Genomic DNA, 115343 nt, shown 5'->3' with positions numbered 1-115343 from the left:
TGTAACCGTCAACCGGCAGGCCCTCGTGGGTGTCGTTGAAGTAGCGGTTGTCATAGTTGTAGCGGACAGGCAGGCGGGAAATGATCTCGGCCGGTAGATCCTTGGGATCGGTCTGCCACTGCTTGCCCGTGTAGTGCTTGATGAACGCCTCGTAGAGGGGGCGGCCAATAAGTTGGATGCCTTTATCGTTCAGGTTCGCCGGGTCGGTTCCCGCAAGCTCGCCGGCCTGCTCCTGGATCAGCGCACGCGCCTCACCCGGGCCCATGGACGAACGGAAGAACTGGTTGATGGTGCCCAAGTTAATGGGCATCTGGTAAACCTCGCCCTTGTGGGAGGTGTACACCTTGTGCTGGTAATCCGTGAACTTCGTGAAACGGTTCACGTACTCCCACACGCGCTCATTGGAGGTGTGGAACAGGTGCGCGCCGTAGCGGTGCACCTCAATGCCCGTCTGCGCCTCGTTCTCGCTGTAGGCGTTACCGCCGATGTGGTGGCGGCGGTCGATAACGGCCACCTTCAACCCCAACTCGGTGGCGGCACGTTCTGCAATGGTCAGGCCAAAGAAACCTGAACCGACGACGACTAGGTCAGCGTTCACAAACTCTCCCGTAATACTTGGTGACGATGTATTGGGCACAGCAGTGCCACGATCTATCTCCCTAGGTTACCTGACCGTTATCAATGGCCCCTGCATACGTGGTTATCGTCACAGCCGCGTGCTTTCCTTCCCCCACACGCTGTGCCGCAGCTGCCCTTCCCCACAAAGTACGACGCCGGACCCCACCGCCGCGCGTTCCTCTCCTATGCTCGGGGTGAGAGGGCGGTTGGTAGGTAGCTTGGGCAGGTTCGCTAGGGAGAGTGCAATGCGGCTGGAGATCACGATGGTGGCGGGTTCCGGCGTGTTTGCACCAGTGGAACTCAGCGTCACATGGCCACCGGGCGCCCTGTGTTCTGGTTTGTCCTTGCAGCAGGCGCTGGAGAGGCAATGGCCGGGCTTTGTCTTCACTGTTGCCGGGCAGTCGCTGGGCATCCTACAACCGGCCAGTGCCATGTTGTGCAACGGGGCGGTGGTGGTTGCTTGGCCGGCGGACGGAGTCCCTGCTGGCGATGTGCCAGCTACGGCTGACCCATCAGGGGCTGTCCTGTCCGGCGCTGTCCCAGCAAGCACTGTACCGTCCGGATCCGTACCGTCTGGAACTGTACCGTCCGGATCCGTGGCGCTGTTGGTTGTTTGTTCGGGTCCTGCCGCCGGGACGATCTTTGCCCTGCGTCGTGGGAGTTACAGTCTGGGCCGCGGGCGGTGCCGGTTGCAGCTACCCGACCCTGCACTGTCCCGACATCACGGCACACTAGTGATTGGCGCTGCGCGCATCACGTTAACGGCGACCCACGGCTCCTCCGGCTTTCTCCTGCACCGCACATCCGACGGACCAACGGCGAGCGCCCACGCAGTCAAAGGGACCATCTCCATGGAAACTGGGCAGCGGATCAGTTGTGGAAACTCCCAATGGGAGTTGCGGCTGCCCAGACCGATCCTCGGTGACGGCCTGGTGTGGCACTCAGTATCGACGGGCTTGGGGTCGACCAGCACAGGGCCGAGGGGTTCAGGGTCGAAGGGTTCCTCCCCAGCGAATTCTGCGCCGGCTCCTGCTCCTCCGTTGGACTCAAACCCTGGCGGGGCCCCGGCTCCTCCGTTTGGCCCCGGCTCTGCCTCTCCCCCTGCTTCTTCCCTTGACTCTGACCGGCACCCTGATGCCGGATCAACCGCGAGTGTGTCGGCACCTCACATGGTCCCGATGTCACTGCTGAACATGTCGGCTGCCGCTCCGCTAGCCGTCCCTGCGTCATCGCGCTCTTCCCGCGCTTCCGTCGCCATCTTGCTGACTGGGCTGCTCCCCTTACTACTGGGCACGGTGTTGGCCGTATTTACCGGTTCCATGATGTTTCTGGCTTTTGCTGCCATGGGAGCCGTGACTGTGCTCGTTCCACTACTGGGTGGCTCCAAACGGCGCAAGTCCTTCCGGGATGACGTGGCACGTGCCGTGGTCTGGGACGCCGAACGGGCGGAGCGTGCTTTTCCCGACGCCGCCACGATCGTGCTGAACGCATCGACTTCGCAGACCTTACTACCCACGACAGCCCGGGCCACTGTCTCTGCCTCTGCTCCCGCCTCCACCGCCTTTTCTGGCTCTGGTTCTGGCGCCCCAGGGCTTGCTCTCCGTGTGGGGCTTGGCTCCCGCTCCGCGCACATCGCCGCCGATCCGCCCGATCCGGGGTTCACGGCACCCCGCGTTCATTCCCTACCGTTCGTGGTTCCGCTGAGTGCCGAACCCCTCATCATTAGCGGTCCTGCCGGAGTCGCGCTCCCCTTGCTGAACTTCGTCTTGATGCAACTCGATGCTGCAAATGTCCCCGTGGTTGTGCTGGGTACCCCGGACAGTTTGCCGTGGGCAGCGAGGTTCCTGCCCCATACCGAACTGGCCATGTCAGCCGATGCCGCTCAGCGCGCCTTTGCTGCCGTGTCCCGCCCTGTAGGAGCGGGCATCCCTGGCGAGGAGCAGCCTGGCGAGGGGCCGGCGCCACCCTGTGTGCTGCTGATCGTTGGAGATGTTGATTTCTCCGGGATGCAGTGCAGACCCCACGTCCACACCATCCTTGTCAGGATGAACGCGACCGGGCCATCTGGGCCATCGCTCGACCCCTCGATGCAGCACACAGTGCAGCTGCAAATCCGGGGACCCAGCATTGTGGGTTCGTTCTCGGGGCAGGAATTTACGCCCGACGGCGTCACACCAACAGTATTTGCCGCCCATGCACGCCGTCGTGCGCGATCAGAGGCCACACAACTACGGGAGTCTCGCGGCTCCTTGGCTATTAACTTCCTGCCATCTCCCGATCAGTGCACCGCCGCGGCGCAGGCTGCCGCATGGGCGGCCTGCGCCGGAGGGCCGCTGCTTCCCGTGCTTATCGGGCAGTCGTCACGTGGCCCCACCATGTTTAGCTTCCAGCACGATGGGCCGCATCTACTGGTGGGTGGCACCACGGGCTCCGGGAAGTCAGAGTTCCTTCGAGCGCTGGTGGGCAGTCTCGCCGCAAGCCACTCCCCCGCCGATCTGCAATTTGTGCTCATTGATTTCAAGGGCGGAGCAGGACTGGGCGCGTTGGAGAAGCTGCCCCACACCAGTTCATTGGTCACGGATCTGGGCGGCCACGGCATGGATCGGACCTTGGCGTCACTGCGGGCCGAGCTCCACCGGCGCGAGGCGGCGTTATCCGCCGCCGAGGTAGCCGACAGCAGCGCCTACCGAACCCACTCTGACCTGTTGGGTGCGGGTTCTGGTCACCATGCCATGGCGCACTTGGTGATTGTGGTTGATGAATTCCGGGTCCTGGTGGATCAATTCCCTGATGCTCTGGCGGAACTCATGCGGATTGCCGCGGTGGGCCGGTCCTTGGGTATCCATCTGGTCATGGCCACTCAACGGCCCCAAGGAGCGGTGAACGCGGACATCCGCGCCAACGTGACCAGCTCTATCTGCCTGCGGGTGCAATCCGGTGTTGATTCCGTCGATGTCATTGGCAGTTCCGTAGCGGCCCACATTGCCGTAAACACCCCGGGCCGGGCCTACATCAGCCGCGCTGGCGGAGCGCCGGAGGAATTTCAAAGCGCTGTGCTCGGCATACCGGCCACTGGGGCGAGTTTGCTGCCCACAGTGGAACGCACGGAAGAACTGGAATCAGGCAGCCGCGCGCCGAACCTTGCCTCGCTGGTGGCTGCCGGCGGGGTTGATGCCGTGGCAGCGGTCATGACGCAGGCGTGGATTAACGCCTGTACCTTGGACTCCACACTCGTCGCCGCCCCTGCCGTCGTAGCCCCGGAGCTGCCCGCCGAAGTGGACTTTGCGGAATGTGGAGATTGGCGAGCTGCTGGGGAGCCCGATGAGTCCGACGGTGCTGTGACGTTGGGCATCATGGATCTGCCGGAACAGCAATGCCTGCGGCCCTTACGCTGGAATCCGGTGCACCATTCCCACCTGGCGTGTTTTGGTACCGGGTCCGAACCCTCCCGTGCCGTGGCCTTGGTGGCCGGGCGCCTGTTGGCCGCCGCCGCGGGTTTGCCGGAAGCACAGCAGGCACAGGCTCCCCTGCTGTACCTGCTCGACGCCGATGCCTCACTGCGGGATTTTGCGGCCTGCCCGTGGGTGGGCAGCTATTTGACGCCCGATCATCTGCGGAGCGCCGAACATCTGATGCATCGGCTCAGTGAAACAGCCAGAAATTGCATGCACCCGTTGATCCTGTGCATCACCGACTGGGGCCGCTGGATTACCGCGTTCAGATCCAGTCCTTGGCACGAGGCAGAGGAGCGCATCTCAGAGCTGGTGCGCTTCGGCGGAAAGAACGTCACCCTGGTTGTGGGTGGTGCCCGGGAACTGCTCACCGCTGGATTCATGGCAGCGATTCCCAACCGGATGTATCTGAGTCATGGGAGTCCAGCCGAGTCCACCATGTTGTGGCCCCGCATGCCGGCGTTTGCCCCACTGCCCGGAAGGGCTGGACTCGACGGGGCCATCAATTCCGGTGACGCCCCGGAATTGATGAACCACATGCATGTTGCTCAATTGGGGAGACTTCTGCCACCGGAACCAGGTAAGCATTTACAGCTGCCGGAGCCCCAATTACCGGAAAGGCAGGATTTTGCGGCGCGGATCTTGCGCGTGGCTCCCCTGCCACATTCTTTGCCGTCTTCGCACCTCGAGAAACTCAATGCACTAGCCGCACCGCCTTCTGGCACTAGCAGCACCGGCGTTTCACTGGTGTTGGGTGTGGGCGGCGACGGCGAGGATCCTGTCTATGTGTGGCTGGAGCCCGGCGCAGTGTTGGCAGTTGTTGGGGGCCCACAAACCGGCAAGAGTAGCTTCTTGCGGATGCTCGCACACGTCAACGATGCCAGCTGGCTTGTTGCGCTCGCAGCCGATTTCGGTTCAGCTGGTACCGGTTCGGCGGGCACCGGTTCGGAGAATGCCAGCTTCCCGGGTACTGACCCACCTGCCCCAATCTCTACCCGGGCGCAGCAGGTGCTGCTCCTGGATAATCCGCTCTCCATGACAGCTGATCAACTATGCATTGCCGGGGAGCAGCTGTCTGCCGGTGCTGTGCTGATTGTTGCCCTGCCCTATCCGGGTCCGGCAGTCTCACGGTTGCCACTTGAGTGGGGTCTGCGCACCGCTCAGCAAGGAGTCATCCTTCGGCCTCAGAAGGTCAGCGACGCAGAGTTGTTCGGTGTCCGTCTGGACACTGTCGGGTCCGAACCGCCGGGGCGTGCGGTCTTGATCGATGGCGTCCGCCGGGAGTGGTTTCAATTCCCGCAGCCGGGAGCCTAAACCGGCCGGCAGAGCAGGAGCCGGAGCTACCTCGAAAAGGTGAGCCCAGAACCGGTGAGCCCATAGCCGGTGATGCCAGAACCGGCACGCTAGAGCAGTTTTCCATCCGATTCGCCAGATTCATCGGAGGCCTTGCGCAGCGAAAAGTCCACCACCTTGGGCGTGAACAGGAAGTAAGCAGTAGCCAGCGGCGGCAGCAGGAGCAGCAGACCCAAAGGAATTTGGCCTTCTAGTAGGGCAGGAACACCAATGGCCATCATGAGCAATTGCCAGACGAACGCTGCCGATCGGGTCCATCTCATACCTTTGAAGGCGTTGACTGCCACGCCGGCCAAGCCTGCAGCCAACCCGAAAATAAGCACTGTCAGGAAAATACCGCTGGTGACCGAGTGGCTGGGCTGTGTCAGTAGCGATAGCACCGACCAAACGCCCATGACCCCCAACGCCAACGCCTCTAGTCCCACCACCACGGCAATGACATAGACACCCACTGGTCGGGTTATATCACCCTTGACAGGGGCCGCTTCCACCGCATTGTGGCCATTAGGAATGGGCAGCTCGGCTGGGGTTTGGGGATCTTTACGCACAAAAGAACCTTATCGGAGATTGCTGCAGACGAACTGTGAAGCAAAGAGTCGTTGTGACGCATCGCTCATGCTTATAAGCTATTATTTCGGCCCTAACCTCTTGTTTACACAGAGTTAACATGACACGCTTAAGTCAATGACCTAAAAGGGCCCAGACGGGCCCTTTCTTATGTGGCCTAAAGTGAAATTTTTCACAAGATGCCTCCGTTCTAAAAGGAGTAAGTGATCAGCATGGACTGGCGTAGTCGCGCAGCCTGCCTCGACAAGGACCCGGAACTGTTCTTCCCTGTGGGGAACACCGGACCAGCCTTGCTGCAGATCGAGGAAGCAAAGAGCGTTTGCCGTCGCTGCCCCGTGATTGACACCTGCTTGAAGTGGGCTATCGAATCCGGCCAGGACGCAGGAGTCTGGGGTGGCTTGAGCGAGGACGAGCGTCGCGCCATGAAGCGTCGCGCAGCTCGCGCCCGCCGAGCCAGCTAGCAAAAGCTCCAACTGACCCCTAGCAATCATTGATTGCTAGGGGTCAGTTTTTTAAGCAACAGATCATGCGACGCTGAGCGTGTTTTTATCGCACCAGCTGCTGTTTGGATTCAGTGGCGTGAGATGAGTGCCATCTGTAGCTCCACCACTGTGCCGCCACCCTCTCGCGGAGACCAGTCAATGGTGCCGCCTAATTCGCTGGTGACCAGCGTGCGCACAATTTGCAACCCGAGCCCCTCGGCAATGGTCCCCTGGGGCAACCCCACGCCATCGTCAGCTATTTTCACTGTCAGCGCATCGTCGCCGGAACTATTCTTGTACCGGTCCGCAATCAGCCACACAGTTCCTTCACGGTCCTGCAAGCCATGTTCGACGGCGTTCGCCACCAGCTCGTTGATCACCAGTGCCAGCGGGGTGGCGAAATCGCTGGGTAGCTCACCAAAGGCACCTTCGCGTTCGGTCCGCACGCGCTGAGACGGCGAGGCCACCTCTGCGGAAAGCCTGAACTGTCGGTCAATCAGCTCGTCAAAGTCAACGTTCTGAGCCAACCCCTGGGACAAGGTTTCATGCACCAAAGCAATGGTGGCCACACGACGCATGGCCTGCTCCAAGCCCTGTTTGCCTTCTTCGCTGTGCATCCGGCGCGACTGCATCCGCAGCAAGGCAGCCACGGTCTGCAGGTTGTTCTTCACCCGGTGGTGGATCTCGCGGATGGTGGCATCCTTGGTCACCAGCTCTTGTTCCCTGCGCCGCAGCTCGGAGACGTCGCGGCAGAGCACTAGAGCACCAAAGCGTTCGGTGCCGTCGCGCAGCGGGATGGCTCGTAGGGAGAGGCTGACGCCCCGGGATTCAATTTCGGTGCGCCACGGCATCCGCCCCGTGACCACCAGCGGCAGCGATTCATCCACCATGCGCCGATCCTTGAGCAGACCCGTGGTGACTTCGGCCAGTGAACGGCCTTCCAGGGATTCGCCGTCGCCCAACCGGCGGAATGCCGAGACGCCGTTGGGGCTGGCATATTGCACAATGCCGTCCACGTCCAGGCGTAACAGACCGTCGCCAACGCGCGGAGCTCCGCGGCGGGAGCCGGTGGGCGAGGCAAAATCGGGCCACAGCCCCAAGGTGCCCATTTTGAGCAGATCGTAAGCGCACTGGCGGTACGTCAGTTCCAGCCGGGAGGGCATCCGCGAGCTGGACAAGTCCATGTGTGTAGTGATCACTGCCAGGGTGCGGCCGTTGCGGACCATGGGAATGGCCTCAACTCGCATGGCCATCTCCGGGCTCCAAATTTTGGTTTCGTGCGAGCGCTCAATGTTTTGGCTCTTCCACGCAGCCTGCACCAGCGGTTCAAGCTCCGGCTGGATTTGCTCGCCCACAAAGTCCGCGTGGAACATGGTGTGGGAGGTGGAGGGCCGTACGTGGGCTAGCGCCACATGGCCGGTGCCCGTGTGACTGGGGAACCACAGGACCAAGTCTGCGAAGGATAGATCGGCAATCATCTGCCAGTCCCCCACTAGAAGGTGCAGCCATTCGGCGTCGCCCGGGCCCAACCCGGGGTTCTCCCTGATCATGTCGGCAAAAATTGCCATGTGGGCTCCTTATACGTGGGGGCGGTGCCCGCTGCGAACAGCGGGCACCGCATTAGCTACTGCAACTGTGAGGTGAGAACCGCACAGATAAGAGTCCAGCGATTAACGCCGCACAATTGAACGCAAGAGCCTTAATGCTACCGACAATGACGCCATATCATCCTCTTCAAGCTCGTTGACCTCGGCAAACATCCTGATGGCCCGTTGCAACTGCTCCGCATTCTGCGCTTCCCAGGCTTCAATCCGAGCCAGGGTGGTGTCGCCATGACTGGTGCTGCTCATGACGTTGCGCGTCATGTCTGCCGTGGTGGCGTAGAGGTCATCCCGCAAGGCGGCGCGGGCCAAAGCCTGCCACCGGTCATTACGCGGCAACGCAGTGATGCGTTCCAGCAAGGCGTCCACACCGTAGCGGTCGTAGATGGCGTAGTAAACGCTGGCCACAGTGTCCTGTGGTTCGCTCAGCGCCTCACTGACCTTGGCCACGTCCAACAATGGGAAGGTCTCAAAGAGTTCCGCCCAGCGCCGGCCCAACGCCACCGGCATATCAAAGGAGGTGGCACGGTTGTACCAATTCTCCACACGGTCCACATCCACACCCTGGAAGAAGTCTCCGATGTGGGGGGCCAGACTGCTGACTACCGGCTTGAAGCGGTCCACCACATCCGCAATGCTCTGTTGGCCAATACCTTCATTGACCAGCCAGCGCACGGCACGGTCCAGCAGGCGGCGCATGTCCTGATGGACGGTGCTCCACTGATCAGTGGGGAAGCTGGGCGGCAGTTCTCGCAGCATGGAGCTCATGGCGGCAAAGTCAAAGATCTCATGCAAGGCAACAAAGGCCTTGGCCACTACCACTTCGCTGGCTGAAGACTCTTCCATGGCACGGAAGGCAAAGGTGATGCCGCCCAGATTCACCATGTCGTTGGCCACAACGGTGGCAATGATCTCCCGGCGCAGTGGATGCGTGTCCAGCTCCTCGTCAAAGCGGGCAGCCACCTCCGTGGGGAAGTACCGGCGCAGCGTTGACTTGAACCACGGATCATCAGCAAGGTCGCTATTGGTCAGTGCCTTGGCCAGCTCCATCTTGGCGTAGGCCAACAGGACAGCGAGTTCCGGAGAAGTCAGGCCCTGTCCGGAAGCCAGCCGTTCCTGCAACACGGCGTTGCTGGGCAGTGCCTCGAGCTCACGGTCAAGATCTCCGTGCTCTTCGAGCCAGTCCATGAAACGCTCGTAACTGGGGCTCCAGTCGACAACATGCGCTCGATCGTTGAGCAACAGGATGTTTTGCTCAATGTTGTCTTCGAGAACCAGTTGCCCAATTTCATCGGTCATCGACATGAGGAAACCGGTGCGTTCCGCCGGGTCCAGCTTTCCGGCAGCCACCATCCGGTCAACGAAGATCTTGATATTCACTTCATGGTCGGAGCAATCCACACCAGCAGAGTTGTCAATGGCATCGGTGTTCAAGATGACCCCGTGCAGGGCCGCCTCCACACGTCCGTGCTGGGTCATGCCCAGGTTGCCACCCTCGCCGATGATCTTTACTCGCAGATCCGCACCGTCAACACGGATAGAATCGTTGGCCTTGTCACCCACCGAGGCGTTGCTTTCGGTGCTGGCCTTGATGTACGTACCAATACCGCCGTTGTAGAGCAGATCGGTGGGTGCCAGCAGCACTGCCCGTAGGAGTTCCGGCGGGCTGAGCTTCACGGTTCCCGTTGGCAAGCCAAGAGCGGCGGCAACTTCCGCGGAAATCGGGATGGACTTCAGTGATCGCGAGTACACGCCACCGCCGGCGCTGATGAGCTCCTTGTTGTAGTCCTGCCAAGAGGATCTCGGCAGATCATACAAGCGCTGGCGCTCGTCGAAGGCGGTCCCGGCATCAGGATTGGGGTCTAGGAAAATATCCCGGTGGTCAAAGGCCGCCACCAGCTTCACATGGCGGGTGCGCAGCATTCCATTGCCGAACACGTCACCGGACATGTCCCCCACGCCCACTGCCGTGAATTCCTGGGTCTGAGTGTCGACGCCAAATTCACTGAAGTGGCGCTTGACGGACTCCCACGCGCCACGGGCTGTGATGCCCATAACCTTGTGGTCGTAGCCCACGGACCCGCCCGAGGCGAAGGCGTCACCGAGCCAGAACCCGTACTCTGCGGAGATGGCGTTGGCCGTGTCAGAGAAGGAAGCGGTGCCCTTATCTGCTGCCACCACCAAGTAGGTGTCATCGCCGTCGTGGCGGACCACGTTCTCCGGTGGTGCCACCACTTCACCCTCCGCCGTGGCGACGAGGTTGTCTGTGACATCGAGCAGGCCGCGGATGAACATCTTGTAGCTCTCCCTGCCCTCTTCCATCCAAGCGCCGCGGTCCACGGCGGGGTTGGGGAGTTGCTTGGCGAAGAAGCCACCCTTAGCGCCCGTGGGCACAATAACGGCGTTCTTGACCGTTTGCGCCTTGACCAAACCGAGTACTTCGGTGCGGAAATCTTCACGGCGATCCGACCAGCGCAACCCGCCACGGGCCACCTTGCCAAAGCGCAGGTGCGTGCCCTCCACGCGAGGCGAGTACACCCAAATTTCAAACATGGGTTTCGGGGCAGGCAAACCCTCAATGGCTGAGGGATCCAGTTTGAGGCTCAGGTACGCGCGTTCGCGGTAGAAGTTGGTGCGCAGCGTGGCGTCGACCAGGTTGGAGAAGGTACGCAGAATCCTGTCGGCATCCAGTGTCGGCACGCTTTCCAGAGCTGCGTTGAGCTTAGTGCGAATCTCTTCTTGCAGGGCGGGGCGCGCCTGCTCCGCAACAGCCGGGTCAAAGCGGGCCTCAAACAGCTCCACCAGCCCGCGGGTCACAGCAACGTTTTGCAAGAGCGTGTTGGCAACGAATCCGAAGGAGTTGGTGTTACCCATTTGGCGCATGTACTTGGCATAGGCGCGCAGAATGATGATCTGGCGAGAGCGCATACCCTCGGTCAGCACCAGACGGTCAAAGTTATCTGATTCGCTCATCCCCGTGATGGCTGCACCAAACGCCTCGGTGAGCAGATCCGCCGTCGCTAGTGGGTCAACGCCCTCCGGGTACTTCAGGCCTAGGTCATAGAGGAAGAAGTCACGTTTGTCGGCCGTGGCAATTTCGAACGGACGTTCATCAAGCACCTCCAGCCCCAGACTGTGGAAGAACGGCAGGATCTTGCTCAGGCTTTGCGGGTGCGCCATATACAGCTTGACGCGCGCGTCCTCTTCCAGCTCGTCCCCGGCGGCAGGCAAATAAACATGCATGCCAGGCGCGCACTGTTCCGGGCTCTTCCCGGCCGCTATGACAGCCTTGTAGTCGGCATCAAAACGCTCAAAACGGGCGATGTCGGCCAGCGCGTCCTCCACCTCGAAGTCAACTCGGTAGCTGCCCGGGAACGCGTTTGACCACTTAGCGACCAGTCGATCTGAGGCCTCACGCGACTGAGTTTCGCGAAGCACCTGAGAAATACCTTCGGGCCAGGACCGCGCCGCGCGCACCAACCGCTGCTCCAACTCAGCAGTCTGCAGATCGGCCGGGACCAGGTAGGCCTTGGGCAGGCGGATACGGAAGAACAACCTGGCCAGCGCCGATTCACTCATGCGCGCCTCAAAATCGATGGAGACGCCGCTGAAGGTGCTCATGAGCTCTTCTTCGATCCGGTGACGCACCGCGGTGGTGTACCGATCTCGCGGAATATATACCAACGCGGACATGAAACGGCCGTAGATATCCGGGCGCAGGAACAACCGCGTACGACGGCGTTCGGCCAACCGTAGGATTCCTTCGGAGATCTCGATGAGGTCTGAAACTTCCATCTGGAACAGCTCGTCGCGCGGGTAGGTTTCCAATACCGCAAAGAGGTCCTTGCCGGAGTGCGAGTTGGGCGGGAAGCCGAAATGGCGCAGCACGGCTTCGACCTTTTCCCGGACTACGGGAATATTGCGCACGGAACCGGTGTAGACGGCCGAGGAGAACAAGCCGATGAAGCGCTGTTCGCCATTGACGTTGCCCTGGGAATCGAAAGACTTGACGCCAATGTAGTCAAGGTAAGCGCCTCTGTGCACAGTGGAACGTGAGTTGGCCTTGGTGATGACCAAGACGCGCTTTTCACGGGCCTTGCGTTGACCGGTGGTGGTCAGGTGCTGCACCGTGGGGTGGCTGGAGCCGTCTCGGAGCAAGCCCAGACCGCTGCCTTCACGGTTAACCAGAACGTCCTCGCCGTCGCGCTTTTCGAGATCGTATTCGCGGTAGCCCAGAAAAGTGAAGTTGTCCGCTTCCATCCAGTGCAGCAGGTCTTCGGCTTCGCGCAGGTCAATGAGGTCTTCCCCGGCTAGCACGGTGGCCAAGATTTCGGCCCGGCTCAGGGCCTTCTCTCGCATGGCGGGCCAGTCCTCAACGGAGGCCCGAACATTGGCGAGCACCTTAGCGAGGCCTGCGTACAACGCTAACTTGGCCTCGTCGTTGATCTTGGGGATTTCAATGGCGATCCACGACTCAAGGGAGGAAGTGTTCACTCCGTCGCCGAGCAAGTGGGCGATGTTGGGCATGGCCGAGGTGTCCCCGCTAGCAATGCCGGCGTGCGAGGGGACCTTGGTGACCGCGCTCAGGGCGTGGGAACTCTTCTCCCTGGAGACCACAAATACGGGGTGGGTGACCAAGTGGATAGCAAGCTTCTGGCGGACCAGTTCCGCGCTGACGGAGTCAACCAAAAAGGGCATGTCATCGGAGACGATGTAAACAACACTGGCATCGCGTTCGTCGCGAATGTCCACCGTGGCCTGTCCGGGGGTCCGGATGGCCGCCACCTGCTGGTGGGCTAGGGCACGGGCACGGAGTACGGCCGGGTCGTAGAGGGAGGAATCCTCCGTGGACAGTTGCACAAAGTAGTCATCAAAGAATGACTGACCGCCGAACTGTGGGTGCTCCTGCACAGGATCGGGGTTGGATGTGTGCGATGACATGAATTAGCGCCTCCGTCAAAGAGAATAAGACCGCTTCTTTGCAGTCCTGACATGAGCCTAGCCCCGATCCTAGGGCTTTGCTGTGGCGCTTGATACAGCAATTTCAGCATTTTGTTGGACAGCTGCACAATGGATCCCGCGGATGCCCTTGCGCAGCGGCGCTTCCGGTGCGATCTCCAGCAGCAGCCGCCCTTCCAACAGTGCCTTGTCACTCAGATCCGGGTCCCACGGCAAGAAATGACTGATGGGTTGTGCCGGACCAAAACGTTCCCAAGCCTGTGCCAGAGCTTTCTCCGGGGCTCGTCCGGCGGCCTTGTGGCGAACCTTGTTCACCACTACTTCCACGTGGGCTCCCGGACAAGCCTGCTCAAGTTCCTGCATGCCCCGAATCAGCCGCGGAATACCGACCGGGTCCCCGCTGCCCACCGCATAAATGATGTCCGCTTCCGCCAGGACAGTCAACGTTGCGCCGTTGCGCCGTGGGGCTACGGTGTCGTAGCTGAGCTCCTCGTCGTTTTCGAGCGAGAAGCCACAATCGACCACCACCAGCTGGGCTGATTCCCGTGCCAGTTTCAGCACTCGGAGCACGGCGGCTGCCCGCAACTCCGGCCAGCGATCAGGCCGAGTCAGGCCCGTCAAAAGCGAAAATGTTCCACCTGAAAACACCACCTTCGTGGCGATGGCCGAAAATTGTGCCGCCGAGAGTGCTCCCTGATCTGCCACCCTGCAGGCCTGAGCGAAGGACGCCGATTCCTCAAGCAGACCCAGCGCTGCGGCAATGCTGGCGCCGTAGCTGTCGGCGTCAATCACCATGACGCTCATGCCAGCCGCGGCGTGTTCCGCCGCCAGATTAATGGCCACGGTAGTGCGCCCGGGTGATCCGATAGGACCCCAAAGCGCCACCAACGTACTCCTTTCGGGGCGGACGGTGGTGGGTGGCTGTGCGGCAGGTCTGGACACAGGTCTGGAAGCAGGCTCAGTCGCTGTGCTGGGTACTCTGCGTGCAGGCGTCTGTGAGGTGCTCTTACCGGAACCCTCGCCAGTGCTTTGGCCATGCGCTTTCTGGGTAGTTCTGCCGTGGGTCTGGCTACCAGCTGGGCCATGGGACCGTCCGCCTGACTCGGTGGAGTTCTTGGCACCGGGTAGGCGGGGGTTCGTGTCATCGGGCTGGCCGTGGTTCTTGTCATCGTGCTGGAAGCGTTGGCGCATCCTCCCCCACAGGCTGGCCGAGCGATCATGGACTGAGCCAGCCGGATCGGCAAAACCGCCACCCACAGGCTCTTCCGCAGCCGAAATAGCATGATCTGGCATGGTCGGATCAGCACCGCCCGGAACTACCCTGCTGGGAACCACTTTGCCTAGAGCTCCGGGGTCTGTGGTCAGCGCGTCCGCACCGAGCATCTCGGGCCTTTCATCATCTGAGGGCGAACGCGAAGCTTGCCGGCCCTTTTCTGACTGCGCTTTTGGCGGCATATTCTTGGCGGCCAACCGTTTGGCCCCACGCGCTGCCCTGCGAGAGAGATGAGCGGGCCCATCACCAGCTCCCATGGAGCGCACGTCTGCTGCGGTCGAACCAACAGTGCTGCCGGTATCGGCGGGAACCGGGGACGCGTCGTCGTCCTTGTCTTTGTCCTTGTCCTTGTCCTGGAATGGATTCAATACCGGCACGGCGCCGCCGGTGGGCAGAGTGGGGACGGCGTAGCCAGCCGCGTCCAATTGCCGGCGAGACTGCACTGCGGCGATGACTACCTGCCCCAGCCGCTCCGGTGTGACCTGTTCCGTCACAGGCGAGGCGCCCAAACTACGTAGGCGCTGAGCTTCTTCGGGCGTGGCGGCGACGGCAATTACCGTGACGCCCACGGCGGCCAGCCGGTCCACCAATGTCGCGCTCAATATCCCGGCACCTTCGGCTACAACAGCTGCTTGTGCGAGCCCATTTTGGCAGGCCGCCAACAGTTCGGCGAGTTCGGGGCAGCGGCGCACAATTCTGACGCTGCCGTGGATCTTGCCCAGTTCCGCAATCACGCCTCCGGACGTATCACCCACGGCAATGACTGTGACAGCGTTCAGTTTTTCATTCTTGGAGGCTTCATTCTTGGATGCTTCATTCACGGTGCGGCTCCGGGGTTCCACACGACGGATACTTTCGCCTTATTGGCCACGGCACCCAGAAACTTGGGCATTTGCACGTCCGTCACGAGCACCATGAGTGCCATGTTTTTCGTGGAGCCCAGAGAGCCGGGGGCGGTATTCACCGCAGCAACCTCGGCTCCGGGCAGCATCAGAACCGGTTCAGCAAAGCCGTTGCGGTCGTCCGGCAACGCGACCCAGACATCGACGTAGGCGCCCACCACTACTTCCTTGGGAAGCGGTTCGCTGATGGTGACCGGAGCAGGTTTGCGGTCCAGGGCGTCCACCTTGCCAATGCTGGTGCGGGAGACCAACTCACCTTTGGGCACCATGCGAATGGCGACGGCGTTCGCGCCCAGTTCATCAGCTGGATTCAGGTATTCGCGCTCCACCTCGCCGAGCTGGACCTGAACGATCGTGAAGGAATCTTCGGTTATGCTCTGGCCCACCACGAGCGTTTCCTTGGCCGCATACATGGGCACTGTTGTAGCTGCGTTGCCCACCAGCGCCACCACGCCCGCCACTGACGCCAAGACCAGCAGGATGCCTATGAGCAGGCGTGGGTCCTTCCACGACGGTTTACTCAACCGTGGTGCTTGGCCCGGCGTCTGGATCGCCATAGCTCCGCCCCCTTCAGGAACCTGCTGGCAGCCATGCGAACCGCGCTGCCGTCTACCCTTTGTACCGCCGATCGACCCCGGTTGAAAGGCCTTCTAGCGAAAATGGCGAAATCTGTGGACAACTCCAAGCGATGCCATGTTGTGGATAAAGCTATCCAAGCTCGTCAAAAGGGAACAACAGGGGGATAATGAGTACATGCCCAGATTCCTCACTTTGGCCGATGTGGCCGAACAGCTGCAGATTTCGGCCGCCGCCTGCTACGCGTTGGTGCACAGCGGAGAACTACCCGCCTTCCAAATAGGAGGGCGCGGGCAATGGCGTGTGGATGAAGCCAAGTTCGAGGCGTTCATTGATGATCGGCACGCCGCGGCCCGGACCATGTTGGCGGCCGAAAACACCACCTCAACCCAGTAGCGGACACGCGCTCCAGCCGATAGCGGACACAGGCCCTTGGTGTTTAGCTGCTCCGAGTCAGAACTCATTCTCGGGCGAGGAGGCAATGCTCACGAGCCGTCCCATCGGGACCACCACTGAGCCTTGCCGGTTACCGAGGTCCCGGCCCACGCCGTCGGCCAATTGCATGAGTTGGACATAATCCGCACCCACCTGGTCCAGGACTCCCCGGACATGCGTGGCGCTCGAACCAGCTTGGTTGGCGACATCGACCTCGAGAACAATGGACGAACGGTTCCGAGCCAGCACCCGCAGGGCCGCGGCCAGTGAGTAGATGACCTTTGTCGATGACTGCCGCCGGGCCAATCCCAGCCCGTGCACCCGGACCACTTTGGCCAGCGGCACGATGACCGAGCGATTCCCTTCGCGCAGCAGTGCCCATTCTCCTTCGACTCTGAGCACCTCGCCGTGATAGGCCGTCCCGGTGCACATCACCACCGATAACTGGTGCCCGGTGGCACCACGCAAGGTCTGCGCAAAAGTTAATTGGGCGGCTTCAATACGGGCCAGTTCGTTGATATGCGCCTCAAAATCCTGCTGTGTCGAGGCATGCCACTGGGCTTCCAGATCGCCAAAAAGTAGTTCCCACCGCATGCGGTCACGCTAAGCCGAGCCCGCTGGTCAGTCAACCCCGTCTATCCACAAACTCATCAAGGACTATGGACACCGCGACGCTTAAGGGTCAAAATGAAGTAAATCAATCCTAATGATGTCAAACGGCATCAAATAAGGCTAAAGAAGCCCAAAGGAGAATGATCGTGAAATCGCAAGCACGGGCCGACCTCGCGATGACGGCGGCCATCGTTTTCCTCGGAGCAGCACTAGTCTTCAGTGGCTTCTCACTGCTGCGGCTGCAGTGGGGCGGTCACGCAGTAGCCCCCTCCCTAGGCTTGCCCGAACTAGTGGGCGTTGCCGGTGCAGGCATCGGCGTTGCTTTGCTCTGCTGGTGGTGCTTCGCACTATGTTGCGCCTTCGTGTCAGCCATGGCGCACAGGCTCGGCGCCCACCGCTTTTCTGCTGTTACGGCAGGGTGCTCCCCCGCTTTCATGCGTCGAGTGGTGGCTGCGGTCCTCGGCATTCATCTCCTGACGGCGCCGCTGGCCAGTGCCGCTGAAGCACCCGGAGTGGATCCGCTCTGGCAGGCACAGACTGTATCGACCGCCCCAGCCACCCCTGGCGCCACCACCACACCGGTCAAGGATCCGTTACCACCAGTTTCAACCCAGCCAGTGAACCCCTTGTGGATCCCGAATACCCCTGACGTTGAACCAGATTTGTTGATCCGCCAGCCGCCCAGGAACGATGCAGGCACTGCCGGGCAAGGTGGTTCCGCTTCGTCTGCCACCGAGACTGGCGATGTGGTGGTCAAAAGGGGCGATACCTTGTGGGGAATTGTTGCCGAGTCATTGGGGCCATACTCCTCAGACGTCGATGTGGCTCTGGCGTGGCCTCAGTGGTACAACGCCAACCGCTCCACGATTGGAACAGATCCGAACCTGATTCTCCCCGGCCAAGTCCTCCATGCGCCGGGCAGTTACTGACACCACGAACACTAACAATCGGGCTGAACTGGCACTGTGGCGCTCAACCACAGTCCCGGCCAGCACCAGCCCAGTGCAAAGGAGCACACCGTGAGTACAGCAGCTATCTCTGAAACCGCCGCACCAGCTACCTTGCTGGTCGTAAGGAATGTCCCCGCCCCGGGCGGGCAGTCGGGACCATCCCCGGATAACGTGGTGAATCTCTTCGATCTTGGTCCACAGCCTCGAAAGCCCAGGCGCATCACTCGGGGCACGAGCATGGCCGCTCGTAGTCTCATGGCTGGCAGCACAGCGACAGCGGGTGCCAGAGGGACACCGGGCACCCGAGCCTCTCGCCCACAAGCACGCAACACAACTTGCGCTTCTGGCACTCTCGGTACCGTCCATAGCTTGGATCCGGAACAGGCCGAACGTGCTGTGGTGAGCAATATGTCTTGCAAGGTCGCCCAGAGTGCTCTGGAGATTCTCAACGGCGTCCGTTCAGTTCAACAACTTGCCCGCTGGCTCGATGCCCGGTGTCTGAGTGCCCTGACCACCAGGGCCCGGCTGCATGCACGGGCCTGCCGGGCACAAGCTCGCCGGCGCAGCCCAGAAGGGCAAATCGAGAACGTCCATCTCCTGTATCGGCAACCTCGGGTGCACTCAGTTCACTGCTTCGCAGTCACCCCGGGAGTCTTTGAGACGGCAGTAATTGTTGCCGATAAGACCAGGTTCAGAGCCATCGCCATGCGTCTCGAATTATCCAAGGGCATGTGGAAGGTCACCGCCTTGCGGATCGGATGAGCAAAAAAGTGCCGCCGTCTTGCGGAACCACCGGAGAACATGTTCTGCGGCCATTCCGCCAGACGGCGGCACTTTCACTGACTGAGGATCAGCGCTTCTTCTTCTTAGTCTTGGTCTTGTTGGCCGGGCGCTTGGCCGACGGCGGCAGACCGCCGGTGCTGCGACGCTCAACATGCGTTTCCGCGTCACCTTGTGCATCTGGGGCAGTGAACTGAAGCTGCGCCGGACGAGCCGGAGCTTCCAGCCCAGGAGCCGTGATACGCGGGGCAACATGCTCATGTTCGTGAACGTGCTCGCCTGCTTCAACGCCACCGTCAACGCGCTTCATCAGGTTGACCGGAGCATCCGCAACAATACCAACGGCTGCTGCCGGAGCGTTTTCAACCTGAACTTCCAAGTTGAACAGGAAGCCGATGCTTTCCTCGCGGATGGAGGCCATCATGGACTGGAACATCTCGTAGCCTTCGCGCTGGTACTCCACGAGGGGGTCACGCTGAGCCATGGCCCGCAGGCCGATGCCTTCCTTGAGGTAATCCATCTCGTAGAGGTGTTCTTGCCACTTGCGGCCCACTACGGAAAGGACAACACGGCGTTCGAGCTCACGCATGGTTTCTGAACCAAGGGCAGCTTCACGCTCCTGGTAGGCAACACGAGCATCCGAGAGCAGCTCGGTCTTGAGCTGTTCAGCAGTAATTCGGCCTTCACCGCCCACTTCTTGAGCAATTTCATCCACGCTCACGGTGACGGGGTAGATGGTGCGCAGGTTGCTCCAGAGCGTGCTGAAATCGTACTCGCCTGCGTGTCCGCTGCTCAGAGAAGCATCAATGATCTCGTTGACAGTGTCTTCGAGGAAGTGCTGGACCTTCTCATGCAGGTCTCCACCTTCCAAGATTCGACGGCGGTCACCGTAGATGGCTTCACGCTGACGGTTGAGAACGTCGTCGTACTTCAAGACGTTCTTGCGCTGCTCGGCATTGCGGCCTTCGACCTGACCCTGTGCCGAAGCAATAGCCTTCGAAACCAGCTTGGATTCCAGCGCCACGTCGTCGGGCATGGAGGAACGTGACATGAGGCGTTCGGCTGCACCGGAGTTGAACAGGCGCATCAAATCATCCGTCAGTGACAGGTAGAAGCGGGATTCTCCCGGGTCACCCTGACGGCCTGAACGGCCTCGCAGCTGGTTGTCGATGCGTCGGGATTCGTGGCGCTCGGTACCCAAAACATAAAGGCCACCGGCTTCCAGAACGGCCTCATGCTCATCCTTGACGGCAAGCTTGGCTTCTTCAAACGCCTCGTCCCAGGCTGCCTCGTATTCTTCGGCATTTTCTTCAGGATCCAGCCCGCGTGCCTTCAATTCAGCCACGGCGTTGAATTCAGCGTTTCCGCCGAGCATGATGTCAGTCCCGCGGCCAGCCATGTTGGTGGCCACGGTGACGGCGCCGCGGCGGCCAGCTTGGGCCACGATCGCTGCTTCACGCGCGTGGTTCTTGGCGTTCAACACCTCGTGTTTGACGCCAGCCTCTGCCAGCTTCTTGGAGAGGTATTCGCTCTTCTCAACGCTGGTGGTACCGACCAAAACCGGCTGACCGGTTTCGTGACGCTCGGCAATGTCAGCCACGACGGCGTCGAACTTTACAACCTCGTTCTTGTAGACCAAGTCAGACTGGTCAACACGCAGCATCGGCTTGTTGGTGGGGATCGGTACAACACCCAGCGAGTAGGTGCCCATGAATTCGGACGCCTCGGTCTCGGCTGTACCGGTCATGCCGGAGAGTTTGCCATACAGGCGGAAGTAGTTCTGCAATGTCACTGTGGCCAGCGTCTGGTTCTCTGCCTTGATCTCCACACCTTCCTTGGCCTCAATGGCCTGGTGCATGCCTTCGTTGTAGCGACGGCCGGCCAAGATACGGCCGGTGTGCTCATCGACAATCAGGACTTCGCCATCCATGATGACGTAGTCCTTGTCTCGCTTAAAGAGTTCCTTGGCCTTGATGGCATTGTTCAAGAAGCCGATCAAAGGCGTGTTTGCGGACTCGTACAAGTTGGTGATGCCCAGGTAGTCCTCTACCTTTTCAATGCCACCCTCGAGAACACCTACGGTGCGCTTTTTCTCGTCGACCTCGTAGTCATCTTCAATCTTGAGACGCTGAACTACCTTGGCGAACTCCCCGTACCAGCGGTTGGCATCGCCTGATGCAGGACCGGAAATGATCAATGGGGTTCGGGCTTCATCGATCAGGATCGAGTCAACTTCATCGACGATGGCGAAGTTATGGCCGCGCTGGACCAATTCGTCCTGGCTCCACGCCATGTTGTCGCGCAGGTAGTCAAAGCCAAACTCGTTGTTGGTGCCGTACGTGATGTCGGCAGCATACTGAGCCCGCCGGACCGAAGGGTCCTGATTGGCGACAATACAACCGCTGCTCTGGCCCAAGAAGCGGAAGACACGTCCCATGAGGTCCGATTGGTACTGCGCCAGGTAGTCGTTCACCGTGACCACGTGGACGCCCTTGCCGGTAAGCGAGTTCAGGTATGCCGGGGCCGTGGCCACCAGGGTTTTACCTTCACCAGTCTTCATTTCGGCAATGTTGCCAAGGTGAAGCGCGGCACCACCCATGAGCTGGACGCGGAAGTGGCGCAGGCCCAGTGTGCGCGAAGACGCTTCACGCACGGCGGCGAAAGCTTCCGGCAGCAGATCATCGAGCGATTCCCCGTCTTCGTGACGGAGCTTGAGTTTATCTGTTTCCTCGCGCAGCTCAGCGTCGGTGAAGGTCTGGAAAGAATCCTCCAGCGAGTCAATGGCGTCCGCGAGGACATTGAGTCGTTTAAGCGTCTTGCGATCGCCTGTGCGAAGAACTCGCTCAAGAAGTGATGGCACGAAATTGCTCCCAATCTATTGCTGCCTAAAAGTGGCGTGTTCAGTCTACGTGAGAAGACGCACAGCGCACCGCCAATTATGGCAGTGCTGCCTGCAGGCTCCCTGAGAGGTCACCATGATCATGAACGGCTACGCTCCCCAGCCCCAGCCACAGGGCCATCGCTTCAAGCTCAGTGGCCAAATGAATAGCGGTTTCTTTGGGCGCGCCGGCTTCGGCAAAGGCACCACGGACGACGAGGACGCCGGATTGCCTGTCGGCTTTCAAATCCACCCGCGCCACGATGTTCTCGCCCAGCAGAAACGGCAACACGTAATATCCATATTTTCGTTGCTGTTGGGGAGTGTAGATCTCTATCCGGTAGTGGAAATCGAAGAGTTTTTCGAGCCTGCGCCGTTCAAAGACCAGTGAATCGAAAGGGCTCAGCAGCGCACTGGCGACAGCCTTACGCGGTATTGTTGCCGCGGCGTGCAGGTACGTCACCGCATCCCACCCGTTGACGGCGACCTGTTCCAATTCTCCGGAGTCCACGAGGTAGCGGACGGCCTGTGTCACGGCGTTGACGGGCAACCGGAAGTAGTCCGCAAAGCATCTGGTGGTCCCAATGCCGTGCGCCCTGGCCGCCGCTGAAACCAGACGAATCATGGCTTCTTCCTTGTCGGCGGCCGCCATCTTCTCCCCCGGCACAAACAATCCCTGATCCGCGGGAGGCAAAATCTTCTCAATCAGCGCGTAGCGGCGCTCAAACGTTTCGTTCCGTGAAGCAGCACCGACGATTCCCCGCTCAAAGAGACCTTCGAGGGTTCGTTTGACAGCGTTCCAGTTCCATCCCCAGTGGCTGCGGTCTGCGACTTCCTCGTGCCCAACGCGTTCCTTGATCTCACGAGCAGTCAGGGCCAAGTCTCCTGTCAAGACGGCGAGGATGCGCCCTTCCAGTTCATCGCGGAGAGCCGTCTCCATGCCAGCTGAGCCCACCCAGCTCCTGTGTTGCCATAGCCGCAGGTCATGAAATTGTGATGGCTGAATGAAGCTTGCCTCGTGGGCCCAATACTCCATGAGTTTGCGTGGCGGTCTCCCCGCCAGTCCATCAACAAGTGCGTGATCGTAGGGTCCCAACCGAGAAAAGAACGGTAGGTAGTGGCTGCGTGAAAGCACGTTGACGGAGTCGATCTGCACGAGCTGTATTTGAGCAAAAGTCCGGCCCACCCTCCGCGCTGTGACGGGTTGGGTGGGCCGAACTGTTGAAAGTCCTTGAGCCTTCAATGCAATGCGCCGGGCCTGGGACAGGCTCAGGCTGGCATTCATCTGCACTGCTTCCTAGGACGTTCGTGGGCCTGTTTGCGGGCTGGTAATGCCAGAGTCGCTTAGACGCGGGCTGGCTCATCCGCTGAGCGGTAGGCGGAAATTTCCTCGGCTGCATCTGCGTTTTCATCCAGTGAGATGACTCCGTAGGTCCAGCCCTTGCGACGGTAGACAACCGAGGGGATGCCGGTTGCTGCATCGATGAAAAGGTAGAAATCGTGTCCCACCATTTCCATGTTGTCCACAGCGTCATCGAGTGACAATGCTGTGGGTGGGAAGACCTTGCGCCGGATCAGCACAGGTGAATCGCCGGCAGGGATGTCGTTTTCGATGTCGTAGGGTGACTTCTCTTCGACAACCTCAGGTGTGGTCTGGGCGTAAATCGGCTCAGAGCTGCTGACGGTTGGCAATGAACCAGTGGCTTCGTTGACTGCGACGGGGGCGTGCCGTCCGTGGTGGACCTTCTTCTTGTCCTTGGCACGGCGGAGACGCTCAAGCAGCTTTCCGTAAGCCAGATCAAAAGCAGCGAACTTGTCCGATGCGGCAGCTTCCGCGCGGATGACAGGACCTCGACCGACAACCGTCAACTCAACCGTGAGAGGGGTGTCTGCTGTGCGGGCCTTGCTCTCCTTGGAAACCTTCACATCGACACGCTGAACCTTAGTTGCCAGCTGTTCGATCTTCGTGAGCTTTTCGCCTGCATATTCGCGGAATCGGTCCGAAACACTCAAGTTGCGACCGGTGATCATGAACTCCATGGTGCCCTCCAAATATCTTCGGTGACACGGCGGCCGGCTAGCGATTATTGCTGGTTCCTGACCGCCGACGGGCGGTTTCCCCTCTGAAGAGGTACCCGTTTACTCACGTTAGTTCACTGCATGGGTTTATTCATCTTTTGCTCACAAAATGTTTTCGGCGCGTCATTCTTCTGTTGTTGATTCTGTGTTGGGAGACGGTGCCCTAGCAGCTGCCAAAACCACCGCTGCACGGACACAAAAACCGGCATTCTCCAGTGTTTTTGCCGCTTCGCGGAGAGTTGAACCTGTGGTCAGGACATCGTCAATCAAGATCACTGATTGGCCAGATGGGTTCGCTTTCAGCCGAAAATTTTTCAGTGTTTTACCTGCAATGGCCATCGTGTTACGAACGTTTCGCCGCCGTGCCGCACGGCCCAATCCTTTCTGGTTCGTGGTGTGCCACGGCAGCTTCGCCTTGATGCGCAATAGCGGGACCAGCTCCATGCCTGAGGGCAGGCGAGCTTCACGAGTCACGGCACGCAGAATCAGGGCAACCGGGTCATAGCCGCGACGCCGCCAACCGCTTCCAGTGCTGGGAATGGGAACCAGAAGCAGTAGCTCTGAGGTGGGTGGTTGCTCCGTGCAGCTACTGCTGTTCAACAGCAACAAAGCGCGGGCGAGGCATCGGGCTAACGGCGGGCCCAATTCCGTTCGCCCATGATTCTTGAACCCCAGAATGGCTTGGGAAAGAGCGTCCCGGTACTCCCCTGCGGCGATGACCGGCAACAGCGAATTTCCAGCAACGCCCACCAAGGCATCCGCGCTGTGTTCAGCACGGAATGGTGCCGCCGTTTGTTGGCGCAATGCGGCCGAGCACTCTGGGCACAAAGTGTGATCTTCGGCGCCACACACCACACAGTCGGCAGGCATCACCAGGTACAGGAAGTCACGCCATGCGGCTGCGCACCACAACGATGCCCGCAACCAGAGCGCACGAGGGTGTCCCCGGTGCCGGCCTGCCTGTCCAGCTCCAAGCTCCTGCGCGTCGGTGGCCTCCGTGTAATCAGCACCCTCCGTGTTGTCGGTGCCATCGGTGCCCTCTATTGCATCCATGGTCCCCAGCATGGACCCGTTTCGAGGCTCTGCGGGGGTTCACACTGCCGATTGTGGGCGGTGCAGCATCCAGTGAAGCTGTGGAGGAACAGCTCCACGAGATCTACTGCCAGCAGATCTCTCTAACCGGCGAACGATCCCTGTTGGATTTCCTTGGCGTCCACTTCCCAATAATTGCCCACGTTGGTATAGAACTCGGTAGCCGTTTGAGCGTGCACGTTCCGCACGCCCGAGCCTGCACTGATCCACTGAACTCCCTTGAGCTCGTCCATTTCGACAGGACTGGCAGCTAGGTCCAGGACCTCAATAATCACAGGCTTGCTTGCTGACGGGGCCATAATGGCGACGCTGGAGTCTCCCGCCCACACGCCGAGGGTGGGCGATCCGGTGTGTGGCAAGCGGATAGGTGCGGTGAGTTCCTTCGGCACGTCTCCCGACTTGAATATGCCTGTGATACTTACCTTACTCACGCCGTTCGCCGCAGAGATCACCAGGGCTCGGGTGCCGTCCCGGGAGACCCTAAAAGTGCTGACCTCCTGCCCCACCAGCCACGGAATAGTCATCATCACCGGCGTCCCCAGCTTGCCTCCGCCGTTCGGGTTGATGGCCAGCACCAAACCCGAACCGTCCCCAGCTGCAGACCACAGCCAGCCATTGGGGGCAAAGGACGGCGGTGTGAGCGCCACGCCTGACAAGGCAAGCGCGGGTTGTTGATTGGCGCTCACTGTATAAATTTGGTTGCCCGGCCCGGAGAGGAACGCGAAATTCTTCCCCGAATATGAAATGGCAGGTGCCGAAGGATCCAGATCCGCGACGGGGTCGACCCCGGCAATCGGTGCAATCTTGGTGCCGTCGAAGCTGACCAGATTCTTCTGGGCCAAAGCAATCTGAGTGGGCGGAACGGGATTATCAATGATCATGTGGCTCACGGCGTCGCCGTTCCCACCCATGTCCACGGATCTGTCATCGGCCAGAAACTGCACCTCAGTGATGGTGTTGAGGCTCTTCTGGAACGTGGTCAGGAGCTGTGCGTTCATTTGCTGGCGCTGCTCCGTGCTGGTTGCCAACAGTTGCTGAGCCGTCAACCCTACTTGGGCTTGTCCATTGTTGACGGGTACGGAGTCCCGTTCCAGGGCAATTCCAGCAGGGAAGGCGCTGACCACAGCACCTTGCAAATACGGCGCAGGGCCATTGAGCATCGCCTTGACAATGGAGGTGGCCGTCCGTGAGGTCCTCCCGGCCAGCCACCTAACATCGGGCACACCGTAGGTGAAGGACGGGTCGTAGAAGTAGAGCGACACCGGGGCGTACAGCGTCTGGAAATTCGCTTCGGTGAGGATTACGCCGTCGGGAGCTTCGGAGATCCGCCACTGTCCATCAACTTGCACCATTTTCATGCGCAGCAGTTCCGAGGAATTTCCCTTAGCCGGGGTCAGCACGCCTGCTGCATCAACGGTGGAGACCAGATCGAGCTTCAGTTCAAACGTCTGAGCGTCGGTGGAGGGCGTCACGGCGAATGTGTCTTTGTAGACCAGGGTGCGTTTGTCAGGCGCCCACGATTGGGCCAGTGCCGGCGTCAGATACTGCCGTGCTACCTGGAAATCGTCCGAAATACCGGTCCCGGAATCGATGAATCCGCGAATGATGCTCTCTGGGGAGGCGCCGTCCACAGGCGAAAATTGCTGCAAACTGATGTTGACAGAGCTGTTCCGCGGGCCAATTGGATCGCTTTTCCCCACATTGCCGTGCAGGGGGATCGTGGCGCAGCCGGTCACTGCCAGAAGTACGACGACGACCATCGCCCACAGCGACACCGTCGAGTGCCGCTGTTCGCGAGTCGCCGGACGGCCTTGGATCACCTGCGCCTTGGGGCTCATCAGTGGTTCACCTTCTCAGAGCTGTTCATGCCCGGATCATCAGACTCGGGGCCATGCTGTTCTTGGGTCTTTCCCGATTCAGGCACATTTTTAACGCCGGGCACAGACTTTATGCTGCCCAGCGCACCCACAACGCCCAATGAACCGGTGTGAGTGAGCAGCAGAGGTCCCGTACTGAGCGAGCTGGAACTGCTGGCTGCACCGCCGTCGGGAGGCAAGGGAACCGGTGAATGAGTCAGTACGGTGCCGCGCTTACGTGGCAGGGTCAGGCGGAAGCAGGAACCTTCGCCGGGAACCCCCCAGGCATCGAGCCAACCGTCGTGCAGCCGGGCATCTTCCATGGCAATGGACAAGCCCAGGCCACTGCCACCGGTGGTGCGGGCACGGGCGGAATCGGCACGCCAAAACCTATCAAAGACATGACCCACGGCGTCGGGAGACATGCCGATGCCGTAGTCACGCACCGCCACGGCGACGGCGTCTTCATCCGCCGAAACGTAAATCTTCACGGGATTTCCTTCACTATGCTCAAGGGCATTGAGCACCAGGTTGCGAAGAATCCGATCGATCCGACGCGAGTCCATCTCCACAACGCATTTGTGGTTGCGTAGGCGGGTCACCACCGAAAGCTCAGACTTGTTCGCCTCGGCAACGGGCATGGCCCCGTCGATGACCGAATGGATGACGGAGAAGATATCCAGCAATTCTGCGTCGAGATCTGCCACACCTGCGTCAAAGCGGGAGATTTCCAATAGGTCGGCCAGGAGCAGCTCAAAGCGCTCAACCTGGTGAAACAGCAGTTCCGAAGACCGTTTATTGATGGGGTCGAAGTCTTCGCGAGCATCATAGAGTACCTCGGCGGCCATGCGCACGGTGGTCAGCGGTGTCCGCAGCTCGTGAGAGACATCCGAGACAAACCGCTGCTGCATCTCCGAGAGCGTACCAAGCGCAGTGATCTGGTCTTGCAGGGAGGTGGCCATCTTGTTAAAGGATGTGGCCAGCCGTGCCATCTCATCCTCGCCGGTCACTGCCATGCGTTCTTCAAGTTCGCCGGCCGCCAGTTTTTCCGATACGGCGGCAGCTTCACTGACAGGCTTGACCACGGTCCGGGTGACATACCAGGCAATGGCGCCAATGAGTACCAGGAGGATGGCACCGGCCACCCACAACACTGACTGAATGTAGTTCAACGTGACCTGAGCAGAGTTCAGGTCATAGATCATGTAAAGCTCGTAGTTGGTACGCAGCAGCTCCACTTGACTGCCCACCACCACGGCCGGGCTGAATCCGGCCTCGCCGGTTGGCAGTGAAATCGACTGCCAGAATTGACTGTCAGGATCAGCTTGGACGGCCTGACGCAGTTCGTCCGGAATGATTGCCGTGGTGACACCGCCGGAGTCCGAAGAGCTGACAGCCAGCCGGCTGTTCTGCCCCGGGATTTTGACCATCAGGTATTTACGGCTGTCGTCGGCGCCACCAAGTTCCAGCAACCGCAGGGTATCCCCGACGTACGTGGCTACACGTGGCTGATCGCTCAGGCTGGCACCGGAGAAGCTGTCCTGAACCTGGGTGGTGCCGCGGGCAGATTCCTGCTGCGCTTGGGCAAGCCGCTCCTTGAACAAGCCGTTGGAAATCTGACCGGCCAGATACCCGCCAACACCCACCACGGCCACTGAGGCAATCAGCAAAGTGGTGACAACCGTGCGGAACTGCAACGACGTCCGCCATCGGCGCGAGAACGCGTGCCGGAGACCGGAAAAAACCCTGAGAATTCCCTTACCCACAGCGGCAAGCATGGGGACAATTTTGGTGACAATAACGGCGGCAATTTTGGCGCTCAGGGTCCCTTCGACAGTGGGACCGACAGTGGCACCGAGAGTTGCACCGGAGTCGACGTCAGGGACAGCGGTGGTCGCGGTGCCAGTGGAGGGTGGGGTGTCCGTGGCGGAGCCGGGCACAGCGTTAGGAACCACGGACTCGGCCCGTGCGTGTCCGGCGTCGAACTTGTCTGGGGACTGATTCATGCTCGCCTCACCCGCGGACCACGGTAATCAGCGCTTACTGCCCGGCCTTGTAGCCGACGCCGCGCACTGTGAGAACCACTTCCGGGGCCTCGGGATCGCGTTCAATCTTGGAGCGCAGGCGCTGGACATGGACATTGACCAAGCGTGTGTCAGCGGCGTGGCGGTAGCCCCATACCTGTTCCAGCAGTAACTCTCGGGAGAATACCTGCCAAGGCTTGCGGGCCAGCGCCACGAGGAGATCGAATTCCAGCGGGGTTAGCGAAATACGCTCACCCGCGCGGCGAACGGCATGGCCAGCGACGTCAATACTGATCTCGCCAATGACAAGAGTTTCCGGGGCCTTGACGTCACCGGGACGCAAGCGTGCGCGCACTCGTGCCACCAACTCGGCGGGTTTGAACGGCTTGGCCACGTAATCGTCAGCACCAGATTCCAGCCCGCGCACCACATCGGAAGTGTCGGACTTAGCCGTCAGCATCACAATGGGTACATCCGATTCCGCACGGATCAGGCGGCAGATTTCAATGCCGTCAATTCCGGGCAGCATCAAGTCCAGCAGGACCAGATCTGGCTTGCTGGACTGGAATGTCTCCAAGGCTTTGGCACCGTCCGCACAGAACACCGGGTCAAACCCGTCATTGCGCAGGACGATACCAATCATCTCGGCCAGTGCTTCGTCATCGTCAACAACTAAAATACGTGCCTTCATACCTCTATATTTGCTTATAAGCCGCACAATGTCCCTATCGACGCTCCACAGCTCGTGTCAATTGTTTCCGCAATGCCCGGTTCGTACACAGGGAAAACGTGCATCTTCCCGATAGGGTTTGATGATGGACGCAGCAACAGCATGGGTCCGCTGCGGATTTTGACGCCAGTTAGTCGCTTTTGTCGCCTTTGTCGCTTTTTGTCGATGTCGTTGTCGCTGCGGGGAACTCCAGCAGTTGTTGCTGTGCCAGGTTTTTACATGGGGGATCTTTCAGGGGAGCATGATGACGCAGGAACCACAGGAACCACAAGAACCGCTGGCACCGCAGGCACCGCAAGGTGACCAGCCGGGCCAGAATCAGGGTTTCACCGGGCAGGTCGCCGGGCAGGCTCCGCAGCAGCCGCCGTTGCCTCCTGGGCAGCCGGGCCAGGCTCCGCAACAACCCGCTCAGACGTGGCCGGGCGCTCAGCCTGAGCAACCTGCTCAGCCCGCGCAACCTGCTCAACCCGCGCAACCTCAGTGGGGTCAGCAGGCCCAACAACCCGCGCAACCTCAGTGGGGCCAGCAGGCACAACAACCCGCCCAACCTCAGTGGGGAGAGCGGCCACAGCAGCCACAGCAGCCGCAATGGGGCCAGTACGCGCAGCAACCTCCCGCGCAACCCCAGCAGCCCACTCAGCCCCAGTGGGGCCAGCAGGCACAACAACCTGCTCAGCCGCAGTGGGGCCAGTATGCTCAGCAGCCGAACCCTCAATATCCGGGGCAGCCGCAGTACCCGGGCCAGCCTCAGTATCCCGGCCAACCCCAATTCCCTGGCCAACAGCCGGGCTACAACAACTACATGGCCCCGCCCAAGCCCGGCATTATTCCGCTGCGCCCGCTTCGTCTGGGTGAAATTCTCGATGGTTCTTTCCAAGCAGCCCGACGCAATGGCAAGGCCATGTTCGGTTCTGCCTTGATTTTCCAGCTGATCAGCGTGGCAGCCACCTTGCTGGTCACGTTCATGGCTCTGGGTCAGTTCATGTTCGGGATCATGGACGGCACGCTCGTCATCGACGAGAACGATCCATCAAGCATCGACGGCCTACTCGGCAGCCTCGTTGGATTCAGCATTGCCATCGTCGTGACGGTCTTTGTCACCACCTTGCTGCAAATGGTGTTGCAGGGTGCACTGGTAATTCCGGTGATCCGATCGGTGCTCAACCGCAAGACCACATTTACTCAAATGTGGCAGCTGGCCAAACCACGCATCGGGACCCTGCTTCTGCTGGCGGTCCTCTATGCCGCCGCCACCCTGGTTGCCGTGTTGATTTACGTTGTTCTGGTAGTGGTGCTGTTCATATCCTTTGGGGCTACAGAATCGGACAGCGGAGCCCTCGCCGCGGTTGGCCTGTCCATCCTGATCAGCTTGCCGTTCCTCGCCGCAGGACTGTGGATCGGCACCAAAGTGCTCGTGGCCCCGGCGGCTATCGTGGTGGAAAATATCGGTGCCCTTGCGGCCGTGAAACGCTCGTGGCAGCTGACCAAGCAAAACTGGTGGCGGACCTTTGGAACGGCGCTGCTGGCGGCCATCATCGCTTCGGTCATTGGTGGGATCATCACCACACCCGTCAGCTTCATTGTTGGCCTAATCATGGGCACCATGAGTATCGAGGCCACCCAGGAGCAAGCTCTGGCCCAAACCATCATTGTTCAGGTCATTTCATCGGGCATCGGTGCCCTCGTCGGCGCTGTTACCCTCGCATTCCAGACGGCCGTCATGGCCCTGATTTATGTGGATCTGCGCATGCGCCGCGACGGTTTCGATATCACCCTCCTCAAGGAGTCTGAAAGTGGGAAGGACGACGGCGGGATCCCCGGCGCTCCCTCTCCCGCAGCCATGGTCCCGGGCGCCTATTCATCGGGCGCCTCTCAATACCCCGGCACAAACGTTTAGTAGGTTCTTGCCTTGGTCGCCACTGCGCTTGTGCCCTTCCTGAATTTCTTTGACGTCCCCGTCACCCCCGGGGCCGATGAGGCGCGCCGTTGGGCCGCTGAAGAACTGGCCAAGCAGAGCTATCAGGATGCCAAGCCCGGCTGGCTGCGGCAGATTCTGGATCTGTTGGGACGGGCTCTGCAGGAACTTCTAAACAACGTGGGCACGGCCAAAGGCAATATTGGGCTCAGCGTTGTCATTGGCTTGGTGGTGGTTGCCGTGCTGGCAATCATCTTCATCGTCAGACCCCGGCTCAATCGCAAGAAAGCCATGGACAAGGCGGTCTTTGACGCTGAGATGACCCTTTCCGCGGACCAGCACCGCAAGCTGGCCAAAACCGCCGCCCACGCTGGGGATTTGCACACTGCCATCAACGAACAGTTCCGGGCGCTGGCCCGGGCCGGTGAAGAGCGTGATGTCACGGCCAGGACACCTGGGCGAACTGCCGTAGAAATTGCGGCCGAACTAGAGCTGTCTTTCCCCAGCTTGAGCGCGGAAATCCACCGCGCTGCCGATCTCTTCAATGCCGTGCGGTATGGAAAAGTGCCTCCCACCCAGTCCATGTATGACGAACTGCTTGCCACCGATACTGCGGTGGCACGTGCAACACCGATCTATGCCGATGACTTCACGGCGGTGTCCCTATGAGCCTCTCCCCCGTGCCCACCTCCACCGCACCTCGCAGCGATGCCCCGGAGAACAATGCATCTGATAACACTGCACCTGACGGAACCGTCAATCATGTCTTTGTCGCCGAAGACACCACCGCAGCCCGGCGCCTCAACAAATGGTGGCGCAAATACCGCTTTTGGATCATCGGCGGGGCAGTGTTTGTCTTGCTGTCCGTCGTGGCGTTCGTGATGTCCAATTCGGGCAACCGCAGCCTCGACGCTTTGGCAATCAACAACCCGGCTCCGGCCGGCGCTCAGGCTGCTGCCTCGGTTCTTGAAAATCAGGGGGTGGCTGTCACAGCCACCAAATCACTGCTTGAGACCACCGATGCTCTGGCGCAGAATGCCTACGCCAGCAGCACTGTCCTGTTCTATGACCCGAGAAAAATCCTCACTCCCACTCAGGTTTCTGAGCTGGCTGCCGCCGTTGAAGAAAACGGCGCCAAGTTGGTGGCGATCACCCCCGGCCCGCTCACACTGAAGAACCTCAGCCCCGAAATCAGCTCTGCCGGTACCACCGCGGGCAGCCAACTGGTGGATGCCCAGTGTGAGAATGTGGATGCCACGGCCGCTGGCTCCATCGGTGGCACAGGCCCAGACCCGGCTCTGAATACGGGACCGGCCAAGGGTCCGCTGCTGCTCTATAAGGGCGCACAAACGTGCTTCACCCCCAACGCAAAAGCGGGCACAGCATCGGGGGGATTCCTGGCGAGCAACAGCGCTGGCGACATCACCGCGCTGGGGTTTTCCGGCGTCGTCAATAACCACAACCTTGACCAGGCCGGCAATGCAGCGCTGACGTTCCGGCTGCTTGGCAGCAAGCCAAATCTACTGTGGTACACATCCTCCCTAAATGATGTTCCGCCCGCGCAAACCTCACCCAGTTTTGCCGATCTGACTCCGGCATGGATGTTCCCGGCATCGGCGTGGCTGATGCTGGTGGCTCTGGTAGGCGTGCTGTGGCGCGGGCGCAGGAACGGGCCGCTGGTGGCCGAGCCGCTTCCGGTCATTGTGAAGGCGTCCGAAACCATGGCTGGCCGCGCCCGTCTCTATCAAGATGCACGCGCCGTGGATACTGCCACGCGCACGCTCCAACATGCGTCGCTGACGCGGCTGGCGCGCGCTCTTCGTTTGGGCCATTCGGCGGATCCCTCCGTCGTGGTCGAAGCTGTTGCCGCCGCAACCTCTCGCCCCAGCACGCACGTTCATGCCATCTTGCTGGGCGAACCCCCACACACTGAAAAAGACATGTTGAGAATCGCCGCCGAACTTGCGGCTCTAGAGGAAGAAGTGGCCCGTCGATGACCATGCCCCACCCGGAGACGAACCCGGAATCCTACCCGCAACACGGCTACCCCGGATCCCCCTCGCCCCAGCAGCCGCCGCAATACCAGCAGCAGTATCAAGTGCAGCAACCCGCCTACCAGCCACCGGCGCCGCCGGTGAACCAGCCTGTGCAACAGGCTGTGCAGCAGCGCCCGGCGCCCAGCCCCTCAGCCCAGGCGTTGCTGGCTGTTCGGACAGAGGTTGCCAAGGCAGTGGTGGGTCAGGAAGACACCGTGACGGGGCTCCTCATTGCTCTGCTGGCCGGCGGCCATGTGCTGCTCGAAGGCGTACCCGGTGTTGCCAAGACTCTGCTGGTGAGGGCGCTGTCCACTGCACTGAGCCTGGACACCAAGCGCGTGCAGTTCACCCCAGACCTCATGCCCGGAGATGTCACGGGCTCACTGATTTATGACGCCAGCACCTCCGCTTTCACGTTCCGCGAGGGCCCCGTTTTCACGAACATCTTGCTGGCCGATGAAATTAACCGGACCCCGCCCAAGACCCAGGCATCCTTGTTGGAGGCCATGGAAGAGCACCAGGTTTCTGTTGATGGCGTCTCGCGCAAACTGCCGGCACCCTTCATGGTGGCCGCCACGCAAAACCCAGTGGAGTACGAAGGCACCTACCCACTACCCGAGGCCCAACTGGACCGTTTCCTGCTCAAGCTCACCATGGAGTTGCCCGGTCGGGACGATGAAATTGAAGTGATTCGCCGGCACAGTCTGGGCTTCGACCCGCAGAATCTGCATGCCGCAGGCGTGCGTCCCGTGGCCGGGGCGGCCGAGCTGGCTCAGGCTCGCGAGGAAGTTGCCCAGGTCAATGTGGCCGGTGAAATCTTGGCCTACGTTGTTGACTTGGTGCGTGCCACTCGCACGGCACCGTCGTTCCAGCTGGGTGTTTCACCCCGAGGCGCAACCGCCATCCTAAAATCTGCCCGGGCCTATGCCTGGTTGTCGGGCCGCACATTCGTGACACCGGATGACATCAAGGCCCTGGCCCTGCCCACGTTGCGCCACCGTGTTGCTTTGCGCCCAGAGGCCGAGATGGACGGTGTTGCCGTGGATGGCATCCTGCTCTCCATTTTGGCCACCGTTCCGGTTCCGCGTTGATCCGGGCATAGCACCATGGCTATTTCGGGCAGGTTTTTCTTTTTGGCACTGGCGGCACTGATTCCTGTGGTTGTTTTTCCTGGGCCTATGTCCTGGGTTTTGGCAGTGTCTGTGCTGCTCGTGGTTCTGGTGGTTGATCTGGTGTTGGCGGCATCGCCACGAAAGGTTTCCCTGCGCCGAAGCCTGCCCTCGGGAGTCCGTCTGGGCGAGCCGGCAACGGCCGTCCTGCGACTCGCCAACAACTCCTCTACAGTGTTGCGGGCACAGGTCAAGGATGGCTGGCAACCTTCGGCTGGGGCCGTCAATGCGCTTGCCCGTGTCCAGATCCGTGCCGGTGAGCGGGCTGCACTCACTGTTGAGCTGCTCCCCTCTCGACGCGGGGATCTGGCAACCCACCACGTCACCATCCGCTCCTTTGGTCCGCTGGGCATGGCGGCTCGGCAACACACCATCGCGGCACCCGGGGTGCTGCGTGTTCTGCCTCCGTTCCACTCCAAACGCCATCTGCCGTCCAAGCTGCGCAAGCTACGTGAGCTTGATGGCAAGGCAGCCGTTCAGATCCGTGGTGCCGGCACCGAATTTGATTCATTGCGCGACTACGTCCGCGGCGATGACGTCCGCTCCATTGACTGGCGTGCCACGGCGCGCCGCCGCGACGTGGTGGTGCGCACCTGGCGCCCCGAGCGCGACCGCAGGGTAGTGATTGTGTTGGATACATCCAGGACCTCGGCCACCCGGATTGACGATGAAACCGCCCTCGACACCGGCATTGAAGCATCCCTCCTACTGGCCGTCCTGGCTGAACGGGGTGGGGACCGGGTCAGCCTGGTGGCCTACGACAGACGTGTCCGTGCCAAGGTTTCCTCCACCGGCAAAGGCAATATGCTCAATGCCATGGTGCAGGCATTGGCTCCACTAGAACCAGAGCTGATTGAGCTCAATGCCCAGGGCATCGCAGGGCAGGTCCGGGACGTCACTGCCCACCGAGCCTTGGTTGTGTTGGTGACATCGCTGGACGCCGGTGCCGCGGAAGAAGGTCTCATTCCGCTGGTTACCACGCTCTCCCAAAAGCATGTGGTGGTTGTGGCGACCGTGCGCGATCCTGCCTTGGAGCGTGCTCGGCTGGAACGCTCCAGCAGCACCCTTGTTTACCGGGCAGCCGCTGCCGAGCATGCGCTGAACCGTCGTGAGGCCATCACCAGCTACCTCAAACAAGCAGGCGTTGAAGTGGTGGACGCAACGCCCGCGGAGCTCCCACCCAAGCTCGCAGATCTGTACATCAAGCTGAAAGCCGCCGGCCGCCTCTAGTTCACTGGTGCGCTGCGTCCCGAGCCACTGAGCCACTGAGCCACTGAGCCATGTGAGAATCAATGCAGTTTGGGTCCTAGGAGTTTCAAGTCCTTGAGCCGGGAAGCGAGAACTTTACCCAATATCTGATGCCCTTCCAGGGTGAGGTGCACGCCGTCGGCCATTTTGTTGCTGAGCTCATAGCGGGTGAGCCAATCACCGGCACTGATGAAATAGGCACCGTTGCGGTGCGCAAAACCCGCCACAAGCATGTCCACTTCATTGCGTCGCCCGCCTGCCTTGCCACCGCGGGCCAGCGTGCCGATGAACAGGAACTGCGAGTTGGGGTAGCTTTCCTTCAGCCCCCGCAGCAGCCTGCCAGCGTTCGCCAGAATTTCGGCGTCCGTGGCTCCAGCTGCAGCATCGTTGCCGCCGCCTTGGACCACCACGAGCGCAGGATTCCCATGAGGAAGGACCATTTGGCCTTTCTCCAGCGCGTCCGGATAGTTACCGAATCGGGCGGAACTTCTGGTGAAGCCGGTCCCTGAGGCACCCACAAATTTCACGGCGTAGCCGCCATAGGAAAGTCCACGCTCCACCCAGGTATCGGCGGCGCGCACGCCCGCAGCTCCGGCCGACTGCGAGTCTCCGATCAGCACGGCGGTGCTGGCAATATTGGCATCCACAGATTCATACCGACCGGAGGCAGGATTCAACACCAGTGAGTGAGTCAGAGAATCGCCGACGGCAGCGCTCACCGGGCCAATGACGGGCGTGGGGCTCGGTCCGTTGACCGGAGTGGCCTCTGTGGTGGCCGATGCACTCGGCATGGTGGCAGGAATGGACACAACTGCGCTGGGAGGCAGAGCTAGCAGCACAACCGCTGCCGCAATCAGTGCACCCAGGCTCCGGCTAATCTTCCTCCGGCCCATTTCCCCTCCAGTCATCGCCAGCCCACCTTGTTAGTACCTGAAAGGCCATCATATTCAGCAACTGGCAGCTGCGGGGCATCAGCGGGGTGCGGCCTCGCGAAAGCGTCCGGACCACCAGTGCGGCGCTCCCGGAAACCTGTCATTGCTGGTGCGGTGATGGTGCAATGCCGGTGCTGTGCCGAGCTAGGCGTTGCGGATGTCGCCCAGCGCTTGCGCAACATCAAGCGTCTTTCCCAGCACTGCCCGCGCCTGCTGCGGCGTCAGTGCAGTCATGTTGGATTCTTCGGTGATGCGTAGTTGGTTGAGTCCAGATTCGGCCAGACCCAGTTTCCGCCAGGGCCGCATGATCCGTTCCACCAGGGCAGCATACGGCAGCTGTGCCCGGTCTGCAGCGGCCGGCACCGTCCCTGCCCACACGCCCAAGCCGGCTTCCACCGCGCCCGCCAGGATTTCCCAATGGCCGCCGTCGAGCTTGTTCAGAGGCAGTGCCACGGCATCGATGCCACACTCCACAGCAATTTCCAGAGCGTGGCGCCACTGCGCCGCTTCGGCGGCGGGTGCGTCGTCACCTGCCTCCCCCAAGGCTTTTTCGGCTGGCGCCAGGTTGATGGCCACCTGGCTGAAACCAGCCACGCGGGCATCGGCCACCAGATCGCTCCACACCTGTCGCAGCTCCGAGCGCGGGATGGCTCGCAAAGACCTATAGCCCGACGCCGTGGGAATGGTCCCAGCCAATACCGCAGCAATGTGCGGCTCATCAATTTGCAGCGTCAACGCGGCACCGGGAACGCCAGCTTGCACCTTCTGAGCGTGGATGGCCAGGCCTGCTGCCAAGGACTGGGCAATATCGCGTCGAGCTCCGTAGTCCCGCAACGATCGCTCGCCATAGTGCAGGTGGATGGCCGCGGCCAGCGAGAAGGGGCCCACCATTTGGATCTTCAGTGCTTCCGGAGAGAGTTCCCCGTCGCCAACAACATCCGCCAGCACATTGATATCCGTGGACAGCGCCGATTCCGCTCGCCGGAAGTCCAGACCAATCCTGTCCACAAAGCGCCAGCCGTAGGGCTGCACGTCCACAGGCAACTCGGTCAGTAAGGAGGCGGTGCGGCCAATCGGGTCCGAGCCCACCCCGCGAGCGGGCAGTTGCGGCATGAAGGGCAGGTGCGGACTAGGGAAAATCCCTACTGAAACCTTGGTGGCTTCCACGGGGTCTGTGCCCGGCCATGGGCCCAAGGCAGTGGCCGTGACACTCTCGGAAAAAGCACCACCTTGCCCTTGGGCAATACTGGAGGTGTTCTCAGGTGCGGGGGTCACTTGGGCTGCGTGCCGCCGTCGTCCATCACGGGCGCAGCTTGCGGATCTGCCACAAAGCCCAGCCCATCCAAGCTGACCACCGGAACACCACCGGTGGCGGCTGCTGCGGAATGGCTCTGCGAAATGGCTTGGTGATGATGGATGACCTCGCTAATGATGAAGTTGAGGAACTTCTCGGCAAAGGCGGGGTCCAAGTGGGCGGACTCGGCGAGGGCACGCAGACGCTGGATTTGGGCCTTCTCGCGGCCCGGATCGCCGGCGGGCAGCTGGTGTGTGGCCTTGAGAATGCCCACGCGCTGGGTGGCCTTGAATCGTTCGGCCAGCAGGTACACCAAGGTGGCATCGAAGTTGTCAATACTGGAGCGGATGGACAGCAATTCCGCCATGACGGCCGGGGCTACGGCTCCAGTGAGGGAACTGGCGGCCGGGTCAAAGTCTTCAACGGACAGGTGCGCAGCGTGGCTCGATTCGGTCATGAAAACAGTTTAGGCGGTGCCCGGCGGGGACAAAAACACTGTCCACGCCGAGCACCGCCCACAGGCTCGCTTTCAGGTCCGACTGAGGTCCGACTGAGGTCCGGCTGAGGGCCGGCTCAAGTGCCAGCTCAAGGTCTCCCTCAAGTCCCGCCGAGCGGAGCTACTTTACTTTGCCGTCAACAACGCCTGATGGGCGGCACGGCGTTTAGCCTGCTCCGCCGGGTTGGGCACGGGCAATGAGGCAATGAGGCGCTTGGTGTAATCGGCCTGCGGGTTGCCCATGACCTGGTTGCCAATCCCCTGCTCCACCATTTTGCCTTTGTAGAGCACCCCGACCCATTGCGCCAGAATGTCCACCACGGCAAGGTCGTGGCTGATGAAGAGCGCCGCGAAGCCCAATTCGTTCTGGATTTCACGGAACAGTTCCAACACCTTTGCCTGGACTGAAACATCCAGTGCCGAGGTGGGCTCGTCCGCGATCAGCAGCTTGGGCGACAGTGCCAGACCACGAGCCAGTGATGCACGCTGCCGCTGTCCACCGGAAAGCTCATGCGGGAAGCGCTTGGCATACGCGGCCGGCAGCTGGACCGATTCCAGCAACTCGCCAACACGCTTGGTGACGGCCGGCCCGGAGAGGTCGGTGTGGATGAGCAAGGGCTCAGCCACACACTCACCAATGCTCAGGTACGGGTTGAAGGAAGCCGCCGGGTCTTGGAAGACAAAGCCGATGTCCTTGCGCAGGGGCCGGAACGTGCGCTCCTTGTAATTGAGCATCTCGTAGCCGAGCACGTTCAACGAACCACCCGTGGTGCGATTCAACCCTGCAATGGCGCGGCCAATGGTGGTCTTGCCCGAGCCGGACTCCCCCACCAAACCGAAGACCTCGCCGGCGCTAATGGTGAAGGAGACCTTGTCTACGGCCTTGAATGCGGGGCTACCCAAGCGGCCCGGGTATTCAATTTCCAGATCCGTGGCCCGGACCAGTACTTCCTTGTCTTGGAAGGCTCGTTCCGTGAATCCAGCGGATGCGGAGTTGCGGCCCAAATGTGGGACAGCAGCGAGCAGCGCCTTCGTGTAGTCCTGTTGTGGCGCGTCAAAGAGCACCGCCGAGCTGGCTTCCTCCACCACATCGCCCTGGTACATGACCACCACCCGGTCGGCAAGATCTGCCACCACACCCATGTTGTGGGTAATCAGAACAATGGAGGTTCCGTAGCGATCGCGCAGATCTCGGAGCAGTTCCAGAATCTCCGCCTGCACCGTCACATCAAGTGCCGTAGTGGGCTCATCAGCCACAATCAAGCCGGGGTTCAGGGCCAACGCTGCTGCGATAACCACACGCTGCTTCTGCCCTCCAGAGAATTGGTGCGGGTAATAATCAACCCGCTTCTCCGGCTCCGGAATGCCCACCTTGGCTAACGCCTCGATGGCAAGTTTGCGGGCTTCCTTCTTGCCCACACGCTTCCCCTCAGGACGATGGGCACGCAGGCCCTCGGCAATCTGCCAGCCCACTGTGTACACGGGGTTAAGTGCCGTGGATGGCTCTTGGAACACCATGGCTACATCGCGACCCCGGATCTGACGCATTTCTTGGGCGCTGACGCTCAAAACGTCGTTACCGGAAATAATCACGGCCCCACTACTGTCGGCAGTCTCCGGCAGTAGCCCCAAGATGGTCTTTGCCGTGACGGTCTTGCCGGAACCTGATTCACCCACAATGGCAACAATTTCACCCGGAGCCACCGTGAACGAGACGTCTTTTACAGCCAGAACATCGCCCTGATCCGTGGCAAAGGTTACCTTCAGATCCGCAATTTCAAGGACTGATCGAGGCGATTTTTCACCCTTGGGCACGCTGGCGTTAGCTGCGTTTTCTGTGGAGCGGCTCATGCTTCCACCAACTCCTCTTGCTTCTTCGCGGCGTTCTTCTTTGTCTTTTTGCGTCCACGCAGGCGCGGGTCATTGAGATCGTTCATGGACTCACCGAGGAGAGTCAGGCCCAGCACCGTCAGCACAATGGCAGCACCTGGGAACACACCCGTCCACCAAATACCGGCGGTAGCATCCGACTGCGCGTGGTTGAGATCGTAGCCCCATTCCGCTGCGGATGACGGCTCAATACCGAAGCCCAAGAAGCCAAGCCCAGCCAAAGTCAAGATCGCCTCGGAGGCATTGAGTGTGAAGATCAACGGCAAGGTCCGGGTGGCGTTCTTGAAAATGTGCCGGGCCATGATGCGAACGGTGGAGGCGCCCACCACAATGGCGGATTCCACAAACGGTTCGGCCTTGAGCCGAATCGTTTCGGCACGGATCACGCGGAAGTACTGCGGGATGAACACGACGGTGATGGAGATAGCCGCCGCAAAAATACCCGCCCACATATCCGAACTTCCCTGCGTGAGCGCAATGGACATGACCATGGCCAGCAGCAGTGTGGGGAACGCGTAAATAGCGTCTGCCACCACCACCAGAATCCGGTCAAGCCAACCCCCGAGGTAACCGGAGAGCAAGCCCAAGATGACACCAATGAAAATGGATAGAGCCACCGCAATCACAATTACGAAGACCGCTGTCTGGGCCCCCCAAATGGTGCGGGAGAGGACATCGTAACCTCCCGCCGTCGTACCCCAAAGGTGAACGGACGACGGCGCTGCCTGGGTTTCGTCGAATCGCTGGGTGGGGCCGTAGGGCGAAATTACGGGCGCCAACGCTGCGGTCAGTAAAAAGATCAGCGTGAGGACGATGCCCGCGACGAGCATGCCACGTTGGAGCCCCATACTCTTTTTGAGCTGTGCAATGACGGGCAGGCGGCTGAAAAGCGACTTTTTAGTCTCCATGGCTAGTACCTCACCCTCGGGTCGATCAACGCGGCAATGACATCCACGATGAAGTTGGTGACCGCCACGATGACTGCCAGGAGAACTACGATCCCTTGCACAGCCACGAAGTCACGCGCTGTGAGGTATTGGGCCAGCTGGAAGCCGAGTCCCTTCCACTCGAAAGTGGTCTCGGTCAGGACTGCCCCGCCAAGGAGGAGCGCAATCTGCAGACCCATCACGGTGATAATGGGGATCAGCGCAGGCTTGTACGCGTGCTTGGTGATGAGACGGAATTCGCTGACGCCACGAGAACGTCCAGCCTCAACGTAGTCCCGGCTCAGCGTGCCGATCATGTTGGTGCGCACCAAGCGCAAGAAGATGCCTGCGGTCAGCAGACCGAGGGCAACGGCTGGCAGGACGGCATGCTGGGCGACGTCCCAGAATACGCTCATGTTGCCACTGCGCAGGGCATCGAGCCAGTAAATGCCGGACGGCGATTCCAGCTGGGCCATGAAGATTTCCGTGCTGGTGGTGCCTCGGCCCGCTACGGGGAACCAGCCGAGCCAGATGGAGAAGATGAGCTTCAGGATCAGGCCTGCGAAGAACACCGGTGTGGCGTAGAAAGCGATAGCCGCCACGCGGGCGATGGCGTCCTGCCATTTGTCGCGCTTGTAAGCAGCCAGCATGCCCAACGGGATACCGATCAGCAGGGCCACGACGAGTGAGTTGACGGCCAATTCCAGTGTTGCCGAGCCATACGTGGCCAACATGTCAGAGATCAACAGGTTATCCGAGATGGTGCGGCCAAAGTTTCCAGTGGCGATCTGGCCCAAGTACTCGAAGTACTGGATGAAGAGGGGCCGGTCATAGCCGGCCTCGTGAATGCGTACCGCTAGTTGGTCCGCCGGCAGCCGACCACCGAGGGCTGCCGTGATGGGGTCACCAGTGAGGCGCATCAGGAAGAACACCATGGTGACGAGGATGAAAATGGTGGGAAAGATCAGAACAAAGCGGATAGCAAGGTACTTGCCCAAGCTACCGCCTGTTTTCCTCTTACTCTTGGGGGCCTGCAGTGCGGGTTCTTCCGCCGGCAGGTCAATCAATGCGGTCATGTGCGCCTGTTTCTTTTGATGCTGTGCTCGTGGATGCACTTATCGTGAACGTGTAAAAGGTTGGGTCCGTGCAAAAGGGCGGGGCATCCTTTTCAGATGGCCCCGCCCATTTACTGTGGAGAATATCCAGTGGCTACCGAAGTTGCCTTACTTGGACAGAACGCCCAAACGGAACTTGAAGGAAGCATCCAACGTGTCCTTGGTGCCGTTGACGTTGGCACCGGAAACCGCAACCTGGGCACCCTGCAACAGCGGCAGAGTAGACAGGTCCTTGGACTCAGCCGTCTGAATGTCTTCGATCAGCTTGGTGCGCTTGGCCGGATCGTTGGTGGTCACCTGTTCGGTGATCATCTTCTGAACTTCCGGGTTGCTGTAGTGGTTGCCTAGGAAGTTTTTCTCACTGAAGAACGGGGTCAGGTAGTTGTCAGCATCGGAGTAGTCCGGGAACCAGCCAAGCTGGTACATCGGGTAAATTCCACCCTTTTCGCTGCGCTGCTTGGAGTAGGAAACCCACTCGGTCGACTGGAGGTTGACCGTGAACAGCTTGGTTGCTTCCAGCTGCGACTTGATAGCCGCATACTCATCACCTGAGGAGGAACCGTAGTGGTCCGGGTTGTACTGCAAGTCCAACTTCACAGGTGTTTGAACGCCAGCATCAGCGAGTGCCTTGGCTGCCTTGACAACATCCGGGCCACCCTTGCCGTCGCCGTATTCGGACTTCAGTGGTTCGATGGCTCCGGTGAATCCGGCGGGGACCGGCGAGTACAGAGGCAGGTAAGTGCCCTTGTATACCTGGTCTGCAATCTTTGCCCGGTCAATGGAGTCAGCCATAGCCTGGCGCACGGCCAGTGCCTTCTTAGCATCAGCATCGGGTGTCTTGGCGCCGAACGGCATGATGTCGAAGTTGAACACGATGTAGCGAATCTCGCCACCGGGTCCTACATCAACCTTGACGTTTTTATCGCTCTTGAGGCTCTCAATGTCGGTGGCCGTGAGGGAGCGCCACGCAACGTCGATGCTGCCCTTCTGAACTTCCAGCTTCAAGTTGTTGGAATCGGCGAAGTATTTGATCGTCACCGATTCGGACTTAGCAGGACCCAGCAGGCCCTTGTAATCCGGGTTCTTCTTGAAGGAGATCAGCTGGTTCTTCTTGAAGGAATCAATGGTGAACTGTCCGGCGTATGACTTGCCAGCAATGATGGTCTCATCGGGGGTGATGGCGTCGGCACTGAAGACGCTGTCATCCACAATGGGCGCCGCCGGGCTGGTCAGTACCTGCGGGAAGGTCTGGTCGTTGCCGACCTTGAGCTTGAACACCACGGTGGTGGCGTCAGGGGCTTCAACACTGTCTAGATTACCTAGCAGGGATGCCGGTCCGTTGACGTCATTAATCTTGACCTGCCGGTCGAAGGAGAACTTCACGTCCTTGGAATCCAAGTCGGTGCCGTTAGCCCACTTGAGGCCAGCCTTGAGCTTTACGGTGTATTCGGTGGGTGAGGTGAATTCCGCCGATTCTGCAATATCCGGCTTGGGGTCTGCGCTGCCAGCTTCCGAGTTCAGCACAAACGGGTAAATCTGGTTCATGACCATGAACGAGCCGTTGTCGTAGGACCCTGCCGGATCCAGGAACGTGGTCTTGTCGGTGGTACCGACAACAACCGGTCCACCTGCGGCGCCGCTGTTGTTTTCTCCACCTGCGGGGCCTGTACAGGCCGTCATGGCGAGGACGGAGACGCCTGCAACGGCAATCACCGAGCTAAGGCCGAACTTATTCTTTGCCATCAGCAAACTTTCTCTTGTGCCTTACATGGAGAGCCGCCACACACCCTTGTGTGACGGCTCCCACGTATTTGATACTTAATGAATACCAGACTTGCACGCGCCATCCTGCATGGATTGGGAAGTTGCAACCAGAAGGTTACCAAAGAGTAGAAATGCCAAGGACGGGACCGCGCCGCTGCGCATGAGCTCCGAGCTGAGGCGGCATTACGGCTGACTGAGGGATTCCACGCGTGGCCCGGCCCGGAAATAGGGGGTGCGACCAAACCAGCCGGCAAGCTGGGTGTAGGGGTCCGAGGCTATGGGGACACGAACCTCCAAACCGATGCCCCGATCCGCTCCACGATGCTCCATCTTGAGCATTCGCTGGGACCAGGCCAAAGACTGTTCGGCCAGCACAGGATCCAAGATCACATGGACCCCGGTTGCCTTGACCAAGTCCCAAGCATGGACAGTGAACTCAGTGATCTGCAGTCCGATCCGGCTCCGCAGCGGCGCTTCGCCACCGCCCGGCAGGGCCACTTGGGTGCTGAGATCAGCCGATGCCCAGGCTCGCATAAGTAGCGCGGCACCATCGCTGAAACGGGTCGACCAGTCCGCGCCCACTGTGGCATCGGCGGCCATCGGATCAACATTGTTGCCTCGGGCCATAACGGTGAATTTATGCAGATCTTGCACCACCAGGTGGTGTAAGAGCTCCTGCACATTCCATTCGGTGCACGGCGTGGGCCATTCCGCCTGATTGGCCGAGATGGCGCTAATGACTTCAGCGCACTGATTCAGAGCGCTTTCCAAGTGTTGCAGCGGGTTGGGAATTGTATGCGGGGGCATTGTGTAAACCTTCCGTGGGCCAAATCACCTTAAAAGGAAGCTTACGCCAGCACCGCAAGGGCCACGCCGGTAAATTAGGCCTAAGTCCCTCAACCGCCTCCAACGCCGCATCACTTTTAGGCCATAAAACACAAACGCCGCATCACCTTCGGGCGGGGACGGTAAGTACGAACCCGGAAGGTGATGCAGCGTTTGGAAAAAACGGCCGGAAAGTGATGCGGCGTTTGATTTAGGGGAGGTCAGGGCGGGCCAGGGACCGTGCCGTGTCTATGGTGGCCTGACCCAGCACGCGCGAGCCCTGGTACAACACAATGGTCTGTCCGGGGGCTACGCCTCGCAGCGGCTCCACCAAGGTGACGTGGAGCTGCTGGCGAGTGCCGGCGTCGTCCGTCTCTTCGGTGACAAAAGCGCGGGCCGGAACTGGATCGCCGTGGGCACGGACCTGGGCGTAGCAATCGAACTCAACGCCGGTGGCGACCTCGGCGATGGGCAGCCCGGCCCAGGAAACCTTGATGCCCTCGATCGAATCGATGGCCAGCAGCGCGTGCGGGCCCACAATGACCTTGTTTTCCTTGGGTCGGATCTCCAACACGAAGCGGGGCTTGCCGTCGGCGGCCGGGGTGCCCAGCTTCAGGCCGCGGCGCTGGCCAACCGTGAACTGATTGGAGCCTGTATGGCCGCCAACCTTCGCGCCGGTTTCGTCAACGATCTCGCCGTCGGTCATCTCGATCTTCTCGGCCAACCAGCCGGCAGTGTCACCGTCGGGGATGAAGCAAATGTCGTGACTGTCAGGCTTCTTGGCCACGGACAGACCGCGAGCCTCGGCCTCGGCACGAACCTCCGCCTTGGACGGGGTATCGGCGAGGGGGAACATGGAGTGCTTGAGCTGCTCATGGGTCAGCACGCCGAGGACATAGCTCTGGTCCTTGGCCCAATCCGCGGCACGGTGCAGCTCAGGGTTGCCGTCGGCGTCGGTGATGACCTTGGCGTAGTGGCCTGTGCAGACGGCGTCGAAGCCCAGGGCAATGGCCTTCTCCAACAACGCGGCGAACTTGATCCGCTCGTTGCAGCGCATGCAGGGGTTGGGCGTGCGGCCGGCGGCGTACTCGTCGATGAAGTCCTGGACCACATCTTCCTTGAAGCGCTCCGAGAAATCCCAGACGTAGTACGGAATGCCGAGCAGATCGCAGGCCCGCCAGGCATCGTTGGAATCCTCCACGGTGCAGCAGCCGCGGCTGCCGGTGCGCAGGGTTCCGGGCATGCGGGAGAGCGCCAGGTGAACGCCGACGACGTCGTGCCCGGCATCTACTGCCCGTGCTGCGGCGACGGCGGAGTCAACTCCACCACTCATGGCGGCCAATACTCGCATTACGTACCTTTCAATTCATTACTTGTGGTGCAGGAACTCTTGTAGTGCAGGTGCTGCGGTTTCGGCAGGCTAGCCCGCAGCCCGGGTGCTTGCCGTTTCAATACTTGATTTATGCCCAGCCATGCCCGCTTGTTTTGCGCGTGCATGAGCATCGGGCAACGCGGCCACAAAGGCATCAACGTCCGCTTGGCCCGATGTATGCCCCAAACTAAAGCGTTGTGCGCCACGTGCCGTGTCCTCATCCAGTCCCATGGCCAACAAAACGTGCGAGGGACGGGGCACTCCAGCCGTGCAGGCCGAGCCTGTGGAGGACTCAATTCCGGCCATGTCCAGCAGGAACAGTAAGGAATCGCCCTCGCAGCCGGGGAACGTAAAGTGCACATTGCCGGGCAGCCGGCCGTCAGGGTCTTCGGCCGGGTCAACACCGCGCAGCACCGCGTCAGGAACGGCGTCGCGGACAGCGGCCATGATCTGATCGCGCAGTCCGGAAATGCGCGCGTTCTCGACGGTCAAGTTCGCCGTGACATCCGCAGCGGCTGCCGCGAAGGCTGCGATGCCTGCCGTGTCCAAGGTGCCGGAGCGGACACTGCGTTCCTGTCCCCCACCATGCTGGACAGGCATAAGCTTCACGGCACGGCCCAACAACAGCGCACCCACACCCACGGGGCCGCCAATCTTGTGGCCGCTGATGGACATGGCAGCAAGTCCGGATTCTTTAAAGTTGATGGGCACCGAGCCAAAAGCCTGAACGGCGTCGGAATGCACGGGGATGCCGTATTTGTCGGCAAGCGCCACGATCTCGGTGATGGGCTCAATGGTGCCCACCTCATTGTTGGCCCACATGCAAGTGAGCAACGCGACGGAGTCGGCTCCACCGTCGTCCAGTTCCTTTTTCAGAGCCGAAAGACTGACGACACCGTCCCCATCCACGGGCAGCCAAACAGCCTGTGCACCCTCATGCTTTTCGAGCCATTCGACGGTGTCCTGGATGGCGGCGTGCTCAACGCTGGAGACCAGGATCCGTGTGCGGGCAGGCTCTGCGGCGTTGCGGGACCAGAACAGGCCCTTCACGGCGAGGTTGTCCGCCTCGGTGCCGCCGGAGGTGAAAATGACCTCGGTGGGGTGGGCGCCAACAGCCTTGGCGATGGTTTCGCGGGACGCTTCCACCGTGGCTCGGGCGCGACGGCCCGATCCGTGCAGGGAGGACGGATTGCCGCTACGGGAGATAACGGAAGTGAGTGCGGCGAGGGCCGGGGCCGAAATAGGCGTGGTCGCCGCGTGATCTAGATACACGGGCACGCACCCAATTCTACGGCACGGACCGGGCTGGCGACGCGCGCGATGGGTCGGATCAGCGCACCGGGCCGTTGAGCTTGTCACCTTCTGAGCTGAGGTTGGTGGCCGGGGTCACTTCAAGTGCCTCCAAATCCGATGAATGCACGACGGCGGCAATCAGTTCTGCTGTTCCGCCCACCAGCGTGGAGTCGAAGTCGATCTCGGTGGCCAGGCACCAGCTGCGATCCGCGGGCCAGACCAGATTGGGGCTTTGGGTGTTTAGGCCCAGGCCGTCGTCGAACCAGGGCGGGCGAGCGAGTTCGGCGATACTGCCGCGAAAGACCCAATATTTGCGCAGTCCGCCAGCCACCGTGAGCGGTTCGCCGGAGACTGCTGGAATACTGCCGCTGCCGGGATCGAAGCCGCCCCAGCCATCCCACACGGCCTGGAAGATATCTTGATCTTCGCCAATACTGGAGCTGCCGGAGTGGGCACCAAGCACGGCTGCGAGCGCCGTCAACTGGCCTGCATCCAGTGCCCCCAGATCAGGACGCCAATACTCAACTCCGTCGGCACCATCGATTATTGCGTCTTGGTAGAGCTCGGCTTTCGCCAGCAGGTGGAACTGAGCTTCCGGATGGACCTGTGTTCGCTTTGCCTGGGCGATATCGGCCCACCGCCGTTCCGACTCGTCACCCTGGTTCATCCGATGAAAGATGCGCGCGTACGCCTCATAGCTGTCGGGAATCGTGGCGGCAACCGTGCCAATCCACTGCTCCCAGCGCTCCTTGGTGAGGTATTGCTCCAGAGCGTCGGCAATCCACTGACCTTCGGCACCGCTGGTTGCGTCCATTGACGAAGCCTATTGCATGGCCGCGCCTCACAGACGGGCCGAGGCTGGGTGCTTCTCCTGCGCGCTTCTCCATCGGGCAAAATGCCAGAGTTTGCAGCGTGCGCCGCCGTTTATGGCAAATGCCGCTGTTAGAGCGGTGGCATTTGCCATAAACGGCGGCATTTTCGCCAGGCGCGTGGAATCGGAGCCCGCGCGTCGATGCGGGGCACAGGGCCGACGCGGGGCTTTCGGCGTCGATGCGGGGCACAGGGCCGACGCGGCGACCGGAATTACGGCTTCGGCACCAGCCGTGCGCAGCAGTGCGAGATCTCCTGATCCGGCGCCAGCACGTGGCGGTCATCCCCACAGCCCTCGAGCGCGCCGCCAAGCAGCGAGCCATTGAGCGCGCACACCACGCCTTGATGATCCTGTGACAGGCGGTGGAAAGGGCAGTTGGCCATGATGGTTCCGCCGTCACCGTCAGGCTCGGGGCTATACCCGGTCTCTGCCAGCAGCGTGTGCATATCTCCGGCGACCTGGCCCATGCGCAGGCCTTCTTCGCGCGCCACTTGGGCCAGCGATTCCTCTATGCCCGCTCCCGTGTCGATCGAGTGCTGCACACCGGCGGCGAGCAGACTCGCGGCGAGATCGTAGTGGCGCGGCGGGACAGAGGCGCTCACCTCGCGGCGGGCAGTGGCGTACAGCTTCGTGGGGCGGCCGGAGCCCGGGCCGGTCCGTGCGCCGATCTTGCGGAATTCGACCAGCAGCAGGTGTTCGTCCACCAGCCGGTCCAGGTGGGCGCGGATGGTGCTCTTGGGTAACCCGAGCTCCGCGGCACAATCGTCGCGGCTCAGCGCGTTGCCGGAATCACGGACCAGCTCAAAAAGCCGCTTGCGCACGGGATCGCCCAGAGAGGCCAAGGCGCTGAGTCGCTGCCCCTCATCCAGAGGAGGCTCGACAGCCAAGGGAGGCTCGACGGCGGCCCGCGCCACTGCCGTAACCGCACCTGGTGCCGTGCTTGCGTCAGAGGTTGCGCCCATGGTTGCACCAACGGACTCTGCGCCGGAGGGTGCAGCGTGGGACTGGATGGCTGTGGAGTGCTCCACCGGTTGATTCATGGCCTCGGGCCTGTTGCTCTCTTGCTTGTGCCGCCCATAACGGGCAGTTTGCGGAATGTGTCGGTTGGCTTGACGCTTTGAGCCTGCGCTTCTAAAGTCAATAATACAAGATTTAGAAAGGGTTGGATATGTCCATCACCAGTGCTTCCCTCCCCGAGCTCCTCGATATCGAAGAGCCCGACCCTCTGTCCCTGCGAGAATCAGCACTGCGGGACTCGGCCCTGCCAGAAATTGCTGCACCGGAGATTGACCTCCCCCGAGCTCAGGCCGCCATTGCCGAATTTCTGCGAGCGCTGGGCCGCGACGAGACCGATCCGCATCTAATGGACACGCCCCGCCGAGTAGCCGCCGCCTATGCCGAAATGCTGACCCCGCGCGAAACCAAGTGGACCACGTTCCCCAACGACGACGGCTACCAGGGCCTGGTGCTCGTCAAGGACATCCCGTTTCATTCTCTGTGCCAGCACCACTTACTGCCTTTCCGCGGTGTGGCCCATGTGGGATATCTGCCGGGCGAGCGCCTGTTCGGTCTGTCCAAACTGGCCCGCGGTGTGGAGCTCTTCTCCCGCGATCTGCAAGTCCAAGAACGCCTCACCCAGCAAATCGCCGACTGGCTCAAGAGCACCCTGGCCCCACGCGGCGTCGGCGTAGTCTTGGAGGCCGAACACATGTGCATGTCGCTGCGTGGCGTCCAGACGGCAGGAACTCTGACCCGCACCTCGGTCTTCACCGGCCTCTTGAACGACGACGGACCCTTAAGGAGCCAGTTCCCGCACTGACATGTGACGTACCCAGGAAACTGACACCTGGTTTCCGCCAACACCGCCAATACCCACCAACAAAGCAGAAACATTAGGATTTTCCACCGGAAAAGAGTTTCGATCATGAGCCAGACCCCCAGCCCCTCCGTTCCAGCAGCAGCACCTGCAGACGTCACACAAGCGTCCGGCATGGTCATCGTTGGGGGCGGCCTCACGGCTGCCACCGCCGCACAAACACTGCGCGCAGAAGGCTGGGATGGCGCCATCACCATCGTGGCGCAAGAGGCGGAAGTTCCTTACCAGCGCCCGCCGTTGTCCAAGGGGTTTCTGGCTGGCAAGGAGGGCGAGGATGCGCTGCTCCCCGTGCCCGCCGACTGGTATGCCGAAAACAACGTCACTCTCATGACCGGGACGCAAGCAACGGCCCTGAACCCGCAGTCCCACACCGTGACCTTGGCCAACGGAACCACGCTCCCGTATACCAAGGTGCTATTAGCAACAGGTGCCGATCCGCGCCGGATCCCTTTTCCCGGCGTCGACCTTAAGGGCGTTTATACGTTCCGGACCAAGGCAGACAGTGTTGCCTTGACGGAGCTGCTCACCGGCGGCGGCAAGAATGTGGTGCTGATCGGATCGGGCTGGATTGGCATGGAAATTGCCGCCACGGCCAGCGAACTGGGCAATAACGTGGCCCTGATGGGGCTCGAGGAGGTGCCGCTGTCCGTAGCTATCGGCACGCAGCTTGGCACGGTATTCACCGACCGCCACAAGGAAGCCGGAGTGCGTTTTGAGCTGCCGGCCAGCGCCGCCGAGATTCAGGGCACCGACGGCCAGGTACGCTCCGTGCTGACCACCACAGGCGTCACACTGCCGGCCGACGTGGTGATTGTGGCCGTGGGCGTCGTGCCTAATATAGCCCTCGCGCAAGACGCCGGACTCACCATCAACAACGGTATTGAGGTGGACTCGGCGCTGCGCACCTCCGCGGCGGACGTGTTTGCCGCCGGTGATGTGGCCAACGCCCTACACCCGGTGACCGGCACTCACGCCCGCTCCGAGCACTGGGCCAACGCCATCGCCAGTGGCAAGGTGGCGGCGAAATCCATGCTGGGCAAGGACGCCGCCCTCGATGACATCCCCTACTTCTACACCGACCAATTTGACCTCGGCATGGAGTATTCCGGATTCGGCGCACTGACCAAAGACGCCGAATTGGTGATTCGCGGCGAGCTCGCCTCCCGGGAATTCATTGCCTTCTGGGTGTTGGACGGCCGCGTTGTAGCGGGCATGAACGTGAACATTTGGGACGTCCAGGATGCCATCAAGGACCTCATTTCCTCCCAACGAATTATCGACACGGCCGCACTGGCTGACCCCCAAACCCCGCTCGAGAGGATTTGATGGAGACTATGAGCACCTCCTCCGTTTCAGCTGCACCCCTGGGCACCGCCACCCCGTTTTACACTCCGCCGTTGCTGCATCCGGTCCATCAATTTGGCCCCCGCACCCTGGACTTCAGCCGGCAAGTGGCTTTGATGGCCATCGTCAACCGCACCCCTGATTCCTTTTACGACGGCGGAGCCACCTTCGCGCTGGATGCGGCCGTCGCCGCCTCGCTCACTGCTGTGGACGACGGCGCCGATTGGGTTGACATCGGCGGTGTCCCCTTTGCTCCGGGGCCGGCACTCAGCGCCAACGAAGAAGCCGAGCGAGTGGTCCCGGTGGTTGCCGCTGTGGCCGCAGCCAGCACGGTGATCATTTCCGTGGACACGTTCCTCCCCGAGGTGGCCGCCCGCAGCATTGCCGCCGGCGCCCATGTCATCAACGACACCACGGGCCTGGCTAATCCCGAGATCGCCTCGGTAGTGGCGGAGTCCGGAGCACACTTGGTCATCACCCACTCCTTGGCTTCCCCGCGCACCGTCTACCCGCGGCCGCAGTATGAGGACGTTGTCACCGAGGTGGCTGCCTTCTTGTCCGAGAAAATTGAGCTGGCGTTATCGTTGGGTGTCCCGGCGGAGAAGATCATCATTGATCCGGGGCACGATCTGAACAAGAACACGCTCCACACGCTGGCCATCACGCGCCGTTTCAACGAGATTGCCGCCTTGGGTTTCCCTACCCTGGCTGCTGTGTCCAACAAGGACTTCATTGGGGAATCGCTGAATCAGAAAAAGGAAGACCGGCTGGAGGGCTCCATAGCCACCGGCGTGATCTGCATTCTGGGCGGGGCACGGGTACTGCGCATGCACAATGTGGCCGCCTCAAGGTCAGCCATCCGCATGACCGAGACTGTCATGGGGTGGCGGGAGCCGGCCTATCTATTGCACAATATGGGCGACATCAATGAACCGGCACACCCAGCGCCGCGGGCCACATCGATACCGCGGAAATAGCTCCCGATTTTGCTCAAGCGTTTGCTCAGGAAATGACTCGGTAGCTACTGTCCGAAATGAGAGGAACAGTTCATGATGGAGCGAATTTTCCCCGACGCTGCGTTGCTTTCCGGCGCTGCCCTGGACCACGAAATTCTGGCTGCACCCCCGGAGAACCGGCGCAGCACCAAGCCTTGGGTCAGCTTCAACTTCATCGCCAGCATCGACGGGGCGGCATCCGTGGACGGCCAGTCCGGGCAGCTCGGCAATGCCTGGGATCAGCGCGTCTTCACTTTGTTGCGGCAAACCGCCGACGTCATCCTGGTGGGCGCACAAACCATCCGTTCCGAAGGCTATGGCGGTGAGCTGCTCAGCAAGAGCGCTCAGGCATGGCGTTCGGCGAACTGGCTCTCGGAACACCCGCCATTGGCCATCGTGTCAGGTTCGTTGAATTTGGAAGCCGAGCTCGAGGTGTTCACACAGGCTCCCGTGCGCCCGCTCATCCTCACGCTGGCCTCTGCACCGCAAGAACGCAGGGAAGCACTCGCCGAAGTGGCTGACGTGGTCAATGTCGGGGAAGACTCTTTGGACGTGGAGCGAGTCATTTCGGAACTTGCTGCCCGGGGATACAAAAATATTTGTTCCGAAGGCGGGCCCACCCTGCTAGGTAGTTTCGCCGCAGCCAACAGGGTCGATGAACTGAACCTGACGGTGTCGCCATTGTTGGTGGGCGGGGCGGCCGGGCGGATTGCCAAGGGTGGGCCAGAAGCCCCGGAGGCTACCTCAGATGTTGCCCGCTCCATGGAGCTGACCCGGATCCTGAAAGCAGACTCTATGCTGTTCCTGCGCTACGTCCGCCCCGTTGAATAAAATTTCAGGGCCAAGCCCAACAGGCCTAGTTCGACGGCGGTGCCACCGACAATTTCGTCAACATCTTGGGCGTTGTGGACGCCAGCAGGGCATCCGTGGGACACGCCAAGGTCACGACGAGGCCGGTATCGGCGGTGCCCAGCATCCGCGCCCACACGGTACTTGCCATGACGCCCTTGCCCGCTTTGATATTGAATGCCAGGAAGGAAATGGCCGGGCCCTTCTTACCAGCTTCGCCTACCCACGGCAGCTTGGCTTCAATCAGCGCGGACTCCGTCACGGACGGAATCAAGTACTTCATTAAGTTACTCGTGGAGCTCTTGTCATCGCCTTGGGAAATGAGCGGAGCCTGGTTGCTGGTGGTCCACCGTGCAAGTTGGCATCCGGCAGCATTACTGTACTGGGTAGCTCCAGCCACATTGTTCTTGAGAATTTTCCACTCGGGTGGTCCCGGCGTGCTTGAGGAACCCTCCGTGGGCTGACCCAGCGCATCGCTAAACCCCACCTCCACGCCAGGCTGGAGCGTGTTGCCAGCGGCAAAAGTCATGGGGGCGGCGGCCACAGCAGCAGCATCGTGTCCGGCAACAATTTTTGGCGGCGCGTAGGTGGCTGGGGCTGCCGTTGCGGTGTCCGTGGCAGCAGGAGGGGCATCGGGTATGGAAATGGTGCAGCCGCTCAGTGCGGCGCCCAGCACGGCGGCCATGGCGGCGGTTTTCCACATTCCAACTCTAAAGTTCACAGCATCCACTGTACCGACCACCGCCTTGTAGCGAGCACCGCTTTGCGGGGCAGTGCCTTGTAGCAGGCACTGCCTTGCGCCGCCCCAACGAAGTGGCTGCCTGCCAGGATTACTCACACCCAGACTTGCAAGGCGCCCGGGTCCACCGTCACGGTTGCCGGCAGCGCACCCATCCGCTCCCCGTCGGCGTAGGCCACCAAGGTCGGCGCCTCGAAGGCCACCTCGCGCACCTTCTCAATTGAAACGGCGGGATGGCCGGTGTGCCGTCCAGAGAACACCAGCGGAAAAATGCGCAAAAAGGTTCGCCGCGGCAGGGGTGAGACAACAAATAAATCCAGCCATCCGTCGTCGTACTTGGCATCCGGGGTGATCTTCATGCCGCCGCCAAAGCAAATTCCATTGGAAACCGCAATCAGCACGGCCGGCTGCTGGCGCTCCACACCATCCACCCGCAAGGCATACTTCAGCGGTTTGAGCAGGGTCAGCTCCCGCAGGATGGCCAGGTTGTAGCGCATGGGCCCGCGCGGCCAGCGCCAGCCGTTGGCCCGCTCATTGACCAGAGCGTCGAAACCGGCCGAGAATGCGCCCATAAACCACACCGATTTCTGCCCCGCTCGATCAATGCGGCCCAGGTCCACGGTGCGCGGCGGTTGCTGGCACCGCTGGATGAAATGCGCCACGGCTGCGCTCGCATCGTGGGGGTCCAGCCCCAGACCCCGGGCGGCGTCATTGCCGGTTCCGGCCGGAATAATGCCCAGCGGGATGCCGGTGTGCACCAGCGCATTGGCGGCTAAATGGACCATGCCATCGCCACCGACCACCACGAGGGCATCGGCGCCTGCTGCAATCTCGGACTCGACAGCTTCCTTCAGCGCCGCATAGTCCCGGCGGCGCAAGACCGTCACGTGATGACCGGCGTCTCGGAGCTGCGCCACCACCATGTCCCCCGTGCCGCCAGGGGTCTTCTTGCGGTTGCCGCCAAAGGCCGCGCGCGGATTCACGGCCACGGCAATGTTCAAAAGTGTGGTCCCTGCGGGTTCTTGGATGATGTTCATGGCAAGAGCAAGTATGTCAGTGGGCAGGCTCCGGCCCCGAATTTATGCACCGATTTTACGTACAGATTTCACGTACAGATTTGCGTCCAGCGTTGACGGTTAGAATGAATTCTCGGCACGGCTCAGCGAGTGAAAGGTCCCCAGTGGGCGAGAAGTTTCTGACGCATTACCAAGTCCTCGGACTGTCTCGCACCGCCACCGAACGCGAGGTCAAAATCGCCTACCGGAAGGCCGCCCGCATTACGCACCCGGACAGGGGCGGGGATCCTGCGCTGTTTCGGCAAATCACGGAGGCGTACGAGATCTTGGCGGACCCTGCCAAACGGCAGTCCTACGACAGGTCCTACGGTGCCGGGCGCAAGCCCTCTGGCGCTGGGTCTGGCTCGTCTTCGGGGCCTGACGCCACTTCCAGCTCATCCGCCGGCTCGTCGGCCTCGGGGTCCGGTGGTTTCAGTGGATTTAGCACGCGCCGCACGCAGGAACAGCGCAACACTGCCGGAGATCCGGCCATCTATGTCCCCGCCTATGAGGATCTGGCACCAGGAGAAACTCCCTTGCTGCCACGGCCCACAGCAGCCCAGCCCGTCCATGGCGCGCCACGGAAGCGTGGCGTCTTCGGCGCTGCCTCACGGTTGGCCCGTGAAGCACGTACAGCTCAGCTCATCATGCAACAGGTACTGCCTGGAATCCCTGCCGCCAGACTCGTCAATGGACTGACATCGCCGCGCAGCAACGGCTACCTGGACCATGTTTTAGTATCCGGATACCGGATCGCCATTGTCGGTTCCATGCTGGTTCCTGACGGCGCGTTCCGCTGGGACGGCAGCACGCTGGTCCACGGCAGTCGAGTGGCCGCGCCGCCGCAACTCATCACTGCCACCCGCCAATTCCAGGAGCTGTTCCCGGAATGCAATGTCACCGCGTGGGTCTGTGTCCACAGCAACACCGGCAATTTATTTGAACCAGTGATTGACTACGCCCGCGGCACCGAGCCCGACGGATCCAACACGGTCAATGTGGCCAATGCAGCCCGGTTTGTGCGCGAGGTCAAACAGTTCTTGGCTTCTGGGCCCTCCCCCAACGTGGTGGACCTGAGTGTTCTGGACCGGCTGCTCGGCGGCATGTACTAACGCTTTCCCTCCGCGCACTTCCCCTCCGCGGTCGATGTCATGTTAGCTTCTGGGACCCTGCCGGACTCGAGTCCAGAACCCTGCCGCAGACGCCGCCGCGGCCATTTCCACGTCAGGGTCCGCGGTGGGTCTCGGCAGCCCGCCCCCGGCGGTAGGATAAAAGACGTGTTTCGCATCCTATTCCTGACGCCCGAGATCCCCGGCAACACGGGCAATGCCATCCGATTGGCCGCCATTACCGGCGCCGAACTGCATCTAGTGGAACCCTTGGGCTTCGACTTTTCAGATGCCAAACTTCGCCGAGCAGGGCTCGACTATCACGATCTTGCCGTCGTCACGGTCCACAAATCGCTCGATGCCGCGTGGACCTCGTTGGCTCCGGAGCGGGTCTTCGCCTTCACATCAGACGGCGAGGCCAGCTACACGGACATCGCCTACCAACCGGGCGACGTGCTGCTCTTTGGCCGCGAATCCGATGGCTTGCCGGTGGAGGTCAAGGCCGATCCGCACATCACTGCCCGGGTCCGCCTGCCCATGCTGCCAGCGCTGCGGTCCCTGAATCTGGCCAACGCTGCCTCTATCGCTGTCTTCGAGGCCTGGCGCCAAAACGGCTTTGCCGGGGCGCAAATCCAGGCCTAGTCCGCACCCGCCGCCGGGCACCCTGGCGGCCACCTGTCATCATCTACTGGAGGTATGCATGTCCGCTCGCGATCCTGGCTTGGCGTTCACCGACGGAGCCTTGCAATTTGAGGCCTGGGCAGACAAGCTCTGGGACCCCATGGGCCGCGACGTGGTTGAGGCCGCTGTGCTGCAGCCCGGCGAAAAGGTTCTGGATGCTTGCTGTGGAACCGGTGCGGCAACTCTTCCCGCCGCTTTGGCCGTTGGCCCGTCCGGAACGGTCGACGGCGTCGACCTCTCCACCGGGTTGCTGCGCATCGCGGCGGCCAACTTGGGCGAGCGCGGCATCCTCAATGCCACGCTCACCGAAGCAGACGTGACCGAGTGGCGCGGCCACCGCACCTTTGACGCGGTGCTGTGCTCCTACAGCATGTTCTTCTTCTCCAACATGGAAGCAGGCGTCGAACATCTGGCCTCCATGCTGCGCCCCGGTGGGCGCATTGTCCTGAGCACCTGGATCGAGGGAGCGCTGGAACCCTTCGCAGGCCTCATCCTCGAGGCGGCCATCAAGGAACGTCCCCGTCTGACCGGTGTAGTCCCGTTGCCAAACCAGAACATGGCACGCGTAAATTCCGTAGAAAAGTTGGCCTCATGGCTCAGCGAGCGGGGTTTGGAAGACATCAGCATTGCGACACACCCGCTGACTCTCACGGTGGATGACGCCATGGCCTGGAACCTGGTCATGGGCAGTGGCTGGCGCACCCTGCTCCCCCGCGACCCCGAAGCAATTGCCCGCGTCCGGCGCGAATTCATGAAGTCAGTGGGTCCGATGATTGAAATGAACTCTGACGCCATGATCGCCACAGCCTCGGTCCCGCGGGTCTAATCCACCCAGCTACGCGCCACTTTCGTAAAGCGCTGCACTTTGACGTTTTCGCCACAGTTTGAACCATAGCGAAAACGTCAAAGTGGCGCGAAAGCCAGCGGTGCCGGTAGTTGCCGTTGTTCCTGCACAGCTGCGGCAGGAGCCCCGGGTTTCCACAAATGCAGTGCGGGCTCTTTCCTGCTCCGGCCGCCAGTGTCAGGCTTGGCGTCATGAATATGCCCCAGCTCATCAGCTCAGCGGATTACGATCGTCTGGGCAAGGACCGCCGCACCTTGGCTACTCGTGTCCACCGTGGTGAACTTGTCCGGGTTCGGCGCGGCTTCTACCTGTCAGCCGCGGAATGGGAAAAACTCACCGCCAGGGAAAAGTACGGGTTAAGGGCGCTGGCCTTTGAGCAGTTGTCAACCAAGGAACCAGTGCTCTGCGGCGCCACTGCAGCTCTCTTATGGGGTCTGTGGATTGTAGGTACTCCCCAAAAACTGTATGCCGTGACAGAGGTAACCGCCGGAGGACGCAGCGCCAATGGAGTAGTCCGCCGCCTCGGCTCGCTGTCGGAGGGGGTGGTGCGATGTGGACCCTTCCTGGTGACCGATAAACTCACCACGACGTTGGAACTGATCAACAAGCTCTCCTTCGCCTACGCCGTCGCCATCTGCGATTCGAGTCTTCGGCCTTTTGACTGGAACAACCAGGTCAACGTCTTTGCACCACGTGACTCATCGCCCTTTGATCAGGTTCCGGTGTGGGGACCCGACGTTCCACAAGGCCCTCCACTGTCACTTGAACAGTTGCGTGCTGGTGCGTCCTCGCTGCCCACTCACGCAGCACGGCAACGAGCCCTTGCCGTCATCAATTTCGCGTCGGCTCTGTCTGGTTCTGCCGGGGAGTCGATTAGCCGCGTGAGAATGTTTCAACTGGGTTTTCCCACGCCCGTCCTGCAGAAAACGTTTGTTCTGTCCACCGGCAGAAACGCGTTAGTCGATTTCTGGTTCGACAAACAAAAGGTGGCCGGCGAATTCGACGGACTGGGCAAATACCTGCGGTCTGGCTGGGGCGGCGGCCTGTCAACCGCTGACCGGATCATTGCCGAGAAAAAACGTGAAGATCAGATCAGGGCCCAAGGCGTGTCCTTTGCACGGTGGGGCTGGGCGGAAATGCGGAATACGGCCCAGTTGGCCAGGCTCTTGCGCCAGGCCGGACTCCCGCAGGCACACAAAAGCGCTGCCGTTTGACGTTTTCGCTAGGGTTCAAACCATGGCGAAAACGTCAAACGGCAGCGCTTTTATGGAAACGCTAGGCGCGGCGCTTCTTGATTTCCTCAACGGCCTGAGGCAACACCTTGAACAGGTCGCCCACAATGCCGAAGTCTGCAATTTCGAAGATGGGCGATTCGGCGTCCTTATTCACGGCCACAATCAGCTTGGAGGTCTGCATGCCAGCCTTCTGCTGAATGGCACCGGAAATACCCACCGAGATGTACAGCTGCGGGGACACCTTCTTGCCCGTCTGACCCACCTGCGAAGCGTGGGAAATCCAGCCCGCATCGGTGGCCGCACGTGAGGCACCAACTGCGGCACCCAAGACGTCCGCGAGCTCTTCGATCGGCGTGAAGTCGCCATCAACGCCGCGGCCGCCAGCCACAATAATGCGTGCGTCCTCCAATTCGGGGCGCCCGGAGGCTGCCCGTGGCGTGCGCGAAACGACTCGGGCACCCAAACTTGCCGGAGCGAAGGCCACCTCCACTGCTTCAACCACGGGGGTGGTGGGCTCGGCCGCCGGGGCTGCCTCGATGCTGTGAGCCTTGACGCTGATTACGGCGACGGCTGAGGTAGCCTGCGCCTGAACGGTCCAGGACCCGGCAAGGATCGATTTGTGCGCAACCAAAGTGCCGCCGTCGGGGGTCACGGAGACGGCATCGGTAATTACACCAGCATTCAGGCTGACGCCAGCACGGGCGGCAATTTCTTTGCCTGCGGCACTGTTTTCAATCAGCACGGCGCTGGCAGACACGGCGGCTGCAGACTGTGCGAGGAGGTCAGCCTTGGTGGCAACGAGGAACGCGCCCAGCTCGGCCTGCTCCGAGTACAGCACGCGGGTAACGCCTTGAGTACCCAACTCGGCCAGCACCGAAGCACTGACCGGACCGGCAACAACGGCCACGGGCTCGCCAGCGCTGCGGGCCAAGGTCAGCAGCTGCGAGACAGTGGTGGAAAGTTTGCCCGGAGCATCCAGCTGATCAATGTAAACAACAATTGCACTCATGTAATGGGTTCCTTAGATCAGTTTCGCAGCGGCCAGGAAGTCGACAAGCTGAATGCCCGCATCGCCTGAATCGGTGATGAGGGTGCCAGCGGTGCGTGCGGGGCGCTCGGCTGCCGCGGTCACCTTAGTCAGGGATCCGGCATGTCCGACGGCGTCCGCACTGATCCCCAGATCAGCCAGGGACACGGTGGTGATCTTCTTTTTCTTCGCGGCCAGGATGCCCTTGAAGTTGGGGTAGCGGGGATCGTTAGCCTGATCAGTCACCGAGATCAGCGCCGGCAAGGTGGCCTGGATTTCCTCGGAGAAATCGTCTCCGTCCCGGCGGGCCGTGACCGTGTTACCGGCAACGTCCAGCGCTGAGGCGAAAGTGATCTGGGGCAAACCGAGCCGGGCCGAAAGCTGCGCCGGAACTATGGAGGTTTCCCCATCGGTGGAGGCCATACCCGTAATGACCAGGTCAATCGGCCCGAGCGACTTGATGGCTGCGGCCAAGACCAGTGAGGTTGCAGATGCATCGGAGCCTGCGAGTGCCTCATCGCTGACGTGCAGCCCTTGGGTTGCGCCGATCTGGAGCGACTTTTTCACAGCCACGGACGCGGAGGCCGGGCCCACGGTCAGTGCTGTGACGGTGTTCCCGCCCTTGACACCGCCCCGGGCATCGGTCAGCGCCAGGGCTGCTTCCAAGGCGTATTCATCGAGTTCGGAGAGGATGCTTTCGCTGCGATCCAGCGTGTGTGCATCTCCGGAAAGCTGTCGGTCAAATTGCGCGTCTGGCACATATTTCACCAGTACGACAATGTTCAGTGCTGAATTTTCCACTGCTGTCCTTTGTGTCATGGACGGATGGTTGGTGCAGCGCCGATCCCCGGTCCGGGGCAGGTGCGGCTGCTTCGCCCTTTGTCTATCCTCAATAGCTTAGTTCGTAGCGGCTCCGGCTGGAATTTCCCGCGTCGAAACTTTACTCCCAGCGAACAATGGGAGCATTCAGTGCCCGCCTGGTGCAGGAGCGTTTACCTAGAATGCCCATTCGCTGAGGGAGGGATCCGGAAAACACCCCAATCGATGAGGGAGGGTCTGGGGTCATCCCCCGGGTGGATGGTGCGCCGAAAGGTTCCGCCTACAGCCCGATGCCTGCAATCACCGCCGACGGGCACAGTAGAAACATGACTTCAACAATTTTGAGCGCACGCTCCCTTTCCAAACGCTACGGCTCATCCCTGGCCCTGAACAACGTGGATGTGGACATTGCCGCTGGCGAGTCCGTGGCCATCATGGGCGCCTCCGGCTCGGGCAAGACCACGCTGCTGCACACCCTCGCCGGCATCACCGCGCCCGACGCCGGAACCGTCAACTACGCGGGCACCGAGGTCACTGCGCTCAACGAAACCCAACGCTCCAAGCTGCGCCGCGAGGCCTTTGGCTTCGTCTTCCAATCCGGGCTGTTGATCCCGGAACTAACGGCCATTGAAAACGTGGCTCTGGCCCTCATGCTCAACGGCGTCTCTAGGCGCGAGGCTGAGCCCCAGGCCGCTGGCTGGCTGACCCATCTGGGCCTGGCCGGGATGGAGGACCGCCGCATCGGTGAGCTCTCCGGCGGTCAGGCGCAGCGGGTCGCCATCGCCCGCGCGCAAGTTACCGGTGCCGGCATCGTGTTCGCTGACGAACCCACCGGCGCCCTGGACTCGCACACCTCCGCCGAGGTCATGGGCGCGCTCCTGGCTGCCACAGCCGGGCGCGGCCGCACACTGGTTCTGGTCACGCACGATCCTTCTGTAGCCGCCCGTTGCTCCCGCACTTTGTACATGCACGACGGCGTACTCTCCCTTTCGCCGTCGGCTCCCCCATCGCCCACTCAGCTCATACCCGGCGCGGGCGGGCAGTATGCCGTACCGTCTCCCGGCATGACGGCGCACCCGTCGGCAGGCCAGTTCGCCACGAGCCAGCCCGCCACAGGCCAGAACTGGGCGGAACGACCGTGAACAAGTTCAAATCCATGTTTTCCATCCTCTGGATGCTGTCCCGTCCCGCCCCCGGCAGCAAGGCGGTGGTGGCGCTGCCCGTGGTGGCGTTTGCGCTGGTCACGGCGCTGTCGCTCATAGTGCTGGCCGGTGCCATGAGCTTTTTCACCACACCTGTCATCGATGCAAACCCCGACCTGGCCGGAACCTACCAGATGCTGGCCGGAGTGGCCTTGGCCCTGATGGTCCTGCCCCTGCTGACCCTGGGCGGGTCGGCGGCACGCCTGTCGGCACGCCGCCGTGATGAGCGGCTGTCCACGCTGCGGCTGCTCGGTGGCACCCCGGCGCTGGTGGGCGCCATGACAGTTGTGGAATCCACCGTCGTGGCCGCCGTGGGCATTTGTGCCGGCGTGGCGCTGTACGCGGTGGCACTGCCGGCTGTTGCCCTGATCCCGTTCCAAGGAAAGGCCTTGGGATTGGCGGCGCTGTGGCTCAATCCCCTGCTGGTACTAGCCACGGCAGCGGCCCTCATGATCCTTGCGGCCATCAGTGCCGCAATCGGTTTGCGCCAAGTTGTGCTCTCCCCGCTGGGGGTGCGCACCAGAGCCAAAGCACCCACGGTGCACTGGGCGAGATTCGCGCTCGGGGCCGGTGCCGCCGTCGTACTTTATGTACTGATGGCCAATCTGACGGCCAGCGGTTCCGTGGCCGTCATGATCCTCATCCTGTGCGGCAGTTTTGCCGGCGGGATGGCCCTGCTGAACCTGGTGGGGCCGTTTGTGCTGAAGCGACTTGCCGGGCGAGGGCTGCGCAGGGCGCAAACGCCGGACCGGCTGCTGGCCGCCCGGACCATTCTGGAATCACCTAAGGCTGCCTGGCGGCAGGTCAGCTCGCTGTCCATGACCAGCTTTATTGCGGTCATTGCCGGGACCGGACTGGCGCTCCTGGATGCCACCGCCCCTGCCGACGGCAACGTCGCGGACATCAACCTCGCCACCGATATGCGCACTGGGGTACTGATTACGGTGGTGGCCTCGTTCCTGTTGGTGGCTTCCAGTGCCGGTGTGAATCAGGCGGCCGCCATCTTGGACCGGGGCGGGCTGTACGTGAGCCTGGACCGGCTCGGCATGCCCCGTTCCGTCATGGAGGCCGCCCGCCAGCGCGCCGTGATGTCGCCAGTGCGCATTGTGACGATTGGCTCGGCCGCCGTGGCTGCCATTCTGCTGTTTCCGCTAACGGGGGCCGCCATGATTTTTGCGCCGCTGTCGTTGCTGGTCATTGTCGGCGTGCTGGCCGGTGGCATCTCCTTGGTGTGGCTGGGGCTGGCGGCATCTAAACCTGTTCTGGACTCCGTGCTGGCACACTAGGGGCCGGAGCCACACCAGAGCTGCGCACCGTTAAGCGCGAACGGAGCGCCACTCCATGAGTGGCGCTCCGTTCGCTGGTAACCGGCCGCAGCTTCAAACTGCTTGGCCGCGGCCGGCCGCAAAACGTCTACTTCATGGTGTCCAAGGTGACATCCACGCTCTGGGTCTTGCCGCCGCGGGTGAAGTCCACCTTCACGGTGGCTCCACCGGACTGTTCGCGAACAGCAGCTGTCAGTTCTGCCGGATCAGAGATGGTGCGATCCCCCAGCTTCGTGATGACGTCGCCCTTCTTCAGACCAGCCTTGGCTGCTGCGCTCCCGGAGGTTACATCAGCCACGGTGGCGCCGATGGAGAAGGAGCTACTTGATCCGGTTGATGAGGTGCTTCCCACCGAGACGCCCAGCTGGCCGTGGGTGGCCGTGCCGGTCTTGATGATGTCCTGGGCGACGCGCTGGGCGTGATCCATGGGGATGGAGAAGCCCACGCCAATGTTGCCGCTCTGGCTGCTGGAGCTGGAAGAACTGCCGGTCGAGGCAATGGCCACGTTGACGCCAATGATCTCGCCTGTAGCGTTGACCAGCGCACCGCCGGAGTTACCGGGGTTGATGGCCGCATCGGTCTGGATGACGTTGAGGTTCACCGTTCCGGTAGCGGCTGTGGTGTTCGTCCCGCCGCCTGGAGGGGAGAACTGGAACCCGTTGCCGCCGTCGTTCTGGTCCGGTGCACTGTCGCTGGGGGTTTCCGGGACGGCCGAGGAGGCCACCTGGATGGTGCGGTTCAGCGTGGAAACAATCCCTTCGGTGACGGTGGCGTTCAGGCCCAGCGGGGAGCCGATGGCAATGACTGTGTCACCCACGTTGATCTTGTTGGATTCGCCCAGGGTGGCTGGAACCAGGTTGGGCGCATCAATCTTGATCACGGCGAGGTCAGAGAGCGGGTCCGTGCCCACAATGGTGGCGTCGTAAACCTTGTTGTCGCTGGTCTGTACCTGGATCGCGGCGTGCGCGGCGGCGCCGTCCAAGGTGACCACGTGCGTGTTGGTCAGGATGTGGCCCTCGGTGTCCAAAATGATGCCCGAGCCCGTGCCGCCGGAGCTACCACTCGTGGCCGAAATGGTCACCACCGACGGCATAGCCTTCGCCGCAGCCGCCGTCACCTGATTGACCGAGTTGGTGTTGTTGACTACCAGCGGCGCGCTCTGCGAGGTACCGCCCACCGACGAGCTGTCACTTTGCTGATTGAGCAGGAAAAGAGATCCGCCGCCCACTAGTCCGCCGACGAGTGCTGCAGCCAGGACACCGGTGGTGAACATGCCCATGCCCACCTTTTTGCCGTCCTTGGACTTGCGCTGCGGTGCCACGGCCGGTGCCAGTGTCTGGGGGTACGCGTTCGACGCCGGGTAGCCCGGTCCCGCGTATCCCTCACCATGGCCCGGGGTGCTGGTGCCGGTGTCATGACCGGTGTTCCCGAAGCTGCTGGTACCAAAGTTATTGGCACCGCCGTTGTGGGCACCGTCGTTGTGGGCACCGAATCCTGTGGGGATGGGCTCGGTCGGGTTCTGTCCGCCGAGGTTCTGAGAGCCGGCGCTATCCGATCCTGCGCTGTGGGCTCCTGCACTGCCTGATCCTGCATTACCTGATCCTGCATTACCTGCTCCTGCGCTGTGGGCCGGTGGTGCCGGAATCCGCTCGGTGGGATTGGAATTGGCGGGAGGCTGCGACGCGCCGTACTGGGAGCTTGCTTGCGGGGCGCCATAAGGGTTGGTGACGGGAGCCGCCGGGGTGCCATATCCACCAGGACGTGCGGCCGGAGGTGCAGGTGCCCCGGCAGGAGGGGTGTTCATGGAAGATGTCTGCGACGCATAATGCTGTGCGGCCGGCGGCACCGGAGCACCGTATCCGTGCTGCGCGAAACCCTCTGGGGCCCGGGCTGGCTGAGTAGGCTGAGCTGGCTGCGCAGTTCCGGACTGCTCCGACCGAGCGTCTTCAGCCTGCTTGGCCTGCTCGGACTGCTCGTTGCTGTTGGCGGTGTGTTCACCGTTGTTCTCAGACATCAGCGTTCCCTTCATTGAAATCCTGTGTGATGAATCCTTGCTTGGTTTTCATCATGTCGCCCGCAGCTGGTGCCCTGACGAACGTTCGCTGGAAGGTTGCTGTGAAGCCTCATCCGCTTCCATTATCTCCCCCTGCTGGCAGCGACGTCATTATCCGCACAGCGAAATACCTGCCCAGAAAACCCCGCGCAATCAAAACCGCACCATAGTATCGTGGGTGTATTAGGCACGATTCACAAAGCCCGATTCACGAGAATGGTCCAGCAGTGGTCCCACACCTAAGGTGAGCGATGTTTGCACGGTTGAAGGTATTTCCCCCAGTTCTGGCAGCCCTAGCACTGATGGTCCTCCTGTTGTTTCCAGCCGGCGCTGCTCAGGCCGAACCACCAGTGACCATTCCCGGCGGCACCTACATTGTTGACAACGCCAATGTGCTGGGCAATCAAAAGGCAGAGGTTCAAAACGCGATCACGAAATTGAGCAAGGACCACGGCGTCACGCTCTTCGTGGTCTATGTCGACTCCTTTGACGGGCAGGCCCAAGAGACGTGGGCCAACACTGTCGCCACCGAGAAGAACATGGGTCAGTTCGACGCTCTGTTGGCCGTTGCCGTTCAGACAAAACAGTATGCATTCGTTGGCGGCTCCAATACTTTCCTGTCTGCAGCCCAAGGCTCCACCATCCAATCGAGCGCCATCAAACCCCAGCTCTCCGCTGGAAACTGGGCCCAGGCGGCCATTGACACCGCCGCCGCCCTGGGTGACGCCGCTGGTGGAGGCAAGGGCAACGTACCTAACCCCACGGGCGGGTTCGTGACGCTGGGAGTGGGCGGCGTCGTCGTGGTTGGTGGTGCGGGAACAGCACTGTACCTTCGCAACAAGCGCAAAAAGGGTGCAGCCGAGGCCACCGCCAAGGGCTACGGCCCCGACGGAAAGCCCCTGGATCCCAACGCCGGCATGACCATCCCGGAGCTGCGGGCCAAGGCCGGTTCGTTGCTGATTGCCGCCGATGATGCCATCAAGACCAGCGAACACGAGATTGGTTTCGCTCAGGCGTCGTACGGCGATGAAGCTGTCAAGCAGTTCCAAGCCGCACTGAGCAGCGCCAAAACTCACCTGTCCGAATCGTTCAAGCTCCAGCAACAGCTCGATGACGAAATTCCCGACACCATTGAAGAGCAGCGTTCCTGGCTCGGTGAAATCATCAAACGCAGCGAGGACGCCAATGCGGCGCTGGATGCCGAAAAGGCAGCCTTCGACGAGCTGCGTGAATTGGAGAGGACCGCCCCGCAGGTACTCGCCAGCATCCGTTCTCAAGCAGCCGAGGCCAAGACCTCGGTGGCTACTGCCGAGCAAAAGTTGGCCGGGATGACCGCCCAGTACTCAGACGCGGCTCTAGCACCAGTGCGCGACAACATTGCAGAGGCCAAGGAACGCCTCGACTTCGTGGACACCGCGGCGGCTGAAGCTGACAGCAAATTGGGCGCCTCAGACACTGCCGGTGCTGCTGTTGCCGTCAAGGCCGCCGAGGAAAGTTTGCTGCAGTCCACCGTCCTCCTGGACGCTATTGCCTCCACCGAAGCAACCTTTCACGACGCTGCGCAGACCCTACAGACGGCTCTTCCGTCCGCTCTGACCGATCTGCAACAGGCCAAGTCCATGGTGGCTTCATCCCAGTTTGCCCGCTACGCACCCACTGTTGCGGCCGCGGAATCAACGCTGAACGACGTGCGCATGAACGCTGCCTCCGGCAAGCCAGATCCAGTGGCTCTGCTCGCTGCGGTGCAGGACGCCCACAGCCAGCTCGATGAACTGTTGACAGGTATCCGTGATCAGCAGCAACAGGCGCTGCGCGCACAGGCCGCACTGCAACAGGCTTTCGCCGGTGCGCAGGCCAACATTGCTACGGCCAAGGACTTCATTGCTGCCCGCCGTGGCGGCGTTGGATCCGCAGCCAGGACACGCTTGTCCGAGGCCGAGCGCAACTTCGACTACGCCGTGAACATCGCCGACTCGGACCCCACCAACGCCCTGACCTACGCTCAACAAGCGCAGGAGTTGGCCAAGCAGGCCATCCAATATGCACAGAACGACGTCGACAGCTTCGGCGGCGGTGGAGGTTACGGCGGCGGTGGCCGCAGTTCCATGGGCGGTGGCATGGGCGGTGCCATCCTCGGCGGCATCATTGGCGGGCTGCTCTCCGGAGGCGGCGGCGGCGGATTTGGCGGCGGTGGCTTCGGCGGAGGTGGGGGTGGCGGCTTCGGCGGAGGCGGCGGGGGTGGTGGCGGTGGCGGCTTTGGCGGCGGAGGCGGCAACTTCTAGCCCGCACACTGGCCATCACGACCGAGCAAGCCGTCACGAGGTAGACCACGGCGCAAGGCGACGGGCGGGCGCCAAGGAGGATCCGGCGTCGTACGTCATGGCATTGCACCGGGCGGGCACCTAAGACAAGAATGGGAACAGCTCACCTAGACTCACATCAGATGGAGCGTTCCGGGCACGCAAACTCAACATTTTGTTCGTAAAAAAAAGCAAAAAATAAGGGGAAAAGAATGGCAAAGCAGTCAATTTTCGGCCGGATCGCACAGTTGGCCAAGGCCAATATCAATGCGCTGTTGGATCAGGCCGAGGACCCGCAGAAGATGCTTGACCAGATGGTGCGCGATTACAAGGCCAACATTCAAGAGGCCGAAGGCGCTGTCGCCCAGACCATCGGTAACCTGCGCATGCTCGAGGACGATTACAACGAGGATGTGAAGAACGCGCAGGATTGGGGTTCCAAGGCCCTCGCCGCGAGCCGCAAGGCAGATGAATTCCGTGGCGCTGGCAACGACGCCGATGCGCAGAAGTTCGACAACCTGGCCAAGGTGGCCCTGCAGCGTCAGATGTCCTCGGAAAGCGAAGCCAAGTCTGCTCAGCCAAACATTGCTGCGCAGAACGAGGTGGTTGACAAGCTCAAGACTGGCCTGCAGCAGATGAATGGCAAGCTCACTGAACTCGCCAACAAGCGCAACGAGCTGATCGCACGCTCCAAGACGGCCGCCGCGCAGACTCAGGTCCACGACGCCCTCAAGAGCATCGACATCATGGATCCGACCAGTGAGGTCAGCCGCTTCGAAGAGAAGATCCGCCGCGAAGAAGCTAAGGTTCGTGGCCAGAATGAGCTAGCCGCCTCCAGCTTGGACGCCCAGTTCAACTCCCTTGAGGACTTAGGCGAGCAGACCGAGATTGAGGCGCGCCTGGCTGCTCTGAAGGCCGGCAACTCCCCCGCTCCGGCCGCCATTGCCGCTCCGGATCACATTGATGAGGCAGATTTCGACAAGCTGTAAGCCGTTGACGGCCGTTTAGCGTTCTGTGCCGTTGCACAAAGTTCGTATAAAAGAGGGTGAATCATCGTTAAGCGATGATGCACCCTCTTTTGTTGTTCTGCTTTTGTTGTTCTGCTGCCGCGTTACGCTGTGGCGTGCTGCCTACATTTGGGTGAAAGCTGCCACTGCAGGATCGGCGCCGATACGGCCACCGTCTTCCAGTGCCGAAATCCGCTGCAAATCAGCGTCGCTGAGCTGAATCTGGGCTGCCGCGAGGTTTTCCTGCATGCGCTTGGGCGTGACGGTCTTGGGGATCACGATGTTGCCCGTGCCCAGATGCCAGGCGAGCACCACCTGAGCCGGGGTGGCGCCATAGCTGGCGGCCAGCTCGGAGATAACGGCGTTGTCCAGGTCCTTGCCCTGCCCCAGCGGGCTGTACGCTTCCACAGCAATGCCGTGGCGCCGGCTCTTCTGCGCCAGCTCACGCTGCTGAAAGGTTGGGTGCGCTTCGATCTGGTTCACGGCAGGAATCACTGTGGACTTGCCCAACAGCTCATCCAGGTGCGGGGCCAAGAAGTTGGAAACACCAATGGCGCGGATCAGCCCCTCGGCATAGAGGGACTCCATGTCCTTCCAAGCCTGGATGAACAGCCCCTGCGACGGCACCGGCCAGTGGATCAGGTACAGATCGATCCAGTCCAGGCCCAGCGCCTTGCGGCTGGCTTCAAACGCGGCACGGGTGCTGCCCTGCTCGCCATTGCGCAGCTTGGTGGTGATAAACAGGTCTTCGCGGGCCAATCCGGATTCGGCAATGGCAGCTCCAACGCCGGACTCGTTACGGTATGCCGCGGCGGTATCAATGTGGCGGTAGCCCGTGGCTAGCGCCTCTGTCACAGCAACACGGGTTTCTTCTGGCGGGATCTGGAAGACCCCAAACCCGAGCTGCGGGATGGTGACTCCATTGTTCAGAGTCAGCTCCGGAACGGCCGTTGCCGCGGTGTTCACATCAGTCACGAAGAATCATTCCTTTCATTGTGTCCGTCTCCATGGATGGTCTCCCGGGACGGTTTCCTCCAGCCTAAGCGCGAACTGTAACGCGGTGTAGCTCATTGACGCGCTTTAGGTGTTTGAAGCGATCCTAGGATCAGCAGTCCTACCTTCACACTAGGCTCGCCCACTACACCGGGGCAGAATGGGAGCCATGGGTCAAAGTATTGAATTCGGCAGCTTCCTCTCCGCCATGCGGTCCCGCTTGGCTCCAGAACCGGAAGCTGCCCTCACCAACCGGCGGGTTCCCGGTTTACGTCGGGAGGAAGTAGCGCAGCGCGCTGGAGTGTCCACTGACTACTACACAAGGCTGGAGCAGGGACGTAACATTCACCCCTCCCGGTCGGTGCTGGCGTCGGTGGCCCGCGCTCTGCAACTCACCGATTCTGAGTCTGCCCATATGTACGATCTTCTGGAAAACTGCGGCGGACAGGCAAGCAGCCCGCCTGTTGTCCAGCGTGTGCGGGCCTCTATGCGTCAGCTCCTGGACGCGGTGGGCGAGATACCCGCCGTGGTCCTGGGCCGGCGCACCGACGTCTTGGCCAGCAACCGCATGGCCCGGCTACTCTTTGCCGACTTCCCGGCCATGGGCCGCGAACAACGTAATTACACGCGCTGGATCATGCTCGATCCGGGCGCGCGCGTGTTGTTCCGGGACTGGCATGGTGCTGCCTCGGACGCGGTGGCTGCCTTGCGTGCCGATATTGGCCGGCATCCCGGTGACCCTGCCGCCACTGCTCTGGTGGGTGAACTCGCTGTCAACAGCGAGGAGTTTCGGCAGTGGTGGGCGCGGCACACGGTGGCCCAGCGAGCCTCGGGTACCTTGACGCTGCACCATGGTGTGGTGGGCGATCTTTCGCTGGATTTTGAACATCTAATCCTCCCCGATGACACCGATCAAAGCCTGCGAATCTACACGGCCAAGAACGGATCCCCCTCGCAAGACGCCCTCAAATTGCTGTCCTCCTGGGCTGGCGGCTCCGAATCTACTCAACAAGTTTCCACTTCTTCCGAAGGAACCACATGAGCATGTTGTACACCCAGTTGGGCCGCAGCGGCCTGTCCGTCTCCACCCTCTGCCTTGGCACCATGAATTTTGGCCCACACACCGATGAGGCCGATGCCTTCAAGATCATGGATCAGGCCCATGAGGCAGGGCTGAATTTCTTTGACACGGCCAATGGCTACGGCGGCAATGACCGCCGGGGCTGGACCGAAGAAATCATTGGACGCTGGATCGCCCAGGGCGGGGGTCGGCGCGAGCGGACCGTGCTGGCCACGAAGGTCTATGCCAATATGACCGATTGGCCCAATGATTCGAAGCTGTCAGCGCTGAACATCCGCCGTTCCCTGGACGCTTCCCTGAAGCGCCTGCAGACCGACTACATCGATCTGTACCAGTTCCACCATGTGGACCGGGATACTCCCTGGGATGAGATCTGGCAGGCCATCGACGTCGCCGTGCAGCAGGGTAAGATCCTGTACGCCGGCAGCTCCAACTTTGCCGGCTGGCACATTGCCGCCGCACAGGAGGCTGCCGCGCGCCGGCCCGTCACCGGGCTGGTCAGCGAACAGTCCATCTACAGCCTGCTGGAGCGCAGCGTGGAACGTGAAGTCATTCCCGCCGCCGAACACTACGGTTTAGGGCTGCTCCCGTGGTCGCCGTTGCATGGCGGGCTGCTCGGTGGTGTGCTGCAAAAGCAGAACGACGGCGTCCGCAGGATTGAGGGCCGCGCTGCCGAGGCGTTGGCCACCCACCATGACGCCATTGCCGCCTTTGAATCCTTCGCCGCGGATTTGGGGCATGCCCCGGGCGACGTGGCGCTAGCGTGGCTCATCCATCAGCCGGCCGTGACGGCACCCATTATTGGACCGCGCACCTCGGCCCAGCTCGAAGCGGGCCTGCGTGCTGTGAATCTTTCGCTGGACGCCGACGCGTTAGCTACCCTCGATAAGATCTTCCCCGGTCCGAAGACTGCCCCGGAAGACTACGCCTGGTGAGCGGCTTCAACGACGGCGTTGGTCAAGGATTGCACCTCCGCCAAGACGCACCCGGGGGCCTGGCCGATTCATCCTCCGAGGCCCAAAGGCTCGGAGGGGATGAAGGACTCTGGCGGCGCCCAGCACTGCGGGTGTTGTTCATTGGGGGAACGGGCACCATCAGTGCGGCGGCCGTGGCGCGGGCCGCGGCTCTGGGGTACACCGTGACGGTGCTGAACCGCGCGGCGAGTTCCGTGCGGCAGCTTCCCTCCGGCGTCGAACATCTTGTGGCTGATGTCAGGGACCCAGCCGCCGTTGCCGCAGCCTTGGGCACGCGAAGCTTTGACGTTGTGGCTGACTTCCTCACGTTCACACCGAAGCATGCCTACGCCGCAGTGGAGCTTTTCCGTGGCCGCACGGGGCAATACTTGTTCATCAGTTCGGCCTCGGCGTACCAGAAGCCACCGGCCCGCCTGCCCATCACGGAATCCACTCCCCTGCGAAATCCCTTCTGGCAGTATTCGCGGGACAAGATCGCCTGTGAGGATATTTTCACGCAGGCTTTCCGAGAGGACGACTTCCCGGTCACCATTGTTCGCCCGTCCCACACCTATGATCACACCGGGCTTCCGCTGCTGTTCGGCTGGACCGATGTGCACCGCATGCGGGCCGGGCTCCCGGTGGTGGTGCACGGCGATGGGACCTCGTTGTGGACGCTGACGCACACCAACGATTTCGCTGTGGGGTTCGTGGGGCTGTTCGGTCTCCCTGTGGCGGGTGAGGCCTTTACCATCACCTCCGACGACGTTCTGCCGTGGGATGCCGTGTACCGCAGCGTTGCCGCGGCGGCCGGGGTGCCCGATCCCGTGCTGGTGCATGTGGCGAGCGAGAAAATCGCAGCTGTCGCTCCCGCGTTTGGGCCCGGCCTACTAGGCGATAAAGCTCATTCGGTCATGTTTGATAACTCCCGGGTCAAGTCTTTGGTGCCAGCGTTTGGCACCACCATCCGTTTCGCGGATGCGGCCCACGCGATTCTGGCGTGGCATGTTGCTCATCCTCAGGCGCGCGTGGTGAATGCGGAGTACATGGCACTCTCGGATCGTTTGGCCGCCCTTTAACCAGCAGAAACTCAACTGGTGTTTGCGGGGAAAATAACGTTCTTTTTCCGCATATGAGGATATAGACTGCGAATATGACACTTATTCGCGTTTCAGAGGCAGCTCGTTTCTTGGGCGTGAGCGACGATACCGTCCGGCGCTGGCTGGATAACGGCATCCTGGGCGGCCAGAAGGACCAACAGGGGAAACTGGTCATTGACGGGATTGAGCTGGCTGCCCTGGCCAAGTCACAATCGATGCTGCCAGCGGACCCCACCGGTGTTGGCAGCTCGGCCCGGAACCGCTTCGTTGGGCTCGTCACCAACGTCATCATGGACAAGGTCATGGCCCAAGTTGAGCTCCAATGCGGACCGTTCCGCGTGGTGTCCCTGATGAGCAGCGAGGCGGTGCGGGACCTAAAGCTTGAGCCCGGCTCCGTGGCAACCGCCGTCGTCAAATCAACCAACGTCATCATTGAAGTTCCGAACGGCGGAAAATCCTCGTGAAACTCCCCTTCAAAAAACTTTCAGCCCTGGCCGCGGCCGCCATTCTCACCGTGTCGCTGACATCCTGTGCTCCCGCCAGCGACACCACATCAACACCAGCAGCAGCGTCAGCAACTGCCCCTGAGCTTTCAGGAACCTTGAGCGTGTTCGCCGCCGCATCGCTGAAAAAGACCTTTACGGATCTGGCCACAGCATTCGAGGCCGCACATCCAAAGGTAAAAGTGTCACTGAGCTTTGATGGCTCATCAACGCTAGTCACCCAGATCATCCAGGGGGCACGGGCGGATGTATTTGCCTCGGCCGACACCAAGAACATGACCAAGCTCAGCGACGCCAAGATGGCAGCCGGGGAACCCCTTGACTTTGCCACCAATTTTTTGACGCTGGTAGTCCCACCGACTAATCCAGCCAACATTGCCAGCTTTGCCGATGCCGCCAAAGCCGGCACCAAATTAGTGATCTGCGCCCCCCAAGTCCCGTGTGGTGCAGCTGCACTCTCGGATGCAACGAACGCGGGCCTGACTCTGGCGCCGGTCAGCGAAGAGCTGAATGTCACCAGTGTGCTTGGCAAGGTCACCTCCGGAGAAGCTGATGCCGGACTGGTCTATGTCACCGACGCAAAGTCCGCGGGCCAGGCGGTCACGGAAGTGCCCCTCAAACTCGCTACGCCGACGGTCAACAAGTACCCCATTGTTGCCGTTGAAGGTTCAAAGCAGCAGGAGCTTGCCCAGGCATTCATCGCACTGGTGACGGCTCCGCAAGGACAGAAAGTCCTCCAGGATGCAGGTTTTGGCACCCCGTAGCAGTCCCCGCCGAGTCGGGGAGCCGTGGCAGTTTCAGGCGGTTCCCCGATGGGTCTACCTGCTAGCCGGCGTGGGAGCACTGTTCATTCTGCTGCCCCTTGTGGGCATGGTCGCTCAGGTGGACTGGATTCAGTTCATCCCCCTGATCAGCTCCGAATCTTCCGTGGCTGCGCTTGGTCTGAGCCTGAAAACAGCCACGGCCAGCACCGTACTGTGCATCATTTTTGGCGTCCCGTTGGCGTTGGTTCTGGCCCGGGCGAGCTTTCGCGGCCAAGGTGTTTTGCGTGCGCTGATCCTGCTGCCACTGGTGGTGCCGCCGGTGGTGGGCGGACTGGCCTTGCTCTACACTTTTGGCCGCGTGGGTTTGATTGGCCAGACGTTGAGTACTTTTGGCATCGACATTGCGTTTTCCACAACTGCCGTGGTGATGGCTCAGGCGTTTGTGGCTTTGCCTTTTTTGGTGCTCAGTCTTGAGGGTTCGTTGCGGACCGCCGGGCAAAAGTACGAGGCCGTTGCCGCCACTCTGGGCGCCCGCCCTTCAACTGTGCTGCGCCGCATTACGCTGCCCCTCGTGCTGCCCGGTCTGGTCTCGGGCGCGGTGCTGGCGTTCGCTCGCAGCCTGGGCGAATTTGGTGCCACACTCACCTTCGCCGGGAGCCTTCAAGGCGTCACCCGCACTCTGCCGCTGGAGATTTACCTTCAGCGCGAGACGGACCCCGATGCCGCCGTGGCCCTCTCCTTCCTCCTGATTGCGGTCGCCTTGGTCGTGGTGCTTCTCGCGTACCGAACTCCTCGTTCACCCCTTCGGGCAGTTGTCCGCGGAACCGCTTCTCGACAGGACGTGCTGCCATGACGCTGGAGCTGAGCATGGCCATCGGCGCCCGAAATCTGGATCTCGCCTTGAGCGTTGGCCCCGCCGAAACCGTCGCGCTTATGGGGGCCAACGGCGCCGGGAAGTCTTCTGTGCTGCAGGCCTTGTCCGGACTGGTGAAGCCCGACGCCGGTCACGCCACCTTGGGTGGGCGGCCCTTGTTCCGCGTGGGTTCTGCCGGTTTTGGCGAAACAGGCGGTTCTGGCGGCACGGGCAGTACCTGGCTGCCGCCGCATAAGCGCGGCATTGGCACACTGGCCCAGGAACCCCTGTTGTTTCCGCACTTGAGCGTCTTGGACAATGTGGCGTTCGGGCCGCGCAGCGCAGGTGCCACAAAAGCTGCCGCTGCGACAACGGCCTTGCAGTGGCTGCGCGAAGTGGACGCCGGAGAACTCGCCGAACGTAAACCCGCTCAGCTCTCTGGCGGGCAGGCCCAACGCGTGGCACTGGCTCGCGCGCTGGCCACCGACCCGGAACTGCTCCTGCTTGACGAGCCCATGGCGGCCCTGGATGTCAACACCACGCCGTTTCTGCGCAGCCTGCTCAAACGAGTCTTGGCCAACCGGCGCGCCATCATCGTCACCCACGATGTCCTCGACGCGCTCATGCTCGCGGACCGGATCATCGTCATGGAGCAGGGCCGGATCGTGGAAGCCGGCCCCACCGCCGCGGTGTTGGCCCACCCCCGCAGCACCTTCGCGGCCTCCTTGGCTGGGCTCAACGTCCTTACCGGTTCCCTGTCCGGATCCACTCTCTTAATGCCCGACGGCGTCAAAGTGGCCGGTCGCCCCGCCGGAGAAGCGCTCTCTCAAGCACCTCTGCCCGCCCCAGCACCTCCGACAGAAGGTGGGCCAGAAGGCATGGCCGCGTTCGCGCCGTCGTCCGTGTCCGTGTTCTTGTCGCCACCGGCAGGAAGCCCGCGCAACTGTTTCCAGGTGCAAGTCACCGAGCTCGAGCCTCAAGGCGGACATATCCGGGTCCGTGCGTCTGGGCTTGCCGCCGATGTCTCCCCCGCCGCCATCGCTGAATTGGGTCTGGAGCCTGGAGCCAAGGCGTTCTTCGTGGTCAAAGCTGCCGAAGTGGTGCTGTACCCGGCCTAGGTCTCACGCCCGGAATTCGCGTCAGTCGCGGTCTCAATCCTCAAGCACGGTCTCGATTTCCACCCGGGAAACGAAAAACCCCCGGCTGTTAGGCCGAGGGTTTTCCTCATCATGGTTGCGGGGACAGGATTTGAACCTGTGACCTCCGGGTTATGAGCCCGGCGAGCTACCGAACTGCTCCACCCCGCGTTGCGTCCTCAACAGTACATGCCTTTCGGCGAAACACCAACTCGAGAGGCTCCTCGGGGCAAATTCTTTCCTCGAGTGTTCAGATAATGTACGTTTGAGCCCAAAAAAGGCCCGAAACCGTACATTATCTGAACACTCGAGCCATCCGCAGGTGACCAGAACCACTCTTAGCGGTGTTTGAAGTTGGCCGCGCGCTTTTCTGTGAAGGCCGCCATGCCCTCTTTTTGGTCCTGGGTGGCGAAACAGGCAAAAATGGAGCGCCGTTCCATACGGACTCCCTCGGCCAACGTGGTTTCAAAGGCAGCATTGACCGCTTCCTTAGCAATCATCGCCACGGGCTTGGACATGGAAGCGATGGTATCGGCCGTGGCCAGGGCGTCCTCCAGCAGTGAATCCACGGGTACAACGCGCGCCACGAGTCCGGCCTGCTCGGCTTCCATGGCGCCCATGACCCTGCCCGTCAGCACCATTTCCATGGCCTTAGCCTTGCCAATAGCGCGGGTCAACCGCTGCGATCCGCCCATTCCGGGGATCACGCCGAGCTTGATTTCCGGCTGTCCAAACTTGGCGTTGTCACCAGCAATGATGAAATCGGCGATCATGGCCAGCTCGCAGCCACCGCCCAACGCATGGCCCGCCACAGCAGCGATGATGGGCGTGCGAACCCGGGCCAGCTCATCCCAGGCCGAGAACCAGTTGCTCAGGTACATATCCACCGAGGACTTGTCCGCCATTTCCTTGATGTCTGCCCCGGCGGCGAAGGCCCGTGAAGAACCGGTGATGACAATGGCGCCGACTCCGTGATCGGCGTCAAAGGACTGCGCCGCGGCAAGGATCTCCCGTCCCATGGCATCGTTCAAGGCATTCAGCGCCTCGGGCCGATTGAGCGTAATGAGACCCACCCGGCCCCGTTGTTCGGTCAGGATGAAGGAAGGCTGCGTCATAAAAACAAGTTCCGTTCGGTTCAAGGTCGGTGAAGTGATCTAGTCGGTTTCAGGGTGGTCCGAGGCTGCCCGGATGGTGTTGATGATGCCGGAAAAGTCGGTGCCAGCGCCTCCGTCGAGGGCAAACTCACGGTAAATTTCCTCTGCGGAGCGGCCCAGCACAGCCTCCACGCCGGTGGCATTGAGCGCTTCCACCGCCAGCCCCAAATCCTTGGCCATCAGCGCTCCGGCAAATCCGGGAACGTAATCACGGTTGGCCGGGCTGGTGGATACGGGGCCGGGCACCGGACAGTTGGTGGTCAACGCCCAGCATTGTCCCGAAGCATTGGCCGCCACGTCGTACAGCGCCTGATGCGTCAGTCCCAACTTTTCACCGAGGACAAAGGCCTCGCTGACGGCAATCATGGACACGCCCAAGATCATGTTGTTGCAGACCTTGGCAGCCTGTCCGGCGCCCGGTCCGCCGCAATGCACGATCCGCCGCCCCATGACTTCAAAGATGGGAGCTGCTGCGGCAAAGTCGTCCTCGGAGCCGCCCACCATGAACGTCAACGTCCCAGCTTCGGCCCCCACAACACCGCCTGACACAGGAGCATCCAGGCCGCGGTGACCGCCGGCAACCACCATCTCGTGTGCCGTGCGGGCATCCTCAACAGAAATGGTGGAGCACTCCAAGAACAAGGCCCCGGCCTTGGCGGCCGCCAACAGTCCCCCACCAGGTCCTTCACCCTCAAACGCGGCAAAGACGTGCTTTCCGGCTGGCAGCATCGTGATGATGACATCGGCCCCCAGCGCGGCCGCAGCCGATGATTCGGCCACCACCACACCTGCCGCAGCGGCCGCTTCCAACGCAGCCGGCACCACGTCGAAGCCCGTGACGGAATATCCGGCAGACACCAGATTCGCCGCCATGGGACCGCCCATATGACCCAGCCCAATGAAGGCAACGGAGGTCTCTTGGACATCCTGCCGGCCCGAATTTTCGTAGCTCATGGTCAGCTCCCTTTCGCAGTTTTTTCAGGTGCCGTATCTAAAGGTGCGCTCAGCCCCAGCTCCAGCGCTCCCAAATCGGCAAAGGTGCCTTCCACCACAGCGTTGTCGACCTCGGACAGCGTTGCCGGCTGCCATGCAGGGTTCCGGTCCTTATCCACCAGCTGCGCCCGGATCCCTTCGGCAAAATCGGGCCAGCGAAGCGCCCGCAGCGAGACCCGAAATTCCTGATTCAACGCTTCCTCCAGCGAGCCTGCCAGCCGCGCCCGCCGCAGTGCCGCCAAGGTCACTGCCACGGCCGTGGGCGACTTCCCCGCGATAGTCTCCGCCGCCGCCGAAGCCGCGGGGTCGCCCATGGAGGCCAATCGCTCAAGGATGGTCCCGGCGTCGTCCGGGGCATACGCCTCATCGATCCACCAGCGCGCCCTGGCCAACGCGGATTCCGGCGGAACCTGCCCATAACGTCCGACGACGGCACTCGCCTCACGCTGCGCGAGCTCGGCTACCAGCGTGGGCAAGACGGCGGAATCGACGTAGTGGCTGGCCAGTCCCATGGCGATGGCGTCGGCCCCGCTGAACATGGCGCCGGTCAGGGCCGCGTGGACGCCCAACTCCCCGGGAGTGTGTGCCAGCAGCCAGGTGCCGCCCACATCCGGGACGAATCCGATGCCTGTTTCCGGCATGCCGATCCGGGAGCGTTCGGTCACGATCCGGTGCGAGGCGTGAGCGGAAATCCCCACGCCGCCGCCCAACACCACCCCGTCCATCAGCGTGACAATGGGTTTAGGATAGCGCTTTATTCGGGCGTTGAGATGGTATTCATGGCGCCAGAACGTCTCGCTGGAATCACCGCCGCTGCGGGCATCGTGGTAGATCGAGACGATGTCCCCGCCTGCGCACAAGCCCCGCTCCCCCGCGCCGGAAATGAGAACTGTTGACACGGCAGGGTCGTTTTCCCACTCATCCAGGGCGGCCGCAATGGCCACCACCATGCCGTGGTTGAGTGCGTTCATAGCCGCTGGCCGGTTCAGAACCAAGTGCCCCAGCTGGCCGGTGCGCTCCACGAGAACGTCGTTGTGCTCCATGTTTCCATCCTCCACGGTTCAGCGCTCCACGGCCAGACGGCCAATGATCAAACGCATGATTTCATTGCTGCCTTCAAGAATTTGGTGCACGCGCAGGTCCCGGACCAGTTTTTCCAGGCCGTATTCGCTGAGATAGCCGTAGCCGCCGTGCAGTTGCAGGGCCTGATTCGCCACCTGAAATCCGGCGTCGGTGGCGACAAGTTTCGCCATGGCACACAATTTCACCGTGTCCGGGGCACCGGCGTCAAGCGCTTGTGCGGCGCGAATCAGCATGGTCCGGGAGAGTTCCAGATCGGTGTCCATCTGGGCTATCTCAAAGAGCAGGTGCTGCTTTTCAATGAGCGGGCCACCGAAGGCCTGACGCTCTTTCAAGTACGCGATGGACTTCTCCAACGCAGCCCGTCCGCCGCCCAACGAGCAGGCGCCAATGTTCACACGCCCGCCGTTGAGGCCCTTCATGGCAATCCCAAAACCATCGCCCTCTTCGCCGAGCCGATTCCCCACCGGGATGCGCACATCCTGGAAAACCACTTGGCGGGTGGGTTGGGCCCGCCAGCCCATTTTCTTCTCATTCGCACCGAAACTGAGGCCCTTGGCATCCGCCGGAACCACGACCGCGGTGATCCCCCGTGCGCCTTTGTCGGCCGTCCGGACCATCACCAAATACCAGGCGGAGGAGCCTGCGCCGGAGATGAATTGTTTGGTTCCGTTGAGGATGTAATCCTCGCCGTCCCGCACGGCCCGGGTGGTGATGGCTGCAGCGTCGGACCCCACGCCGGGTTCGGAAAGGCAGTAGCTGGTCAGCTCGGTCATGGCCGTGATGCCCGGCAACCAGGCGGCGCGCTGCTCTTGGTTGCCGAAGGCGTCAATCATCCACGCCACCATGTTGTGAATGGAGATATAGGCAGCGATGGTGGGGTCCACGGCGGCAAGCTCTTCAAAGATCAACAAGGCATCCACCCGGCTCAGCCCGGATCCGCCATACTCCTCCCCACATAGATGCCGCCCATGCCCAGGGCGCCGGCCTCGGCCAGCACATCGACGGGGAAGTGTTTTTCCTCGTCCCACGCGGCCGTATGGGGAGCCATGGCAGTGGCCGCGAAATCGCGCACCATCTCCACCACGGCCTGTTGTTCGGCAGTCTGCTCATTCACGGGGTGCCTCCTTCTACCGCGTCATTGCGGTAACGGTGGTTAGCTGACAGTCCCTAGGATGTGGGGCCGCCGTGGGGCCGGGCACCTTAGGTGAGGTGTCCGGCGTCGAACTTTATTTGGTGACCTTGCCCATCAGGGATGCGACGGGGCGAAGGAACAGCGGCTGGGCCAGGAACCAGGCGGCGGCCATGACCACCAGGGAGCCGGCGAAGATGCCAAAGCCCCACCAGTTGACCACATCGCTGGAGGTGTACATGTGGTTGAGGTTGCGCAGGGCGCCCGTGGCCAGCACCAGTGTCACGTGGATGATGATAAAGGCCACGAAGTACAGCATGACCGGGAAGTGCAGTGCGCGGGCAGCTGTGATGGGGTAGATCTTGTTTAGCGTGGTGGCGTTTTTGGGCCAGGCGCCGGACATGCGCAGGCCGGTGGCGATGGCCAGAGGTGCGGCGATGAAGACGGTGATGAAGTAGGTCAGGAGTTGCAGGCCGTTGTAGTTGACCCAGCCGTTGTCAGTGGGCCAGTCGAGCGAGAGGTACTGCAGGCCGGCCGAGATGGCGTTGGGGAACACGTCCCAGCTGGTGGGGACGATGCGCATCCACTGGCCGGTGAAGAACAGCACCACGATGAAGATGGCGCCGTTGAGTACCCAGAGGGCGTCGAGGGTCAGGTGGAACCAGAGGTCGAGGCTGATCTTCGTGGGGGCGTTCTTGGTTTTGATGGCCCCCTTGTTGTTGCGGATCCAGTGGGCGGCGGGTCGCTTGGTGGTGCGGACCTGCCAGCCTGAGCGGATGATGAGCAGAATCAAGAACATGTTGATGAAGTGCTGCCAGCCCAGCCAGGCTGGGAGCCCCACGGGTGCGCTGGCGGGCAGTTCCGAGTGCCCCGGGTAGCTTTCCATGAAGCCCTTGACACCGTCAAGGCCGGTCAGCCAGCGCGCAGCCAAGACCGCAATGGCCAGCAAGATGATCAAGCTGGCGCCGGACACGCCGATTTTTGTCCACAGGCCCAGGGCTTTCCAACGCTCGGAGACGCCAGCGGCCTGCTTATTCTTAGGGGTCGACATGGTCTTGAATCCTCTTTCACGTGCTCCCAGTGGAAGCAGCCGGGCGGTGTCGGCACCGCTTTGCAACAGTTACTATTTGTAGCATTTGTGGATGTGTTTTCATCCATTGTCCGTCATGGATGGAAACGCGCCTTGCCCCGCCGCCACTACGACTCCGGGGCACTGGTCCGGGGTGGTTAGCGTTCGCGGGCCGCCAACGCTTCGATGAGCTGCGGTACAACGGTGAATACATCGCCCACGACCCCGAAATCGGCCACGTCAAAGATGGGCGAATCGCCGTCCTTGTTGATGGCCACAATGGTTTTAGCCGTCTGCATGCCGGCCCGGTGCTGGATGGCACCGGAGATACCGAGGGCCACGTACAACTGCGGGGAGACGCTGACACCTGTCTGCCCCACCTGCGCATGCTGGTCCACATATCCGGCATCGACGGCCGCACGGGAAGCGCCAATGGCCGCACCCAGTGCGTCGGCCAGCTGTTCCACCAGCACAAAGTTTTCCTTGGAGCCCAGGCCGCGCCCGCCGGAGACCACGGTCTTGGCGCTGCGCAGTTCGGGGCGGCTGCTGGTTGCCGGGGCGTCGTTGATGGCGGTGACGTGGGCGCCGGGGACGGTGCCGGTCAGGGCTGCGGTCACGAGTTCGACGGCGCCGCCTCCTTCGTTGGACACACCGTCGATGGCACCCTGGCGGATGGTGATGATGGGCAGGCCGCCCTCCACCGTTGATTCGACGTCGTAGGCGCCGCCAAAGATGGAATGGCCGGCCACAATGCGGCTATTCTCCAAGCCTGCAGAGTCCAATGCTGCCGGGTCCAAACGCACTGACACGGCATCAACCAGCAGCGCCCCGCCCACCCGCACAGACAACCGGGCAGCCACTTCGCGCCCGTCGACCGAGTTCGCCACCAGCACGGCGGCCGGCTGGTACGCCGCAACGGCCGCTTGCAACGCTTCCACGGCGGGGCCAGTCAGCAGCGATCCAGCTGCCGGGCCAATGCCCTGGTACACCGCAGCGGCACCGAGCTGTCCGAGCAGGGCTGAATTGACGGCGTCGACCTCGGCATTGGCAGCCACCACGGCAACAGGGTTCCCGAGTGAGGCGGCAGCGCCCAGCAGTCCGCGCGCCGAGGGGGCAAGATCGCCGGCGTGGGTGAGTTCAATGAGAGTCAGAATACTTGCCATGATGCTGCCTTCCTAGACCAAGCGGTTTTCAATGAGGTAGTCGGCCAGCTGCGTACCGGCAGTGCCATCGTCTTCAATCTTGCGGCCGGCCTCGCGGGCGGGGCGCTCACTGTGCGAGAGGACCACGGCGTGAGCCGGCGTTGCCGCGACGTCAAGATCCGCGAGCGTGAGCGTGGCGACGGGCTTGCGCTTAGCTGTCAGGATGCCCTTGAAATTCGGGAAGCGCGCCTCGGCGGTCCGCTCCGTCACAGTTACCACGGCCGGCAGCTGCGCGGTGACCTGCAGCGAGCCGCTGTCCCCCGACCGCTCGCCACTAACGTTCCCATTTCCAAGTTCGAGGGCGGAGAGCCCGCCTACCAACGGCAGGCCCAGATGCTCGGCAATCATGGCCGGAACCACGCCGCCGCGGCCGTCCGTGGACTCATTGCCGGCCAGGATGACATCGGCATTGGTGCCGCGCAGGGCAGCGGCGAGGACCGCTGCGGTGCGGGCCGCATCGGAGCCGGCCAATCCGCCGTCGAGCACGTGAATGCCGGAATCTGCACCCATGGACAGGGCCTTGCGAATGGCTTTGGTGGCCTCATCCGGGCCCATGGCCAGCACCACCACCTCGGTGGATTTGTCCGCATCCTTCACGCGCAACGCCACTTCGAGGGCGCGCTCGTTGATTTCATCCACCACGTTGTCTGCGGCCTCGCGGTCCAGCCAACCGGTGTCCGGTGCGAGCGTGCGTTCCTCGGCGGTGTCAGGCACCTGTTTGATAAGTACGACGATCTTCATTGACTACCCCTCCACTTTTATGTGCTGCAGGTCTCACTTAGGAAGAATACTAGGTAGCACTAGCATTTACTAGGTATCCCAAGTAAATTGTTGTTTGTCTTGGAAATGTGCCGGTTCCTCCGTCGCTAAATCAGCCCGAAAGGAGCTCCCATGGCTCCCGCATCCCCGCTGCCTATGGATCCCATTGCCGAAGCTAAACGGCAGTGGATCGCCCACGGCTGGGCCGATGCCGCCGATGCCATGGCCGCTTTTTCCTCCGTCATGCGCACTCACCAGATCATGTACAGCCGGGTTGATGCCGTGCTGAAGCCGCTGGGCTTGTCCTATGCCCGGCTGGAGCTGCTGCGCCTGCTGTCCTTCACGCGCGACGGCGCCCTGCCGATGGCCAGCGCCAGCGCCCGCCTGCAGGTGCATCCCACCTCCGTGACGAGCGTCGTTGACCGGCTGGAGCGCGATGCGCTGGTGCGCCGAGAGGCCCACCCGAGCGATGGGCGCGCCACCTTGGTGGTACTGACAGACGCCGGCCGGGAGCTGGTGGAGAAGGCAACCGCGGTGCTGAATGCGGATGTGTTCGCCAGCCCCGGCATCCCCGCCGCCGATCTGCAAACGATGACTGCCATCCTGGCCCGCTTCCGCCGCGAATCCGGCGATTTCACCGACCCGGTCCCATACCCCGACCCCCTCTAGACGCCGCACCACTTTCCGGCCGTTTCCTTCCGACCCTGCACCACCTTCCGGCCCTTTCCGCCAAACGCTCCCGCAAGCGGCAGCCCCTGCGTCACTACCCGGCAATGAAGTTGGTGCGGCGTCATGGAAAACACGCCGGAAGATGGTGCGGCGTCATGGAAAACAGGCCGGAAAGTGGTGCAGCGTCGGGTCACGGGCGGGCCGGGGCTCCCCTGGACACCTCGATGTTCACAGCACGGCCCTGCTGCTCGAGATACACCAGATGGCTTGCCGTTTCTGCGAGCGCCAGCCGCAACGTAAACCCGCGCAGCGATGCAAAGCCACGAGACCACGTCAATTCCTGCGCTACATTCCACACGCTGGCTGCAACACCAGTCTCCAGAACAGTGATGACCTCTCTGGAGCGTTCCAAGGTATGCTCCGTCAACTGGGCCACGCGGTCCGTGAGTCCAAGGAACCGGTATTCATGGGCTGGCAGCACTTCCATCTGCGCCCCGACGCCCATGCGTTCGAGAGAGCGAAGGTAGTCGTCCAACGGATTGAGCTGGTTGGTGGCTTCCAGAGAAACGTGCGGGGTGATGCGGGGCAGTACGTGGTCTCCCGTGAGAATGAGCTGGTTCGCCTCATCCACCAAACAAATATGACCCGGCGTGTGCCCCGGGGTGGACAGCACCCTCACCATGAGTCCGGCGACGGGCAGCAGCTCGCCATCGGCCAGCCGGAATTGCGGCTGCGCAATAGTGGTCATTTGCTCCCACGTGTGCGTCTGGAAACTGACCTCGTCAAGATATTCCACAGGTACTCCCCAGGCAGTAAATTGCGCCCTGTCTTCGACGACAAACCCTGCCGGGTCACCACGCCACTGCGCAGGCAGCGGCTCGTGCTCCCCCAACACCACCGGCGCGCCGGATGCTGCCCGGAGCCGTGCCGCCATGCCCAGATGGTCGGGATGAAAGTGCGTCACAACAATGACGGTAATCCTCTCGGGGGCTACCCCCGCAACAGCCAGACCTGCTGTGAGGCACTCCCATCCCTCATCCGAGTCCCACCCCGGATCAACGAGCGCAGCCTCCCCGTCTCCCACTAATAAGTAGGACAGGGTGTAGCGCATCGGGTTGCCAATGAAGGGCACTGGAATGGACCAGACACCCGGGCGGACCTCCTCCACGGGCGGCATGACATTGGCCTGCCACGCCTGAAACTGCGCCGGTGCGCTAACAGTGATCATGATGTCCTCCAAGAACTCAAAATGGTGTCAAAATCGCTCTCGCCCAGAGGCTGCCGGGCCACGGATGCGGTGCGGGAGAAGCGCGGTGCCGGGGCGGCCACCACATGCCTGCCACTGCCGGATAAGGTGCCACGCGCGGCCATATGGGAGTTTTCGGCAGCCTCCGCGTACGTGAGCACCGGCGTCACGCATGCGTCAACGCCGTCGAACCTCTCCGCCCAGTCATCCCGGGTGCGGGCCCCAAACACGGCCGCGAACGTGTCCGCGAGCAAAGGCCACTGGAGGGGGTCGTCACGGTCTGGCAGATCTTCCAAGGCGAGTCCCAGCCCCTCGAGCAGCAGAGCGTAAAACTGGGGCTCAAGGGCACCCACGGCAACGTGCCCGCCGTCGGAGGTTGCATAAGTGCGGTAGAACGGCGCGGCCCCGTCCAGCAGATTGGCGCCTCGGGTATCGCTCCACAGATTGACCGAGCGTAATTCCAGGATGATCTGTGAGAGCACGCTGACGCCGTCTACCATGGCGGCATCCACCACCTGGCCCCGCCCGGAGTGCTCGCGTTCCCACAGGGCGGCCAAAATGCCCGTCACGACGAACATGGATCCGCCGCCAAAATCGCCCACGAGGTTCAGGGGCGGCATGGGCACGGCGGCCGGGCCCATGGCATGCAGGGCGCCACTCAGGGCAATGTAGTTGATGTCGTGCCCGGCGCGCTGGGCCAACGGACCGTCCTGACCCCAGCCGGTCATCCGCCCATAGACCAGGCGCGGGTTCAAGGCCAGACACGCCTCCGGCCCCAAACCCAGCCTTTCGGCGGTGCCCGGACGGTAGCCCTCAAGGAAAACGTCGGCCGCGGCAACCAGCTCCCGCACACCGGCAAGGTGGGCGGGATCCTTCAGGTTCGCCCGGACAGTGGTGCGGCCACGCTGCAGGTGAGTGCCGACGTCGTACCCGCCAACAGGAGGCGCGGGCCCAACCACGCGCACCACCTCCGCCCCCATGTCCGCCAGCATCATGGCGGCATGCGGCGCCGGCCCCATGGCGGACAGCTCCACCACCTTCAAGCCCTGCAACGTTCCACTCATGGGCTACCCCTTTTCCTGCGCCGCGGTGTAGCTCTCGCGCAGCTCTCGTTTGAGGATCTTGCCAGCACCGGACATGGGCAGCGCCTCCGGGAACTCGAAGCTGCGCGGCACCTTGTATCCGGCGATGTGCTCCTTGCAGTGGGCCGCGAGCTCCTCGGCGCTCGCCTTGCGCCCCGGCACCAGAACCACGACGGCGTGCACGCGCTCGCCATACTTCTCGTCAGGGACGCCAATAACGGCGGATGAGGCGACGGCGGGGTGCTTGCTGAGGGCATTCTCCACCTCGGCGCAGTAGACATTTTCGCCGCCGGTGATGATCATGTCCTTGAGCCTGTCCACAACATAGACAAAGCCTTGGGCGTCAACGTAGCCCAGATCTCCGGTGTGCAGCCAGCCGCCGCGCAGGGCTTGTGCCGATTGGTCCGGGTTGTTCCAGTAGCCCAACATGACGTTGGCGCCCTTGGTGCACACCTCCCCCACGACGCCGGTGGGAACTTCCTTGCCGTCAAAGTCGAGGATGGCCACCTGGCTGTGGGGCGCCGCCCGGCCGCCGGAGCGTAGTGCGTCGCCATGGTGATCATCGGGCAGCAGCAAGGTGATGACCGGGGAGGCTTCGGTCTGGCCATAGGCCTGGGTCATGCGTAGTCCGGGGAAGCGTGCCATGGCACGCTTGAGTACTCCCTCTGAAATGGAGGACCCGCCGTAGAGCATGCGGGTCAGGGATGACAGGTCATAGTTGCCTGCGTCCGGGTGATCCGCCAGGATTTGGATCATGGTGGGGACCAAGAGCATGGCTGTGGGCTTGTGTTCGTCAATGGCCTTGAACACGCTGATCGGTTCGAACGCCGGCACCATGACGTGGGTGCCGCCCATGATGGTCATCCCTGACCAGATGGCGAGATCGGCCGCGTGGAACATGGGTGCGGCATGGAGGAGCACGTCTCCAGCTTTCAACAATTCCCCGCTTGCCACCGTGCCAAGACCCGACGTGACGAAATTGGTGTGACTGAGCATGACGCCCTTGGGGAATCCGGTGGTGCCGCCGGTGTACAGGACCCCGGCCAGATCATCACCGCTGCGGTAGGCGTCCTCCACGGGTTTACTCTCCGCCACCAATGCCTCGTAGGAGAGCATACCCTCCGGTGTGGGCCCGTCACCGCAGTGGATCAGGGTGGTGAGGCCCGGGGCCAGGTCCTGCAGGATCGGCACCATGTCCACAAAGGCGTCGTCAACGAGCAGTACACGGGTGTCCGAGTCATTCATGGAATAGGCGATCTCCGCCGGGGTCCATCTGGTGTTCACCGGAACCACTGCCGCCCCGGCCCACGGCACGGCCAACAGGTACTCGGCGTACCTGTCGCTGTTCAAGGACACCATGGCCACCCTGTCACCGGAATGCACACCCAGGGTCTGCAACGCTCCGGCAAACTTGGCGATCCGATCCGCGTGTTCAGCGTAGCTGCGCACACGGTCCTTGAAGATCGTGGCGATGGCCTGCGGGTCCGCCTGCAACGAGCGGTGCAGGCCTTGGGTCAGGTACATGGTGGCTCCTAGAAAAATCGACGGTGACTCTCAAACAGGAAATTCCAAGCCGGTGCTCCCGGCGTCAACTACTTGCCGGTAAATACTGCCGGGCGGCGCTCGCCCAGCGCCGTCACGGCCTCAAGCAGATCTTCGCTGTGCAGGAACGAGGCGTTCCACAGCGCCACGTGCCGCAGCCCGCGCGCAATGTCTTCTTCGCGTCCCTCGTTCAGCACGGCCTTGGTGCCGGCCACGGCCAGCGGTGAATTGGCCGCTATCTCCGCCGCCATGTCCAGCGCCGCCGCCATCAGTTCTTCAGGATCGGCGAACACGTCGTTGACCAGGCCGATCTTCTCCGCCCTGCTCACGCCAATGTCCTTGGCCGTCAGCGCCAGTTCACGCAGCTGACCCTCGCCAATGATGCCGCGCAGGCGCTGGAGACTTCCGACGTCGGCCACGATCGCCAGCCGCGCCTCCCGGATGCTGAACTGGGCATCCACACTGGCCAGGCGCACATCAGCGGCGCTGATCAGATCCACACCACCGCCAATGCACCAGCCATGCACGGCCGCGATGACAGGTTTCCGGCAGGTGGCCACCGAGGTGACGGCATCCTGCAGGCTTCTGATCAGGCCGTTCAGTTCGGTGCGCTGGGCAGCTTGGGCGGTGGCGCCGGGGCCCAGCTTTCCCAGCCAGGAGCCCAGCACCTCCTGCACATCCAAACCGGTGCTGAAATGGTTACCGCTGCCCGCCAGGACCACTGCGCGTACTGTTTCATCGGCGTCAAGGGCCGCGAAGACTTGAGGCAGTTCTGCCCAGAACGCGAGCCCCATCATGTTCCCGCGCCCGGGCCCCATCAGATGGACGACGGCGACCCCCGGGTTGGGCGCTTGTGCCACCGTGAATGCGGTCCAGGGTTGGGTGAAGGCGGGACCGCTTGCGGTCCTTGGCTGGTATCCGGCCGTCCGCTCGGGTCCGGCCGCAGCCTCAGCGCCCATCAGTACCTCCCGCCCTGCTCGGCCTTGGCCACGAGCGAGGCCGGGGGCAGGAAGTGCTCGCCATACGTGGCCGCCAGCTCACGGGACCTGGCCACAAAACCTGCCAGGCCGCCGTCGTACCCGTTCATGTACTGGAGCACGCCACCGGTCCATGCCGGGAAGCCGATGCCCAGGATTGAGCCGATGTTGGCGTCCTCCACGCTGCGCAGCACGCCCTCGTCCAGGCATTTGACGGTCTCGAGTGATTCGGCGAAGAGCATGCGCTCTTTCATGTCTTCGAAGGGGATTTCCGCCGATCCGCCGTAGTTTTCCGCGAGGCCTTCCCAGAGCCCGGTTCGGTGGCCGTCGGCGTAGTTGTAGAAGCCGGCACCGGCCAGCTTGCCCTTGCGGGAAAACTCCTCGATCATGCGGTCCACGATGCTGTAGGCGGCGTGATCCTGGTACTTTTGCACGCCATTCTCGGCCTCCAAGCCGGCCTTGGTCTCCTTCTGGATCTTGGACATGAGGGTCAGATTCAGCTCATCTGCCAGTTGCAGCGGCGCGGCCGGATAGCCGGCTTGCAGCCCCGCCTGCTCGATGGACGGGGCGGCGATGCCCTCGCCGAGCATGGCAATCGCCTCATTCATGAACGTGCCGATCACGCGAGAGGTAAAGAAGCCGCGGGAATCGTTGACAACAATGGGTGTTTTCTTGATCTGCTGGGCGATGTCGAAGGCCTTGGCCAGGGTTTCATCGGAGGTGTTTGCCCCGGCGATGATTTCCAGCAGCGGCATCTTGTCCACAGGAGAGAAGAAGTGCAGGCCGATGAAGTTCCCTTGGCTTCGCACGCCCTCGGCCAGCGTGGTGATGGGCAGTGTTGAGGTGTTGGAACCCAGCACGGCGTCCGGGCCGAGGAGATCCTGGATTTCCTGGAATGCCTTCTGCTTGACCTCCACGTTTTCAAAGACGGCCTCGATGACCAGGTCAACCCCGGCCACATCTGCCGCGTCTGCGGTGGGGGTGATCTTGGCCAGCAGGGCATCGGCTGCGTCCTGAGTTGACTGGCCGCGCGCCACTGCCTTGTCGGTGAGTGTCTTGGAATGGGCCTTGCCCCGCTCGGCAGCCTCGAGGGAGACGTCCTTGAGCACCACGTCCATGCCGCCGCGGGCACATACATAAGCGATGCCGGCACCCATCATGCCTGCGCCCAGGACGGCAACCTTCTTGGCCGTGTACTTTTCGTACCCCACGGGACGGCTGCCGCCGGCGCTGATGTGGCCCATGTCGAAGAAGAACGCCTTGATCATGTTCGTCGAGACCGGGCCGGTCACGAGCTCCACAAAGTAGCGCGACTCAATCTCCAGCGCCGTGTCGAAATCCACCTGGGTGCTTTCGACGGCGGCGGCCAGGATGGCGCGCGGGGCCGGGTAGTTGGCGCCCTTGAGCTGCTTGCGCAGATTCGCTGGGAAGGCCGGCAGGTTTGCGGCCAGTGCGGGGGTGCTGGGGGTGCCTCCGGGGATCCGGTATTTGGGCACATCCCACGGCTGCACGGCCTCCGGGTTCGCCGCGATCCAGGCCTTCGCGGCCGGGATCAGTTCCTCCACAGTGTCCACTACCTCGTGGATAAGGCCGATTTCAAGGGCCTTGCGCGGCTTATACTTTTGCCCCTGCAGCAGCACCTTCATGGTGGCGTCGGCAATGCCCATCAAGCGCACAGTGCGGACAATGCCGCCGCCGCCGGGCAGCAGGCCCAGCGTGACTTCCGGCAGGCCGATGACCGAGCCGCGCGTGTCCGCCGCAATGCGGTGGTGGGCGGCGAGGGCAATTTCCAGCCCACCGCCCAGTGCCGCGCCGTTAATGGCCGCAACCACAGGTTTGCCGAGCGTTTCCAGCGTGCGCAGCTGGGCCTTGATCTTTTGGCCCAGCTCAAAAATCTTCGCGGCGTCCTCCGGTGTGGATGCAATGAGATCCTTCAGGTCGCCACCTGCGAAAAAGGTCTTCTTTGCCGAGGCCAGCACGACGCCGGTGATGGTCTCCTTCTCTGCCGCGAGACGCTCCACCACGGCCTGCATGGAGTCGCTGTAGTCGCCGTTCATGGTGTTGGCTGACTGGTTCGGATCGTCCATGGTCAGGATGACGACGCCGTCGGCGTCCTGGTCCCAGCGGATGGTGTTGTTGCTTTCCTGCACTGTTGCCTCACTCATCGTTACTAGACCCTCTCGATCAAAGTTGCCACGCCCATGCCGCCGCCAATGCACAGGGTCACCACGGCCCTGCGCTTTTTGGTGCGTTCCAGCTCATCCAGCACGGTGCCCAGGATCATGGCCCCAGTGGCGCCGAGCGGGTGGCCCATGGCGATCGCGCCGCCGTTCACGTTGAGCTTCTCGTCCGGTATGCCTAGGTCCTTTTGGTATTTCAGCACCACGGAGGCGAAGGCCTCGTTGATTTCAAACAGGTCAATGTCATCGACCGACAGCCCTGCGGTTTTCAGCAGTTTTTCGGTGGCCGGTGTGGGCCCGGTGAGCATGATGGTGGGATCGGCGCCCGAGGTGGCCGTGGCCACGATCCTGGCGCGCGGCGTCAGTCCCAGCCGTGCACCCACCTCAGCGCTGCCCACCAAAACAAGGGCGGCGCCGTCGACAATTCCCGAGGAATTCGCTGCGGTGTGGACATGGTCAATCTTCTCCACGGCATGGAATTTTTGGAGTGCAACGGCGTCGAAGCCGCCGGCCTCGCCCATGGTGGCGAACGCGGGGCGCAACCCGGCCTGAGACTCTGGGGTGGATTCGGGGCGCATGTGCTCGTCACGGTCCAGCACCACCAGCCCGTTCTGGTCCTTGACCGAGACCACGGATTTCGCGAAGCGGCCCTCTTTCCAGGCCTGCGCGGCGAGGCGCTGCGAGCGCACTGCATAGGCATCGACGTCCACGCGGCTGAAGCCCTCCATCGTGGCGATGAGGTCGGCACCAATGCCCTGTGGAACAAAGTAAGTATCGTAATTGGTGGCCGGGTCCATGGCCCAAGCGCCGCCGTCGGAACCGATCGGCACACGGGACATGGACTCCACTCCACCGGCGATGATGAGCTGGTCCCAGCCCGAACGCACTTTCTGGGCGGCCATGTTGACGGCCTCCAAGCCCGAGGCGCAGAAGCGGTTAATCTGCACGCCACCCACGGTGTCCGGAAGGCCGGCGGCGATGACGGCCGTTCGGGCGATCACGGCCCCCTGGTCGCCCACGGGGGAAACAACGCCGAGAATCAAGTCATCGATCAGGTTCCCATCAAGGCCGGGGTTCCGTTCTCGGAGGGCATTGATGAGCCCCACCACAAGGTCGATCGGCTTGGTACCGTGCAGGGATCCTTTCTTACCGCGGCCTCGCGGGGTGCGGATGGCGTCGAAGACAAATGCTTCCGGTATTGCGTGTTCGGGCACGTGATTCCTTCCGTGGTCGTCGCGTCCGCGTCGGTGCGGGCGGGACAGTTGGCCGAGCTGTTTGATGCTGCGTGCTGCGTCCATTTAGTGCGGGAGCGTTCGGGATTTTTGGCCGATTAGTGATGGAGCGTTCTCGAATAATGGCCGTTTAGTGATGGAGCGTTTTTAAGCTGTGGCGGGAGCGGGCACGGCAGACAACTGCTTGGTTGTTGACATACCGCCAATAGTGCAAGACTATTGACACCGTGTCAATAGGTGACGCAAGCCTTTACTTTCCGTTCATGAAAGCGATTGGTAATGACCGCTGAAATCTCCACACCGTACACCGCCATCAGCTACACGGTGGCCGAGCGCATTGCGACGGTTTCCCTCAATCGCCCCGAGGCCCGCAACGGCTACACTCTGGCGATGGCACACGAACTCGAGCATGCCTTCCTGGCCGCCGACGCCGACCCTGCCGTCCAGGTTGTCGTGTTCACCTGCGTTGGCAACGACTTCTCCGTTGGCGCGGATCTCAGCGGCGGCGGCTTTGACATGTCCATGACAAATGCCGCGAGCGATTGGCAGGAACCGGCCGGGCGCTGCTCCAAAACCATCTTCGGCATGAACAAGCCCGTCATCGCGGCCCTGCGCGGCGTATCGGTGGGCGGCGGCATGACTATCACGCTCTCCTGCGACTTCCGTCTGGCGTCCACCGATTCGCGTTTTTCCTTCCCGTTCAGCCGCCGCGGGATCTTCCCCGAGGGCGCCTCGGTCTGGTACCTGCCGCGTCTGGTGGGGGTTTCCCGCGCCACGGACTGGATGCTGACGGGCCGCCTTTTCGGTGCCGATGAAGCGCTCGACGCCGGACTCGTCACCTCGGTGCACGAGCCCGAGAATGTTTTGGAGGCAGCCTATGAACTGGCCCGGGACATGATCGCCAACACCTCCGAGGTGTCCACCGCCGTCATCAAGCAAATGCTGAACCGGCTCAGCGGGCTCGACTCCCCCGTCCCCGTCCATGCCCTGGATTCGCAGCTGATTGCCGGGTTGCCGGGCCACGCCGACACGGTGGAAGGCGTGAAGTCGTTCCTGGAAAAACGCCCGCCGAACTTCCCGCTCACGGTGCCTGACGGCATTCCGCAGTGGCTCCCCTGGATAGAACGCCCCCGCATAGAGACCGACCCAACACCGTGACCACCACCAACCCAACGCCGCACTCCACCTCCACTTCCGCGCCTGCGGAGGTGACCGGCGTCGAACGTCCCGAAGAGCCGCGCAGGCAACGGCTCAATCCGGATGAACGGCGCCAACAGATTTTTCTCTGCGCACAGAAGCTGTTCAACGACGGGTCGTATGACGAGGTCTCCGCGACGGATATCGCGGCCGCGGCGGGTGTGGCGCGCGGGCTGATCAACCATTATTTCGGCAACAAGCGCGGGCTGTATCTGGAAGTCATCAAAGTCAGTTCCACCATGTCCGAATCGGCCGTGGCTGCGCTACCGGCGGGGCCATCGGAGCAGCGGATCGATGTGGCGGTGACCTGGTTTCTGGATTCCCTGGAAAAATCCGGCGCCACGTGGCTGTCCTTTGGCAGCAGCATGGGGCGGGCCCCTGATCTGGAGAAGATTCTGATCGCCGCCGAGAACGATTCCATCGAGTTGCTCATCCAGACCTGCGGGTTTGGCGGCAGGAGTGCCGATCGCGAACAGATCCGGGCCATTTTTCGCATCTATGCACAATTGGCACGTAGTGGCGCACGTGAATGGCTACTGCGCAAAACCCTCACCCGCCCGCAAGTCCATGCGCTGCTAGCGAGCAGCCTGAAGGTCATCGTGGACGACGTCATCCCAGCCATCTGAGCGCCCACCAGGAAACGCTCCATCACCGATTGGGGTGTTTTCGGCAACGCTCCATCACCGATTGGGGTGTTTTCGGCAACGCTGTATCACGTCAGCTTGGGCACGCGCCAGATATGATCATTCCAATGCCATTGGGGCATTCGACTGGCAGGATTGAAACGGAAAAACAATGAGTGCAGCAACTGGAACTCCGGCCTCGGCACCGACCCCGAATTCCTCCGGGACCAAGGTTTTGATCAGTTTGGCGGCAGCCGTCATCGTGCTGATAGGGCTCAGCCGCATTTCCTCTATCGTGGGACCCGTCTTCCTGGCACTCGTGCTGACCATTTGTGTCTATCCGGTCAAGCAAAGGCTCTTGGCCCGCGGCGTCCCCCCGGTGCTGGCCGGTCTCGCCACCATTTTGTCCGTCTACGCCATGATCGGGGCGCTAGTGGCCTCCCTGTGGGTCTCAGCCGTTCAGCTCACCCGGCTGTTGCCACAATTTGGGCCCCAGATTACTCAATTGCGTGCCGATCTAAGGATCTTCCTGCACGACAACCTCGGCATTGGGGACGACCAGGTTCGCGCCATTGTGAATTCCATCGATTTGCGGGTCCTGTTCGACACCGCCTACAACCTGCTCGGAAGCGCCATGAACGTGGGCTCGGGCCTGGTGTTCCTGCTCCTGCTGGTCATGTTCATGAGCATCGACGCCACCTACTTCCCGACGATTCTTGCCGTAGTGAAGGAAAAACGGGCACCGGTGGTTGAGGCCTTGAGTAACTTCGCCAAGCTCTCCCGTTCCTTCATGATCATGACCACGCTCTTCGGTGCCATTGTGGCCACACTCAACCTAACGCTCCTGCTGATCCTTGGCGTGCCGGGCGCTGGACTCTGGGCGCTGTTGTCCTTTGTGTGCGGTTTCATCCCGTTCATCGGCTTCTGGATCTCCCTGGTTCCGGCGGCCATCATGGCCCTGCTGGCCGGTGGGCTGCCCACCTTCATCGGGGTGGTGGCGTTCTACGGCGTCATCAATTCCCTGATCCAGTCCATCATCCAGCCCAAGTTTGTCTCCGGCTCGGTGAATTTGAACATGACGCTGACCTTCCTATCCGTCATCTTCTGGTCCGCGCTACTGGGCCCGCTCGGCGCCCTGATGGCCGTCCCGCTCACGCTGTTTGCCCGAGCTATCCTGGTGGACTCGCACCCGGACTCCGCATGGCTGAAGCCGTTCATTGGCGACGTCAGCGAATCCAAGGCAATGCTGGCACAACAGCGGGCAGCCGCCAAGGACGCCAAATCGGCGAAGTCCAAGCAGGCCTGACACCGGCCACAGCTTCAGGCAACCACCCCTTCCATGCACGACGGCGGGACTTGCCCCTCCCGCTGTCCGCCGTCCTTACGCCGCCGTAAAGTGATGCCGCGTCCGCCGAAACCCGCCGTAAAGTGATGCCGCGTCCGCCGAAACCCGCCGTAAAGTGATGCCGCGTCCGCCGAAACCCGCCGTAAAGTGATGCCGCGTCCGCCGAAACCCGCCGTAAAGTGATGCCGCGTCCGCCGAAACCGGCCGTAAAGTGATGCGGCGTCGGGGAAGGCTACTGGAGGTTGGAGGTCAGTCTGGCCGCGCTGTCCCAGAACTTCTCCCCCGCCGGGCGCTTGACCCAGTCGGCCAGTTCCAGCTCACGGCTGTTCGCCCGGTAGCCATCCTCAATGACCCGCAGTTGCTGCACAAAGTACTCGCTGTGGATGAGCACCGAGATCTCCATGTTCAGCGAGAAGGACCGCACGTCCATATTCGAGGACCCAATCACGGCCACATCCGAATCAATACTGAAGTGCTTGGAGTGCAGCACCTCCGGCGCCTTGTAAAGATAGATCTTCACACCGGCCCGCAACAGCGCCTCATAATAGGAACGCTGCGCGTGATAGACCATGGCCTGGTCGCCAATTTCGGAGACAAACAGCTCCACCGAGAGCCCGCGACCGGCCGCCGTGATGATGGCCATGAGCACCGAATCCTCCGGCACAAAGTACGGGCTGGTGATGCTGACCCGCTCCGTTGCCTGATGGATCATGGCCACAAAAAGCTTCAGGTTATTGTCATTTTCAAAGCTCGGTCCGCTGGGCACCACCTGCGCGTCCACCAGATGCGCAGCCGGATCCATGACCACCGGTGAGGTATCCAGCTCCAGCAGTACGTCGGTTTCGCTGTACCAATCGGTGACAAAAACGGCGTCGAGCTCCCTGACAGCGGGCCCGTGAATGCGCATCATCAACTCGTGCCAGCGCAGCCCCCGGGCAATATTCTTCTTCTTGTTATAGCTCTCGTGCACCAGATTCTGCGAGCCGGTGAAGCCAATGGCGCCATCGATCACCAACAACTTGCGGTGGTTGCGCAGGTCAATCCGCTGCCAGTGCCCCTTCCACGGCCGCAGCGGCAGCATGGCCTGGTATTGCGCGCCCATATCCGCCAGCACGGCCAGAGTTTCCTTACGCCCGGGGTTCATGAGGGCTGCCAAATGGTCGCTCATGACCCGCACGCTCACTCCCCTGGCCACCGCCCTAGCCAGCGCTTCGAAGAAGACCTTGGTGACGTCGTCGTGCACCAGGATGTAAAACTCCACGTGCACATACTTCTGCGCCCGATCAATCTCCGCCGCCATCGCCGCAATGGACCCGTGGTAATCCGGAAGAAGTTCGACGTCGTTGCCTCCCACCATGGGCAGCGCACCGAGCGCGCTGTTGAGTGTCACCAGCCCGGGCAGCCCCTGGGGCCAGTCCTCCCGATGGCTGAGCTGGTCGAATCCTTGCGTACGTTCCAGGATCAGCTCGTTGACATACTTCTGCTTGTCACGGCGGGCCTTGGGTAGGCGTGAGAAGCCCACCAGCATGAACGCCACAAGCCCTATGTAAGGGATAAAAATGATGGTCAGCATCCAGGCGATGGCCGTTGCGGGACGGCGCCGAGCAGAAATGTAGGCCACGGCGATGGCGCCAAGGATGATGTGGCCGGCGAGCAACAGCCAAGCGAGCACGTCCGGGTGGATCATCGTGGTGGGGTTCCGCTCTGTGTCTGTGTAAAAGTCTGTGTGAAAGTCTGTATCAAATAGAGCGGCGGCGGAGGGCTCGCTGGGAGTCCTCCGCCGCCTCTTCATCGATCCTAGCTAGTGGATCGGCCGCAATGCCCTAGGGCTTGGTGTAATTGACGATGAATTCGCTCAGCAACCGGGTACCAAAGCCCGTGGCACCGATGGGGCGCCACGAGTCGTTCGAGTCACTCTTCATGGTCCCGGCGATGTCCAGATGCGCCCAGGGCGTGCCCTTGACGAACTCGGCGAGGAAGAGTCCGGCTGTGATGGCCCCGGCCGTGGGGCCACCCATGTTGGAGATATCGGCAATGTCAGAATCCAGCTGCTTGCGGTAACGGGATTCCAATGGGAGCTGCCAGATGGACTCGCCCGTAGCAGCGCCAGCCGTTTTGATCTGCTCCACGAGAGCCTGATCGTTGCCAATGACGGCACCGACCAAGGTGCCCAGCGCAGCCATGGCAGCGCCAGTCAGCGTGGCGGCATCAACAATGGCGTCAGGGGTTTCCTCCATGGCCAAGCTGAGCGCATCCATCATGACCAAGCGGCCCTCTGCGTCGGTGTTCTTGACCTCAACAGTGGTGCCGTTTCGGGCTGTGAGGACATCGCCCAGCTTGGTGGCCGTGCCAGAAGGCATGTTGTCGGTGCAGACCAGCCAGGCGCTGACCGCGGCTGTGGCACCCAAGTCCCGCAGGCCCGTCATAGCCGCCATGACGGCACCTGATCCGGCCATGTCCATCTTCATGGCCAAGTGCATGGGGTCCGAGGGCTTGAGGCTGATGCCACCGGAGTCGTACATGATGCCCTTGCCCACCAGCGCCAGATGAGCTGTGGGTTCACTCTCGGGAACGTAGCGCAGCACAATCAGCCGCGGTTCCTCGAAGCTGCCAGCGTTAACGCCCAACAAGCCACCGCAACCCATGTCTATGAGCTCCGCCAGGCCGAACGTCTCCACGCTCAGGCCGAAGGATGGGCCCTGAACAGCTGCGAAATCAGCATACTCGGCGGCCGTGAGGTGCCCGGGCGGGTTGTTAGCGAGGTCGCGGGCCAGCGCTGCCGAACGGGCCAGTACCTTACCGCGAGCCGCACCGGCTTCTGCTCCCTCTCCGGTACCAACAATCTCAAGGCTGGCAACGGCCACGGACTTGGGATCACTCTTCAGAGCGTTGAAACGGTACCGGGCCAGCAAAGCACCCTCTACGGACGCCTGCGCGGCCGCATCGCCTGCAACTCCATGGCCTGCGGGCAGTACAAGCGCAAGCGTTTCGTGACGGGCAGCGGCTGCGGCAAAGGCTGCAGCGCCGTCCCGCAACTCATCCACAGTGCGCACGGCACCGCTACCGGCCCCCACGGCGATGACCGCCGTCGAACCTGCACGGGGAAGCACTAGGGACTGGCCTGCCGCGCCGGTAAATCCTGCGGACGCCAAGGTGGCCCGATCCAGGCCCAGTTCCGCCGGAACAACACCTTCGATGGAGACGTAATATCCGACGGCGCTTGCCTCACCACTTGGTGCCGACGAGGCGGATACGGATGGATCAAGCTGGAGGGAGGGCGCCGGATCGTAGGATTCCGGGATGAGCTTGTTGGGCGAATGTGCCATGGAGACAACAACCTTTCAAAGAATGCGGACTGACTGCAAAGAGAACGGGCCGGCAGGCGTGTGGACTAGGCCAGGGCCTTGGCCTTGAGCTGGCCGTATTCGGCTTCATTGATGACACCGGCGTCCAGCAGGTTCTTTGCGGCTGAGATCTGATCGGCCGGGCTCTGGGTTCCGGCTACGCGACGGAAGTATTCCTCGGTCTGCTGCTGCGCACTGGAGGCCACCTTGGCACTTCGCTCTGACATGCCAGCACCGCGGACAATGATGTAAATCAGGGCGGAGATGTAAGGCGTAACGAGAAGGAAGAAGATCCAGATTGCCTTGAAGACGCCGGACAGCGTTTGGTCCCGGAAGATATCAGCCACAATTTGGAACAGGAGGATCAAGTAGGCTAAAAACAGGAATGCAATGGTAATAGACCAAAAGACTTCGAAGAACTGCATTTTTGACTCCATGTGACTAAGTTGTTAACGCTCACCAACGGTGGCGCCATGGGACCAAAATACTGGTCCAATGTGTAATTATGGTGCCAGAATAGCAGCCTTGCGCACGAATTTGTCATGAATTAAGGTCACGATCTACGCACCGTAGAAACTTCCGTCACAATTGTCCTCGGCACTCTTGTTAACTAGCCTTTGCCTATGAGTGAAATCGCCGTAATGCTGACAATTCTGACAATTACGATTGTCATATTTGTCTGGAATAAAATTCCCGTAGAAATAGTGGCAATTAGTGTGGCGTTACTACTCTTCGCCACGGGAATCATCAACGTGGATGAAACATTTTCAGGCTTTGGTTCGCAGACCGTCATCCTCATTGCCGCGCTCTTTGTGGTGGCGGAGGCCATCGACGCCGCCGGCATCACAACCTGGATGGGCGGGTTACTGGTTCGTTTTGCCGGTGACAGCAGGCCACGGCTCGTCGCGCTGATTATGCTCTTTACCGCTCTCCTAACGGCAATCATTAGCGTCAATGGCGCCGTGGCGGCACTGCTTCCCATGGTGGTGGTGTTGGCAGTACGTCTGGGCAGGGAACCCGGACAGCTCCTCATGCCCATGGCCTTTGCAGCCCATGCGGGGTCCCTGCTTGTCCTGACCGGCTCACCCGTGAACATTCTGATCCTCGAAGCAGCCTTGGACACCACGGGCAAGGGTATTGGCTTCTTTGAGTTTGCCCTGGTGGGGCTACCGCTGCTCATCGGCACCATTGTGATTGCCATCTACCTCGGTCCGAAACTGCTGCCGCAACGAACCCCCGAGGACACACCCAAGGATCTCAGCGACCACCCTCGCGTTCTATTGCGCCACTACTGGCCTGACGAGCACGAACTTGCTCGCCTGCACATCCCGGCCGGCAGTAACCACGTAGGCGACCCCATTGCTGGCGTGTTGCCAGCCATTCGTGGCGGAGTCCACCTGATCAGTGTCCAGAATGCTGCCGGAAAGCCAGCCACAGAGGACACGCTCGACGCCGGCAACTACTTAGTGGTGCGCGGCACGGCCACTGACATTGCAGATTTCGCGGTCGAACACGAGATGACGGTGGAGGCTACCGGTGACCACGGGATTGCCTGCGGTCTTATCAGCAAATCTTTTGGTGTAGCCGAAGTGCTGGTGGCACCGCGGTCAAATCTTATTGGCACGAATGTCTTCCCGGGCATGGTCACCGAGAGCGGATCGCTGGTGGTGTTGGCCCACCAACGGGCAGGAAAAGTCGCCGCAGCTAATGTGCCAAACACCCAAGTAAGCCGCGTCAAGGCCGGAGATACTCTGCTCTTGCAGGGCGGCTGGCAGGAGTTGGACAAGCACACCCTGGATCACAACATCCTGCTGGTGGACTCCCCCGATGCCATCCGGCGCCAAACCGTTCCGCTGGGCCCGGGAGCCATCCCGGCACTGGTCATTTTGCTCGCCATGGTGGTCATGATGACTACGAACATTGTCCCGGCGGCCGTAGCTGCTCTTCTCGCAGCCATGGCCATGGTCCTGACCCGCGTGGTCACCATTGGCCAAGCACACCGCTCAATGGCTTGGCAGACATTGATCCTGGTCGCCGGAATGATCCCACTCTCTGCGGCAATCACCAAGACAGGCACCGCCACGTTGCTTGCCGACGGGATTGTCACGCTCACGGGAGGCGGGAGCCCATATCTGCTGCTCATTGGCATCTTCGTCGTCACCGCTGTGCTGGGGCAGCTGATCAGTAACACGGCGACAGCCCTGATCATCATCCCGATTGCCTTGTCGGTTGCCACGGAGGCGGGGATTTCACCGTTCACGTTGCTGATGTGCGTCAGCGTGGCCTCGTCCGCGGCACTCCTGACACCCATTGCAACCCCTGCGAACATGATGATCATGCGCCCCGCCGGCTATAAGTTTGGCGATTACTGGAAGTTCGGCTTGGTCATCATGGCTCTCTACGTAGCCGTTGCGGTATTCCTGGTCCCGGTGTTCTGGCCGTTCTAGGGCCCAGGTTAGGGGTTAGCGACCAGAAGGGAAGCTAACCCGGCGGTCGCCCCAGAGCCCGGACAACAGAAAACCCCCAGCCTGTAAGGCTGGGGGTTTTCTTGTGGAGTTGCGGGGACAGGATTTGAACCTGTGACCTCCGGGTTATGAGCCCGGCGAGCTACCGAACTGCTCCACCCCGCGATGTGATTATTACTTTACCGTCCATTAACCCTGGGGACAAACTGAGAGCACGTGACGTTCATCTCCTACCCCGAACCTACTTTCAGAGGGTAAGAATAAGGCCCGGCCACCGTGAGGTGACCGGACCGTATCGTGTCCTGCTTGTGGTGCTTTATTTAGCTAACGACGCCGGCGCTAGGGTGCCGCACTCGGGCTAGGTGTCGCCGTGGGCGCCGGGGTGGACGGCGTCACCGCAGCACCTTCGGCAGCCAAGGCAGCAGTGATGGCTGTCTCCAGCTTCTTCTGCGCATCACCGTAAGCGGTGAAATCGCCCTTGGCGAGTGCCGCTTGGCCCGCCTTCATGGCATCGCTGGCATCTTGGAGTGCCTTAGCCAGCGCCGGGTTGGTACTGGTGGCGGACGGCGTGGTGCCTCCGGTGCCGGAACCGCCTGCGGCGTCCGGGACCTTCGAGACATTAGCGTCGCCAGCCGCAGCACCAGAATCACCACCGAAGAGCTGATCCAACGCTTCATTCAAGGTCGCGGCGAAGCCAATCTTATTACCAAACGCCACCAACACACGCTGCAGCGTGGGGAAGGACGTTGCCCCCTTCGACTGCAGATAGACGGGCTGGACATAGAGCAGACCGCCACCCATGGGCAAGGTGAGCAGGTTACCGTTCTTCAACTCGGACTGGCCCAGCGTCAGGATGTTCAACTGATCCGACACAGTGGGATCAGTCCGGAATGTATTTTGTACCTGGCCGGGACCAGGCACCTGCGTATCTACTGGCAGCTCAAGTAGTTGCAGCTTGCCGTAATCCGGGCTCTTGACACCCTTGACATTTCCAGCATCACCGTTTGCTGCCATGAATCCATACAGCACGTTGCGGGAATCAGTTCCGGCAACCTCTTGTGGAATAAAGTCGGTAGTCAACGAGAAGGCTGTCTTCTCCGCACCGGGCATCTTCAGCGAGAGGTAGTACGGCGGCTGCTTGTCAACGGCGGTGGTGGTGGGGTCATCGGGGATGGACCAGGCTTCGGTGTTCTTGAAGAACTTGTCCGGATCGGTCACGTGGTACTGGCCCAGCAGCTCACGCTGGACTTTGAAGATGTCCTCCGGGTAGCGCACGTGGGACATGACGTCCGCCGACATTTCCGTGTAAGGCTTAACCGTGGTGGGGAAAACCTTCTGCCAAGCCTTGAGGATAGGGTCCTCGGTGTCCCAGGCATAGAGCTCAACGGAACCGTCGTAGGCATCCACGGTGGCCTTGACCGAGTTGCGAATGTAGTTGACGGAGGCATTAGGCAGCGTCGCCATGCCGTTGGTGGCAGTCAGGGAATCCGTGGTGGCTTCCTGCAACTGCTGCTGCTGCGAATACGGGTAGTAGGCGCTGGTGGTATAGCCGTCAACAATCCACTTGACCTTGCCATCAACAATGGCCGGGTAAGGGTTGCCATCAATGGTCAGGTATGGGGCCACCTTGGCAACGCGTTCTTCGGGAGTGCGATCGTAGAGAATCTGGGACTTATCGTTGACTCCATTGGTCAGCAGGAGGTCCGTTGACTGGAACTTCAGCGCGTACATGACGCGGTTGAACCAGTTACCCACGCTGGGTCCGCCGTTTCCGGAGAATGTTGTCAGCGATTCGGAACCTGTGTCTGCGGCATTGCTTGCGCTAGTACCACCTTGTGGGCGGTCCAACTCAATGGGCGCAGTTCCCTCGCCAGCCCCAACCAGTGAGTAGTCAGTCATGGACTGGCCGAAGTAGATGCGCGGCTGGTAGCTGGTGTCGGTGCCCAGCACACCCTCCGAGGGAACACCCTTCTGCATGAATTTGGGCTTGCCATCCGCTGTGACGGTATTGCCGTACGCTGCCACCATGCCATAGCCATGTGTGTAGACCAGGTGCTGGTTGTACCAGTTCTGCTGAGCCGGGTTCAGTCCGTTGGGGTTCAACTCACGCACAGCAATCACGGCGTCTTGAACCTTGCCGTCAATGGTGTACCGATCAACGTTCAGCGTTTTAGGGAATTCGTAGTACGGGCGGTACTGCTCCAGCTCGCGGAAAGTTGCCGAGAGCAGGTTCGGGTCCAACAGACGAATATTAGCCGCAGTGTCGGCGTCCTGACGCAGGGCACCGGCTTCCGCGGTGACCTTTGCGTTGTACGGGGTGACTTCAATATTGGAGAGCCCGTAAGCCTGACGGGTCATCTCAATGTTGCGCTGGATGTACTGAGCTTCCAAGTTTCCCTGTGAGGGTTTTACCTGCCAGGACTGGATGGCCAAGGGGTACAGTCCGCCGGCAACAATCGCCGTGACGGCCAGCATGCCGGCGCCGATCAGCGGCAGTTTCCACTTGCCAATGAAGGCAGCAACGATGAACAAGATGGCCACGATGATGGCAGCCGCGGCCAGAATGGCTTTGGTGGGGATCACGGCGTTGACGTCGGTGAACATGGCACCGGCTCGGAATCCACTGTTGTCCTGCAGCGTTGCGTAACGGCCCAGCCAGAAGTTTGCGCCGAGCAGCAGCAAGAACACGGCCGCCAAAATGGCAATGTGGATCTGCGCTGCACGGGAGGTGAAGATGCCACGCTCGGTCAGCCGAACGGCACCGTACAGGTAGTGGGTCAGGAGGCCGGCGATGAAGGCAATGACCGTGGCGCTAATGAGCATTCCCACCAGGAAGCCAAGGAACGGCAGGGTGTTGGTGTAGAAGCTGATGTCAAGACCGAACTCAGGGTCCGTGGAGCCGAAGGGAACCCGGTAGAGGAACAGCATCACCTTTTCCCACTGAGCCATGGCGGCCGTGCCGGCGAAGAGACCAAAGACGATCGGCACACCAATCATCACCACGCGGCGGATCGGCTCGAGCTGCAGCTGGTAGCGGTTGAGATTGTCCTCGTGTGCGTTGTCCGGGGCGTAAATGGGGCGCGCCTTGTAGGCAGCCCGGATGGAGAAGTACACCCCCACAGCCATGATGAGGAAACCGGCGATGAATATGAGAATCTTCGCGATGCGCTCGGTCCAGAAGACCTCGGAATAACCGACTTGGTTGAACCAGAGCAGATCAGTGTAAACCCCCGAAAAGATCAGCACTGCGACCACGAGCGCCGCCACCACAATGATGGTGGGCATCAATGCGCTACGTCGCTTGGGCCGGATGGAGTTGCTCGGCGGCGGGGCTGGGCGGGATGTCACTCTCTACCTCTTACTCAACTGTTGGAAAACAAAAACTGCGGGTACTTCCATAAGGGTGCCACGAACGGGTCGTGGGCCTAGTTCCGTGTGATGCGCAATCGTTACGCACCGGGAATCAATTGTTATTTGCATGTGGGCAATCCTGATCCGTCTTTACCTGAACCAATGAGGGCCACAGCGTCGTGGGCTTCTTTAAGCGTGCTGACCTTGATGACCTGCAGGCCATCTGGAATGTGTCCCACTACGTCGCCGCAGTTGGCTGCGGGGGCCAGGAAATAATCAGCGCCCGTACTGCGAGCGCCCACCAGTTTTTGGGCGATGCCGCCAATCGCACCAACGTTGCCCTCTGGATCAATGGTTCCCGTGCCGGCAAACTTCTTGCCTCCCGTGAGATCCCCGGGAGTCAGGCTGTCCATGATGCCCAAGGCGAAGATCATGCCTGCGCTGGGCCCGCCAATGTTACTCAGCGTGATCTTGACGTCAAAGGGAAACTTAAACACATTCTGAATCTGGACGCCCAGCAGGTATTTGCCTTCACTACCCAGTTTGGGAGTGAGGCTCAGTTTCTGTTCAGCATCATTTCTGCGCACCGTCAGTTGCACGGGTGCACCCTTGCCGTGCGCCAGTGCAGCCTGGATGACGCCCAAGTCAGTAACCTTCTTCCCGTCAATGGTGATCAGGACGTCATCGGGCTTCAAAATCCCTGTTGCGGCGCCGTCGGCAGGGACTGCGGCAACAGCCAAATTGCTCTCAAAGTCAATGCCCATGGCTGTCATGGCCGCGGCAGTAGCGTTCTCCTGCGAACCGGTCATGGCCGCCGAGTTCTCACTGTTGACGGCGTCCTGGCTGGTCCCGGGCGGGTAGATCAGTTCGGCCGGGTACACAGTGTCCAACGGCGAGAGCCAGGACTTCAGCGTGTCGAAGAAGTTGATGCGGCTATCGGGCAGTCCTCCTGTCATGTGGACAGTGGTCAAGGCGAGGCTGCCGGCGGCTGGCGGGAAGCTCTCGTGGCCGGAGACCGTGATGATGGGCTTGCCGTTGAAATCTGCAATGGTGTTGATGGCAGGGCCCGGGGACTCCACAACATACGGGGCGGGGATGGTCAGTGCGGCCACGCCAAGCACGAGTGCCAGCACACCCGAGATTGCCATGAGAGAGACTCTTTTGTCGCGAAAAGTTCGCGTCGGTGCGGTCGTTTCGGGTGTCTCCTGGCTCAAAGCAGTGACCTCTCCACATTCTCTCGGGTCTCGCATGTAACTGCGGGATAAACTGCGGTATAAAACGGGGTACCAACCCCCAAGCCTACTGTGTCTGAATGTGCTGTGCTTGTGCCCCGGCTGGGAGAGTGCAGTGAATCCGGGGCTCTGGCCACAGGGCGCCGCCCACCCTTTGCCTAGAGCGAACAGTGGGCCGCAACAGGGCGACAACGCACCAATGCGGCGGTAACGTGAAGTTATTCAGCGTCCACGCCAACGAACGGGCCATCATGTCTTCCACACCAGCCAACAACGACGACGAAACCCCGAAGGATCCACTTCAGGAGATGCTCGCCAATCTTTTGGGCGGGCAGGGCATGGAGGGTTTTGACCCGGCCGAACTCGCCAAGGCTGCTGGCCTTCCGTCGGATCCCAATGCGCTTGCGCAAATGTTCTCTCAGGTTCAGGCCATGATGAGCGGCTCCTCCGACACCCCTGTCAATTGGGATCTGGCCCATGATGCTGCCCGCAAGGCCGCCGCAGGCGATGACCCGTCCGTGACGCCCAAGCAACAGCGCGACATTGATGAAGCGTTGCGCTTGGCTGAAATGTGGCTGGATCCGTTTACGGACCTTGCCGCCACAGCCATTGTGGGGCGTGCGTGGTCCCGCGCCGAATGGGTTGAGGAAACCCTTGGCACGTGGAAGCGCTTGACCGAACCAGTGGCCAACAGCATAGCCTTTGCCATTTCGACGGCCATGAACGAACAGTTGCCCGAAGAGATGAAGTCCATGATGGGCGGGGCGGCCTCGATGATGCAGAACATGGGCGGGGCACTGTTCGGCATGCAGCTGGGCTCCGCCGTGGGCGCACTGGCCAAGGAAGTAGTGGGCTCCACAGACATCGGCATTCCGCTGGCCGACCTCCAGATGGCTCTCCTGCCGGCTAACGTCAAGGCCTTCGGGGAGGGCTTGGAAGTTCCCGAACAAGAGGTCCTGCTGTTCTTGGCCCTGCGCGAAGCCGCTCATGCCCGGCTCTTTGTCCAGGTTCCGTGGTTGCGCGCCCATCTGCTGGGCACCATCGAGTCCTACGCACGCGGCATTCACATAGACATGTCTCGCATTGAGGACTTGGCCCAGAACTTGGACCCCTCCAATCCCGAGGCCATGCAGTCAGCCCTGTCCGAGGGTGTCTTCATGCCGGCCCGTACACCTGAGCAAGATGCTGCCCTCGCCAAGCTGGAAACAGCGCTTGCGCTGGTGGAAGGCTGGGTTGACGAGGTGACCTTCGCAGCGGCAGCCAACCTGCCGGCAGCTGCTGCCATCCGCGAGACAATCCGCCGACGCCGGGCTACCGGCGGTCCCGCCGAGCATGCTTTCGGCTCCTTGGTGGGCTTGGAACTGCGTCCCCGCAGGCTTCGCGAGGCCTCTGCTCTCTGGGCGTCGTTGAAGGAACAGCGTGGCATTGTTGCTCGCGACGCCATTTGGGCCCACCCCGATCTACTGCCCACCTCCGCGGACCTAGACGATGCCGCAGGCTTCAGTGCTCGCCGTAGCGCCGAGGACGCCTCCGAATCAGACGTTGATGCGGCACTCGCCAAACTGCTGGACGGCGGCTTCGACGATTTCCACGCCGAAACTCCCGCGGACCGCGCGGGAGCTGGTTCAGCCGACGGTTCAGTAGAAACCGACAGCACCGACAGCGCCGAGGAAACCGACACCGACTCAGACAGTGGTTCGGACAACGGCTCAGACGCCGACTCAGGCCACGAAGACAAGAGCTAAAAAGCCCACGCCTCAAGCACCTCTACCGCCATTCCACACGGAATTTTGGCGATGTGACGGTTTGGCGATGTTCGGGTCCGGTCACCAGCGCGGCGGCGGGAACCACGGATGCACTGCTACGGCAGCCTTCTGTGGTTCCCGCCGCCGCGAGTCAGTTAACAACGCAAGCCAAATATCCCGCACACGAGCGCCGCCATTGGATCCGCTAGTGGGCGTCTTCAACACCACCGTCGTTGCCGTCATCCATGCCTGCTCCCATACCTGCGATGTTCCGAGCCGAGGCAAACGATGCCCCTTGCAGAAATGCTTGCGCAGCCTCCAGCTTCGGGTAGCCGGCCAATTCCGCCCAGAACGCAGGGCTGTGATTCGGATGGATTAAGTGGGCTAGTTCGTGCAGCAACACATAATCCAGAACCCAATCAGGCATCTCCTGCACGTGGTGGGAAATCCTGATGGTCCCCAGAGCCGGGGTGGCCGATCCCCAGCGCGTGTTTTGGTTGTTGACCCAGCGCACTGATTCCGGCTCGGCACGGGCTCCCAGATACTTGTTGGAGAGGGAAATGCTGCGTTGCAATAACGCCGCGTCACTCGCTGGAACGCGGCGCTTGCCAGCCAAGCGGGATTTGCTTTGTTCTAATTTGGCGGCCATGTGCGGCACCCAATACGCCTCGTCTTCAAGGCTGAGCCGTGCTGGGACGGCGATGACCGCCTGCCCATTTTCCCAAAAGGCAGATAGCCCGGTTTTCCGCCGTGCCGTTCTGCGGACCACGATGGGTTCCCCGCTGCTAAGCCGGTGGCGGGAGATCGAATCGCCCAAGGGTCCCTTGGTTCCCGTGCCAATGGGTCCACGACGTTCCGGGACAGACAGTGCCAGTTTCGAGGCAGCCGGTTTCGAGGCGGCCAGCGCGCTGGGTGATGGAGTTCTTGATGCTGTTCCCATACCTCGACGGTACCGCCAAGACCTGGCCCCGCGCGCACCAGTTACGTCATTCGGGGACAAGCTGTGGAGAACATCAGGCTGTGGATAACCCAAAGCAGGCTTGCCCGCCAAGTGCAATGATTTTAACTTGAGGCATCTGCCCATCAGGAATCACTGGGAGGTCATCATGACGGCTATCAATCCAGCCCTTCGCGTGGTCAGCCGCGGGAGGAGCAGCATACAGATAGGTTTGGGCCCTGGCGGCCTGATCTTGGAGGGGCTGGAAGGCCCGGATCTGGCATTCATCATGGCGTTGCGCCGGGGCATTGCCGATGCGCTGGTACTGGATCACGCCGTCGAACTTGGCGTTCCTGCCCCTCGAGCCCAAGAAATCTGCGCCATGCTTGCCACCGTGCTGTGTCAGGACGCCGAGCTGTCCACGCATGGCTATCGCGAAGAACGGCTACGCCCTGACAGGATTGCGCTGTTGGGTCTGTACCGGAAGTCGGCCAAGAAACTTTTAGCCCAGCGGAAGAAGAACGTGGTCCAGGTGGTTGGGCTGGGACGCACCGGGGCTGCCTTGGCCGGGGTCCTTGCCAATGCTGGGGTGGGCACGCTCCTGCTGGAGGACGACTCCCCCGTCACCGCAGCCGATGTGTCCCCCAGTTCCTTCCTCGTGGCCGATATCGGCATCCCCCGTTCTCTGGCGCTGCGCCGCCATCTCACAGCGCTGGATCCCGGCACTCAGATCCATATGGTGCACGACGGCGGGGCCGGAGGACCCAGCCTACGGAACCTCGATCTTGCCGTTGTGGTGGGCCAAGATGTGGCCCCAGCGGCCATCACTGCGCGTTTTATGAGCACTGAACTGCCCCACCTGGTGGTGTTGCACCGTGAACAGGACGGCACTGTGGGGCCGCTGGTGATGCCCGGGGAAACAGCATGTGCCGACTGCGTGGAGTGGCATCGCAACACAGGCGACTCGCACTGGTTGGAGATCTGCGGTGAACTGGCCGCGGGCGAAGTAGCCGCGGGCGAAGTAGCCGCGGGCGGCGGTTCGCCCGGCAAGCCGCCTGGCAGCCCGCCGAGCGGACGTGGCGGAAACCGTGGGGCTCAGCCGGCCAGCAGCGTTACAGGATTGGAAAGCACTGCGCTCTCACTGGCACTTGCCGGCACCGCAGCTACCCAGGCGTTGTTGTTCCTCGACGGAGTCAACCAACCCGGGGCTTGGTCTGCCGTCATGATGTTTCGCCCCGACACCGGTTGCTGGACGGAACAGGTTTTCAGTGCCCACCCCGAGTGCGGTTGCCAGTGGCAGAATCAGCCAGCAGCCACAATTTCCAGGACGGCTTCGCCATAACGTTCCAGTTTGGCGGGCCCCACTCCGGGCAGTGCCGACAGCTCCTCCAAATCAGCCGGAGCTGCCTCGGCGATGGCCATCAGCGTGGCATCGGTAAACACCACAAAGGCTGGCACGGACGCGGAGACCGATTCCTTCAGACGCCATTCACGCAACTGCTCAAACACTGCCTCGTCGTACCCGGGCGGGCAATCGGGACAGCGCCCTACCTTGCGTTCGGCCCCGGTGTTCAGGATCTTCCCGCAGACTCTGCACACTGATGGGCCCACCACCTTGCGTGACTTGCGGGTGGTAGCCATGCGCGGGCCCGTCGCAGCACCGCCCACAGAGTTGGGCCGCAGGCCATCCAGGAATCGGGAAGGCTTGCGATTCGCCCGGCCGCCCGGAGTACGTGCTGTTGACCAGGAAAAGTTCAAGTATTCCCGAGCACGGGTAATGCCCACGTAGAGCAGCCGGCGTTCCTCATCCACTGTCTCCGGGGTGTCCGCGAACGAGATGGGCATCAAGCCTTCGCTGAGGCCCACGAGGAACACGGCATCCCACTCAAGGCCCTTGGCTGAGTGCAAAGAAGCGAGCGTGACGCCCTGGACGGTGGGTGCGTGCTGGGCCGTGGCCCGCTCCTGCAGTTCAGCCACAAAGTCAAGGATGGAAAAAGTGTGCTCGGGGGTGCTGCGGGAGATCACCAGCTCATCGGCCAGGGCCACAATGGCGCTCAGAGACTCCCACCGTTCCCGCACGGCACCGCCCGTTTTGGGCGCTTCAGCTTGGTAGCCGAGGTTGCCCAGTACATCCCTGACCAGTTGGCTCAGAGATTCTTCTTCGGCCGCCCGGGAGGAGGCGCGCAGCTGCAGCATGGCGTCGCGGACTTCCTTGCGGGCGAAGAACCGCTCACCGCCACGCAACTGGTAGCCCAGCCCGGCAGCTGTCAAAGCCTGTTCATACGCTTCTGACTGGCCATTGGTCCTGAACAGCACGGCAATCTCGCTGGCGTGCGTGCCGTTGTCCACCAGCACCTTGATTCTGGCGGCGACGGCAGCCGCTTCAGCCTCGTCGTCGCTGCATTCCATGAATTCCGGAACCGGGCCGGCCGGGCGCTGGGCCACGAGTTCCAACGGCTTGGACCAGAGCGCATCGGCTTCCAAGCCGCCACTGCGCCGGTTGGCCAGCAGATTGTTGGCAAGGCCCACCACTTGCGGTGTGGAACGGTAGTCGCGGACCAGCCTGACTACGTTGGCTTCGGGGAAGCGTTTGGGGAATTCCAGCAGGTGCCTGGGCGTGGCGCCCGTGAAGGAGTAAATGGTCTGGCTGGCATCGCCCACCACGCACAGTTCATCGCGGCCGCCCAGCCACAGGTCAAGCATCCGCTGCTGGAGCGGGGAAACATCCTGATACTCGTCCACCACAAAATGCCGGTACTGATCCCGCACGGTGGCAGCCACGCGCGGATCTTCCTGCAAGATACCCACGGTGATGAGCAAGACATCCTCAAAGTCAATGAGGTTTCGATCCGCTTTCACATCTTCATAGCCCTGGAAGAGCCGAGCCACAGTCACCTTGTCCAGGCCTCCGGGTTCGCCGCGATCTTCGGCCTTGATGAGGTATGTTTCCGGGGTCATCATGGAGACCTTGGCCCACTCAATTTCGGCAGCCAGGTCCCGGATGGCAGCCCTGTCTGTGGGCAGCCGGAGCCGGCGCGCGGCCTCGGCAATAATCTGGGCTTTGTGTTCGAGTAGGCCAGGCAGTTGACCGCCGACGGCGTGGGGCCAGAAATACTGCAGCTGCCGTAACGCTGCGGCGTGGAAGGTGCGGGCTTGGACAGTGCCCACGCCCAGATCGCGCAGCCGGGTACGCATTTCTGCCGCCGCCCTCGCGGTGAACGTCACGGCCAGGAGGCGGTTCGGGTTGTAAACCCCGGTGTGCACACCATAGGCAATGCGGTGTGTGATGGCGCGAGTCTTACCGGTGCCGGCTCCGGCCAGCACGCACAACGGCCCGTTCAAGGTGGTGGCGACGGTGCGCTGTTCCTCGTCCAGACCAGAGAGGATCCGTTCTTCTGCCGTGTGTTCATCCATCACCGGCAGTCCTCGCTGGCTGGGGTCAAAACTCATGCGTGTTCACCTGGTTCCACAATTTTCCCGCCGTACCAATGCTCAATCAACTCCCGCGCAATGGAAAGCCGGGACGAAATTACTGCGTCCCCCGCGAGGACGGCCTCCTGCAGCTCCGCCCTGCCGAACCAGCGGGCCGCCCGTACTTCACTCAGATCGGGGGTGGCGACAATGTCGTCCGTGTAGCCAATGAATCCCAGCATCAAGGACCGAGGGAAAGGCCATGCCTGGGAGGCGAGGTATTTCAGAGAATGCAGGTGGACGCCCACTTCCTCGGCAATTTCACGCACCGCACCTGCTTCTGCGCTCTCGCCGCCTTCTATGAACCCTGCCACGGTGGAGTATCTGTTTTCTTCCCAGGCAAAGTTATTGGCAAGCAGAATCCGATCGTCGGCTCCCACGATCGCAACGATCGCAGCCGGGTCGGTGCGGGGAAAATGTTCTGATCCGTCGTGGCCACAGCGGCGCATCCAGCCAGCGGTCTGAATTTCGGTGGGGTTGCCGCACCGAGGGCAGAAGGCGTGTGTGGCATGCCAGTTGGCAACGGCCTGAGCCTGAATGAAAATCTCCGCATCGGCACCACCCATGTGTTCTGCGGCCGCACGGTAACCAGCGAAGGTGCTGCCCTCTGGCACCCAAGCCAACTCCCCGACGTCGTCCGGCAGTGCCAGCAGTACCAGCGCCGTTCCCGCGGCAAGAGCATGACCGCGTCCGGGCCGCACCCTACCCAGGTACACCTGCAGCGTTCCGACCGGCAGCTGGTGGGGCAGCCCCGAGGCATCGAGGTAGGCCAGCAAATCGAGGCTGGCACCGGCCATCAAGGCCTTGCCGCGGTGGAAGATCACAACCTTGTGGGCTGCCTTCGCAAGCACTGATTCCATAAACCCGGGTTCACTACGCTGCTCGCATTCACGGTCAAGCACAGCGTCAGGGGAAAGATTGGGTTTGGTCATGTTTCTACCGTACGCATGCGCCGCACATTTATACATTCCGCAGCACGTGATTGTGGACAACGTGGCTCCTGGATGCGAGCCGTGCAGGAGTATCCGTACAGGACTTCTCGCGACTCGCCGCCTCAAGGAAGCAAGGTTTAGTGCCTTCGCGTTCTACGGTGGAGGAGTGAGAAGAATGACTGCAATCGAACTGGCCGCCATCGCCAGCGCCGCCGTGCCCGGACTCAACGTCACAGCGTTTGGCCCGGAGCCCGACCATGCAGCCGATTTCTGCTCCGCTTTGCTGGTGGACTCGGAGAATCGGCGCTGGAGGGTTCGTTCACCGCGCCATGCCGAGGCCAGCACGCGCCTGGAAACTGAACGGCAAGTACTGCGCGCCTTCACCCCTGCCATCCGGGCCGAGCTGCCTTTCCTGCTGCCCACCGTGGCCGGGACCGTGCGGCAAGGCGAACTCATCACCTTTGTGTACTCCCATATTCGGGGAAAGGCCTTCACGGTAGAGCAACTGGCTGCCGGAGGTGCTTCTTTGGCCATGGAAATCGGGGCTGCCATTGCAGCCATCCATGATCTCCCCCAGGAGCTCGTGACCAATTCTGATCTCCCCAGCTATACCGCCAATGAATTCCGCCAACGCAAGCTCAATGAGCTTGACCAGTCGGCCACCACAGGCAAGATCCCCCCATCTCTGCTGCGCCGTTGGGAACACGCCATGGAAGATGTGGCCTTGTGGCGTTTCAATGCCTGCGTGGTCCATGGCGATCTCCACGAGGACAACATTTTGATCCACGGCGATCAGGTCTCCGCCGTCAACGGCTGGACCGAGCTACGCGTGGGCGATCCCGCCGACGACTTTGCGTGGCTCGTTGCTGTCGATGACCCTGATTTTGTCGACACGGTGCTGCAGGCTTACGCCGGTTCCCGCCATGAAACCCCTGATCCGCATCTGCTGCGCAGGGCTGCCCTGAGCGCCGAGTTTGCTCTGGCGCAGTGGCTGGTCAAGGGCTACGCCGCCGACAGTGCACGCATGGTGGAGGATGCCGAATCCATGCTGCGCACCCTCGAAGCCGACATTGCCGAGCACGGCGGCCAACCCATCAGCGTCGAGCCCACAAAGGCACCCGTTGCCGAAGTGGTTCCCGAAAAGAACACTCCTGTTGCAGCTGCCGCGAAGCTTGGCGCCCCTACCCCAGTGAAGGCAAACAACGCTGTTGCTAGTGCCTCCGCCGGTAGCGGAGGTGCCGAAGCCGTTGCTGGTGCCTCCGTCGCTAGCGCCGTTGCCGACGCCAGCGCTGCCGACACTGCGGGGACCACTGCTGGTGCCACAGCCGGTGCCGATTCGGCTGACTCAGAGGACTCCGCAGATACCTCGAACTCTTCAGGCGATGCTAGCGATGGCGGTGCCGCTCCCGGGGAAGTTTCCAGCACCAAGGCCAGCGACTCCTCTGAAGACGCCGGGGTTAGTGACGCCGGCAATGCTGAGGCTGGCAAGACCGCTATTGCCGGGTCCCCCGAGGACGTCGACACCACGGCGTTGAAGGTCATCCCCACCACGAAGTAACTGGCACACCAGCTGCCACCCCTCTTGAACTGGGCAGCTGGGAACTAGGCCGGGCGGCTCAGGAGGAGTAAGCGTTCGTGACGATGGCTTCAAGTTCGTCCTGACCGGCCAGATCAACTGGCCGAATGAGCTTGTCCTGACCCACGTAATAAAACGCTGCCCGCACCTGATCCAAGGGCACCTCCTTGAGTCGCGACCACGCAAGCCGGTAAACGGCCAGCTGCACGCCACGGACCGCCAACTGCTGCTTTCCGGGAACCTTGCCTGTTTTCCAGTCGATCAAGTCCCAGCCGCCGTCGGCATCCCTGAAGACCGCATCAATGCGGCCACGCACCACCACGTCAGCCACCCTGGTTTCGATGGGCACCTCTAGTTCGGCGGGGACTCTGGCTGCCCACGACGAGTTCCTGAACGTTTCTTGCATGTCGGCCAGTCCGTAGGCCTCGTCAACGTAGGAATCGGCTCCGGGAGCCTCATCAAAGTCCAGCTGCCCGGTGGAGCCGAAGAATTCCTCGATCCAAGTGTGGAACGCCGTCCCCTTGCGCGCTGCCATGCCTGGTTTGGTGGGCACTGGCCGGCGCATGGCACGGGTGACCTTCTCCGGATCTTCACTCAGGG

At 61.6% G+C, this 115343-nt stretch carries 91 protein-coding genes, 2 tRNA genes and 1 pseudogene (2 of these 94 only partly in view); 37 read left to right on the top strand and 57 right to left on the bottom strand.

Going from position 1 to position 115343, the window contains the following annotated elements; all coding sequences use genetic code 11:
- On the bottom strand, nucleotides 1–598 hold the 5' portion of the coding sequence (glf, locus tag AS189_RS07140; protein WP_062286945.1) for a UDP-galactopyranose mutase. 587 nt of this gene lie to the left of the window's left edge; the window shows 598 of its 1185 coding nt (coding positions 1–598); its start codon is at nucleotides 596–598; the stop codon falls past the left edge of the window.
- A gap of 1189 nt (nucleotides 599–1787) precedes the next feature.
- On the opposite strand from glf, the gene AS189_RS07135 reads away from it, so the two are divergent.
- A complete protein-coding gene (locus AS189_RS07135; RefSeq protein WP_160320800.1) occupies nucleotides 1788–5384 on the top strand; it encodes an FtsK/SpoIIIE domain-containing protein in 3597 nt (1198 codons plus the stop codon).
- Nucleotides 5385–5473: 89 nt separating this feature from the next.
- On the opposite strand, the gene AS189_RS07130 is transcribed toward AS189_RS07135, so the two are convergent.
- Nucleotides 5474–5971 (bottom strand): hypothetical protein, encoded by a 498-nt coding sequence (locus AS189_RS07130; RefSeq protein WP_129587183.1) that lies wholly within the window; start codon nucleotides 5969–5971, stop codon nucleotides 5474–5476.
- 231 nt (nucleotides 5972–6202) lie between these two features.
- Between AS189_RS07130 and AS189_RS07125 the strand changes: the two genes are divergently transcribed.
- Nucleotides 6203–6451, top strand: a complete 249-nt coding sequence (locus tag AS189_RS07125) for a WhiB family transcriptional regulator (protein WP_038469266.1) — start codon at nucleotides 6203–6205, stop codon at nucleotides 6449–6451.
- Nucleotides 6452–6561: 110 nt separating this feature from the next.
- On the opposite strand, the gene AS189_RS07120 is transcribed toward AS189_RS07125, so the two are convergent.
- From AS189_RS07120 to AS189_RS07105, 4 genes are all read right to left on the bottom strand, one after another.
- Nucleotides 6562–8040: a sensor histidine kinase gene (locus AS189_RS07120; RefSeq protein WP_062286938.1), complete on the bottom strand. Its 1479-nt coding sequence runs from the start codon at nucleotides 8038–8040 to the stop codon at nucleotides 6562–6564.
- A 102-nt stretch (nucleotides 8041–8142) separates the two neighbouring features.
- The gene (locus tag AS189_RS07115) at nucleotides 8143–13014 is read right to left on the bottom strand and encodes an NAD-glutamate dehydrogenase (protein ID WP_062286937.1); all 4872 of its coding nucleotides are present in this window, start codon (nucleotides 13012–13014) and stop codon (nucleotides 8143–8145) included.
- Between the two features lie 69 nt (nucleotides 13015–13083).
- Entirely contained in the window at nucleotides 13084–15126 is a 2043-nt protein-coding gene (locus tag AS189_RS07110; RefSeq protein WP_129587182.1) for an AAA family ATPase, read from the bottom strand.
- Nucleotides 15123–15764 carry a hypothetical protein gene (locus tag AS189_RS07105; protein WP_062286931.1) on the bottom strand — a complete coding sequence of 214 codons (642 nt, stop codon included), beginning with the start codon at nucleotides 15762–15764 and terminating at the stop codon, nucleotides 15123–15125. Before AS189_RS07105 ends, AS189_RS07110 begins: the two co-directional genes overlap by 4 nt.
- Nucleotides 15765–15960: 196 nt before the next feature.
- Here AS189_RS07105 and AS189_RS07100 point away from each other — a divergent pair, with 196 nt between their 5' ends.
- A complete protein-coding gene (locus AS189_RS07100) occupies nucleotides 15961–16179 on the top strand; it encodes a helix-turn-helix domain-containing protein (RefSeq protein ID WP_062286929.1) in 219 nt (72 codons plus the stop codon).
- A gap of 57 nt (nucleotides 16180–16236) precedes the next feature.
- Here the strand turns inward: AS189_RS07100 and AS189_RS07095 are convergent, their stop codons facing one another.
- Complete coding sequence (locus AS189_RS07095; RefSeq protein ID WP_062286927.1) at nucleotides 16237–16812, bottom strand: hypothetical protein; 576 nt, start codon at nucleotides 16810–16812, stop codon at nucleotides 16237–16239.
- 164 nt (nucleotides 16813–16976) lie between these two features.
- Between AS189_RS07095 and AS189_RS07090 the strand changes: the two genes are divergently transcribed.
- Nucleotides 16977–17759 (top strand): LysM peptidoglycan-binding domain-containing protein, encoded by a 783-nt coding sequence (locus tag AS189_RS07090; RefSeq protein WP_129587181.1) that lies wholly within the window; start codon nucleotides 16977–16979, stop codon nucleotides 17757–17759.
- A 90-nt stretch (nucleotides 17760–17849) separates the two neighbouring features.
- Nucleotides 17850–18542, top strand: a complete 693-nt coding sequence (locus tag AS189_RS19815) for an Rv3235 family protein (protein WP_129587180.1) — start codon at nucleotides 17850–17852, stop codon at nucleotides 18540–18542.
- An 88-nt stretch (nucleotides 18543–18630) separates the two neighbouring features.
- On the opposite strand, the gene secA is transcribed toward AS189_RS19815, so the two are convergent.
- The 8 genes from secA to AS189_RS07045 form a co-directional block, all read right to left on the bottom strand.
- Nucleotides 18631–21420, bottom strand: a complete 2790-nt coding sequence (gene secA / locus AS189_RS07080) for a preprotein translocase subunit SecA (protein WP_062286921.1) — start codon at nucleotides 21418–21420, stop codon at nucleotides 18631–18633.
- A 76-nt stretch (nucleotides 21421–21496) separates the two neighbouring features.
- On the bottom strand, nucleotides 21497–22723 hold the full coding sequence (locus tag AS189_RS07075) for a winged helix-turn-helix domain-containing protein (RefSeq protein WP_062286919.1): 1227 nt from the start codon (nucleotides 22721–22723) through the stop codon (nucleotides 21497–21499).
- 59 nt (nucleotides 22724–22782) lie between these two features.
- Nucleotides 22783–23478, bottom strand: coding sequence for a ribosome hibernation-promoting factor, HPF/YfiA family (gene hpf / locus AS189_RS07070; protein WP_062286917.1), 696 nt, complete (start codon nucleotides 23476–23478; stop codon nucleotides 22783–22785).
- Between the two features lie 162 nt (nucleotides 23479–23640).
- Nucleotides 23641–24570: a ComF family protein gene (locus tag AS189_RS07065; RefSeq protein WP_160320799.1), complete on the bottom strand. Its 930-nt coding sequence runs from the start codon at nucleotides 24568–24570 to the stop codon at nucleotides 23641–23643.
- Between the two features lie 122 nt (nucleotides 24571–24692).
- Complete coding sequence (locus tag AS189_RS07060) at nucleotides 24693–26447, bottom strand: LpqB family beta-propeller domain-containing protein (protein ID WP_062286914.1); 1755 nt, start codon at nucleotides 26445–26447, stop codon at nucleotides 24693–24695.
- Nucleotides 26447–28471, bottom strand: coding sequence for an MtrAB system histidine kinase MtrB (mtrB, locus tag AS189_RS07055; protein WP_062286913.1), 2025 nt, complete (start codon nucleotides 28469–28471; stop codon nucleotides 26447–26449). The genes AS189_RS07060 and mtrB overlap by 1 nt, the downstream gene beginning before the upstream one ends.
- A gap of 34 nt (nucleotides 28472–28505) precedes the next feature.
- A complete protein-coding gene (mtrA, locus tag AS189_RS07050) occupies nucleotides 28506–29180 on the bottom strand; it encodes an MtrAB system response regulator MtrA (protein ID WP_062286912.1) in 675 nt (224 codons plus the stop codon).
- 169 nt (nucleotides 29181–29349) lie between these two features.
- Nucleotides 29350–29982 (bottom strand): hypothetical protein, encoded by a 633-nt coding sequence (locus tag AS189_RS07045; RefSeq protein WP_062286911.1) that lies wholly within the window; start codon nucleotides 29980–29982, stop codon nucleotides 29350–29352.
- 39 nt (nucleotides 29983–30021) lie between these two features.
- On the opposite strand from AS189_RS07045, the gene AS189_RS07040 reads away from it, so the two are divergent.
- From AS189_RS07040 to AS189_RS07020, 5 genes are read left to right on the top strand one after another with little or no spacing between them, the layout of a single operon-like run.
- Complete coding sequence (locus tag AS189_RS07040) at nucleotides 30022–31116, top strand: hypothetical protein (protein ID WP_062286910.1); 1095 nt, start codon at nucleotides 30022–30024, stop codon at nucleotides 31114–31116.
- A 12-nt stretch (nucleotides 31117–31128) separates the two neighbouring features.
- Nucleotides 31129–31803 (top strand): DUF4129 domain-containing protein, encoded by a 675-nt coding sequence (locus AS189_RS07035; RefSeq protein WP_062286909.1) that lies wholly within the window; start codon nucleotides 31129–31131, stop codon nucleotides 31801–31803.
- Complete coding sequence (locus AS189_RS07030) at nucleotides 31800–33131, top strand: DUF4350 domain-containing protein (protein ID WP_082634141.1); 1332 nt, start codon at nucleotides 31800–31802, stop codon at nucleotides 33129–33131. The genes AS189_RS07035 and AS189_RS07030 overlap by 4 nt, the downstream gene beginning before the upstream one ends.
- Nucleotides 33132–33133: 2 nt before the next feature.
- Nucleotides 33134–34261, top strand: coding sequence for an AAA family ATPase (locus AS189_RS07025; protein WP_082634500.1), 1128 nt, complete (start codon nucleotides 33134–33136; stop codon nucleotides 34259–34261).
- Between the two features lie 15 nt (nucleotides 34262–34276).
- A complete protein-coding gene (locus tag AS189_RS07020; protein WP_062286907.1) occupies nucleotides 34277–35569 on the top strand; it encodes a DUF58 domain-containing protein in 1293 nt (430 codons plus the stop codon).
- A gap of 59 nt (nucleotides 35570–35628) precedes the next feature.
- On the opposite strand, the gene AS189_RS07015 is transcribed toward AS189_RS07020, so the two are convergent.
- The 12 genes from AS189_RS07015 to AS189_RS06960 form a co-directional block, all read right to left on the bottom strand.
- The gene (locus tag AS189_RS07015; protein WP_129587178.1) at nucleotides 35629–36495 is read right to left on the bottom strand and encodes an SGNH/GDSL hydrolase family protein; all 867 of its coding nucleotides are present in this window, start codon (nucleotides 36493–36495) and stop codon (nucleotides 35629–35631) included.
- A 168-nt stretch (nucleotides 36496–36663) separates the two neighbouring features.
- Entirely contained in the window at nucleotides 36664–37794 is a 1131-nt protein-coding gene (locus tag AS189_RS07010; protein ID WP_237759992.1) for a hypothetical protein, read from the bottom strand.
- Nucleotides 37791–38270: a chorismate mutase gene (locus tag AS189_RS07005; protein ID WP_082634140.1), complete on the bottom strand. Its 480-nt coding sequence runs from the start codon at nucleotides 38268–38270 to the stop codon at nucleotides 37791–37793. Before AS189_RS07005 ends, AS189_RS07010 begins: the two co-directional genes overlap by 4 nt.
- 165 nt (nucleotides 38271–38435) lie before the next feature.
- Nucleotides 38436–40160, bottom strand: coding sequence for a dipeptide ABC transporter ATP-binding protein (locus tag AS189_RS07000; RefSeq protein ID WP_062286904.1), 1725 nt, complete (start codon nucleotides 40158–40160; stop codon nucleotides 38436–38438).
- The gene (locus AS189_RS06995) at nucleotides 40157–41107 is read right to left on the bottom strand and encodes an ABC transporter permease (protein WP_062286902.1); all 951 of its coding nucleotides are present in this window, start codon (nucleotides 41105–41107) and stop codon (nucleotides 40157–40159) included. Before AS189_RS06995 ends, AS189_RS07000 begins: the two co-directional genes overlap by 4 nt.
- Nucleotides 41108–41109: 2 nt before the next feature.
- On the bottom strand, nucleotides 41110–42201 hold the full coding sequence (locus AS189_RS06990; protein WP_062286900.1) for an ABC transporter permease: 1092 nt from the start codon (nucleotides 42199–42201) through the stop codon (nucleotides 41110–41112).
- 147 nt (nucleotides 42202–42348) lie between these two features.
- Nucleotides 42349–43983, bottom strand: coding sequence for an ABC transporter substrate-binding protein (locus AS189_RS06985; protein ID WP_062286899.1), 1635 nt, complete (start codon nucleotides 43981–43983; stop codon nucleotides 42349–42351).
- A 204-nt stretch (nucleotides 43984–44187) separates the two neighbouring features.
- Nucleotides 44188–44811: a TIGR03086 family metal-binding protein gene (locus AS189_RS06980; protein ID WP_062286897.1), complete on the bottom strand. Its 624-nt coding sequence runs from the start codon at nucleotides 44809–44811 to the stop codon at nucleotides 44188–44190.
- Between the two features lie 229 nt (nucleotides 44812–45040).
- Entirely contained in the window at nucleotides 45041–46180 is a 1140-nt protein-coding gene (gene mnmA / locus AS189_RS06975) for a tRNA 2-thiouridine(34) synthase MnmA (protein ID WP_082634139.1), read from the bottom strand.
- Nucleotides 46181–46249: 69 nt separating this feature from the next.
- Nucleotides 46250–47479, bottom strand: coding sequence for a cysteine desulfurase family protein (locus AS189_RS06970; RefSeq protein ID WP_062286895.1), 1230 nt, complete (start codon nucleotides 47477–47479; stop codon nucleotides 46250–46252).
- Nucleotides 47480–47531: 52 nt separating this feature from the next.
- Nucleotides 47532–48308, bottom strand: coding sequence for a hypothetical protein (locus AS189_RS06965; protein WP_062286894.1), 777 nt, complete (start codon nucleotides 48306–48308; stop codon nucleotides 47532–47534).
- A gap of 269 nt (nucleotides 48309–48577) precedes the next feature.
- Entirely contained in the window at nucleotides 48578–49405 is an 828-nt protein-coding gene (locus tag AS189_RS06960; RefSeq protein WP_129587177.1) for a helix-turn-helix transcriptional regulator, read from the bottom strand.
- Between the two features lie 128 nt (nucleotides 49406–49533).
- Here AS189_RS06960 and folE point away from each other — a divergent pair, with 128 nt between their 5' ends.
- The 4 genes from folE (at nucleotide 49534) to AS189_RS06940 (ending at nucleotide 53411) form a co-directional block, all read left to right on the top strand.
- On the top strand, nucleotides 49534–50184 hold the full coding sequence (folE, locus tag AS189_RS06955) for a GTP cyclohydrolase I (protein WP_082634138.1): 651 nt from the start codon (nucleotides 49534–49536) through the stop codon (nucleotides 50182–50184).
- Between the two features lie 105 nt (nucleotides 50185–50289).
- A complete protein-coding gene (locus AS189_RS06950) occupies nucleotides 50290–51567 on the top strand; it encodes an NAD(P)/FAD-dependent oxidoreductase (protein ID WP_337589216.1) in 1278 nt (425 codons plus the stop codon).
- Nucleotides 51568–51575: 8 nt separating this feature from the next.
- Nucleotides 51576–52562: a dihydropteroate synthase gene (folP, locus tag AS189_RS06945; protein WP_062286893.1), complete on the top strand. Its 987-nt coding sequence runs from the start codon at nucleotides 51576–51578 to the stop codon at nucleotides 52560–52562.
- 72 nt (nucleotides 52563–52634) lie between these two features.
- Nucleotides 52635–53411 carry a pyrimidine reductase family protein gene (locus AS189_RS06940; protein WP_062286892.1) on the top strand — a complete coding sequence of 259 codons (777 nt, stop codon included), beginning with the start codon at nucleotides 52635–52637 and terminating at the stop codon, nucleotides 53409–53411.
- 25 nt (nucleotides 53412–53436) lie between these two features.
- Here the strand turns inward: AS189_RS06940 and AS189_RS06935 are convergent, their stop codons facing one another.
- Together AS189_RS06935 and AS189_RS06930 are read right to left on the bottom strand one after the other, a co-directional pair.
- Nucleotides 53437–54150, bottom strand: coding sequence for a hypothetical protein (locus AS189_RS06935; protein ID WP_129587176.1), 714 nt, complete (start codon nucleotides 54148–54150; stop codon nucleotides 53437–53439).
- Nucleotides 54151–54263: 113 nt separating this feature from the next.
- Complete coding sequence (locus tag AS189_RS06930; RefSeq protein ID WP_062286890.1) at nucleotides 54264–55205, bottom strand: diacylglycerol/lipid kinase family protein; 942 nt, start codon at nucleotides 55203–55205, stop codon at nucleotides 54264–54266.
- A 143-nt stretch (nucleotides 55206–55348) separates the two neighbouring features.
- Between AS189_RS06930 and AS189_RS06925 the strand changes: the two genes are divergently transcribed.
- The 4 genes from AS189_RS06925 (at nucleotide 55349) to AS189_RS06910 (ending at nucleotide 59071) form a co-directional block, all read left to right on the top strand.
- Nucleotides 55349–56335, top strand: coding sequence for a J domain-containing protein (locus tag AS189_RS06925; RefSeq protein WP_237759991.1), 987 nt, complete (start codon nucleotides 55349–55351; stop codon nucleotides 56333–56335).
- A 165-nt stretch (nucleotides 56336–56500) separates the two neighbouring features.
- Nucleotides 56501–56974 carry a tRNA (cytidine(34)-2'-O)-methyltransferase gene (locus AS189_RS06920; protein WP_062286888.1) on the top strand — a complete coding sequence of 158 codons (474 nt, stop codon included), beginning with the start codon at nucleotides 56501–56503 and terminating at the stop codon, nucleotides 56972–56974.
- 58 nt (nucleotides 56975–57032) lie between these two features.
- The gene (locus AS189_RS06915) at nucleotides 57033–57839 is read left to right on the top strand and encodes a class I SAM-dependent methyltransferase (RefSeq protein ID WP_062286887.1); all 807 of its coding nucleotides are present in this window, start codon (nucleotides 57033–57035) and stop codon (nucleotides 57837–57839) included.
- 209 nt (nucleotides 57840–58048) lie between these two features.
- Complete coding sequence (locus AS189_RS06910; RefSeq protein WP_160320798.1) at nucleotides 58049–59071, top strand: type IV toxin-antitoxin system AbiEi family antitoxin domain-containing protein; 1023 nt, start codon at nucleotides 58049–58051, stop codon at nucleotides 59069–59071.
- Between the two features lie 61 nt (nucleotides 59072–59132).
- On the opposite strand, the gene AS189_RS06905 is transcribed toward AS189_RS06910, so the two are convergent.
- Both AS189_RS06905 and AS189_RS06900 read right to left on the bottom strand, forming a co-directional pair.
- Nucleotides 59133–60101 (bottom strand): electron transfer flavoprotein subunit alpha/FixB family protein, encoded by a 969-nt coding sequence (locus tag AS189_RS06905; RefSeq protein WP_062286885.1) that lies wholly within the window; start codon nucleotides 60099–60101, stop codon nucleotides 59133–59135.
- Between the two features lie 12 nt (nucleotides 60102–60113).
- Nucleotides 60114–60938, bottom strand: a complete 825-nt coding sequence (locus tag AS189_RS06900) for an electron transfer flavoprotein subunit beta/FixA family protein (RefSeq protein ID WP_237759990.1) — start codon at nucleotides 60936–60938, stop codon at nucleotides 60114–60116.
- A 326-nt stretch (nucleotides 60939–61264) separates the two neighbouring features.
- Here AS189_RS06900 and AS189_RS06895 point away from each other — a divergent pair, with 326 nt between their 5' ends.
- Nucleotides 61265–62080, top strand: a complete 816-nt coding sequence (locus AS189_RS06895; protein ID WP_082634136.1) for an ABC transporter ATP-binding protein — start codon at nucleotides 61265–61267, stop codon at nucleotides 62078–62080.
- The gene (locus AS189_RS06890; protein WP_237759989.1) at nucleotides 62077–63426 is read left to right on the top strand and encodes a permease; all 1350 of its coding nucleotides are present in this window, start codon (nucleotides 62077–62079) and stop codon (nucleotides 63424–63426) included. Before AS189_RS06895 ends, AS189_RS06890 begins: the two co-directional genes overlap by 4 nt.
- A gap of 127 nt (nucleotides 63427–63553) precedes the next feature.
- Here AS189_RS06890 and AS189_RS20625 read toward each other — a convergent pair whose 3' ends face one another.
- Nucleotides 63554–65479 (bottom strand): S1C family serine protease, encoded by a 1926-nt coding sequence (locus tag AS189_RS20625; RefSeq protein WP_082634135.1) that lies wholly within the window; start codon nucleotides 65477–65479, stop codon nucleotides 63554–63556.
- Nucleotides 65480–65769: 290 nt separating this feature from the next.
- On the opposite strand from AS189_RS20625, the gene AS189_RS06880 reads away from it, so the two are divergent.
- Both AS189_RS06880 and AS189_RS06875 read left to right on the top strand, forming a co-directional pair.
- Entirely contained in the window at nucleotides 65770–67800 is a 2031-nt protein-coding gene (locus AS189_RS06880; protein ID WP_062286884.1) for a TPM domain-containing protein, read from the top strand.
- Between the two features lie 230 nt (nucleotides 67801–68030).
- Complete coding sequence (locus AS189_RS06875) at nucleotides 68031–68807, top strand: PspA/IM30 family protein (RefSeq protein ID WP_062286883.1); 777 nt, start codon at nucleotides 68031–68033, stop codon at nucleotides 68805–68807.
- 141 nt (nucleotides 68808–68948) lie between these two features.
- On the opposite strand, the gene AS189_RS06870 is transcribed toward AS189_RS06875, so the two are convergent.
- Nucleotides 68949–69800 carry an aldo/keto reductase gene (locus AS189_RS06870; RefSeq protein WP_237759988.1) on the bottom strand — a complete coding sequence of 284 codons (852 nt, stop codon included), beginning with the start codon at nucleotides 69798–69800 and terminating at the stop codon, nucleotides 68949–68951.
- A gap of 187 nt (nucleotides 69801–69987) precedes the next feature.
- Between AS189_RS06870 and AS189_RS06865 the strand changes: the two genes are divergently transcribed.
- The 7 genes from AS189_RS06865 (at nucleotide 69988) to AS189_RS06835 (ending at nucleotide 76190) form a co-directional block, all read left to right on the top strand.
- The gene (locus AS189_RS06865) at nucleotides 69988–70860 is read left to right on the top strand and encodes a helix-turn-helix transcriptional regulator (protein WP_062286882.1); all 873 of its coding nucleotides are present in this window, start codon (nucleotides 69988–69990) and stop codon (nucleotides 70858–70860) included.
- A 2-nt stretch (nucleotides 70861–70862) separates the two neighbouring features.
- On the top strand, nucleotides 70863–71834 hold the full coding sequence (locus AS189_RS06860; protein WP_062286881.1) for an aldo/keto reductase: 972 nt from the start codon (nucleotides 70863–70865) through the stop codon (nucleotides 71832–71834).
- A 125-nt stretch (nucleotides 71835–71959) separates the two neighbouring features.
- The gene (locus AS189_RS06855) at nucleotides 71960–72931 is read left to right on the top strand and encodes an NAD-dependent epimerase/dehydratase family protein (protein WP_062293153.1); all 972 of its coding nucleotides are present in this window, start codon (nucleotides 71960–71962) and stop codon (nucleotides 72929–72931) included.
- A 74-nt stretch (nucleotides 72932–73005) separates the two neighbouring features.
- Entirely contained in the window at nucleotides 73006–73416 is a 411-nt protein-coding gene (locus tag AS189_RS06850; protein ID WP_062286880.1) for a TOBE domain-containing protein, read from the top strand.
- Nucleotides 73413–74219 (top strand): molybdate ABC transporter substrate-binding protein, encoded by an 807-nt coding sequence (modA, locus tag AS189_RS06845; protein ID WP_082634134.1) that lies wholly within the window; start codon nucleotides 73413–73415, stop codon nucleotides 74217–74219. The genes AS189_RS06850 and modA overlap by 4 nt, the downstream gene beginning before the upstream one ends.
- Complete coding sequence (locus tag AS189_RS06840; RefSeq protein ID WP_062293149.1) at nucleotides 74206–75072, top strand: ABC transporter permease; 867 nt, start codon at nucleotides 74206–74208, stop codon at nucleotides 75070–75072. The genes modA and AS189_RS06840 overlap by 14 nt, the downstream gene beginning before the upstream one ends.
- Nucleotides 75069–76190 carry a sulfate/molybdate ABC transporter ATP-binding protein gene (locus AS189_RS06835; protein WP_062286878.1) on the top strand — a complete coding sequence of 374 codons (1122 nt, stop codon included), beginning with the start codon at nucleotides 75069–75071 and terminating at the stop codon, nucleotides 76188–76190. Before AS189_RS06840 ends, AS189_RS06835 begins: the two co-directional genes overlap by 4 nt.
- Before the next feature lie 112 nt (nucleotides 76191–76302).
- On the opposite strand, the gene AS189_RS06830 is transcribed toward AS189_RS06835, so the two are convergent.
- The 8 genes and pseudogenes from AS189_RS06830 to AS189_RS06795 form a co-directional block, all read right to left on the bottom strand.
- Nucleotides 76303–76379, bottom strand: a tRNA-Met gene (locus AS189_RS06830).
- Between the two features lie 167 nt (nucleotides 76380–76546).
- A complete protein-coding gene (locus AS189_RS06825; protein WP_062286877.1) occupies nucleotides 76547–77323 on the bottom strand; it encodes an enoyl-CoA hydratase in 777 nt (258 codons plus the stop codon).
- Between the two features lie 39 nt (nucleotides 77324–77362).
- Entirely contained in the window at nucleotides 77363–78316 is a 954-nt protein-coding gene (mmsB, locus tag AS189_RS06820; protein ID WP_062286876.1) for a 3-hydroxyisobutyrate dehydrogenase, read from the bottom strand.
- Nucleotides 78317–78318: 2 nt separating this feature from the next.
- Nucleotides 78319–79398: an enoyl-CoA hydratase/isomerase family protein gene (locus AS189_RS06815; RefSeq protein WP_062286875.1), complete on the bottom strand. Its 1080-nt coding sequence runs from the start codon at nucleotides 79396–79398 to the stop codon at nucleotides 78319–78321.
- A gap of 18 nt (nucleotides 79399–79416) precedes the next feature.
- Nucleotides 79417–80513: pseudogene (locus AS189_RS06810) on the bottom strand (acyl-CoA dehydrogenase family protein).
- 151 nt (nucleotides 80514–80664) lie between these two features.
- Nucleotides 80665–81618, bottom strand: coding sequence for a cytochrome b/b6 domain-containing protein (locus AS189_RS06805; RefSeq protein ID WP_082634499.1), 954 nt, complete (start codon nucleotides 81616–81618; stop codon nucleotides 80665–80667).
- Nucleotides 81619–81794: 176 nt separating this feature from the next.
- Nucleotides 81795–82799: an electron transfer flavoprotein subunit alpha/FixB family protein gene (locus AS189_RS06800; RefSeq protein WP_062286874.1), complete on the bottom strand. Its 1005-nt coding sequence runs from the start codon at nucleotides 82797–82799 to the stop codon at nucleotides 81795–81797.
- Nucleotides 82800–82811: 12 nt separating this feature from the next.
- The gene (locus tag AS189_RS06795) at nucleotides 82812–83579 is read right to left on the bottom strand and encodes an electron transfer flavoprotein subunit beta/FixA family protein (protein ID WP_062286873.1); all 768 of its coding nucleotides are present in this window, start codon (nucleotides 83577–83579) and stop codon (nucleotides 82812–82814) included.
- Between the two features lie 150 nt (nucleotides 83580–83729).
- On the opposite strand from AS189_RS06795, the gene AS189_RS06790 reads away from it, so the two are divergent.
- On the top strand, nucleotides 83730–84266 hold the full coding sequence (locus AS189_RS06790) for a MarR family winged helix-turn-helix transcriptional regulator (protein WP_062286872.1): 537 nt from the start codon (nucleotides 83730–83732) through the stop codon (nucleotides 84264–84266).
- Between the two features lie 190 nt (nucleotides 84267–84456).
- Here the strand turns inward: AS189_RS06790 and AS189_RS06785 are convergent, their stop codons facing one another.
- From AS189_RS06785 to AS189_RS06760, 6 genes are all read right to left on the bottom strand, one after another.
- Nucleotides 84457–85494, bottom strand: coding sequence for an MBL fold metallo-hydrolase (locus AS189_RS06785; protein ID WP_062286871.1), 1038 nt, complete (start codon nucleotides 85492–85494; stop codon nucleotides 84457–84459).
- A complete protein-coding gene (locus AS189_RS06780) occupies nucleotides 85491–86576 on the bottom strand; it encodes a CaiB/BaiF CoA transferase family protein (protein WP_062286870.1) in 1086 nt (361 codons plus the stop codon). The genes AS189_RS06785 and AS189_RS06780 overlap by 4 nt, the downstream gene beginning before the upstream one ends.
- Nucleotides 86577–86579: 3 nt before the next feature.
- A complete protein-coding gene (locus tag AS189_RS06775; RefSeq protein ID WP_062286869.1) occupies nucleotides 86580–88118 on the bottom strand; it encodes an acyl-CoA synthetase in 1539 nt (512 codons plus the stop codon).
- A gap of 68 nt (nucleotides 88119–88186) precedes the next feature.
- Nucleotides 88187–89095, bottom strand: a complete 909-nt coding sequence (locus AS189_RS06770) for a crotonase/enoyl-CoA hydratase family protein (RefSeq protein WP_082634132.1) — start codon at nucleotides 89093–89095, stop codon at nucleotides 88187–88189.
- Nucleotides 89095–91278 (bottom strand): 3-hydroxyacyl-CoA dehydrogenase NAD-binding domain-containing protein, encoded by a 2184-nt coding sequence (locus tag AS189_RS06765; protein ID WP_062286868.1) that lies wholly within the window; start codon nucleotides 91276–91278, stop codon nucleotides 89095–89097. The genes AS189_RS06770 and AS189_RS06765 overlap by 1 nt, the downstream gene beginning before the upstream one ends.
- 5 nt (nucleotides 91279–91283) lie before the next feature.
- A complete protein-coding gene (locus AS189_RS06760; RefSeq protein WP_062293141.1) occupies nucleotides 91284–92492 on the bottom strand; it encodes an acetyl-CoA C-acetyltransferase in 1209 nt (402 codons plus the stop codon).
- A gap of 312 nt (nucleotides 92493–92804) precedes the next feature.
- On the opposite strand from AS189_RS06760, the gene AS189_RS06755 reads away from it, so the two are divergent.
- From AS189_RS06755 to AS189_RS06745, 3 genes are all read left to right on the top strand, one after another.
- On the top strand, nucleotides 92805–93683 hold the full coding sequence (locus AS189_RS06755; RefSeq protein ID WP_062286867.1) for an enoyl-CoA hydratase-related protein: 879 nt from the start codon (nucleotides 92805–92807) through the stop codon (nucleotides 93681–93683).
- Nucleotides 93680–94348 (top strand): TetR/AcrR family transcriptional regulator, encoded by a 669-nt coding sequence (locus tag AS189_RS06750; protein WP_160320797.1) that lies wholly within the window; start codon nucleotides 93680–93682, stop codon nucleotides 94346–94348. The genes AS189_RS06755 and AS189_RS06750 overlap by 4 nt, the downstream gene beginning before the upstream one ends.
- 169 nt (nucleotides 94349–94517) lie before the next feature.
- Nucleotides 94518–95651: an AI-2E family transporter gene (locus AS189_RS06745; RefSeq protein ID WP_082634129.1), complete on the top strand. Its 1134-nt coding sequence runs from the start codon at nucleotides 94518–94520 to the stop codon at nucleotides 95649–95651.
- 271 nt (nucleotides 95652–95922) lie between these two features.
- On the opposite strand, the gene cls is transcribed toward AS189_RS06745, so the two are convergent.
- The 3 genes from cls to AS189_RS06730 form a co-directional block, all read right to left on the bottom strand.
- Nucleotides 95923–97377 (bottom strand): cardiolipin synthase, encoded by a 1455-nt coding sequence (gene cls / locus AS189_RS06740; protein ID WP_062286865.1) that lies wholly within the window; start codon nucleotides 97375–97377, stop codon nucleotides 95923–95925.
- A 136-nt stretch (nucleotides 97378–97513) separates the two neighbouring features.
- On the bottom strand, nucleotides 97514–99016 hold the full coding sequence (locus AS189_RS06735) for a leucyl aminopeptidase family protein (RefSeq protein WP_062286864.1): 1503 nt from the start codon (nucleotides 99014–99016) through the stop codon (nucleotides 97514–97516).
- 65 nt (nucleotides 99017–99081) lie between these two features.
- Nucleotides 99082–99459 carry an SHOCT domain-containing protein gene (locus tag AS189_RS06730; RefSeq protein WP_062286863.1) on the bottom strand — a complete coding sequence of 126 codons (378 nt, stop codon included), beginning with the start codon at nucleotides 99457–99459 and terminating at the stop codon, nucleotides 99082–99084.
- A gap of 198 nt (nucleotides 99460–99657) precedes the next feature.
- Between AS189_RS06730 and AS189_RS06725 the strand changes: the two genes are divergently transcribed.
- Nucleotides 99658–101481 carry an SLC13 family permease gene (locus AS189_RS06725; RefSeq protein ID WP_082634128.1) on the top strand — a complete coding sequence of 608 codons (1824 nt, stop codon included), beginning with the start codon at nucleotides 99658–99660 and terminating at the stop codon, nucleotides 101479–101481.
- Between the two features lie 109 nt (nucleotides 101482–101590).
- Here the strand turns inward: AS189_RS06725 and AS189_RS06720 are convergent.
- The 3 genes from AS189_RS06720 to AS189_RS06710 form a co-directional block, all read right to left on the bottom strand.
- Nucleotides 101591–101664, bottom strand: a tRNA-Met gene (locus AS189_RS06720).
- A gap of 174 nt (nucleotides 101665–101838) precedes the next feature.
- Complete coding sequence (locus AS189_RS06715; RefSeq protein ID WP_062286861.1) at nucleotides 101839–104784, bottom strand: UPF0182 family protein; 2946 nt, start codon at nucleotides 104782–104784, stop codon at nucleotides 101839–101841.
- A 185-nt stretch (nucleotides 104785–104969) separates the two neighbouring features.
- Nucleotides 104970–105998 carry a YlbL family protein gene (locus tag AS189_RS06710; RefSeq protein WP_062286860.1) on the bottom strand — a complete coding sequence of 343 codons (1029 nt, stop codon included), beginning with the start codon at nucleotides 105996–105998 and terminating at the stop codon, nucleotides 104970–104972.
- Between the two features lie 335 nt (nucleotides 105999–106333).
- Between AS189_RS06710 and AS189_RS06705 the strand changes: the two genes are divergently transcribed.
- Entirely contained in the window at nucleotides 106334–107827 is a 1494-nt protein-coding gene (locus AS189_RS06705) for a zinc-dependent metalloprotease (RefSeq protein ID WP_062293136.1), read from the top strand.
- Nucleotides 107828–108032: 205 nt separating this feature from the next.
- Here the strand turns inward: AS189_RS06705 and AS189_RS06700 are convergent, their stop codons facing one another.
- Nucleotides 108033–108767: a M48 family metallopeptidase gene (locus AS189_RS06700; RefSeq protein WP_082634126.1), complete on the bottom strand. Its 735-nt coding sequence runs from the start codon at nucleotides 108765–108767 to the stop codon at nucleotides 108033–108035.
- A gap of 166 nt (nucleotides 108768–108933) precedes the next feature.
- On the opposite strand from AS189_RS06700, the gene AS189_RS06695 reads away from it, so the two are divergent.
- On the top strand, nucleotides 108934–110106 hold the full coding sequence (locus tag AS189_RS06695; RefSeq protein WP_082634125.1) for a ThiF family adenylyltransferase: 1173 nt from the start codon (nucleotides 108934–108936) through the stop codon (nucleotides 110104–110106).
- Here the strand turns inward: AS189_RS06695 and AS189_RS06690 are convergent.
- Both AS189_RS06690 and nudC read right to left on the bottom strand, forming a co-directional pair.
- Nucleotides 110067–112214, bottom strand: a complete 2148-nt coding sequence (locus AS189_RS06690; protein ID WP_082634124.1) for an ATP-dependent DNA helicase UvrD2 — start codon at nucleotides 112212–112214, stop codon at nucleotides 110067–110069. The two genes, AS189_RS06695 and AS189_RS06690, sit on opposite strands and share 40 nt — an antisense overlap.
- Nucleotides 112211–113167, bottom strand: a complete 957-nt coding sequence (gene nudC / locus AS189_RS06685; protein ID WP_160320796.1) for an NAD(+) diphosphatase — start codon at nucleotides 113165–113167, stop codon at nucleotides 112211–112213. The genes AS189_RS06690 and nudC overlap by 4 nt, the downstream gene beginning before the upstream one ends.
- 175 nt (nucleotides 113168–113342) lie before the next feature.
- Here nudC and AS189_RS06680 point away from each other — a divergent pair, with 175 nt between their 5' ends.
- Nucleotides 113343–114725: a macrolide 2'-phosphotransferase gene (locus tag AS189_RS06680; RefSeq protein ID WP_082634122.1), complete on the top strand. Its 1383-nt coding sequence runs from the start codon at nucleotides 113343–113345 to the stop codon at nucleotides 114723–114725.
- A gap of 58 nt (nucleotides 114726–114783) precedes the next feature.
- Here the strand turns inward: AS189_RS06680 and AS189_RS06675 are convergent, their stop codons facing one another.
- Nucleotides 114784–115343: the 3' end of an ATP-dependent helicase gene (locus tag AS189_RS06675; protein WP_062286857.1), read on the bottom strand. 2926 nt of this gene lie beyond the right edge of the window; only the last 560 of its 3486 coding nucleotides appear in the window; its start codon lies off the right edge, out of view — the gene reads right to left on this strand; the stop codon is at nucleotides 114784–114786.

This window comes from Arthrobacter alpinus, assembly GCF_001445575.1.
GTDB lineage: Bacteria > Actinomycetota > Actinomycetes > Actinomycetales > Micrococcaceae > Specibacter > Specibacter alpinus_C.
This window is presented reverse-complemented; position numbering and strand designations above follow the sequence as displayed.

What these genes read in the sequence shown, in the direction of transcription:
- AS189_RS06995 (WP_062286902.1), bottom strand. Translation starts at nt 41,107, where the DNA reads ATGGAGACTAAAAAGTCGCTTTTCAGCCGCCTGCCCGTCATTGCACAG.
- AS189_RS06730 (WP_062286863.1), bottom strand. Translation starts at nt 99,459, where the DNA reads ATGCAGTTCTTCGAAGTCTTTTGGTCTATTACCATTGCATTCCTGTTT.
- AS189_RS06745 (WP_082634129.1), top strand. Translation starts at nt 94,518, where the DNA reads ATGAGTGCAGCAACTGGAACTCCGGCCTCGGCACCGACCCCGAATTCC.
- AS189_RS06895 (WP_082634136.1), top strand. Translation starts at nt 61,265, where the DNA reads ATGACTTCAACAATTTTGAGCGCACGCTCCCTTTCCAAACGCTACGGC.
- AS189_RS06880 (WP_062286884.1), top strand. Translation starts at nt 65,770, where the DNA reads ATGTTTGCACGGTTGAAGGTATTTCCCCCAGTTCTGGCAGCCCTAGCA.
- AS189_RS06835 (WP_062286878.1), top strand. Translation starts at nt 75,069, where the DNA reads ATGACGCTGGAGCTGAGCATGGCCATCGGCGCCCGAAATCTGGATCTC.
- AS189_RS07115 (WP_062286937.1), bottom strand. Translation starts at nt 13,014, where the DNA reads ATGTCATCGCACACATCCAACCCCGATCCTGTGCAGGAGCACCCACAG.
- AS189_RS06905 (WP_062286885.1), bottom strand. Translation starts at nt 60,101, where the DNA reads ATGAGTGCAATTGTTGTTTACATTGATCAGCTGGATGCTCCGGGCAAA.
- AS189_RS06690 (WP_082634124.1), bottom strand. Translation starts at nt 112,214, where the DNA reads ATGAGTTTTGACCCCAGCCAGCGAGGACTGCCGGTGATGGATGAACAC.
- AS189_RS06960 (WP_129587177.1), bottom strand. Translation starts at nt 49,405, where the DNA reads ATGAATCAACCGGTGGAGCACTCCACAGCCATCCAGTCCCACGCTGCA.
- AS189_RS06725 (WP_082634128.1), top strand. Translation starts at nt 99,658, where the DNA reads ATGAGTGAAATCGCCGTAATGCTGACAATTCTGACAATTACGATTGTC.
- AS189_RS07125 (WP_038469266.1), top strand. Translation starts at nt 6,203, where the DNA reads ATGGACTGGCGTAGTCGCGCAGCCTGCCTCGACAAGGACCCGGAACTG.
- folP (WP_062286893.1), top strand. Translation starts at nt 51,576, where the DNA reads ATGAGCACCTCCTCCGTTTCAGCTGCACCCCTGGGCACCGCCACCCCG.
- AS189_RS06860 (WP_062286881.1), top strand. Translation starts at nt 70,863, where the DNA reads ATGTTGTACACCCAGTTGGGCCGCAGCGGCCTGTCCGTCTCCACCCTC.
- AS189_RS06770 (WP_082634132.1), bottom strand. Translation starts at nt 89,095, where the DNA reads ATGGGCGCTGAGGCTGCGGCCGGACCCGAGCGGACGGCCGGATACCAG.
- AS189_RS07015 (WP_129587178.1), bottom strand. Translation starts at nt 36,495, where the DNA reads ATGACTGGAGGGGAAATGGGCCGGAGGAAGATTAGCCGGAGCCTGGGT.
- AS189_RS07000 (WP_062286904.1), bottom strand. Translation starts at nt 40,160, where the DNA reads ATGAGCCGCTCCACAGAAAACGCAGCTAACGCCAGCGTGCCCAAGGGT.
- AS189_RS06875 (WP_062286883.1), top strand. Translation starts at nt 68,031, where the DNA reads ATGGCAAAGCAGTCAATTTTCGGCCGGATCGCACAGTTGGCCAAGGCC.
- AS189_RS06775 (WP_062286869.1), bottom strand. Translation starts at nt 88,118, where the DNA reads ATGTACCTGACCCAAGGCCTGCACCGCTCGTTGCAGGCGGACCCGCAG.
- AS189_RS07040 (WP_062286910.1), top strand. Translation starts at nt 30,022, where the DNA reads ATGGCCCCGCCCAAGCCCGGCATTATTCCGCTGCGCCCGCTTCGTCTG.
- AS189_RS07100 (WP_062286929.1), top strand. Translation starts at nt 15,961, where the DNA reads ATGCCCAGATTCCTCACTTTGGCCGATGTGGCCGAACAGCTGCAGATT.
- AS189_RS06805 (WP_082634499.1), bottom strand. Translation starts at nt 81,618, where the DNA reads ATGTCGACCCCTAAGAATAAGCAGGCCGCTGGCGTCTCCGAGCGTTGG.
- mtrA (WP_062286912.1), bottom strand. Translation starts at nt 29,180, where the DNA reads ATGAAGGCACGTATTTTAGTTGTTGACGATGACGAAGCACTGGCCGAG.
- AS189_RS07120 (WP_062286938.1), bottom strand. Translation starts at nt 8,040, where the DNA reads ATGGCAATTTTTGCCGACATGATCAGGGAGAACCCCGGGTTGGGCCCG.
- AS189_RS06815 (WP_062286875.1), bottom strand. Translation starts at nt 79,398, where the DNA reads ATGGAGCACAACGACGTTCTCGTGGAGCGCACCGGCCAGCTGGGGCAC.
- AS189_RS06915 (WP_062286887.1), top strand. Translation starts at nt 57,033, where the DNA reads ATGTCCGCTCGCGATCCTGGCTTGGCGTTCACCGACGGAGCCTTGCAA.
- AS189_RS07135 (WP_160320800.1), top strand. Translation starts at nt 1,788, where the DNA reads ATGGTCCCGATGTCACTGCTGAACATGTCGGCTGCCGCTCCGCTAGCC.
- cls (WP_062286865.1), bottom strand. Translation starts at nt 97,377, where the DNA reads ATGATCCACCCGGACGTGCTCGCTTGGCTGTTGCTCGCCGGCCACATC.
- AS189_RS07105 (WP_062286931.1), bottom strand. Translation starts at nt 15,764, where the DNA reads ATGGCGATCCAGACGCCGGGCCAAGCACCACGGTTGAGTAAACCGTCG.
- mnmA (WP_082634139.1), bottom strand. Translation starts at nt 46,180, where the DNA reads ATGCGAGTATTGGCCGCCATGAGTGGTGGAGTTGACTCCGCCGTCGCC.
- AS189_RS07020 (WP_062286907.1), top strand. Translation starts at nt 34,277, where the DNA reads ATGGCTATTTCGGGCAGGTTTTTCTTTTTGGCACTGGCGGCACTGATT.
- AS189_RS06800 (WP_062286874.1), bottom strand. Translation starts at nt 82,799, where the DNA reads ATGGCAAGTATTCTGACTCTCATTGAACTCACCCACGCCGGCGATCTT.
- AS189_RS06780 (WP_062286870.1), bottom strand. Translation starts at nt 86,576, where the DNA reads ATGAGTGGAACGTTGCAGGGCTTGAAGGTGGTGGAGCTGTCCGCCATG.
- AS189_RS06790 (WP_062286872.1), top strand. Translation starts at nt 83,730, where the DNA reads ATGGCTCCCGCATCCCCGCTGCCTATGGATCCCATTGCCGAAGCTAAA.
- AS189_RS06850 (WP_062286880.1), top strand. Translation starts at nt 73,006, where the DNA reads ATGACACTTATTCGCGTTTCAGAGGCAGCTCGTTTCTTGGGCGTGAGC.
- AS189_RS07075 (WP_062286919.1), bottom strand. Translation starts at nt 22,723, where the DNA reads ATGAATGCCAGCCTGAGCCTGTCCCAGGCCCGGCGCATTGCATTGAAG.
- AS189_RS06695 (WP_082634125.1), top strand. Translation starts at nt 108,934, where the DNA reads ATGACGGCTATCAATCCAGCCCTTCGCGTGGTCAGCCGCGGGAGGAGC.
- AS189_RS06705 (WP_062293136.1), top strand. Translation starts at nt 106,334, where the DNA reads ATGTCTTCCACACCAGCCAACAACGACGACGAAACCCCGAAGGATCCA.
- AS189_RS06735 (WP_062286864.1), bottom strand. Translation starts at nt 99,016, where the DNA reads ATGGCACATTCGCCCAACAAGCTCATCCCGGAATCCTACGATCCGGCG.
- AS189_RS20625 (WP_082634135.1), bottom strand. Translation starts at nt 65,479, where the DNA reads ATGTCTGAGAACAACGGTGAACACACCGCCAACAGCAACGAGCAGTCC.
- AS189_RS06940 (WP_062286892.1), top strand. Translation starts at nt 52,635, where the DNA reads ATGATGGAGCGAATTTTCCCCGACGCTGCGTTGCTTTCCGGCGCTGCC.
- AS189_RS06930 (WP_062286890.1), bottom strand. Translation starts at nt 55,205, where the DNA reads ATGAACATCATCCAAGAACCCGCAGGGACCACACTTTTGAACATTGCC.
- AS189_RS06825 (WP_062286877.1), bottom strand. Translation starts at nt 77,323, where the DNA reads ATGACGCAGCCTTCCTTCATCCTGACCGAACAACGGGGCCGGGTGGGT.
- hpf (WP_062286917.1), bottom strand. Translation starts at nt 23,478, where the DNA reads ATGGAGTTCATGATCACCGGTCGCAACTTGAGTGTTTCGGACCGATTC.
- AS189_RS07025 (WP_082634500.1), top strand. Translation starts at nt 33,134, where the DNA reads ATGCCCCACCCGGAGACGAACCCGGAATCCTACCCGCAACACGGCTAC.
- AS189_RS06910 (WP_160320798.1), top strand. Translation starts at nt 58,049, where the DNA reads ATGAATATGCCCCAGCTCATCAGCTCAGCGGATTACGATCGTCTGGGC.
- AS189_RS06965 (WP_062286894.1), bottom strand. Translation starts at nt 48,308, where the DNA reads ATGGACGCAACCAGCGGTGCCGAAGGTCAGTGGATTGCCGACGCTCTG.
- AS189_RS06785 (WP_062286871.1), bottom strand. Translation starts at nt 85,494, where the DNA reads ATGATCACTGTTAGCGCACCGGCGCAGTTTCAGGCGTGGCAGGCCAAT.
- mmsB (WP_062286876.1), bottom strand. Translation starts at nt 78,316, where the DNA reads ATGAGCTACGAAAATTCGGGCCGGCAGGATGTCCAAGAGACCTCCGTT.
- AS189_RS06710 (WP_062286860.1), bottom strand. Translation starts at nt 105,998, where the DNA reads ATGGCAATCTCGGGTGTGCTGGCACTCGTGCTTGGCGTGGCCGCACTG.
- AS189_RS06980 (WP_062286897.1), bottom strand. Translation starts at nt 44,811, where the DNA reads ATGCCCCCGCATACAATTCCCAACCCGCTGCAACACTTGGAAAGCGCT.
- mtrB (WP_062286913.1), bottom strand. Translation starts at nt 28,471, where the DNA reads ATGAATCAGTCCCCAGACAAGTTCGACGCCGGACACGCACGGGCCGAG.
- AS189_RS07060 (WP_062286914.1), bottom strand. Translation starts at nt 26,447, where the DNA reads ATGAGCCCCAAGGCGCAGGTGATCCAAGGCCGTCCGGCGACTCGCGAA.
- folE (WP_082634138.1), top strand. Translation starts at nt 49,534, where the DNA reads ATGTCCATCACCAGTGCTTCCCTCCCCGAGCTCCTCGATATCGAAGAG.
- nudC (WP_160320796.1), bottom strand. Translation starts at nt 113,167, where the DNA reads ATGACCAAACCCAATCTTTCCCCTGACGCTGTGCTTGACCGTGAATGC.
- AS189_RS07065 (WP_160320799.1), bottom strand. Translation starts at nt 24,570, where the DNA reads ATGGATGCAATAGAGGGCACCGATGGCACCGACAACACGGAGGGTGCT.
- AS189_RS06795 (WP_062286873.1), bottom strand. Translation starts at nt 83,579, where the DNA reads ATGAAGATCGTCGTACTTATCAAACAGGTGCCTGACACCGCCGAGGAA.
- AS189_RS06765 (WP_062286868.1), bottom strand. Translation starts at nt 91,278, where the DNA reads ATGAGTGAGGCAACAGTGCAGGAAAGCAACAACACCATCCGCTGGGAC.
- AS189_RS06990 (WP_062286900.1), bottom strand. Translation starts at nt 42,201, where the DNA reads ATGACCGCATTGATTGACCTGCCGGCGGAAGAACCCGCACTGCAGGCC.
- AS189_RS06755 (WP_062286867.1), top strand. Translation starts at nt 92,805, where the DNA reads ATGACCGCTGAAATCTCCACACCGTACACCGCCATCAGCTACACGGTG.
- AS189_RS06950 (WP_337589216.1), top strand. Translation starts at nt 50,290, where the DNA reads ATGAGCCAGACCCCCAGCCCCTCCGTTCCAGCAGCAGCACCTGCAGAC.
- AS189_RS06865 (WP_062286882.1), top strand. Translation starts at nt 69,988, where the DNA reads ATGGGTCAAAGTATTGAATTCGGCAGCTTCCTCTCCGCCATGCGGTCC.
- AS189_RS06680 (WP_082634122.1), top strand. Translation starts at nt 113,343, where the DNA reads ATGACTGCAATCGAACTGGCCGCCATCGCCAGCGCCGCCGTGCCCGGA.
- AS189_RS06715 (WP_062286861.1), bottom strand. Translation starts at nt 104,784, where the DNA reads ATGCCCACCATCATTGTGGTGGCGGCGCTCGTGGTCGCAGTGCTGATC.
- AS189_RS07005 (WP_082634140.1), bottom strand. Translation starts at nt 38,270, where the DNA reads ATGACCGAATCGAGCCACGCTGCGCACCTGTCCGTTGAAGACTTTGAC.
- AS189_RS06900 (WP_237759990.1), bottom strand. Translation starts at nt 60,938, where the DNA reads ATGACACAAAGGACAGCAGTGGAAAATTCAGCACTGAACATTGTCGTA.
- AS189_RS06985 (WP_062286899.1), bottom strand. Translation starts at nt 43,983, where the DNA reads ATGGCAAAGAATAAGTTCGGCCTTAGCTCGGTGATTGCCGTTGCAGGC.
- AS189_RS06700 (WP_082634126.1), bottom strand. Translation starts at nt 108,767, where the DNA reads ATGGGAACAGCATCAAGAACTCCATCACCCAGCGCGCTGGCCGCCTCG.
- AS189_RS07095 (WP_062286927.1), bottom strand. Translation starts at nt 16,812, where the DNA reads ATGCGGTGGGAACTACTTTTTGGCGATCTGGAAGCCCAGTGGCATGCC.
- AS189_RS07030 (WP_082634141.1), top strand. Translation starts at nt 31,800, where the DNA reads ATGAGCCTCTCCCCCGTGCCCACCTCCACCGCACCTCGCAGCGATGCC.